The organism is Candidatus Saccharibacteria bacterium, assembly GCA_016789455.1.
GTDB lineage: Bacteria > Patescibacteriota > Saccharimonadia > Saccharimonadales > Saccharimonadaceae > CAIJKY01.
In genome coordinates this window covers 1,005,132-1,119,797 of sequence record JAEUQU010000002.1, presented here as the reverse complement: position 1 = coordinate 1,119,797, position 114,666 = coordinate 1,005,132, and the positions used below count along the sequence as shown (strand labels likewise).

The following is a 114,666-nucleotide window of genomic DNA, read 5'->3' as shown; positions in this document are numbered from 1 at the left end:
AAACTTGAAGTTGTTGTCGCCGAGCATCTCTTTGTTCACGCCGCCTAGACCCTTGGAGTCAACGACATGCTTCATCACGCCGTCAGCACCACCCTTTTGGGCACCGACTTGGAACTCTACCTGACCATTGACTGTCTGTACGCTGTCATATGCGAGATGGAGGTCGCCATTTTTACGAGCATCACCGTTGAATGCATTATTCACGACACTGGCAGTGGCACCATTGCCAGAGCGTAGGACGATGTTCTTTTTCATATCGCTCGTCATGGCGCCTTGCTGTATCAATATGTTGCCAATTGCCAGCGACCCGGCGATATTGTTCTTCTGGCCAAGTCCCTGTTGTGTAGCGTAGTTAAGCGCAGAGAGGTCACCGTTATCAAGTGAGTTTAGCTTCACGCCGTTTATCGACTCGGTGCGTTTGCTCGGGTCACTCATGTCGTATTCGATATTGCCTTGCCTAAGAACTTTCTTATTGGCGTCATACGACACATCATCCGCAGCCAACACCGCCGCCGAGTTGCGAGTAAGGTTGTCCATATGCGACTTAGCCTGTTTGTTATACATTTCATTACGCGCATCCTCAAGCTGCTGATAGACCGCCTTGCTTGAGTTGGCAAACGTACCGACGGGTCCGATTTGAGCTGACTGAGGGATCTTACGTCCCAGATAAGCTGCTGCAGCATTGCGCCTTCCCAAGGCACCGCCACCACTTCCCACCTTCTCCAAGAACCGCTGCTGCTTAGCCTGCTCTTTCGCCTGCTTGACGATAGCCCGGTTTCGGCCGTACGACGTCTTGTCCAACCGCGAGTTCGCCTTTTGCAGTCCACCCCGCATCAACTGGCTGACGCGTCCAGCCGAGTACTTACCGACAGAAATCAGACCAGGCGCCAGCGCCAGTGCCGCTCCGGCCACGCCCAGGGCCAGGCCGAGCCGCAATACATCCGGTGGATTCTGGGTGCTGGCATCAGCCGCCATGATGATGGCCGCCGTCTGTGTGCCGCCGAAAAGAAGCATGGCGGCAGGCCCGATCATCAGGGCGGATAATACGAAGTCCCAAGCCTGACTGCCAAGCTTTTCGGTTTGACGGGTGGCAAACAGTACGGGCAGGGCCGCTGAAGTTGCCACAAAGATCTCGGCCACCGCCAGCCGGCCGGCTAGCACCAGGTACATCGCGATCACTGCCAGACTGACTGCACCCAAGTTTGCAGCCAGGAAGATGACGACAGCGCCGGCGATTGCCACTCCCAGCATAATGCCGGCGATGGCGTTGAGCGCGCCACCGGATGACAGCGGAGCTGCCAGTTTATTATCGGGTGATGCGGCCAAGGCGGCATCGAAGATACCACCGATGCCTTGCGTAAGGATGTTTATGGCGTCCACCAGGCCTGGCGCCCAGATCGAACTCGTATTCGACAGTATGGCCAGCGCCACGATCTTCGGCGCGAACCGTTTAATGCCGTAAGCACTGATGCCGATAGAAGTAGCCTGTGAGAAAATCATGACGAACAGCACGATGACGAACATCACATTGGCTATGGAACGTATGTTGCCCCAGACAGTCCAGGTGACGGCATGCGAGCTGTCATCTGACGTGAACGGAGGAATGAAGAGCAGCTTACCAATTTCTTTGGTAATTGTGTCGATGAGGCGCAGTGACACATCAAGAATCATACACAGCAGCCAGCTCGCTGCCGTTCCAGCCGAACACTGCACCTGCTCACCCGCCCCGTTCTTTGCCGGTCCGGTACAGATACCGCCGGTGGTGCCGGTCAGCGGTGCTGGACAGCTGTTGCCAGGAAAGGCGTTCTGAGGATAGGTACAATTATTATCAGCCTGGTTGTAGGTGCCCTGTACGTTCTGGACGGGATCGCAGGTCGGGCCGGCGGCTGCACCGCCAGCTGGTGGCGCAGGAGCGGCTGCGATGGTGATGTTACCACTGCTGACACCTCGTGGCAGTCCGGTACATGGCGAACCTCTGGACTGAGCGGCCCGGTAGGTCACCTCACCGGTGCCAGGCGTGCCGTCGGTCACGTCGACGGTTACTTCAAGACGGCAGCCAAACTTGATGCTGTCGTTGGCGGTGCCCTCTATCGACCCCTCGTAGTTATTAGTGCCCGGCTGCACCTGCAGCGTGATAGGCGGCAGGTTGGTATTACCCCCGGATACCGTTATGGTGTCCGAAGTCAGGCCCGGCGTTGAACTCGGCGGACCATACGTGAATACCTCCCCCGTCGCATGGGCAACTGGTGTTGGCCCGAACGCAGCCAGCAACATCGCACACAAGACACCAAGGAAGCCACCCACCCAAAGAACTCTACTCTGCAAAGAATGCATGATAATTCTTAGTGTAATGCATCGCACGGTATTCTACAATTGCCTAAAATGCTTGCTGGCCATGCTATAGTGAAGGCTGAAGAGATACAGATAAACTAATATCGTAAAGTTATAAGGGCTTATGAAATTAGCAACCAGACTCCGTGCTCATAAAACGATAAGCGCCGGTGTAGGTATGGTGGGCGCTGCCGTGTTGGCAGTCAAACCGTTGGCAGTCTATGCGGCGGCTACTTGCGGTAACGTACCCGTCGCGATCGACCCCGGCTGCCGAGGCAGTGACAATCCGATCATCGGCTATATTGCCGGCATTACCACCGTCCTCTCCGTCATGGTCGGCGTCCTGGTAATATCTGCCATCATTGCCGGTGGCATCATGTACTCGACCGCTCGCGGTAGCCAATCACAGGTCCAAAAAGCTATCGAGATCATCCGTAACGCCGTCATCGGTCTTATCCTCTATATCTTCATGGGTGCCATCCTGCAGTTCTTTATACCCGGAATCTTTGGATAAGGAGAAATTATGAGCACGATTCAATATTTTGTCACCAAAGTCAGCCTTGTTGCCATCTTAGGCTTCTTTGGTGCTGCCTTCGTCTCCCCTGTCCCGACGGCGCACGCCGCCGGTGAATGTAGTGGCGGCGTCCCGTTCTTCATGCTGCAGCCCTGGACGACATATCTGCCGTGCAAAGAAGGAGTCGGGCCGTCCGTCACCAGCTTCAAGGAAATTACCGGCCTGGTCTTCTGGGTGGCTGACTCCTTGTTGAAAGTTGCCGCTTATATTGCACTAGCCATGGTAATATGGGGTGGTATAAAATATATTAAAGCCGATGGAGAGACCGGGGCGATTGCCGAGGCCAAGAACACGATTCTTGAAGCTTTGATCGGTCTTGGCATCACCATCTCCTCGGTGGCAATCGTCAACTTTGTGTCAGGAGTATTCTGATATGGAAAAGCATCTGCAAAACGTAGCCTTGTCAATGAGTGACTTTGGCATCCCGACCGTCCAGGCCACCACCGGCACTTTCCAAAGCGTCCTGAGTGCCACTTTCGTGGTAGTGGGCGCGCTGGCCACCCTCTTCCTGATGGTCGGCGGCCTGCGCTACATCACCAGCGGCGGCGACCAGTCGCAGATTGCCCAGGCCAAGCGCACCATCCTCTACGCGGTCATCGGCATAGCCGTCGCCATGAGCGCCACGGCCATCATCGCGTTTTTCGGCAACACTGTACAAGGAACCTCGTAATCATGAACACGCTTATTAAGAAGATCGCAGTAAGTGCCGCCGCATTGGCGGTAGTGTCACTGGTGGCCGCAGTCGCGGTCCAGGCGCCAGTACAGGCCTTGAATGTCTTTGAGCCTGCCTGTGGCGAAGCGCCGGTCGACTCCGCTATATGTGGCGGTAGCGGCGACCGTCTGTTCGGCCAGGGCAGCATCTGGAGCAACGTCCTCAAGGCCATCACCTTCCTGATCGGTGCCGCCGCGGTCATCATGCTGCTGTATGGCGGCTTCCGCTACGTGGCGAGCGGTGGCGACCAGAGTGCCATCACGGCTGCGAAGAATACGATTTTCTACGCCATCGTCGGCATCATCGTAGCGATAATGGCCGCCGGTATCGTCACCTTCGTGGTAGATGCCCTATGATGCAAGAAAGTAAGAGGAATGACGCAATGAACAAGATCAAACTAGTGGTTGCCGGTCTGGCCGTAATGGCTCTTAGCCTGCTGGCGACGCCCTTGGCCGGCGCCAGCATGAAGGATGATATCAAGACGGGTACCTCCACCACGGTCACCACCACCGTACCCAATGCCATCGCCGTAATCTCAAATATCATCATCTTCTTCGTCGGTGTCGTAGCGGTCATCATGCTTATCGTCGGCGGCTTCAAATACACCACCAGCGGTGGCGACCAAAGCTCCGTAACGGCAGCCAAGAACACCATTCTCTATGCCATCGTCGGGATTATCGTCGCGTTGATGTCATATGCCATCGTCAACTTCGTGATTACGCAGTTCAAATAACGGCCAGCATCTTCACAAACAACACGTTAAAAGTTACAATACCTTCAGTAATAAGCACCATAAGGAGAATAATAACAATGAACAAGCTGTTCAAAAAAATTGCTGCAGCCTCGACGGCTATTGCCACTCTGGCTTTCGTCGCCACCGTGTCGTTCGCTACGCCAGTGCTCGCTGCCTGTACCGCTGACGTCAACGGCAACCCGCTGGCCAACGGTGTCGGTTGTGGCCGTGCTGACGGTACGCCGGAAGAGCTGATCGGTGACGGTGGTATCTTCACCACGGTTGCCAACATCCTTATCTTCCTGGTCGGTCTTATCGCCGTGATCATGCTGATCATCGGTGGTATCCGCTACGCCGTCTCTGGTGGTGACCAGTCTGCCGTTACGGCCGCCAAGAACACGATTCTCTACGCCATCATCGGTCTTGTCGTTGCCTTCATGGCCTTCGCCGTCGTCAACTTCGTGACGACACAGCTGACGAACGCTGCTGGCTAAACGGTACTATCGCAAATAGTAAAAACACCCGCTACAAATGCGGGTGTTTTTTGTGCCGAGGCCTGGAGTGCTCTCTCTGGTAAATAAAAATACCCGGACTATTCCAGGTATTTTTATAACTACGATCAACCTACAGAATTTCGATCTTGCGAGCTTGTTCCTGCTTGATCTTCGTAAAGCCGATGGTCAGTACGCCATCTTTAAGCATTGCTTCGACTTCCTCTTCCTTGACAGGAATCGGCAGTGCGATGGTCCGCGAAAAGTCACCCCAGTAACATTCCTGGATGTGCCACTGCTCTACTTCGCCTTCGTCGCCGGCTGAAAGCGTACCACTGATAGTCAGTACGCCGTCAGAAATACTGACGTCCAGGTCCTGCTTGTTGACGCCGGCAGTACGTGCTTTGACGTACAACTTGTCGACGGTCTCATAAACGTCAACTGCCAGTTGGCCTGGCATGTCGTTCGCACCGTCTTCATCCCATCCTTGATCGTCAATAGGAGCGGGCGCAGGGGCATCCCCCACACTTCCGTCGTCATCATTTAAAAATGCGGCGGCCAGGTCGCTATCCATCAGCAATTCGTCGTTTGACGCTTTTTGTCCTCTTGCCATGTGTTCCTCCACATTTGATGTTTGGCTCGCCAGGAGCCTACTGGCACAATTATAGCTATATTTGCTAAACTATTGCAAGGTTATAGTTTTATAACGTAAATATGACAACAACACTCGAGAAAATCATAAACATCATTGCTCCACACCGCTGTGTCATGTGTAGTAATGAAAACAATTTGCTCTGCGAAACATGTGCAATAAGCCTGAATCAGGCGTACGGATCGCAGTGTTTTGTGTGCGGACGCGACAGCCAGAAGTACCTGCCCTGCAAAGACTGCGCGGCGGACAGTGCGCTGACCGGATTATATGCGCTCGGCAGCTACCAGGCGCCGCTCACCAAACTGGTCAAAGGGCTGAAATATCACGGCACCCGTCAGTTCGCGGAAGACGCTGCCGCCGCCCTGCGCCGTCAGGTGGCAGTGGCGACAGAATCGCTTCCTCCGCTCGTCACCCACGTCCCCACCACCAATAGACGTGAGCGCCAGCGCAGCTATGATCAGGCAGGTCTCTTTGCTAAGGCCTTTGCCAGCCAGACAGGGCTGGCTCACCATTCGTTCCTGCGCAGGAATGGCAATATCCGTCAGGTTGGTGCCGACCGCAATGGCCGGTTTGCCCAGGCTGAGACCATGTTCTCTGCTCGGCGTGGTGTGCAGCTGGCTGGCCGTGACGTCCTCTTGTTTGATGACGTCTTCACCACCGGCGCCAGTATGTTCCGCTGCGCCAGGCTATTGCGCGACGCCGGTGCCGGCAGTGTGACGGGCGTGGTCATCGCCCGCAAAGACTCGGTGCCTGCCGCGTAGCGCTCACTCGCCTCCCTGTCCGGCATATGGTATAATCTGCAAAGTTACACAGGTATACGGAGAGATGACCGAGTGGTTGAAGGTAACGGTCTTGAAAACCGTCGTGCCAGCAATGGTACCGTGGGTTCGAATCCCACTCTCTCCGCCAGGATGAAACAGCCGCCGGGCTGTTTTTTGCTATCTATGCATAAGCATATTGTACTGAACGGGCACCGCGCCATATAATAGAAAGCAATAAGTATGAGGTGGGACTCCATTGAAAACTTTTCCACGGTACCGTAAGGCCAGGGGTTTCACTATCGTCGAGCTGCTGATCGTCATTGTCGTCATTGGCATTTTGGCGGTCATCGCCATATCTTCTTTCGCACGTGCTCAAGACCAGGCCCGTCGAAACGCGCTTATCAGTGATCTGAAAAGTGCCGCCAAGCAGCTCGCCTCCGATCTGGCTACCGGAGAAACATATCCTGCGACACTAGCTGCTTCGAACGGAGGTCGCGGCGTAACCGTCACGCAGGGCGCGACCGTCAACTACGTGCCCAACAATACCGTCAGTCCGCCCTCCTATTGCCTCGACTACACACTCGGATCGTTGCAATATTATATTAAGCATAATGCAGGGGCCGCCGAAGGTGTTTGTCAGGGTGCTGGGCTGGTTGCTCAGTACTACACCAATATGACCCTTTCTGGCACGCCGACTGTTTCGCGTATCGAACCCAGTATCAGTTATGACTGGGGCAATGCCTACGTCGCTGCGCCAGGTATTCCGCTTGATGGCTATTCAGTCCGCTGGACCGGGCTGGTGACGGCACCGTCGACCGGCAGCTACACTTTCCATGCTTTCACTGATGATGGAGTGCGGGTCTGGGTCAACGGCACGCTCATCATCAACCAATGGATTGATCAGCATGCTACCCGTACAGGCACCATCAGCCTGAATGCCGGCCAGCAATACCCTATCGTCTACGAGATGTATGAAAATGCGGGCAGCGCGGCGGCCGCGCTCGACTGGACACCGCCCGCTGGAACGCAGGTTAATATTCCTGCGTCGGCATTTACCTATTCGCGGTAACGGACGGGTCTTTGGCGGTGCTGTACTTTCGCGGCAATAACACTAGTCTCCGCCTCTGTCATATGCTACAATTGCCGGAGCGTACGGAGGAGTACCCAAGTGGCTGAAGGGGACGGTTTGCTAAATCGTTAGGCTGGGGCGACCTGGCGCGGGAGTTCGAATCTCCCCTCCTCCGCCAAGAAAATAGAGTAGGTATTCAAACCTACTCTATTTTCTTGCCTCGGATTAAAGATCTGAACTCCCGCGCCAATGCGGCGCCAGCCGCACGCGCGGGATTTCGGGCGTTGCCCCGCCAACAAGAGTTGGCGGGGTTAGCATACGCTTCGCACCGCGAAGCGTAACATCTCCCCTCCTCCTGCTAGTGTAATGTCCTAAAATCTCTCCCCATCCCAAAACGTTTAAGCCAAACCAATGCTATAATAAAATCCAGTATGAACCCGCAAGCACCCACCCCCCTGCCACCGCAGCCCGACCAACCCGCCCCGGCACCGGCAGGCCCGCAGGCTTTGCCTTCGGTGCAGCAGGTACCACAACCGGCCGCCGCACCGCAACCGCAGCAGACTGATGCTCTACAGCCGGTCCCCGAGCCAGAGGAGCCTCAGGTCATAACCGGTCAGGCAGGTGGCACTATCGCAGAAGACGGCGCATTCGTCTGGGATGCCGAGGAATATGCCTATCACTCCAAAGGACCGGCTTGGTTCATGGTGCTTGGCGCCGTCACGCTGGTGCTGACAATCGGTGCCGTCGTCCTGCAACAGTACCTCTTTGCCGTCCTGTTGGTCATTATGGGCGTTACCTTGGGTTTCTTTGCGGCCCACCCGCCCCGCCGGATCAGTTACCGCCTGACGCCCACGACCGTGCAGGTGGGCGATAAGCTCTTCGACCTGCACCGCTACCGCTCATTCGGCATTCTGCCGGACGAAGATATGTACTTGGCCATCTTTCGCCCTGTCAAGAAGGTCGCCCCCGGTATATCCATCCGTTTTTCAGATGCAGAAGGCGAACAGATTGTCGATATTCTCGGTTCAGTACTGCCCATGGAAGAGTTCCACGAAGACCTCATCGACCGAATAATGCGCCGTTTGCGATTTTAGCTATACATATTGCAATTGGGTGTGTTATAATTACCCCTGTTCTGCTCTAAGCGGGAAGCACCTTCTGTTATTAGCGACGTGGCTGAGTCGAAGATTGCTTCTTGAAGGAGTCGGAGACAAAGCCACTATGCACCCGTAGCTCAGCTGGATAGAGCGTTGGCTTGCGGAGCCAAAGGTCGTAAGTTCGAATCTTGCCGGGTGTACCAAGAAAAATATCCCTTCGAAAGAAGGGATATTTTTCTTGGTCTGACTCGTCAAGATCCGAACTTTCAAAGAAAGTTCGGGCGTTGCCCTGCCAACGAGTGTTGGCAGGTTAGCATGAGCGAGCCCGCGAGCGATTTATCTTGCCGGGTGGTACTGCACCGGCGCAGCATTAGTCTATAATAAGCAACAATGGCTCACTATAAACAAAAACACTCTTTCAACCGCGCCGTCGGCCTATCAGTCATGACCGCCATCACCCTCACCGGCCTCTGCCTCATCTCCGCCACTCTCGCTGCCGGCCCCGCCGCCAGTACCGAAGCCGAAAGCGCCATTCCGGGCCCCGGCCTTGCCGTCCTTAGTGACAACACCGCCAGCCAAAGCGGCTACATTCAGTTCAGCCAGACTGTTCCAGCTCCAGGCACCCCGCTGACCTGTGCGGTCAGTAGCGCTACGGGCGCGACGGGTGGCGACGCCATTTCGGTGGCTGCCAACGCAGCCGACGCCCACGCCGCCATCCAGCAAGCCATCAACCAGGCCTCCGCTGCTGGCGGTGGCACCGTTGCCCTCCCTGCCGGCACCCACACTATTGATGCCCCGCTCATCCTTAAGTCGGACGTCCGCCTGCAGGGTGCTGGCGCGGACACCATCATCAAAGCCGGCGCCAACTTTTTGGCTACTCCCGGCCCACATGGCGGCAGTCCGCTCATCACTACCGATGGTGCCAACAACGTCTCCCTCGTCAATTTCACTGCCGACCAGAGCGGCGATGTACTAGATGGTAATTCAATCAATCGGTTGAATGAGTACTTGATAGATATCCGCTTCTCCACCAATGTCATCGTCGACCGAGTCCATACCCGCAACCCCTTCACCTACTCCATCGTCGCCGCCGACTCCACCAAATTCTGCATACGCGGCAGCAGCACGCAGATTTCCACTTCCGGCAAGTACGACCAGCTTGATGGTATCCACATCCTCAACTCATCCTTCGGTGATGTCATCGGCAACACCGTCGACCAACAGTCCGGCGGCCAGGATGGCGACGACGGCCTGGTTGCCCACCCCTTCAACGGCGAAGTGCATGACATCGCCTACATCGGCAACACCGTCCGCGGCGGTGTGCATGGCGCCGGCATGCAACTGGCGTATACGGCTGCCGGCGACCGCATCTACAACCTCACCATCCAGAATAACGAGTTCAAACAATCACCGGAAGGTATCCACACCGGTACCTACGGCGAGGCTGGCAGCTCGGATAACATCGTCATTGGCGGCGCACCCGGCAAAGGCAACATCTTCCATAACAATAACGGAGACGCCGTTACCTTTGAAGGCGCGCTCTCCAATATCACGGTCACGCATAACACCGCTTGCAAAAGCGGCCAATTCATCGTCGTCGGCGGCACCAATACCGTCAACCGCGACAACACCATCGATGATTCGCAGTGCTAGAGACTAGACCGGAAATTTATCGCGGTATGTTTCCCAAACCGTGATCAGGCTGGCCGCCAGATTCTCAAGCCGGTCCTCTTCCTGCATCAGCGCATCCAGCTGTGAAGGAGTCATCAACAGCAGGCTTTCGATATCGATGACACTGTACGACCCGGGCGGGTCGGCTATGCCATAAAACGCACTGATGAAATTCTTTGAGCCGTCTGGCAGCGTGTGCATCTGCGAGCCCAGCTCGACGAGCGGCATGTCATCGATGAACAGCTCGCGCGAGACGCCGCGCAATGCTGCTTCCCGGCCGGTCTCGGTGGAGCGCTTGATGGTTGCCATCGTCGTGCCGATCTTATTGGCGTACAGGTTCGGCAGGTCTTCGCGCACCGGGATGGTGCTCAGTACAAGCTCGCCCCGCGGTGATATCAATATGACGTGGGCGGTATGATAAATGTCTTTCGGCTTGATGATATCGATACGCGGCTTCTGCCCGACTTTCTTTCCAGTTTCGTCCAGCAGGTCAACAGGATAATCGGCGTGTTTCATAACAGTTCCTATAGCGGTAATTTAGATGAGTATTTTTTCCAGAGCAGGCGCAAGGTCGGCGATACCCGTTCCGGCCGCACCGATAGCAACCCGTCAAGCTTGGCCCGGCTCATCGATTCCAGCTGTCCGATATCGATCACACTGTACGAATCCGGCACCGGCCCTTCCATGTAGAATACGCTGGCCAGGACGCGCCTGCCGTCGTCGGTCTGTTCCATGCCCTGACTGACCAGTACTGGCTCCGCATCATCGATGAACAATTCGCGGGAAATGCCCCTGACCGCAGCATCGTGAGCCGTTTCCCCGCTGCGCCGGATGGTCGCCATCGTGGCGCCGTATTGGCGTACGTACAGATTGGGCAGATCTTCCCGCGGTGGAATGACGCTTAGTAGCAGCTCCCGCTCGGGCGTGATGATAAAGACGTAGATGGCATGGTAGATGTCCGCCTCTTTATTGATATCGCGCCGTGCCTTGGAACCAATAACAGAGCCTTTTCCATCGAGTACATCCACTTGGTAGGTTCCATGCTCCATATCCTAATGATATACCCACTTGTCAGTTCGGCAAATAGGACGGCTGATAAGCGGGCGTTATAACCCATATATAATGAATTCTTCATGATTATTAGACTGACGGCCACTGATATCCTATACTAATGACGTACTGAAATGGAGAGGTGTCCGAGTGGTTGAAGGTGCCGCTCTCGAAAAGCGGTGTGGCGGTATTCCCGTTACCGAGGGTTCGAATCCCTCCCTCTCCGCCATGTTTAGCTACTTTAATATCCTGGGGTGAGCGATCCCAGGGCCTCTAAAAGGAGTGTATGAAGCAGGAGACGCATGCCGCAGACAACCGTCTGGTTAAGTTGGTGCTACCCGTAACCGTTTTCCTGACCGGTGCCTGTGTGCTTGTCATCGAGGTCGCAGCCATGCGCATCCTTTCTCCGTACTTCGGCAATACGCTCTATGCGACATCCAGCGTATTGGGCGTCATCCTGGGGGCCTTGAGCCTTGGGTACTATCTGGGTGGCCGTCTGGCCGATAAGCGCCCAAGCAGGAACCTGTTTTATGCCATCATCTTATCGGGCGGCCTGCTGACCTTCGCCCTTCAGTTCTTCTCCCTGGTATTTCTGCCGTTTATCGGCTACGATCTGCCCATCACCACCGGTCCGCTCATCAGCTCACTGTTCATGTTCCTGTTGCCGGGCGTTGCGCTCGGTATGTTATCCCCTTTTGCCATCAAGTTGCAGTCGCTGCGTTTTCCGGAAAGCGGCACTGGCACTATCGCCGGCGAAGTTTTCTTCTGGTCAACGCTTGGCAGTATCGCAGGCAGTCTGCTGACAGGGTTTGTCCTGGTGCCACTGTTCGGCCTCAATGCCACCATCCTCGGTACTGCTATCTTCTTGTCGTTGTTGGGCGGCGTGCCACTCGTCAGCAGGCGTCTGCTCCGGCACAATAAACTGTTGTTATTGCTATTCGCCGCTGTCGCCATGGCCACTTCCAACTCACTGCTTATCGCTTCTGCCCGGGAGAATGCGATCTATACCAAAGACGGCATCTATGAGCGGATAAAAATATTCGACGATACCGATGAGCCCTACTCCCTCGGTCAGCCAGCCCGTTTCATGCTGCAGGACCGCAGTAACTCCAGTGCCATGTACCTCGATTCCGATGAACTGGCATTTCCATACACCCGCTACTACGCACTCTACAAAGGCATCAAGCCCGATGCCTCCCGCTCCCTGGTGTTGGGCGGCGCGGCTTACTCAATTCCCAAAGCTCTGCTCGCCGATTCGCCCGCCATGAAGGTCGATATCGCCGAAATAGAACCTTCGCTGTACGAACTGGCCCAGCAATACTTCCGCCTCCAGCCCAGCCCCCGTCTCAACAACCAGATAATCGACGGCCGCCGTCTGCTGGCCACCACCGACAAACGCTATGACGTCATCTTCAGCGACGTCTACTACTCGCTCTACTCCATCCCCGCCCACTTCACCACCCGTGAGTTCATGCAGCTCACCCGTGACCGCCTGCAGCCCGGCGGCGTCTTCATCGCTAATCTCATCGGCTCAGTCGAGCAGACGACGCCGTCATTCATCTTGTCCGAGATTAAGACCATCCAATCGGTGTACCCCCAGGTTCACGTCTTTGCCGTCGGTTCCCCAGAGCAAAAGAGCGCCCAGAATATCATCCTGGTCGGCGTAAACAGTAAGACGCCTGTCGATTTCGGCTCCCCCGTCTTCAAAGATAGCCCCTTAGCCGAGATGCAGACCCTCCAGCAACACCAGCTGGATCTATCCGGCATCGACTTGTCATCGCACACCATCCTGACTGACAACTACGCCCCCGTCGAGTACTATATGTCCAAGGTGCTCGCCGAGTAGCCGCATGACGCTGGCGCGGTTGCATAATACTTTTACTACTCAGCTATTCGCTCAAGGAGGATTCTATGGAACCGACCATCTTCACCCGCATCATCAACGGTGACATTCCCAGCCACAAGGTATACGAGGATGACAAGACCTATGCCTTCCTGGATATCCACCCTGTCCAGCCCGGCATGGTGCTGGTCGTCAGCCGCACGCCGGCCGAAACCCTGCTCGATCTTGACGAGTCCGATTACGATGCCCTGTGGCGCACCGTCCGCAAAGTGGCTGCGAGGCTCCGGGCGGAGTTCCCTGATCGCCGCCGCATCGCCGTCCAGGTCGAAGGCCTCGACGTGCCGCATGTCCACGTCAAGCTGTTCCCCATCGACACCGCCGAAGACTTCCGCGCCCTGCCGGCCGCCGGTGAGCCCGACCATCAGGCGCTGGCCCGCATGGCCGAACGCCTGCGCTTGGAATAGTACTCCGACATCTGATATATAGTTGACACAATGTAAATATTGTGCTAATGTTAATTCAAATACTTAAAAACAAAAAGTACATGAAGTCAAAACTAATTATCACTACCCTGCAAAGTACGTTCCTGCTCGTGGCGGTACTGCTCAATGCTTTCCATGCCAAGGATATCGTCAAGCCGCAACTGTTTCCCGCCAAGGATCTGGTAAAGATTCATGCCGACGACGTCATGGCCAAGTCTCTGGCCGACCTGCACAATCACATCGATAAGCAGACCGTCAAGAACATGATGCACCAGGGTGACGGCCAGCAGACCGACGGCCGTTCGCTGCGCCTGCTGCGCGAAGCCAGTTCTGCCCCACGCCAGCTGCGCCTGGAGTTCGAAGTCGCTTTCGGCCTGTGGTTACGCCTGGTAGCCGCCAAACTGATGCTATAACGTTTCATGTGAAACTAAAAAGCGCGGCCCTTTGCGGAAGCCGTGCCTTTTTAGTGTCACGTATTTTCACGGGAAAACTGCGCCGGCGCGCCCTACCCGATAACCTCAAGTTCCTTCTGCAAACGCTCCACCAACGATTGCTGCTCCGCCAGCTGGTGCCGTGTTTCCTCGACGATACGCGGCGGCGCCTGGCTGACATACGTCTTGTTGTCGAGCCGGCGCTGCAGGTTGGCTGCCCGCTCGCGGGCCTCGACCAATCGTACCTCCAACTTCGATTGATGTTCATACAGCGTGTCGGCGTCCATATCCAGCCACGCCTGCCTGCCGGGTACGGCCAAGCGCAGACCGGATGGTTCGGATATCTCCCGTACCTGCTCCAGCCGGCCAAGCCAGCTGATAAGCGTGCTATTCTCGGCAATCAGCACGTCATCCATGAACAGCAGGTTCTGCTTGTGCTTCCCTAGCTCGCTGGTGACGACGCGGATCTCACTGACCAGGCTCTGGACCTGCTCGAATGACTTGGCGGCAGCCTCATCAAAAGGCTCCGGTGTCGGCCAGGGTTCGTTGATTAGCAGACTCTTGTGCCAGCCCAGCTTCTGCCAGACCGTCTCCGTGGCAAACGGCAGGAACGGGTGCGCCAGTTTCAAAGAGGTTTCCAGCACCCAGGCCAGCATGTCCACGTTGTCCTGCTGTTTGCTGGCCTCGATGTACCAATCGGCTACGTCATTCCAAATGAGATGGTAGATAAACTCCCCTGCCTCGGCGTATTGGTGGCGGTCAAGCAGCTTGCCCAGGGTCTTGCCGGCGTGGTTGAGCTGGCGGATAATCCAGTGATCGGCACTCGAACCTGGCACCGGCGCGCCGTTGGCCAGCGGCTGGTACGGCTCCCCTGTCTTGCTCTCGACATAGCGGGCAATATTCCAAAGCTTGTTGCAGAAGTTGCGGGCCGCGGTCACTTTGCTGATACCGAATGCCTGGTGCTGTCCCGCGCTCCGGGCGCTGAGCAGGCCAAAGCGCAGCGCGTCCGAGCCATACTCCCGGATGATGTCCTGCGGGTTGATGACGTTGCCCTTACTCTTGCTCATCTTCTTGCCTTGCTCGTCCAGGACCATGCCGTGCATGTAGACTTCACGGAATGGTACTTCGTCCGTGGCGTAAAGGCTCAGCATGATCATGCGGCCGACCCACTGGCGCAGCAGGTCCACCCCCGTCTCCATCAGGCTGGTCGGGAAAAAGTCGTGCAGCTCGCCGTTGTGAGCGTCACGCGTGACAATGTATGGCCATTGCCCCGAACTGAACCAGGTGTCAAAGGTGTCTTCATCCCGGCGGTAGCTGATGCCATTAACCGTGATGACCGGCTGGTCCACCCGCTCGTCAAACACCCAGTCGCTGTCGTCAGTCTCGTTTTGGAAAGCCGGGATCGGAATGCCCCACGGAATCTGGCGGCTCAGGTTCCAGTCGCGCAGCTGGCCAAGGTAGTGGATGAGCTCCTCGGCCTTGCTCTGCGGATAAAACTTTATTTTTTTGGCCTTCAGCGCTTTGATGGCCCGTTCGGCCAGCGGTTGCATGCGGATGAACCACTGCTCGCGCAGCAGCGGCTCGATGACCGTGCCGCACTTATAGCAGACGCCCACGCTGTGTATATAGGCGTCCTCTTTCACGATTTCACGTGAAGCTTCCAAGGTTTCCACTACTTTGGCACGGGCTGCCAGTACCGTCATGCCGCGGTACGGCATCGGGGCGTGCTCGTTGAGCAGGCCGTTGGCATCGATGATTTCGATGGTGTCGAGCTGGTGCCGCCCCCCTATTTCAAAGTCAGTCGGGTCATGGGCAGGGGTCACTTTGACGGCGCCGGTGCCCATCTCGATATCGATGGCGTCGTCGCCGACAATCGGAATCTCGCGGTGGACGATCGGCACGATGGCCGTCTTCCCTACCAGGTGCTTGAAACGGGGGTCATCCGGATGGACGGCGATGGCGGTGTCGCCCAGCAGTGTTTCGGGCCGGGTAGTAGCGACGACCACTTCGTCGCCGTCAGTCAGGGCGTAACGGATGTGCCACAGGCTTCCCTTCTCTTCGCGGTGTTCCACCTCGATGTCGGCAAAGCTGGTCTTGTGCTTGGTGCAGTAGTTGACGATACGCTTGCCACGGTAGATCAGATCATCCTCCCAGAGCTTGCGGAAGGTGGCGTAGGCGGTCTTGATGACCGGAGAATCGAGCGTGAAAACCAGGTGGTCCCAGTCGCAGCTGGCACCGAGTTCGCGCAGCTGAACTTCCATGTTACCCCTGTTTTTCTCGACGAAATCCCAAACCTGCGAGTAAATTTCTTCCCGTGAAAAGTCGAAGCGGCTCTTCCCTTCTTTCTCCAGCTGCTTCTCAAAGACCACCCAGGTCTCAAAGCCGGCATGGTCGGCGCCAGGGATGTAGACGGTCGAGTCCCCTTTCATGCGGTGGTAACGGATAGCAACGTCCTGCAGGCCGGTGGTCAAGGCGTGGCCGATGTGCAGGTTGCCGTTGGCGTTGGGCGGCGGCATGACGATGCTGTAGTGCTCCCCTGTCCGCGACGGTTGCGGCCGGAATGCGCCCGAGGTCTCCCATAAGGCGTAAATGGTTTCTTCGTACTGCTGTGGCTCGTAGGCGCTTGGTAATTTCATGACTGGTCTTCCCTGGCTTAGGTTTGCTTAGGGGAGCGGCGACTTTTCACGTGAAAAGTATGACAGGGGACTGACGGCAGAACAGAGGCCGGACGCACGCCGGACACCAGAGAGATGGGTAACCGTCAGACACCTCGCTCCACACAGCCGGCTAATGCCGGCGTTGCGATACATCCAGTATACCGTAGGCGACAGGGGAGGGCTAGGGTAAAGCGCTCCTGCCGGACTCGCCGCGAAAACGGCGCGATGCAAAGCTGTGAAAACAATACAGGGCAGGGCACTTTTCACATGAAGATAAAGTGTGAAAACTTGCATGTTTCACATGAAGACCGGACACAAGAACAATCTGTTTTCACATGAAGCACGCGGGTGGGACCGCGCCATCAGCGAACTACATTGAGAGGCTTGGCGCCACCTCCAGCACCAACGGATCTACCGGCTGTTGCCGCTGCGCCCGGTAATATCCCAGCGTAGCAATCATGGCGGCATTATCGGTGCAGAGCCGGATATCGGGATACTCGATAGGGATGGGTAGGCGTTCGGCCAACTGCCGCCGCAACTCCTGGTTGGCGGCTACGCCACCGGCAATCACCACTGAGGCGGGCGAGTAGTCCTGGTAAGCTTTGAACGCCTTATCAACCAGCGTCTCCACGGCAATCCGTTGGAAGCTGGCGGCCATATTGTGGCGTGTGGCCTCATCTAAGCGCTCTGCGAGCTGGAAGGAGGGAAAATCGTACCCGACGCCCACATGCGCCTGAATCGCCCTGAGAACGGCTGTCTTGAGGCCTGAGAAGCTAAAATCGTATGCGCCTTGCAGCTTGGCCTTGGGAAGCTTGAAAGCGTACGGGTCGCCAAGCGTTGCCGCTTTGGCAATGGAAGGGCCGCCGGGGTAGGGGAGCCCGATGATCTTGGCAACTTTGTCAAAGGCTTCGCCGACGGCGTCGTCCTGGGTCTGACCCAGCAGGGTGTAGTCGCCGTGGTCGCGGAAGAGGGCCAGCTGGGAGTGGCCGCCGCTGACGATGAGCGCCAGCATGGGGAAGCGGGGCTGTTCTGCGGGCAGCTTGTAATCCGCCACTGATTCGCCACTGGTCTCCACCAGGTAATTGGCATAGACATGCGCCTCCACATGATGGATGGGGAAGAGCGGCTTTTGCTTGGTGATGGCCAGCAGGCGCGCGGTCAGGGTGCCTACCAACAGGCTGCCGATCAGGCCGGGCGCATAGGTGATGGCGATGGCATCGATGTCGTCCCAGCTGCAGTTTGCACGTGAAAAGGCCTCTTCGACCACCGGGATCATCACTTCCAAATGCGAGCGGGCAGCAATCTCTGGCACAACGCCGCCATACACCTTATGAATATCAATCTGCGTATTGACGACATTGCACAGCAGCCGGCGGCCATCCTCGACGATGGCGGCGGATGTTTCGTCGCAGCTGGTTTCGATTCCTAGTATTTTCACGTGAATAATCTCCTGGGACGCGCGGACATCGGCGCGATAAAGCGCGGTCTGCACTGCCACCTCAACTCTTTCAGCTGATTGTATCACCCCTGAAAAGCATGGTACATAGGAAAACCCCGGCGACTGGCCGTCGCCGGGGTGTAGTGCTGTGGATACGGAGATCCGCTTGGTGCTGCGGGCGCGGGGCCCGCTCGGTGCGGTGGCGCGCGTCCCGGGCGGCATGGCGGGCGCACGGCCCGCGGCTCAGCCGCTGCTGGTGGTGCCGCCGATCCGGTTGGCCCGGCCGTCGGCGTGGCCGTAGACGGTCGCGCCGTCCGTGTGCAGCATCACGGTGTACCAGTTGCCGCCCCGGGCGACGTCCGCCGCGGCGATCACCAGCTCCTTCTCGGTCGCCCACGTGCTGTTGGGCGAGTAGGCGTGAATGCGCAGGTGGATGGCCCACTTGGGCGCCCCGCCGTCCAGTCGGAGACGGGCCCAGGAGGCGTCGCAGCCGGGCGAGTGGCGCAGCTCGACGGTGCCGACGACGACGGCCGGCCCGCCGGGCTGGGGGTTCACCGTCCGCACCGGCCCGGAGGCCTGCGTGACGGCATCACTGGCGCAGCCGGTCTTCTCGGGATCGAGCCCGGTGCAGTCGTGACCGCTGCAGCCGGCGTCGTTGACCGAGACCGAGCTGGCCACCACCTGGTGGTTCTGGGCCAGCGGGAAGCTGGCCTTCTCGGTCTGCGGCACGTTGCCGTCGGTGCTGGCGGAGGCTGGCATGCCTCCCAGCAGGCTCATACCCAGCGCGAGGACCAGGGTGAGCAGCGGTCCGCGGCAGGCGCGCACCAGGGCGGTGATCGTGGCGATCATATCATCCTCATCACATTGAGGGGTGGGGTTGACTAAACGTTTATATCATTTTGTTATCGAAAAGTCAATACCCCCTGTCGTCTAGATACCTACCACTTCAGTAACGCCCTCAACCACATCATCCACGCCATCGGCATGCGCATTGACCACGCTGCCGGGACTGTGAAGCATGGCGGTGTAGCGCCAGCCACCGGTGCCATGCCCGACCTGATGGCCGGTCAGACGCAATACCTGTTCTCGACGGGGCTGGGCGCCGCTAGGGTAGGCGATCAGGCGCACGTCGACGCCCTTGCAGGGTGCGACGCCATTGATCCTGAAGCGGGCCCAGTACGTCCCGCACGCAGCCGAGCTGCGCAGCTCAACGGCCCCGACGACGGTACCCATGGACAGGCCGGTGCCACCTGCCCGGAATATCCTGGCGTGTCCGGCCCGCAGGGTGACGGCGTCACGGCCGCAGCCGGTCGCCTCGGGGCTCAGCCCGTCGCACCCGGCACCATGGCAGGCGGGAGCATTGGCGCGGACCATGAAGGCGGCGCCGGCGATCCCATTATGCGTAGTACCGAGTTCGGCGGCCGAGGCGCCGGCGGCCAGTGCCAGCACCATGCCCAGTACCGAAACGAGCACCCCGGCCGTCCGGAGCGCCAGGCTGCCCGTATACTGCATGTTCATCACACACATCCTTCTTGTCGGAGGGACTAGCCGGATTTTTATATCATATGTCACATGAATAGTCAATTAAACATCAGCGCTATGGCGCCGCCAGCCGTGTAGTAGAATAGCTATATGGAAAAAGCTAAACGCGTTGCCAAGAAAGTCCTGCCGGGCAGCGCTAAGCAGCGGGTGGGCAATCTGTATCATCTGGGAGTGGCGGTCGCGGCTAATGTTCGCTATGGTCAGCCCTCCAAGGGCATGAAGGTGGTCATGATCACCGGCACCAACGGCAAGACGACCACGGCCGCCATGCTGGCCAGCATTCTGCGCGCGGCCGGGCTGAAGGTCGGCGTCATCAGCACCGCCTTCTTTGAAATCAACGGCAAGCAGTTTATCAACGACCAGAACGCCACAGCCATCCACCCGATGCTGTTGCAGCAGAAACTGGCCGAGATGAAGAAGCACGGCATCGACGTACTGATTCTGGAAGTTACCAGCCACGCCCTGATGCAATACCGCGTCTGGGGCATCCCCTGTGAGGTGGCCATCATGACGAACCTGACGCAGGATCACCTGGATTATCACGGCTCAATGGAGAAGTACGCCGCCGCCAAAGCCAAGCTCTTTAAGCGCAAGCCCCGCTTCATTGTCCTGAACCACGACGATGAATGGTTTGATTATTACGACCAGTTCCCGCCGGGCGAACAGACGATCACCTATGGCACGCACCCCGATGCCGACGCCCGCCTGGTCGGTGCCCGCATGCACCGGCAGGGGAGTCGCGCCAGTGTCGAGATTGACCACACGAACAAATTGGATCTGGTGTTGCATATGCCGGGCAAGTTTAATGTCTATAATGCCCTTGCTGCCGCCAGCGCCGCCTATGTCCTTCACGTGAAAACCAAAGACATCGAAGCGGGCATTGAGGCCATCGAAGGCGTACCGGGCCGCCAGCAGAAGGTGGAGGCCGGCCAGCCGTTCGAGGTCATCATCGATTATGCGCACACCCCGGATGCTTTCACCCAGCTCCTCGGTTCTCTCCGCCAGCTGAATAAGAAAAAGATCCATCTGGTCTTCGGCGCCACTGGCGACCGAGACAAGACGAAGCGCGCCATCATGGGTGGCATCGCCGCCGAATACGCCGACAGGTTGTACCTGACGGACGAAGAAAACTACACGGAAGATGCCGCCACTATCCGCACTATGGTCATGGAGGGCATCAGCAAGGCCGGGGCAGAGGAGCGCACGCAGGAAATTCCAGACCGGCGCGAAGCTATCGCTGCCGCCCTGGCTACTGCCCGCCGTGGCGACATGGTGGTTATTACCGGCATGGGGCACGAACAGTTCCGTATCATCAACGGCGAGAAGGTGCCGTGGAACGATGCGGATGTCGTACGGGAGCTACTCGAAAAGTAAGACGAAAAACCGGGCAAAAGAAGCCCGGTTTTCATGTGAAACAAATGCGCGCCGGTTACGAACGGCGCAGTTTTCTGCGTAGCGCCTGCTTGGCGGCGACTGCCTTGCCAGCCAGCCGGTATGCCCGGTGCCAGTACGGCTTGACGGGTATCTCCCAGGCGCCAAGATAATCGACGCCGGCGCCTCCGAAGGTCCGCTTGAAACGCGAAAAACCCTGCCAGGGATGGTCGGCCGGAGCGTCGGGCGGGGCGACGCCGTACAGGTCGAAGGTGGTCTTGCCCTCGCGCTTGGCTTCCAGCATGGCAAAGATGATACCGACGGTTGCCACGTTCTGCACATGGAACTCATAGTGGGCGGCGGCATGTGCGTAATAACGGGTGGTGGGGGTGTCGTAGGCCAGGATGGCGGCGGCCGGCCGGCCATCGACGCTGGTGATGAACAGGCGGGCGGCGCCAAGGGGCAGCAGGGTACGCGCCTGCAGGCGGAAGTAATCATCGTCATGCGGGCGCATGCCGGTACGATCGGCGACTTCGCGGATGCAGTCCAGGAATATCTCGATATCGGCCGGGTCGTCGCTGCTGCGGAAACTGATGTCGTACTTTTCTTTGCCGCGCTGCCAGAAACGGCGGGTGTTGCCGTTCATGTTCTTCAGCAGGTCTTCTTCGTTGATGGTCAGGTCGACGCACCAGGTGTGCTGCGGCTGGATGGAGTGCCGGGCACGGACGGCGCCAAAACGCCGCAATGCAGCCGGGCTGAGCGGTGCCATCGGCTCGATGCGGATAAAATGGACGCCTTGTTTCTTGGCAAGCACCTTGAGGGAGGCAAGGGCAGCCTTGAAGCTGGCGGCGCTGTCGGCGGTAGGGCCGTACGGGCAGTAGAGCCGGCTGAAACGGCCCGGCTCAAGCACGGCCATATAATGCCAGCCATCACCGCTGGCCTCGAAGGTGGTGCGGCCGAGTGCCTCCTGAAAGTGTTTCCAGGCGCTGGTCTGGAGGAAGTGGGGATTCATCATTTCTTAATATAGCACGGTGGATGTGGCCCGGCCGATGCTAGCCGGGGGCTTGTCTTGACATGTATAATGCAACAGAATAGGCCTCCTATACGTTTACCTACTTAACCCATAAGGAGTAGTACAGTTATGAATGAAGCAATCTTTAAAGCCTATGATGTCCGCGGCAAGGTGGGATCAGAGCTGAACGCCGACAGCTGTGAGCGCATCGGCAAAGCCTTTGCCGACTGGCTGCCGACGGAAGGTGTCGTGGCGGTCGGCTACGACATGCGCCCGGATTCCCGCCAGCTGGCCGAAGCGGTCAGCGAAGGCCTGCGTCTGCAAGGCCGCGAAGTCTGGTCTATCGGCCAGGTCGCCAGCGACATGCTCTATTTCACGGTCGGTCACTTTAACCTGGCCGGCGGCGCCATGATTACGGCCAGCCACAACCCGGGCGAGTATAACGGTATTAAGTTCTGCCGCGAGCAGGCCCGCGGGGTCGGCATCGAGACCGGCCTGGCAGAGATCCGTGACCTGGCCATCGCCAATGATTTCGCCCCGTCGCTCGATAAGGCCAGCCTGACTGAGAAGGACGTCATGGAAGACTGGGTCAAACACGCTCTGGGCTTCGTGAACGTTGCCGACTGGCCTGCCTACAAGATCGCCGTCGATGCCGGCAACGGCATGGCCGGTGCGGTCATGCCGCATCTGGTGAAGCACCTGCCGGAGCACCTGTCGGTCGAGGCGATGTACTGGGAACTGGACGGCACTTTCCCGAACCACCTGGCCAACCCGCTGGACGAGCGGACGCTGGTAGACCTGCAGGCCAAGATCCGCGCGGATGGCCTGGACTTCGGTATCGCCTTCGATGGCGATGGTGACCGGGCTGTCCTGATTGACGAGACCGGCGCGCCTATCAGCGGCACGGTCATGACGGCTATCCTGGCCAAGTATTTCCTGGTCAAGAACCCCGGCGCCAGTATTCTCTACAACGCTATCTGCGGCCGCATCGTCGGCGAGACGATTGCGCAGGGTGGCGGCCAGGGCCACCGCACCAAGGTCGGCCACAGCTACATCAAGGCTGAAATGCGCAAGCACGACGCCGTCTTTGCCGGCGAGCACTCAGGGCACTACTACTTCCGCGATAATTTTTCAGCCGACTCCGGCCTGATTGCCGCCCTGGTGGCCGTGCAGGTACTGACGGAAAGCGGCAAGAAGTTGAGCGAGCTGGTATCTGAGTTCCAGACCTACGTCTCTATCAACGAGACGAACTTTGAAGTAACGGACAAAGAGGGGACGATTGCCCGCCTAAAGGGTCAGTTCAACGACGGCGAGCAGGATGACCTTGACGGCCTGACGGTCAACTACGCCGACAGCTGGTTTAATGTCCGCGCCAGCAACACTGAGCCGCTGCTGCGCCTCAACGCCGAAGCGAAGGATGAAGCCACGCTGCAGGAGCTGGTGGAGCGGGTGAAGGCGATAATTACCGCGTAGACAAGCGTTTGCAATTGAAACGGCGGCCTCCGTACACCACGGGGCCGCCTTTTTGTATGACATGGATACTGATGGGTGGGTATCCGGTGTATGTCGGGCGCGGTTGGTTTATCCGCCGTCGAGAGCACGGTCCGGGAGCGCGTCGTCTCCTTCGTGGGCGAGGCGGGTGGTGACCGTACCCAGTAGCCGCTGCAGCTGTTCTCCCAGGGAGCTGTGCTGCAACGGCGCTGGGCGGACGGGTGCCAGGGCGGGGCGCCCGGTCACCTCGTCGATCCGCACGTCGCCCTTATGGAGCGGGTTGCGCCGGTCGAAGCGGGGCTCGCGCCCGTGTCCGTCCTGGCGGCGGCGCTGTTGGCGTCTGCTGGCCATGTCATTTGTCGCTTTCGTCTGGCCGGCGTGTGCCGGCGAGGATATGACCGTTTATTATCATCATAAACGTTACAAGATGTCAATATATGCATTGCCATTCTCGCAACGTTTTTATGCTTGCAAAACCATCAAAAAGAGGTAGTATTATTCTGGATAAATCCACTACGCACCACTGGTGCAGGGAGAAGGTTATCATGACCATGGTTGGTGCCACCGAGGGATATACCTCGGTACACGCCACCTGGCCCAGCGAGGCGACGGCCCAGGCAACCCAGCTGCAGGCGTCGCACCCGACCATCGCGGCCGAGCTGGCCGGGGCGACCATGAAGGAGGACGCCCGGCGCATCCTGAGGCTGCTCACGAGCCTGCCCGTCTCGGGCCTCAGTGCGCTCGATGTCGCGCTCTGGAAGATGAGCATGAGGCACCTCCTGGGTATCGGTGACTGCTGAGACCCAACAACCATCCACCCGTCCGCCGTAAAGAGAGTGTCGAACCGCCCGCCCGGGCAGCTCGATTACCGCTCCGGCGGACTCTCTTTATTTTTGGGGTATGCAGACGGCGCTTTTCATGTGAAAAATAAAAAGTACAGCGTAAGCACTTGGCACTCATGCAGGTAGAGTGCTAATATGGGAACGACACCTCGTGGCTTTGCCAAAAATGCCGCGCAGGGGACAACTAATGACCATACTTAAGGAGGTTCTTTCATATGAGCGTACCACTCAAACCGCTTGCCGACAGGGTTGTCGCAGTCAAGGAAGAAGTAAAAAGCAAGACTGCCGCCGGTCTGCTGCTGCCTGATAGCGCCAAAGAAAAGTCGACATTGGCGGTTGTTCAGGCTGTCGGTCCTGATGTCAAGGAGATCAAGGTCGGCGACAAGATAGTTTTTAAAGAATACAGCGTCACGGAGCTGAAGGTCAACGGAACCGAATACCTGATTGTCAAGGAAGAAGACGTCCTGGCGACCGCCTAGCCGCTTTTGACAAAGTAAGTGTAGCTAAACGATTATAAGACGCACGTAACAGAGGAGAACGTATACTTATGGCAAAGAAAGTATTTTATGACGATGAGGCCCGCCGCCGCGTACTCGGCGGAGCCAAGGCACTGTATGACGCCGTCAAGGTGACGATGGGCCCGCGCGGCCGCAACGTCGTCATCAGCAAGAGCTACGGCAACCCGACGGTCACCCATGACGGCGTGACGGTCGCCAAAGGTGTCGACCTGCCCGAGGACGATGACGAGACCCTGGGCTACAAAGTGGGCGCCGAGCTGATCAAGCAGGCCGCCAATAAGATGAACGACGTCGCCGGCGACGGCACGACCACTGTCACGGTTCTGACCTATAATATTTTAAATGAAGCCAACCGCCTGATTGCCGCCGGCCACAACCCGATGGAGCTGCGCAAGGGCGTCGAGGCTGCCGGTGCCGAGGTGCTGAGCGCCTTGGAGAAGCTGGCTGAAGACATCGGCAGCAAGAAGGGACGTGTTGCGGAAGTTGCAACGATTTCGGCCGGTGACGCTGAAATCGGTGAGTTAATCGCCGACGTCATCGCCAAAGTCGGTAAAGAAGGTGTGGTAACGGTTGAGGAAGGCCAGAGCCTGAAGATGGAAGCCGAGGTGGTGGAAGGCTTTACCATGGACCGCGGTTTCATCAGCGCCTATATGGTGACCGACTCCAACCGCATGGAAGCCGTCTACGACAAGCCGGCCATCGTCATTACTGACAAGAAGGTAGCCAGCATCCAGGACTTCCTGCCGATTCTCGAGAAGCTGGCCCAGGCCGGCAAGAAGGACCTGGTCCTGATCGCCGAGGACGTCGAGGGTGAAGCACTTGGTACGCTGGTACTGAACCGCCTCAAGGGTGTCTTCAATACGGTGGCCATCAAGGCGCCTGCCTTCGGTGACCGCCGCAAGGAAGTGCTGCAGGACCTGGCTGTGCTGACCGGTGCGACGGTCATCACCGATGACCAGGGCATCACTTTTGAAAACGCCGACCTTGGTGTGGTCGGTACGGCCCGCAAGGTGATTGTCCGCAAAGACGAGACTACTATCATCGAAGGCGCTGGCAAGAGCAAGGATCTTGACGCCCGCGTCACCCAGATCAAGGCGCAGGCCGCCAACGCCACTAGTGAATACGACAAGGAACAATTGGAGAAGCGCGCCGCTGCCCTGGGTGGCAAGGTTGCCGTCATCAAGGTCGGTGGTGCTACTGAGACCGAGATTGAAGAGAAGAAGTTCCGCGTTGATGACGCCGTCGCCGCCACGAAGGCCGCGCTGGCCGAAGGTATCGTCGCCGGTGGTGGCGTCACCCTGGTCAACCTGGCCGGTAAGCTCAAGACTGACAACACCTCTTCGTACGAGGCTGGCCGCGGCTTGGTCAAGAGCGCACTGCAGGCCCCGTTCATCCAGCTGATGGACAATGCCGGCAAGAACTCGGCAGCACTGCTGGCCAAGCTGCTGGAATCCAAAGACGGCATGGGCTTCAATGTCAATGACGCCGAGGATAAGCTGGTCGACATGAAAGCCAAGGGTGTCGTCGATCCGGTCCGTGTTACCAAGGAGGCTGTACAGAACGCTGTTTCTATCGCCGCTACGGCTATGACCATGGGTGCCTTGGTCGTAGAAATCCCAGAGAAGGAAGCGCCAGCTGCCGGCGGTATGCCGGGCGGCATGGGTATGATGTAATCCCTGCGGCAGCGTAGGGCAGGGCAGGAGCCGGCTCCACTTGAGGGCCGGCTTTTTTGTCATGCCGGGGCTACAGCTGTGCCGTCGCCTCAGTTCATTAAAACTTAATGAAGACGCCAAAAACTAACAAAAAACGCCACACTATTTACTTATTTTCATTTTCGTGCTATAATATATAAGCCAGGAAGACACCACCTACCCTCAAGCACGAGAAAGAGTGATGACACGTGGCAGGCATCTCGCGACACACTAGCGCCCTCGCCCAATTCCTGCTGTCGCAGGAAGACGGTGAGTTCACCTTCGACGGCAGCGACACGCAGCTGTACAAGCGGCTCGTCCGCGCCGTCCGGGGGCTCCGCAGTCCGAGTGACGCTCAGGCGGCCATCGGCCAGCTGACGTTCCTCCGACTCGCCATGCTGAGTCAGAACACCCGGAGCGAGCGGCGAGGCCGCCGCGTACTCCGGCTGACCCCGGCGGGCATCGCCCACTTCCGACGTACCACCCGCATCCGGCTGCGAACGTCTGAACAGGCGACGGGCCTCAAGGCTGCGGGGTAAGGAGCCGCAGATCAGTCCAACACATGGCCGCGCCACCACCAATGGCGGCCGCACCGTCTTTCCGGCACCTCGGTGCCACCCGTCAGCCTCAGGGCTGGCCGAGGCACACGCCCCGCATCCATGACAAATGGACGCGGGGCATTCTCGTTTCAAGGGTAAATGGGCACTGGATAACAGTGATGCACATGAAAAACCCCGGACTGGCCGGGGCGTTCCATTGTTTTTCTTTTACTGCTGCGAAGAGAAGTAGTCGATTTCCTTGATGATATCGAGCAGGGCCTGGGCGCGCTCTTCCTCGTCGGTGATGGCGCGGGCGGCTTCGTGGGCCGGGTCGAGCAGGCTCTTGTCATCGGTCGAGCGGATGATCAGGAGCATGGTGTCGAACTTTTCCTTGGGTGGCAGGTTCAGCTTGCCAACCAGTGGGCGCAGTTCTTCCAGGGCCTCGCGCTTGATGGTGTCGAGCTCACCGCCACGCTCTGGGGCGGGCTCAGCTGCGGCAGGTGCGGCGACTGGAGCTGGTGTTTCCGTGACAGCCGGTGCGGCGACTGGCTCGGCAGCCGGTTCGGCTGGAGCAGCGGCTGGTGCCGGATCGACGGCCGGAGCTGCCGGTGTTTCAACGGCAGCAGGTTCGGCTGCGGCCGGCTCGGCAGCTGGTGCCGGCAGCGGTGGCAGGGAGGGAATGGAGATGGCCGGGCCGGCTGGCGTGGCAGCGGTCGGCAGCGGTGTCTCTTCAAACGATGATGCCTGGTCGCTGACGCCAGGAGTAGTGGAAAGCGCGTGGTTCTGCTGTTGCATGCCCTTCAATACGCTCGCGAGTTCCTGGTCATCGCTTATAGCTTGGTTCTGTGGTCCCGTGTTGTTCATTGCCGCCCCTTTTTACACATATCTCGTACTTTGGTCTCATTATATCGCATATCATGCTTAAGGCAAACATGAAAGTGCGACGTTTGTGACCCCTGTTACTGCGCTACTGCAGCTGCCGCAGGGCGACGATGGGATCCTTGCGGGCGGCCCGTACGGCCGGGAAAATACCGAATAGCACCCCCACCAGCAGCGATACGCCGATGGCCGAACCGAAGATGGCCCAGGTGATGATCGGGGTAAATGACAGGCCGAAGGAGAGAAGCAGGCATATCAGTGCTGCCAGGCCCACTCCCAGGATGCCGCCGGTCAGGCTCATGATGATGGCTTCGATCAGGAATTGACGCAAGACCTGGCCGTTGGTGGCACCGACGGCTTTGCGGATACCGATTTCGCGGGTGCGCTCGGTGACGGCGACCAGCATGATGTTCATGACGCCGATGCCGCCCACAAGCAACGAGATAGCTGCCACGCCGGCAGTGTACTTGGTGATGGTGGTGAAGATATCCTCGGTGATGCTGAAGGCTTCTTTGGAGCTGATGACGGCAATATCGTCAGAGTGGTGCGCTTCGGCCAGCCGCCGGTAGACTTCGGCCTTGACCTTCTCCATGTCGCCACCCTTGGGCACCCGGAAGTTGATGGTCTGGATCTGGGCGATGCCCTGGTTCATGGCCTTGCCGGCATCAAGGCTGACGTAGGCGGCCATGTTGCTGTCAAAGAGGCCGTTGAGTGCCAGTGGTGTCTGGGTGTGGCCGAGGATGCCGATGACGGTGTATTCTTCGCCACGGATGCTGACGCGCTGCCCAAGGGTCTGGTCGCTGTCAAGGAGGCGATTGGCCAGGGTGTTGCCCAGTACGACCGTATTGCGGTTGATCTCGGGGCTGACGAATTCGCCGGTCTTGACCCGCTGGGCCAATATCTCGGGGAACTGCTGATTGGTGGCCACCACCTGGGTCTCATCGATGCTGCGCGGACCGGCCACCACCGAGCTGCGCAGTCCCATCACTGGCGAGGCGCCGGCCACGCCGGGCGTGCTGGCTACCAGCTCCACGTCGTATTCCGTCAGGGTGCTGGCATTGAAGTTGGCCAGCAGGTCGTAGCCGATGATGTTGCCACTGGCATCGCGTGACAATTTGCCGGGGCGGACGGTAGCTACGTCACCGCCGAAGAGCGAGACCTGGTTCTGGATGGCCGACTTGGCCCCTTCGCCCAGTGCCAGCACCAGCGTGACGGCCGCGACGCCGATGATGATGCCGAAGACGGTCAAAAAGGTTCTGACGCGCGTGGCCCGCAGGCTGGCGACGGCGATGCGGATGTCTGCCAGCCACATCATGAGGCACGGCCTTTCGGAGCGGTGCTGGCGACCGGTCGGTTGCTGGCACGGCGGGCGGCCTTGCGCTCGCTGCTGTCGCTGGCGATGCGGCCGTCGACCATCTGGATGACGCGGTCGGCGTAGACGGTCAGGGCGGGGTTGTGGGTGACCATGACGATGGTATTGCCACGCTTATGGATCTCGCGGAACTCGTGCATGATGATTTCGCTGGCGCGGGAGTCGAGGTTGCCGGTGGGTTCATCGGCCAGGATGATGGACGGCCGGTTGACCAGCGCCCGGGCGATGGCGACGCGCTGCAGCTGGCCGCCGGAGAGCTGGTGCGGCATATAATATTCGCGCTCCTGTAACCCGAACGTCTTGAGCAGGCGGCTGGCGGCATGGATGCGGCTGAGTTTTGACTTGCCGCTGTACATCAAGGGTAGGGAGACGTTATCGAGCACGTTCATGCGGCCCAGCAGGTTGAAACTCTGGAAGACGAAGCCGATCTTGGTGCGCCGGATCTTGGCGCGCTTGCGGCTGCTGAGCCGGCCGACGATCTGGCCGCTCAAGGCGTAGTCGCCGTGGGTCGGGGTGTCGAGCAGGCCAAGGATGTTCATAAGCGTCGTCTTGCCCGAGCCGCTGGGCCCCATGATGGCCACGAATTCACCCTTTTTAATGCTGAGGGAAATACTGTCCAGAGCGACGGTGGTGGCGTCGCCGTAGCCGAACATCTTGCTAAGGTTGGTGAGTTCAATGACTGGGTGGCTTCTCATATAAAAAATGTCTGTCTTGGGCTTTGCTTTAATGCTGACAGTCATTTAATTATAGAGAGTAAGCACGTCACTAAACAACAGGGAAAAGGAAGTATTTAGTACAACTGCTTTTGCCAAATGTCAAACTGCTTGTGGTAATAGCTGGCCGCACCCCGTAGTTGCCGATGATGGAATCGCGGTCGATCGTGAAGTACTGCTGGGTGCCGGTGCAGTTGGCGGCCTGCACGTCGCCATCGTTGTCGTAGTGTAGTGGGCCGCCCCGGATCTGAGAGTCTTCGCGCTTCATGTATTGCCCGATAGGGGGCTGCGGGCGGTTTGTGACCATATCCCTCTCCTGGCCATCGCGGTAGGTCGCATAGGCGATTACCGCCAGGATACCGATGACGACCGTCACGATCAGCAGTTCGACGATAGCAAAGCCATAAGCGCGACGCATAGGGCATCAGTATATAGCACGCGGCTGGCGCATGTCATTAACACAGCGGCGGTCATTTTGTCCCTGGTGCCGTTATGCTGTACACTGTAGGCGATACGGAGAGGTGGCCGAGTGGTTGAAGGCGCACGCTTGGAAAGCGTGTATGGCAGCAATGCTATCGCAGGTTCGAATCCTGTTCTCTCCGCCAGGTTGATTTACGATGAAGACGACGGCCCGCGCCGTCGTTTTTCGTTGTCAAAGTAAGGCTTTCAGCTTCCGCGAAGTCTCTGGTATAATTACGAAACATGAATACATCCCCCACCCGTTATCTGTTTGTGACAGGGGGCGTGCTCTCCGGTGTCGGCAAGGGCATCACGGCGTCATCTATCGGCGCCGTTTTAAAAGCCCGTGGCCTTAAGGTGACGATGCAGAAGTGCGACCCATATCTTAATGTCGATGCTGGCACGCTCAACCCGGCCGAACATGGCGAATGTTTCGTCACGCGCGACGGCGCCGAAACGGACCTCGACCTCGGACACTACGAGCGTTTTTTGAATGAGGACATGACGCGCCGCAGCATTACTTTGTCCGGTTTTGTGCTGCGCAACCTTATCCAGGACGAGCGTAACGGTAAGTTTTTGGGCAAGACGGTCCAGCTGGTGCCGCACTTCACTAATGCGTTGCAGGAGGCCATCGTGGCAGCGGGTGAGGGATCCGACGTGCACATCGTTGAGATCGGTGGCACGGCCGGCGATATCGAGGGTGCGCCGTTCCTGGAGGCTATCCGCGAACTGGCCGCCAAGGTCGGCCGCGACCACTGCCAGTTCGTCAATGTCGTCTACGTGCCATACCTCTCTGCTAGCAAGGAATTCAAGACCAAGCCTGCCCAGAACGCCATGCGCGACCTGCGGCAATACGGCATCATCCCCGATGTCATCGTGGCCCGTACCGAGCGGCCGGTCACCGATGGTATAGTCCGTAAGCTCAGTATGTTCGGGGGTGTCCGTGAGAATGCCGTCATCGTGCTCAGCAACGCCGACACCGTCTATCGCGTGCCGTTGACCATCCGCGAGAAGGGCGTTGATGATCTGCTGCTGTCAAACTTCCACATCGAAGCCCCGGAAGCGGATATGTCTGCTTGGGAAGACGCCGTCAAGAAGGCGACGACCCAGTACGACGATAAGGTCAGGATCGGCGTCGTGGCCAAATATCTCGATAACGAAGATACTTACATCTCAGTCCTGGAGGCCCTCAAGGCTGCCGCCTGGAACGAATCCACCTCACTTGAGTATGAATGGGTCAGCGCCGAAGCCTTCGAGACACATGGCCAGGAACTGATTGATAAATATGACGGTCTGTTGGTGCCGGGCGGCTTCGGCTCACGTGGCACCGAGGGTAAGATCGCTGCGGCCAGCTACGCGCTGGAGGCCGGCGTGCCGTACCTTGGCATCTGCCTGGGCATGCAGGTGGCGGTCATCGCCGCCGTCCGCCGCGGCGGTGAAACGCGGGCAACCAGCGAAGAATTCACGCCTGGCACTGAACACAATGCCATCTACATCATGGAAGACCAGAAGGGCAAGGAGGCCACCGGCGGCACTATGCGCTTAGGTGACTATCCCTGTGAAATCGCCGAAGGCTCCCTGGCCGAACGGGTCTATGGCAGCCGCCATATCGTCGAGCGCCACCGTCACCGCTATGAGGTCAACCGCGCCTTTGAGCAGCTGATGAACGAGGGTGGCCTGCGGGTCAGCGGCGCCTCCGCCGACGGCCGGCTGGTCGAGATGGTCGAGGCTGTCGACCATCCGTACTTCATCGCCACCCAGGCGCATCCGGAGTTCAAGTCGCGGCCGACGGTGCCGCATCCGTTGTTCACCGGTCTGATCCGGGCGGCCAAGGCGGCAGCTAAGACATAGCACCTGTTCCTCATTGACATTTAATAAATAAGTGCCTCCCAGTAGGCACTAAAAACTGTTTTGCGTTTTTTAAAATATGCATAAATTTATTGTTGACAGTATGTCACTAAGTTTATAGACTAAAATTCCGCTCTATCATGCGGACGCCTCACCCAAGGAAAGGTGCCATGAGACGACTGCGCTCTGCGCTGGTTGTCGTGCTTGTTGCCATCGGGTTCGCCCTTGGCACGTCGGGAGTCGCAGCTGCGGCCGAAGGCCACGACGCGTTCGGGAATCACTACGAGGACTGGAAGGGGGTGCGCTACACGCACTTCACCAATGACAACACGGCATCCATTGCGTGGGCAGGGGGTGCGCTGACGGTCGGTGCTGGGCTTGTCGGGCTTGTCGGACAAGCGGCGGCTGGCGTGATCGGTGTCGGCATCGGGTTCGCCGGGCACCGCGACGACATGTGTCTGACCGTGGCTACGCCGCTCAACCAGCCGACACGGGTGGTGCAGGGCCCTGGTGGCCGAACCATGCTGGCTCCCAAGTCGTGGTGGTGGTACCTAGAGGGTTGCTACAAGGGGTAAGGCGTGGGCAACGGAGGGAAATTCCTTCCGTTGCCCAACTACTGCTATTATTAGTCTGTAATGAACGAAGTAAGTATTTTTCTCACTGGCTTTGCAATCTTTGTAGTGCTGCTGACGATAGGTCACTTTATATTCAAGAGTAAACGCTTGGAGTGGTTGCTTGTCAGCCTTGGGTACTTGTTATTTGCGGCGTACATTTTTTTCTTTGACGAGCGGCACCCCGCATGGATTATGTGGGCAGTATTCAGTATCATCTCTTTTGCACTGGCATCTCGTCAGCCGTGGCGTTCTTCTGTTGCAAAGAAGAGACACTCTTAGCTAACGTGCACTTGAGTTTTGGATATAGAGTAGCCATTAGCATATCTGTACAATTATTAATAATGCCCACACCTCTGTTATAATGCACACGATGAAACAAGAGGCAACCACCATCCTGACCAACGCCGTCAAACAGCTGTTTGACAGTGCTGTCGTCCCCGAACTCAGCCGGCCCGATCCGCAGTTCGGTGATTTCGCAAGCAACGTAGCCATGCAGCTGACGCGCGAGCTGGGCCGTCCGCCGCGTCAGATTGCCGAGCAGCTCGCCGGCCACCTGCGCGAGCAGCCCTTCTTCACCGAAGTCTCGGTAGCTGGCCCCGGCTTTCTCAACCTGCGTGTCAACGACCAGGCGCTGGCCGGCCAGCTGGCCCGTCTGTCAGAGGTACCTCAACACTATGCCGGCAAGACGGTCGTTGCAGAATACTCAGACCCCAATCCGTTCAAGGTGCTGCACGCCGGTCATCTCTACACCACTCTGGTGGGAGACGTTATTGCCCGGCTGCATGAAGTGGCCGGTGCCACGGTGCAGCGGGTCAACTTCGGCGGTGACGTCGGTCTGCATGTCGGCAGGGCCATGTGGGGCATCATCCAGACGCTCGGTGGGGAACACCCCGAGAAACTACAGGATATCCCAGAGGCCGAACGCGCCGTCTGGGTGACCCGCCGCTACGTCGAAGGCACCGCCGCCTATGAAGAAAATGAGGCGGCCAAGGCCGAAATAATTGCCATTAATAAAAAAGTGTATGCACTATTTGAAAGTGGCGATCGCGATACTCCATTCGCACACATTTATTGGACCTGCCGCCAGTGGAGCTACGAAGGCTTTGAAAAGCTCTATGAACAACTACAGGTCTCGCCGTTCGCGCGCTACCTGCCAGAAAGCGAATGCGCCCCGGTCGGCGTCGACCTTGTGCATCGCGGCCTGGCCGAAGGTGTGCTGAGTGAATCCGACGGCGCTATCGTCTACAAAGGGGAAGAGCAGGGCTTACACACCCGCGTCTTCATGACCTCGGCTGGCATCCCTACCTATGAGGCCAAGGATCTTGGCCTGGCCGCCATCAAATGGCGCGATTACCAGTTCGATAAAGGTATCATCATCACCGCCAACGACATAGTTGAATACATGAAGGTGGTACTCAAAGTGCTTGGGCACTTCCATCCCGAAGTCGCCGAACGCAGCCTGCACATCACCCACGGCCTGATCAAGCTGCCAGGCGGCGTCAAGATGAGCAGCCGAAAGGGCAACGGCCTGCTGGCCCAGGATGTCTTGGACGCCGCCACTGAGGCCGGTTCCCAGATGAATGATGGCCGCGGCACGGACTACGACGTCATCCTTGGCGCCATCAAATATTCACTTTTGAAACAGCGCATCGGTGGCGACATAATTTATGATCCACAGGAATCGGTCAGCCTGGAAGGGAACTCCGGACCGTACCTGCAGTATGCTCACGCCCGGGCCTGCAGCATTCTTTCCAAACATGACGGCGAGCTCCCGGCTGTCTCTGCGCTGACGCTGGACGAAGAGGAGCGCATCCTAGCCCTCAAACTGACCGAATATGCCGAAGTCCTCGACCGCGCCATCGTCGAGCTGTTGCCGCACCTGATCTGCACCTATCTCTACGAGCTGACCCAGGCCTTCAACCGCTTCTACGAGAAGAGCCGGGTCATCGGAGATCCGCGCCAAGCCGAGCGGTTGGCGCTGGTCACGGTCTATGCAGATACTTTGCGCCGCGGCTTGCAGCTGCTCGGCATCACCGCGCCCGAGCGCCTGTAGCGGCACTATTTCACGTGAAATTTTTCACCGTCACGCCACTGGCAACGGTGTATAGTAAGTCTGAACAGAGGAGACTGTCATGTTAAAGATGACCGATGCCAAAAAAACCGAAGATAACGAAGAAGTGGAGACCAGCAAGGCGACCGGACCGCAGGTTAAGGCCGCTCTGGCGGGCAAGGCGATCGCCGGCGCCACCACTAATCAGCTGGCTGGCTTTGTCCAATTCGTCCGCGAAAAAGGCGTGGTCGGACTGGCCATCGGTCTGGCTATCGGTACGGCGGCCACAGGACTGGTAAATCAGATTGTCAGTTCGGTCATCACCCCGACTGTTGTCCTGATCCTGGGTGCGGACGGCCTCAAAGACCTGGTGATACCGGTTGCGTTCTGGGGCCGCAGCGCCGAGTACGACCTGGGCGCGCTGATCGATGCCCTTATAAAGTTCATCGCCCTTTCGGCGGTCATCTACTTCATCGTCCTTGGCCTTAAACTCGATAAGCTCGACAAAAAGAAAGAAGAGTAAGGCCATGCCCGCCATCCACAAGTCCGAGGATGAGTGGCGCCGCCAGCTGACACCCGAACAATTCGCTAGCCTGCGCCAGCGGGCTACCGAAGCACCGTTCACCGGCGAATATCTATATGAAAGCCGGCCGGGCATCTACGCCTGTGCGGCCTGTGGCAATATCTTGTTCGATGCCGGAACCAAGTTCCAAAGCCACTGTGGTTGGCCCACTTTTTATGATGCCCGCGACGGAGCGGTTGATTACCAGCATGACTTCAGCCACGGCATGCACCGCATCGATATCAGCGCGCCCGGTGCGCTGGCCATCTGGGTCATGTCTTCGAAGGGGAGGGGTACGACACGCCGACCGACCAGCGTTATTGCGTCAATTCGGCCAGCCTGGCATTCACCCCTGATGAAAATGCGCCGGCTGCCGATGAATCAGGTATACTATAAGCCATGACCAAACACGCCACCCTCCTATGGGTCGATCTGGAAATGACCGGCCTCGATCCTGCCAAAGACCGTATCCTTGAAGTCGCTGCCATCGCGACTGATTGGAATTTCACCGAATACGCCAGTTACGAAGCCATCATCCACCAGCCCGATACCGTGCTGGACAACATGGAAGAGTTCAGCCATAAGCAGCACGGCGCCTCCGGCCTGACTGAAGCCTGCCGGGCCAGCGGCACTACTGAGGAGCAGGCTGAAGCGGCACTGGTCGCTTTCGTCGACGCCCACTTCAAATCGGGCGAGCGCGTCATCCTGGCCGGCAACTCTATCCACCAGGACCGCCGCTTCATCCGTCAGTATTGGCCAACCCTGGATGCCAAGCTGCACTACCGCATGCTCGATGTCAGCGCCTGGAAGGTCGTCTTTGAGGGCAAGTTCCGGGCCGCCAAGTACGTCAAGCCGGAGAAGCACCGGGCGCTGGAAGACATCCGCGGCTCGATTGAGGAGCTGCAGCACTATATTGCCAAGGTAAAGCAGGGCTAAGCAGGGAGTATGCCGTACAGCTCCCGGGCCGTGTCGTCCCGTGAAAGAATGCGATCTTCAAAGCTGATAGCGGCAACGGCACTTTGACTGAAGTGTATGTCTAGCATGCGCCTGAGCACTGGACCGTCCTGCTCGGCGCGACCGGTTTCTTTGGCAATTTTATACATGGCTACTATCTGGTATAGGTCATTGACCGGAACCCAGAAGTCCTTAGGCGCCTCGCCGTCCGAACGGTAAACCCATGCATCAATCAGCCGTTGCCCATGCATAAAAGCCAGCAAGGCGCGACGGTTTCCGTCCATCACCTGCAGTCTGCCGTCCTGTTCGCGTACGATGATGGGGTAGGTATTCTGTTCGGCATCGGTGCTGTGAGATTCTACTATGCGACGATGCTCCGCTATAAGATCGGGTTTGTCTGACAGCGCCTTGCCTATATCTGCAAATGTCGTGCCCGGCCGGGCTTTTAGCCCAGGGAGTTGTTGTAACTGATCGAATGGCGATGACATGCCGATGTCCGCCACTACGAGCTGCTCGCGTCGCCAATGGTAGTTGCCGGCCGTGAGAAGTGTTACGAATTTTGGTTTCAGCTTTACGCTTTCCATCATGGCTGCAAAGATGTTCCAGAAGTCGCGCAGCTCCATTTCGTCCAAATGATACTCAGAGGGACGCTGCGCCCAGCCGGTCACGGCAATATCGAGCTGTCCTCGGTTCTCTGGCGACAGCTCGGGAAATAGCTTGCGAAGTTCCTTTTGCAATATTTGCTGCGCCAGTGCTACACGGGACGGTTCATAGAGGTGATCGGGGTAAATGCGTTCTCGATTCATATATGTTATAATAACACTCGTTTACGGGCTCGTCGTCCGTCTCGAGTAATTATGCACAAAGAATTCGAAACTTTCATCTTCAGCCTGCCAGATACCTGGCTCGATTATCCGTTCGGCAAAGACGCCGCCGTCTACAAGTACGGCCGCGACGACGAGGGGAAGGGCAAGCTCTTCGTCATCATCGCCGAAGATTCCGACCCGCTGCGCATCAGCATGAAGTGCGACCCGCAGCTGGCCCTGACCCTGCGTGAGCGCTACGAGACAGTACTGCCGGGTTACCACCTCAACAAGAAGCACTGGAACACTATCATCTGCAGCGGCCAGCTGAGCAATGATGAGATCCGTGACCTTATCAGGCACTCCTACGAGCTGGTCAAAGCATCATAAGCGGTCAGATATGAAAAGAGACGCTCTCGGGCGTCTCTTTTTTGACGGGTGGCGCTATCGTTCGGTGCCTGATTCCTGCGCGGCATCTTCCTCGGCCGGCTCTTCGGCTGGTGTCTCGTCCAGCGCGACGAAGCCTTTGTAGGCGGCTTCGATCTGTTCGGAGATACCGCTGAACAGCTCCTTGCCCTTGGCGCCGGTCTTGGTGGAGAGGACGGTGGCCTCTTCGTACATAGAGGCCAGCTCCATGGTCATCAGTTCGCGGTAGGTCCGCTCGTAGGTGTTGCTGAGGCGGGATTCCTGCAGGCTGGTCTCAATCTCGGCCAACGTCTTGGCCTGGGCGGCCACGCGTGCGCCCTCGGGGTCGGCCTTGCCCCAGCGCGAAGCGATATAGCTGCCGATCTGGGTGGCGGAACCGCCAAGCAATACCTTCATGTTGGTGTTCTCGTTCTCGAGCCGCTCGTCATTGATCCAGCGGTCCTGATCGTCCGCCAGGTCGGCGATGCCCTGCAGCCGCGCCTGGTAGGCGGCGACGCGGCCCGGCGTCCTGTCCTTGAGGCTGTCGAGCGTCAGCGGCAGCCCGATGAACAGCACGAGGAACACCGCGAGCCCGATAAAAATGCCTTTTTTGTTGTTTTTTACGATTTCTGTGAATTTTTCTGGTGACATATCTGTAGTATAGCACCCGCCGGCACCCCTAGTAGTCTATAATCAGGGTATGGATGCCAAAGAAGAAGTTCGCGCACGCCTCAACATTGTGGACGTGATAGGTGAATATGTCACGCTGCAGAGGGCGGGGCGCAGTTATCGCGGCCTCAGTCCTTTTACGCAGGAAAAGACGCCGAGCTTCTTCGTCAGTCCCGACAAACAGATATGGCACTGTTTCAGCACCAACAAGGGCGGTGACATCTTCGCCTTCGTCATGGAGGTGGAAGGTGTCGATTTTAAGGAAGCGCTGTCTATGCTGGCCCGCAAGGCCGGCGTCGAGCTGACCGATTACCAGAAGGGTGATGGTGCTGCTGCCCGCCGCCGTGAACGCCTCTACGGCCTGATCGCCCTGGCCACCCGATATTTCCAGCAGGCCATGATCCAAAGCAAAGTTGCGCAGGATTATATCTTTGAACGGCGGCGTTTGAGCAAGGAAGTTGTCCAGAATTTCGCCCTTGGGTATGCCCCTGACAACCACACCGGCCTGACCCGCCTGCTGATGCAGCGCGGCTACAGCGAGCGCGAACTGGTGGATGCCGGCCTCAGTACCCGCCGCCGCTCCGGCCTGGGCGACCTCTTCCGCGGCCGCATGATGGTGCCGCTGCGCGATCCGCAGGGCAGGACGATCGGCTTCACCGGCCGGTTGATTGATGAATCCATCAAGGCGCCCAAATACCTAAATACTCCGGCCACGCCGCTCTATGACAAAAGCCACCATGTCTTCGGTCTGGAGCTGGCCAAAGAGCCGATCCGGCGCAGTGATTACGCGGTCGTCGTCGAAGGCAACCTCGATGTCGTCAGCAGCCACCAGGCCGGTGTCGGGCAGGTAGTGGCTACTGCCGGCACGGCCATGACCGAGCACCACCTCAAGACCATTGCCCGTTTCAGCCGCAACATCCGCCTCTGTTTTGATGGTGACAAGGCCGGTATCGCTGCTACCGAGCGCGTCATCCCGCTGGGCAAGACGGCCGGTGTCAGTTTGAGTGTCATCGTGCTGCCGGAAGGCGCCAAGGATCCGGACGAGCTGATCCAGGCCCAGGGCGTCGATGCCTGGCTTGCGGCGATAGCACAGACGCGTGACGCAGTGGAGTGGGTGATTGATGAGTATGTCCGCCGCAGCGATCCGGCAACGGCCGCCGGCAAGGCTGCCATCTCCTCGCAGGCCCTGGCGCTGATCCGTCAGGTTGACGATCCGGTGCAGGTCCAGCATTACGTTGATTACCTGGCAGGGAAGCTCTCAATCCCGACGGCACCGCTGCTCGCCAAACTGGCCCGCCTGGCGTCCGATACGTCGCCCGCCGCCCGCGCCGGCGCCCAGCCTGCACGGCCAGCCGAACAGAAGACTATCAAGGCCAAGCCTGCCGGCCGCGACCCCTTTGCCCGGGAAGACACCTTCCTGGCTATCAACGCCATGCTGCCCGCCGCCCGTGAGAGCCTGCTTCACGTGAAAAGTGAGGATCTGCACGAGGGGCGCCGCCAGCAGCTTCACGACGTGCTCAGCACCCTCGGCCAGCAACCGTTCACCCCTGATATGTTGCGTGAGAACGAAACCTATGGCAAAATAATACTGTTACAAGCGGAAGAACGCTATGGTGGCCAGCAGTGGGACGCACAGAGCCTTTATGAAGAAGCACTGCAATTAGCCAGCCTTATCAATGCCGAGACAATCAAAATGAAACTCCAAAACATCCGCGAGCAGATGCAGCAGGCTTATGAAGCAGGTGATGAGGCGTCACGGACGCAGCTTGCCTTGCAGTACCAGCAGTTGCAGCAACGGCTCGTCAGATTGAAGTAGTCTAGAAGAGTAATGAGAAAGAGGTTTTGAAGATGGCGAAAAAAACTAAGGACGCACCCCGGACTGACGCACCAGCCGGCGACAACGCCGCCGACCAGCCGCACGTCCAGCAGTTGCCGGCCGACGACGCCGCCCAGGTGGATGACTTTGTGGCTGACATCAGCGACGACTCGCTCGGCACCATCGAGCCGCTCGAAGGTATCGAGCCGATCGAGGACGACCTGGCCGAAGTCGACGAAGAGGAATGGAGTGAAGAGGACGCCCTGGCCAACACCAGCTACCTCGATGACATCTCCGATGACTCCGTCCGCCTCTACCTGCGCGAAATCGGTAAGATTCCGCTGCTGACCCCGCAGGAAGAACTCGACCTGGCCTACAAGGTCAAGGAAGGTGACAAGGACGCCAAAGACAAGATGGCTGAGGCCAACATGCGCCTGGTCGTCTCTATCGCCAAGCGCTACAGCGGCCGCGGCCTCGATTTCCTCGACCTGATCCAGGAAGGCAACACCGGCCTGTTGCGCGCCGTCGAGAAGTTCGACCCGGACAAGGGCTTTAAGTTTTCCACGTACGCTACCTGGTGGATCCGCCAGGCCATCACCCGTGCCATCGCCGACCAGGCCCGCGTCATCCGTATTCCGGTCCACATGGTGGAGACCATCAACAAGTTGCTGCGCACCCAGCGCCGCCTGACGCAGGAGCTGAACCGCGAACCGACCAACGAAGAAATCGCCGCCGCCATGGAGATCGAAGTCGACAAGGTCGAGTACGTCATGAAGATCAAGCAGGACATCTCCAGCCTTGACGCCACCGTCGGTAACGACGACGAAGACTCGGTGCTGGGTGACTTCATCGAGGACGAAGATGCCGAAAACCCCGAGGAATCAGCCACCAAGCAGCTGCTGCGCGAGCAGGTCCAAGGCATCCTGGGTGCGTTGACCGAGCGCGAGCAGAAGATTCTCAAGATGCGCTTCGGCCTGGAAGACGGCAAGAGCCACACGCTCGAAGAAGTGGGGCAGGAGTTCTCCGTCACCCGTGAGCGCATCCGCCAGATCGAGGCGAAGGCCTTGGCCAAGCTGCGTAAGCACAAGGACGCTCGCAAGCTGTACGAATATCTGAAATAGCCGGCCTGTAAAATATGTGGTACTATACTCTTTCTAGATAGAGTATGGACAAGAGCGACACCGCAGCACACCCCGAAAAGACGGAGGCCGTACTGGCCGGCCGCGAAGCCGACCCCGTAAGCCGGCAGTTCATGGGCGGTATGGCTGCGGCGTTGACTGCCGAGATGGTGAACAGTGAGGAGCATGACGCTGACGAATCCGCTGAGTCTGTGGTGGTACAAGAAAGGCTTTCGCTTCCCGATGTCAGTCATATTGATGAGGCGGAACTGACCGAGCGGTACGGCTATGGAATCAGGGCGCGGGTAGGAGCAGAAAGGCTACACCTGAGCAATGACGAGCAGATTGCACTTATCCTCATAGCACAGCAGGGAAGCCAGTCAGAGTCAGACCGGCGGAGCGATATGGCGCGCGCCATCTTGCTGTCATCCCTTCTGCCATTCGTCGAGGCGACCGCACAGACTATGCTCGGGCCGCAATATGGCTACCGTTCCGAAGTGTGGGCCAATGCCGTCTCTGACGCTATGCATCGACTGGACGGAACCATCAGCACCCTGGATATGGCGGGCAGGTACGCTGATTTTACCTTTCGGGCATGGTCACTGCGCATCATCAGGCGTGCGGTCATTGATGCTATCCGCGACAGGCGCCGTGGCGAAAAGTACGGGTACGGCTACGGTGGCGATATAGCAGAGGGTACGACCGGGCAGGTAACATTTTCTGATCCTGAACGGCAGGTTATTGCCCGTGAAGAGCTGGCGAGGTTGACTGTACTGGTCGCACAGCTGCCGGATGAGCTACGGGAGATTATCAGACTGGTCGGCCATGAGGGCATGACTTACGCGGAAGCTGCCGCTGTCACAGGGGTGAAAGAGGGCACCCTCAGGGGCAGATTCCACCGGGCGGTCCATCGTTTGAGGGCAGCGTTGGAGAGCGGCGAGCCGATTCGCCGGCTGCGTGACGAGCCGGGCGCGGAGGTGCTATCCGCGGATGAGCACCAGAAGTCTCCATTCGCACCATCAGCCGCCGAAGTCGGTGCCGTCCCGCCAGAAGCACCTGTGGCCGCTCCACTCAAGAAGAAAGCCGCCGGCCCGGCCTTCAAGACACCTCCGGAGCGCTTCGTGGGCCCTGAACGCCCCGGCAGGCCGTTCATCCGCTTTATAGACGACGGTACTATTCAGAGCGGTATTCCGGAGAACGGCGAGGCCATCCGTACCATCCGCCTTGATGAGCTCGACGACAAGGGTGATGCCGGTATCGCCGTCCTGGTACTTAACGCCTTGATGCGGCTTGCGCCTGACGAAACCATGAGTGATTCCCAATTAAAGCAGCTTGTCAGTGCCAGGCGGCGGCGGACGATGATGGAGGTTGTCGAGCGGCTACAGAAGGTGTGTCCAGCCCTGCGGCAGACCCCGATAGTCATGAGCCGGCGCCACAAATATACCCATGTCTGGTCGTTGCATCCCGCGACGGTCATCACTGACCTGCGATCGGCTACTCGGTAACCGGCTTGTGAATACCCAACTGGGCTAGTAGCGCTGCAAGCTGGTTCCGCAGATCCGCCTGGTCCAGACTGTTGACGATAGTGAAGTCGGCGTAGGCGATCGGGCCGCCTTTTTCCAGGTGTTCAATCTCGTTGATATCGCGGGCCCGCACCTGTTCGTAGGTGTAGCGGCGGTGTCCGTCCTTCCGTTCGACGACGCGGCGGTGACGCTCGGCGCGGGCGGCGGCCAGCGCGATGGTAATCAGGCGGTCGCCATACTTCTCATCAAGATATTTGAACTCGCTCCAGCTATAAAGGCCGTCAAAGACGACCACGGCGTGGCCTTCAGCAAAATAGTCCTCAGCCTTCCGGGCGCTGCGCATGGCCAGGGTGGCCGGACCTTCCTTGGCGCGCATGTCCTCGCGGACGAACTTTTCGTCCTCCACGTTATCAAGGCCGCGGCGCTGGACTTCCTCATACACCATGGAGCCGAAATGGACGACCGGAAAGTGGTACTCGGCCTCTAAGAAATCGGTGCAGGTACCCTTGCCGGAGCCGGGCATGCCGACGAAGGCGAGGATGATGGGCGGCTCAGGTGATAAAGGTTTCATATGGCAACACTATACCATACTTGTATGCTATACATATTGCAGTTTTGTGTTATAAAAAGTAACAATGCGGCGCTAGACATAATGGACGCCAAGAAAGTTGTGCAAGGAATGGAGAACGGGAAATTGCCTGATGCCGGGCGGCCTTATGAAACAGCGGTATTGGCTCGTGCCCTCCGGCACTACTTGGACGTCTCTGGAGATGAAGCTGACGCGCCACTGGCGGATTCGCCGCAAACTGACGATACGCTTGATTTTTCGGACGAACAATTGGCGGAAGCCTACAGCGGCCTGGACGCTCGCCAGCGCCAAATCCTAGAGTACTGCGCGATCAGGTTCAGGACGGTGCGTGAAGCAGGCGTGGAGCTTGGCGTGAGTGCTGCCACGGTCAGCCGACGTGCAAAGCTTGCCAGGCTGGCGCTGCAGCAGGCTCTTGGCATCCCCGTGCAGGCACCGGTGGCATACTTCGACCGGTTGTCCTTTATCCATGAGCTTGACGAGTGGGACTTTGATCGCCTGTTACAGACGTTTGGCCACGATGAATGGCGTCTGGCGCCCACCGGCGACCAGGCGTTGTTGGCCGAAAATGACTATCCTTTACTCTTGCGCGTCGCATGGCACGGCCGCACAGAGGCTTTGGCGGCGGAAGAGCGCGATGATGACGCCGCAACCGCCCTGCACAGGCGCCGGGCGGAGTATGCCGAGCGTATATTGTTGGCGGCTTGGCGTCCGGCAGTGTCGACTTTCATTGAACCGGAAGACCGGGAGTCGAGTGATATTGAGTTGATTGAAGCAGATGCCTTGGAGTATCTTTCATCTGCCATACGACGCTATGATCCTCACAATGAACGCTACGACAAGGACCACCTCAAGCGTATACGCCAAGGTCTCCGTGAAAGGGTGCGCTACATGGTCCGGTCGCTCCGGCACCCCGAGGTAGTATCGCGGAATCCGGCACTGCTTGCTGATATGGTGCTATCACCTGGTACTGAAGACGCGCTCATCGACCGTATCGACGGCGACAAACGGCTGATTGTGTTGCTGAAAGGACTGACCGCCCAGGAGGTCGCGACACTAGTGTTGACCGGCATGGAGGGCATGACCGCTCCACAGGCCGCCGCATACATGAGGTGGCATGGCATATGGCCTGATGCCACACCTCTGGGACTGCGTAATGCCAAGTGGAGCGCTCGCAAAAAAATCAAACGCCGCGCCCTTCGGGGCGTCGGCACATCGCGCGTTGCAGCCACTGAAAATAAGACTCCTGAACAGGTGGCACCGGAGGCTCTCACTATCTCTGACCGCCAGCAAGTGATGCGCCGGCGGATGGGCTTGGCCGCCTTTGAATTGGCTGCTGGTGCTATCGACGGCCTGCCGACTACCACCGAACTGCGTGATCGTTTCGGGGATGCCGCCGTCAGTCCGGCCACGTCGCCGCCAAGGTTGTCGGAAGATGATGTAATGATGCTGCTGGCAGTGAACCGGCAAAGCCGTGCTTCTTTGGCGACCCTGCTTTCAGAGGACGAGAATGGCAATGGCATCGCCAAACGATACTATGCCCAGCGCTCGGCATATGCCGAAAACCTGCTGTGCGGGCATTACCTGCCGCGTCTCCGGCGGGTGGCACGCAGTGGTGTGTCTGATGAGATTACGGGCAGCGGTGGCGTGCTGGTTGATGGCGAGATGACCGAAGCGCTTATAAGGGCAGTGCGTACGTATGATCCACTCCGCGCCGGTCAAGCAAGTAATTTTACGGCGTACCTGGTAAAAATATTTCGTAATAAGGAAGCCGACGCGTATAGAGCGGTAAAAAGGCGGGGAGTGACAGTGGTTGACATGGCAACCCAATCATTACCTGCAAGCTCGTCCTTTATACCCGAAAAAACCGTAGTGGCAGATCAGCTCAGTCCCTGGCTTGTCCAGGCGCTGCAGAGTCTGCCGGTGATGCAGCGGACGCTCATCGTCCTTACTGAGCTGGACGGCTTAAGTTATGAGGAGGCTGCGATCGAACTGCACCGGCTCGGCCTGTCAAAAAACCTTCCGACGCCCGGAACATTGCGCGTTACCAAGCACCGTGCACTGTCGAAACTACGCGGCCTGGGCGGGGCGCCTGCTACAGATGCCTGATACAATAGGGGATATGCCTACCACTTATTCCAAACGTCTGGTCATCATCGACGGCAAATCAGTCTTTTACCGTGGTTATTACGCCATGCCGAATCTCGCTACTAAGGATGGCACGCCCACCGGCGGCGTCTACGGCTTTGCCGTCATGGCTATGGAGATCGTCCGCAAGCTCAAGCCGGACTATGTCTGCGTCGCTTGGGACAAGCCCAAGACCAACATCCGCGCCCGCAAAGAGCTGTATCCCGAGTACAAGGCTAACCGCAAGCCGGCGCCACCTGATTTTTATGAACAGGTGCCCATCCTGCATGAGTTGCTGGATACGCTTGGCTGGCCGCTTTACGAGCTTGACGACTACGAGGCCGACGACATCATGGGTGCCTTCGCCAAGCAGGCCGGCGCCCGTGGCATTGAGAGCTATCTGGTCACCAGTGACCTTGACGTGCTGCAGCTGGTCAACGAACATACTCATATCTACACCTTGAAAAAGGGCTTTTCTAACATCGAGTTGTTCAACGTCGAGTCATTTGAGGCCAAGTACGGCGTCGGTGCCCATCAGTGGATCGACGTCAAAGCGCTCAAGGGTGACTCAAGTGATAATATTCCGGGTGTCGCCGGCGTCGGGGAGAAGACCGCACTGGAACTCATCAAGAAATACGACACACTCGAAGGTGTCTATGAACACCTTGATGAATTAAAGCCGGCCCTGCAGGCCAAGCTGGAGCGCGACCGCGACATGGCCTTCCTCAGCAAAAAACTGGTGACGTTGATCGTCGACCTACCGCTCGACATGGACTTTGATAAGTGTCTGCAGCCCGACGGCCTGACGCCCGAGCTGGTGCAACTGTTCAAGCGTCTGGAATTCCGGGCCCTGTTGCGCCAGGTGGAGGCGCACGTTCCCGTCGAAGCGGTGGAGGCAGCCGAAGCGCCGGCCGAGCCGATTGAAAAGGCTGCACGCGTACCTTTCCGAATACAGGACTTTGAAAAAGGCGAGACTCGCATAATGCAGTTGGCTAACAATCATCTTTTGGTTAGTGCAAAGCCAGGTGCCTACAGTGCACTAAGTCTCGATGGCTTGGCAAAAGACGACTTCAACAGTAATTTAATGGCTGTACAGAACGGCCCGGTTATTGGTCATGACCTAAAGACATGCTTCCGTGAACTACTGGCGCGCAATATATCAATTCCCGCCGAAGTCGGCCACGACACCCGCATAGCTGCCTTTTTAATCGACGCCCTTCAGCGCTCCCGCGAACTCAGCGACCTGGCCGGCCAAGCCATCGAGCCGACTGACGGCGGGGCAGTCATCGCCGCCATCTGGAAACTCTACCAGGAGCAGACCGCCCAACTGGTAGAAGCACCCAAGCTGCGCAGTCTGGCCCATGACATGGAATTCCCCATGATTCCGCTGCTCTCGCGCATCGAGCACCGCGGCATCCACCTCGACAGCGCCGCCCTGGCCGACATGAGCCAGCAGTTCGCCGTCCGCATCGAAGAGTTTGAACAAAAGATTTATGAACTGGCCGGCCAGACCTTCAACATCGGCTCACCCTCGCAACTGGGCACAATCTTGTTTGAGAAGATGGGTCTGCCCACCCTGGGGATAAAACGTGGAAAAACCGGGTATTCCACCGGTGCCAAGGAGTTGGATAAGCTGCGCGGCCTCCACCCCATCGCCGACCTCATCACCACCTGGCGTGAATACACCAAGCTCAAGGGCACCTACATCGACGCCTTGCCCAAGCTGGTGGATGAGCACGGCAAGCTGCACACCACCTTCGCGCTTGATGTGGCCGCTACCGGCCGCCTCAGCTCACATGATCCCAACCTGCAGAACATTCCCACCCGCACGGAATTGGGGCAGGCCATCCGCCGCGCCTTCGTGCCGGCGCCCGGTCATGTCTTTGTCAGCGCCGACTACAGCCAGTTCGAACTGCGCCTGGCCGCCGTCCTGGCCGATGACAAGCAGATGATCGAAGACTTCAACAACGACATCGACATTCATACCGCCACCGCCGCCCAGGTGTATGGCGTGCCGCTTGAAGAGGTGACCAAGGACATGCGCCGCCACGCCAAGACCGTCAACTTCGGCGTGCTCTACGGCATGAGCCCGCACGGCCTAAGCGTGGCTACCGGCATGACGCGTGACGAAGCCAAGGCCTTCATCGACGCCTACTTCGAGCTGCGCGCCCCGGTACGCCAGTACATCGACCGCACCGTCGCCGAGGCGCTGGAGCGCGGCTATGTAGAGACGATCTTCGGCCGCCGCCGCCCGACGCCGGACCTTAAGTCCAGCAACTTCGTAGTGCGCGAGGCTGCCAAGCGCGCCGCCGCCAACATGCCCATCCAAGGCACCGAAGCTGATTTAATGAAATTAGCAATGCTGGAAGTGGAGCAAAAGCTTGAAGGCCTCGGCGAACAGGTCCTGCAGATACACGACTCGATCCTGGTGGAAGCACCCCGTGCCAACGCCCAGCAGGTCGCCACCGTCCTGCGCGAGACCATGGAGAACATCTACAAGCTGCCGGTCAAGCTCAAGGTTGATGTCTCGACCGGTGACAACTGGGGCGAGCTCTAGCAGGTGGCCGGTACCCGTCCGCCCATTCAGGCCATCATCTTCGATTTCTATGGCGTCATCCGGCCCAACACCGTCTCGCCGGCCGATCTGGCCAAGCGGGACGGCCTCGGCAAAGACCGGGAACTGCTCAGCTTCATCGCCTCGCTGCGCCCGCGCTACCGCACCGGGCTGCTCAGCAACAGTGATACCGGCCTGCTGGCCTATTACTTCCGGCAGGGCGAAGCAGGGGAGTACTTTGACGCCACCGCCATCTCCGGCGAAACCGGCCATGCAAAGCCCGCGCCAGAAGCCTTCACCGCCATCGCCGCCCAGCTTGGCGTGCCGCCTGTGCAGTGCCTGATGGTCGACGACATCGGGGAGTATTGCGAGGCCGCCCGCGCCACCGGCATGCAGGCCATCCGCTACACTTCATTAATTTCATTAAAAACCTCACTCGCTTCATTAAATGTAACAGCATAAAGGACAACACAATGCAGATACCCGTCATCAACCGCTCCAAGCACCCCCTCCCCGAATACAAGACCGCCCACGCCGCCGCCATCGACATCACCGCCAGTCTCGATGAGCCCGTCACTCTCGGGTCGCTGCAGCGCGCCACCATCCCCACCGGCCTCTACATGGCCATCCCTGCCGGCTACGAACTGCAGATCCGTCCCCGCAGCGGCTTGGCCGCCAACCACGGCCTGAGCATCATGAACGCCCCCGGCACCATCGATGCCGACTACCGCGGCGAGCTGATGATCATCCTGGTCAACCTCAGTCCGGATCCATATACCGTCCAGGACGGCGACCGCATTGCCCAAGCCGTCATCGGCCCCTGTGAGCGCATTGAGTGGCAGCTCACCGACCAGCTGGACGATACCGAGCGGGGAAGCGGCCGTTTTGGCAGCACCGGCCGCTAGACGCGACGTCCTATAGCGCTACAATATTCCCATCTCATTGATTTTTAAGCAATTTTGTGCTATAATGTTTATATTAGCTATAATATAAACAAGCATGAAAACTCCCGAGCTCCACAGCCGCCACGCTTCTCCGCACGAAGCCCTTACCATCGGGGCTAATTCACTGCACCTCACCCGACGCCAGGAGCATTTTGCCCAGCGCCACGCAGAGATGGCTGACCTGGCGGAGCACCTTTGGGAGCATGGCGACCGCCGACTGGGTGGCGTCGCCGTCGACCAGGCCCTGCGCGAGGCGGGCGAGCCTGAACCATACGTCGGCCGTCATCGCCTTGAAAATGCCACGCTCAACCAGGTTGAGGGCATGGAGTCGATGTACGACCAGGCCGCTAAAAAGAGTGCAGAACAATTGGAACACGTCATGAAGACCGAGCGCGAAAAGCTGGCGGACCTTGATGATACCCGCCGCAGTCGTCTCGAGGGCAACCTGCACCCGGACCGCGTCAAGCTGCCGCGCAAGCTTCGCCGCGAACAACGCCGCAGCAAGACGAGTATGGCCGAATGGCTCGCCACCGAGGCAAGCCCCGAGGCCTTTTTAACGGTTGTCGCCGCCAGTATCGAAGCTGCCCGCAGCTACACCAAGAGCCGCGAATTCAAGAAGTTTGGCAAGAAGGAGCGTAAACGGTTTGACCGTGGCTTGAAGGAGGCGGTCAAGCGCGGCACACTGCACCCCGACCTCCTGGCCGCCGCCGATGCCACCGCAGATCAGGTCCGCCTCCATTCGGCCAGTGCCCTGGATGAGCTGCACCTCAAGGGCAACAGAGGATATGCCTTGCGCCCAAGCAATACCAACGTGCTGACGAGGGAGGCTGGCAAAGGGACGGTCGCCCATGAGCGACTCCATCTTATCGGCAGCCTCTATGCGCATATGATTGACGAGCCCGTGACCGAAAAGCTGAACGGCCTGATACGCGAAACGGAACCCGATTCATACCCAGTCGAGATTGAAATGCTCGACGATATCTGCACCATGGCCGACATCGACGACTATGAGCTTTCGCAGTTGTACGCACACAAAACCGGAGACACCCCATATGAGAGCGGCGCCGCCAACCTGGAAGCCTTTAAAGCGCGTGTCAAAAAAAGCGTTGGTTGGGATGTGGTCGGCTGGGCGATCAAATACAAGGATCATTACGAAGAACGTCTCGGCGAAACGGGTGCCCGCGCCGCTGCCGCCATGGCCGTCCGCACTGCTAAAATGATGAGGGACGGTGCGACTGAAACCGAGATTGACGATGCCTGTAATAAGCTTGACATAGACAATAAGGTGCCCGAACTGTCCCGGCGCATCATCCAGATGGATATCATCGATTCCATGCGCCAGCCATCAATAACCGACACCGCCGAAAGTGAGGACCATGCCCGAGCTGCCTGAGGTAGAGACCGTCCGCCGGGGATTGTCCCGGCTCGTCATTGGCAAGACTGTTGCCCGTGAGACCCATGACTGGGCCAAGGGCTTTTTGGCGGCTGAGGCCGATGTCGCTAATTTCTTGATCAACGCCATTATTACCGATGTCCGGCGCCGCGCCAAAGTGCTGATGATCGATCTGAGCACTGAGTACACCCTGGTGGTTCATCTGAAGATGACCGGTCAGCTGGTGTTCGTCGGGGCGGATGCGGAACGCTTCGGGGCAGGGCACCCCAATGACAGCCTGATCGGGCAGCTGCCGGACCGCAGCACACGCGTCAGCCTGCACTTTACCGATGGGAGCACCTTGTTTTTCAACGACCAGCGCAAGTTCGGCTGGATGCGCCTGATGCCGACCCTCGAAGTGCCGAACATAGATTTTATGCAGAAGGTGGGGCCGGAGCCGCTTGCTGACGATTTTACGCCCGAGCAGTTTACCCAGCGCCTGCGCCGCCGTGCCAACACCAGCATCAAGGCGGCTTTGCTGGACCAGACGGTGGTGGCGGGCATCGGTAATATCTATGCCGATGAATCGCTGTGGGGAGCGCGTATCCACCCGGTCACTTTGGTTAAAAATACATCGGACAGTTCGTTAACCCTGTTATTTAATGAAATGCGCGCCGTCCTGCTGCTCTCCATTGAGAAAGGCGGCTCCACCGACCGCAACTACGTCAACGCCGAGGGGAAGCGGGGCAGTTATATCGATTTTGCCCGCGTCTTCCGGCGCGAAGGCCAGCCCTGCCCGCGCTGCGGCACCACTATCGAGAAGAGCCGGGTCGCCGGACGCGGCACGCATGTTTGTCCGCATTGCCAAAAACAGCAATAGATTGTAGTCTAACTCCTTAGATAAGGAGGACGAGCGCCAGTGCGACGAAATGCCGAAGCAGCAGAGATGACAGTGACCCGGTGGGAACGAACGAAACGGTGGGGTGGCCGCAGTGCGGCCGTATTGGCCGTGACGGCCCTCGCGGCCTGCAGCAGTAGCACCGGTACCGGCGCGGCACCTGCGCCGCCGCCACAGACGGCGGCCAGCGCCGAGGCCGGCGGCCCCTCTGTGCCTTCCGGGCTGCCCGCCTGCGACTTTGATACCGATGGCAGGGGAGAGTTGCTGACACCCGGCGAGGCGTTCCTGGTACTGCAGGGTACGGCACGGGACCCGGCCACGAATGAGGTTTTTGTGCGCCCTTCACTGACCCGTACCTCCCTGAGTCATGTGTTGGCGATATATAATTCGATCAATGAAGCCGACCCGGCGGGCCGCACCATGCAGGCGACCGTCCTGGACCAGGCTCCACACGCACTGGCCTGGACGCCGGATGCGGCGCTCCAACCCGACGAGTGCGGCGTGACCGGCGTCGTCGCAGAAGGCAGGCGCACTCTGGATGAGGAGATGCCGGTACCGGTGCGGGTAGTCGTCTTCCGCGGCGTCGGCCGCGTGGCGGTGAGGGCTGGTGACGTTGCCGCCGAGGTGCCATACCCGTCATCGTCACCCGATCCGGCCACGGTGCAGCAGGACGAGGTGGCGCGGACGCCTGATGTCAAAGCTGCTTACCTCATTGGCGAAGCGGCCTAAACTGCCTATACTGACAAGGTGATAACTCTTTATTCCGGCACGAACGGCTATGCTATCCGCCAGGCGGTCAAAGACCTGGCCGATGATGCGTTGCAGCGGTATGGCCCGCACGGTGTCGAGCGTTATGACGGCGAAGCGGTCGAGCCGGCCCGGCTGCTTGACATCCTGCAGGGCGCCAGCCTGTTCGCGGCCGAAAAGCTGGTCATCCTGCGCGATGCTGGGCGCAACAAGCCGCTCTGGGAGGCCCTGGGCGACCGTCTGGAGCAACTGCCGGACGGTGTCGATGTCTGCCTGGTGGAGACGGCGCCCGATAAGCGCACCCGTACCTTCAAGTTGTTGCAAAAACTTGGAACAGTTAATGAACTGAATGAAATGACCGAGGCACAGGCGGTCAACTGGGTAACGGCCGAGGCAGACAAGCGGGGAGTGAAACTGGCCGGCGTCGTGGCCCGCGGCCTGGTCCACCTGGCCGGACCGGATCAGTGGCGGTTGAGCAATGAGCTTGATAAGCTGATTGCCTATAGCGCCCGTCATGACCCCGATGGCACCATCGACGAAGCGGCCGTCAAGCGGCTGGTCGAGCCGACGCCGCAGGCCAATGTCTTCGCCCTGCTCGATGCTGCACTTAACCGCCAGCCTGCTGCCTTGGCGCCGCTGCTGCAATCTGCCCGCACCACCGAGGATCCGTACCGCCTGATCGGCCTGCTGTCTTCGCAGGTGCTGCAGCTGGCGGCGCTGGTCTACGGCCGCGGCAAGACGCCGGATGTCATCGCCAAAGATATGAAAGTGCATCCATATCCGCTGAAGAAGATGCAGCCCCTGGCGCGCCGTACCAGCCCGGCTGAGATGGCTGCCATTGCCGCCGATATCGCCGACCTCGATAATGACACCAAATCGACCGGCCTCGAGCCCTGGCTGCTGTTGGAGCGCACACTCATCAAAATAGCCAGTCGCTAGGACTGGCTATTGCTGAGATGTGCGCGGCGGACAGAGGCCCGCATTGCTGCGCCGACGGCTGGCCGGTGACTACTTGGCGTCTTTGGCGGCGGTCTTCTTGGCAGCCGGCTTCTTGGCCGGAGCCTTGGCGGCGGTTTCCTTTTTTGGAGCAGCCGCTTTCTTTGGTGCGGCTTTCTTGGCGGCTGGCTCTGCAGCTGCGGTCTTCTTGGCTGGCTTTTCGGCGGCAGCGCCACCGAGGCTCAGGCCGGCAGCCTTGGCGTTCTTGGCCAGGACGGCCTTGCGGCGGGCAGCGGTGTTCTTTTTGAGCAGGCCCTTCTTGACGGCGGTGTCAATCTCGGACTGGGCGGCCGACAGGTTGGCGGCACTTGGGGCGGATACCAGGTTCTTGACGGCGGCCTTGATGTCACGCTTCAGGCTGACATTACGGGCGCGGCGCTTTGCGGTCTGGCGCATACGCTTGATAGCGGATTTGATGATTGGCATAGAGTCTCTTTGTCCTTCTCACACGTTAAAATTAAAGCTTATATGAACTTCAAGGGAATACTATAACTGATATAGCGCTCTCTGTAAAGTGTGAGGCCGGAGAAGCGGGCTTAGTTGTGTTTCTGCAAAGTATATGTTATAATAATAAATACACCCTCACGGTTCAAGGTGCTGTTCAGCATACCCACTCCGACACAAGGGAGCCAACCATGGCACGCAGTGCGCCCAGGAAGCGCAAGTACGGCAGTAAGGTAAGCGGTGGCAACCACCACTATCACATCCCGGAGCTCGAAAAGCTGCTGAAGGAACTGGAGCGCTGGGAAGAGATAACTGCCATCAGGCTCGGACCCTTCAAGCAGCTGAGCCGCGTGGGGCGGCGCAATAAGCGCCTCAAAGTGGCCGGCGCCCAGGTTTCTACCCCTGATGGTGGCGTCAAAGACGCGCCGTCGCTCTCGGCGGCGGAAGACGTCTACGTCGCCGCTGCCAAGGGCAGCGCCCCGCGCCGTCGTGGCGGTGGCGGCCTCAATTTCCGGGCCACCCGGATGGCCATGAAGGGGGAAATCGAAACCGGCATCCTCTGCCAGCTCCGCGCCGGTACGATCTCCCAGGAGATTACGCTCCACGGGCCCGACCTGGATAAGCTCAAACAACGCCTGAGACAGGCAGGGTACGGCGGCGATTGGTAGCCGTGCCCGTACTGGCATCCATGCCCTCATCCGCGTCGATGGAAACGTCCGCGGAGGGGGCGTTTTCATGTCCATAAGCGATTTGCAATTTCCAAAATTCTTATGATACAATGCAAAAAATACCTTTAAACAAACAGAGTAAAGAGAGAGACTCCATGGACGGCGGCCAGCAAGCGAAACAGCAGATTGTCGATAAGTTGAAAAACACGACCAACATATTGGTGACGGTCAGCACCAATCCCTCGGTCGATGAGTTGACGGCGGCCTTGGCGCTGACCCTGATGCTCAATAAGATGAAGAAGACGGCCACGGCGGTCTTCAGCGGCACGATGCCGCCGGCTATCCAGTTTTTGGAGCCGCAGAAGACCTTCGAAGGGACGGTTGATAGTCTGCGCGATTTCATCGTCGCCCTGGACAAGCAGAAGGCCGGCCGTATCAAGTACAAGGTCGATGGCAACATGGTGCGCATTTTCATCACCCCGTACCGCACCGTCATCACCCAGAAGGACCTGGAGTTCAGCCAGGGTGACTTCAATGTCGAGACCATCGTCGCCCTCGGTGTCGAGCGCCGCGAAGAGATTGATAAGGCCATCTCGGCCCACGGCCGCATCCTGCATGATGCCACGGTCATCACCATCAGTGCCAAGCACGAAGGCAATAATCTGGGTTCTATCGACTGGCAGGAGGGCAATGTCTCCAGCCTGAGCGAGATGCTGATGAGCCTGAGCGAAGCGCTGCAGCCCGGCATTCTTGACCAGCAGATCGCCACGGCGCTGTTGACTGGTATCGTCGCTGCCACCGGCCGCTTCAGCAATCAGAAGACCTCGCCGCGCGTCATGACCATGGCCGCCCAGCTGATGGCCGCCGGTGCCAACCAGCAGTTGATCGCCTCCAAACTGCAGGAGCGCCCCGCGCAGTCTGCCAAGCCGGCCGGCCCGGGCCGCCCCGACCAGAAGTCTGATAAGGAAGATGCTACCGTTGTCCAGCTGCGTGATGAGAAGGGCCAGGATCAGTCCGGGCGTAATAAGAATACTGCTGCACCTGGCAAGAACCAGGCCGGGCAGGGCAAGCCGGCTGCTGCTGACAAGCCTGCCGACGCCGCCGCACCGGCACCCGCACCCGCGGCACCGCCGGAACCACCCAAAAAGAAACCGAACCCGAACGGTGAGCTTGAAATCAGCCACGAGGATGCCGCCGCTATCGCTGCGTTGCCACCGGCCTTCCAGGCTGCCGCCGTGCCGCGCGGTACCGCTGACGAATACGGGCTCGACCCCGATACCCTGGCCGAGAAGCGCCGCCAGGAAGCCATCAACAAGGCGGAGGCCGAGCTGGCCACCTTGCCGCCGGTTGATGACCAGCAGATCCCCAGCGCTGAACAGATTGAGAATGACATTGAAGCCGAGGAAGGCGCCGATGCCGGCCAGCTGACCGATGAGCAGGTAGAGGCTGAGCCGCAGGCGGAAGAGCAGTCCGCGCCACAGCCCGGGCCGGCCGTCGAGATACCGGCCGACGATGCGCCGGTTGATAATCGGGCTGATGCGCCGGTTGATGCGTCGGCCGAGTTCACGGCTGCCGAAGCCGACACCGCCGAGCCATACGCCGAACCGACGACGGAGCAGGCCCAGCCCTACGCCGACACACCCCAGCCGGCACCGGCGGCCGAGGAGCCTGCTGCTGCTGACGACACCACCGCTGTGTCTGATGACAGCCAGGAGACCGCGCCAAATTTTACCCAGGCCGGACCGGAGCCTGAAGCCGGCCCTGAGTCCGGTCAGGCATTCACTCAAGAGTCCGGCGACACGGCAATAGCCGAACCCGCAGACCAGGGCGGTGACCAGGCGGAGTTGCCGCCGGTCGCGCCGATAATGACGCCCGGACCAGAGCAGAAAGAGGGTAAGTCCGGCCGTAAGCGCAGGCGTCGCAACAATAAGGACGGTGAGCAGTATGATGATGCCGTCATTCCGACGCCGCCGACCTTCATTCCCACGCCTGAGATTCCTATCGAGGCGCCACAACCGGCGGCCTTAGCCGAGCCCGTGCAGGTGGACGTGCCAGCACCACAACCGGAGTCGATTATTGAGCCGGTGCCCGAGCCTGCCGCTGAAGCTATCCAGGAGCCGGTAGTGGAAGCACAGCCAGAGCCTGAACCAGAACCTGAGCCTGAACCAGCACCTATAGCAGACCCCGCGCCGCAGCAGCCCGTTCCGGCACCCGCGCCGGCCCCGGCTCCTGCCCTTGATTTCGATAACGTACCGCGTTCCGAACCTAAGATTGAGAAGCCGCACAGCTCCATCCCGGCCGAACAGCCGTCCTGGATGTCACGCGACCTGATGAACGAGCCATCGCTTGGCGGCTCATTAAGCGCCACCGTCCAGCAGGCCGCCGAAGATAAGGCTCGCGAGGCGGAAGAGGCCAGCCGCCGCAACCACACCATCCTGAGCCACAATGATGGCGGCGAAAGCCGGCCGGTCGCGCCGGTATCACTGCCCGAGCCGAATCCTGTCGCACCGGCAGAGGGCAGGGTAGAGCCGGAGCAGCCATCGGTCGCTGACAGCCTGGTCAGTCCGAGCGTCGATGTGACGGCACCGCTGCCGCTGCCGCCACTACCGCCGCCACCACCGGCTTCAGACGTTGCCAGTCCGTTGAGTGATAGCATCAGCGAAGCCAGCCCCAGTCTTGATGCGGCTCGCCAGGCCTTGGAAGAAGCCCTGGAACAACCCGCGCCTGTCATAGCGCCACTGCCGCCGCCGGCACCGTCTGCCGACCCGTTGGCCGCCTTGCCGCCGGTCGACCCGGCAGCCGCTGCGCTGCCGCCGGTACCAGTCGCAGAACTGCCGGCTGATGTCGCACCGCCGTACGAGCCATTGGCTCCACTGGCACCGCTGCCCGCGCCATCCTTCGACACACCGGCCACCAGTGACCTGCCCGCAGATTACGAAGCCACACCGCTGCCGCCACCGCCACCGCCGGCCATGCCGCCCGCACCGGCTATGATGGACATGCCGGCACCTTCGGTCGTGCCGCCGTTGCCAGATCCGGCCGTACAGCCGCCTCTGGCGCCGCTGCCCGACCCGATGGCGCCGCCGCTGCCAGCCGGCCTGCCGCCACTGCCGGGCGCACCGGCCTTCGGTTCGCCGCTGCCAGCCGCCCCGGACCTTGGGGTGCCACCAGCCTTGCCGCAGGATATGCCGCCGCTGACGCCGCCGATGCCGGCACCAGCACCGGCCGCGCCACCAAGCCCTGGTCAATACCGCATCCCTGGACAGTAGCCCCTTAGCAGCAAACCGCCCCGTGTCTGACGGGGCGGTTGTAGTGCCGGGGAGGGATACTATCAGGCGTGGACGACGTGAAAATTATCGACGCCCTGGGCCTCATCGCCCAGCGACCGCAATGTCTGGGCATCGGCCCGCTGCGAGTGATGGTGGCGCAACAACGCATACTTGCGGGGCAACAGCGGCCGCACGCCGACCCGGCGGTTGATGAATTCGGCCGGCCGGCCCATCGGCATATAGTAGTGTGACCATTCGCCCTTGGTCGGCGCCATTTTGGAAGACAGGCAGTAGTAAGCAATTTCTTTGACCACCGTCCGGGCGGGCGGGTCTTTCTTCATGCAGCAGAACATCTTGGTGGCCAGGAAGCTGGCGGCGATGTGGTCCAGATGGCCGGTCAGACCGTTCTGGTCAAAGGTGATGAAACTGAGGTGGACATCATCCCTGGCGGCCGTGCAGACGCCTTTTATGAGTGTTTCAATCTTGTCGCCGATTTCTTCGTACAACGAGTGGCAGATATGGCCGTCCTGATATCCCAAGGGGTAGAGCCCGGTAGCGCCGAGCGCCCGCCCGGCGCTGATCCATTCGTGGCGGCGCACTGCTCCCAAGTTAGGGACATTGTCCGGGTTGACGCCGGCCTGGCCGTCGGTTAGGCAGATAAGGTGCAGTTCTGTGCCGGCATCCACCGCTTTCATCAGCGTTGCCGAAGGACCGAAGGCTTCGTCATCAGGATGCGCAAAAATGCCGAACAATATGTTCTTCATGATTTTATTGTACTATTAACGATAATGAATATCACTGATGTATTACCCGACGGTATCCTGCTGGTGGATAAGCCCGCTGGCATGACCAGTTTTGGCGTGGTGGCGCGCGTCCGGCGGCAGCTTGGCGACCATCTGGCGGCGACAACAGCGGCCGGACAGGGCACGGGGAAGCGGCCGAAGGTAAAAGTCGGCCACACCGGCACGCTTGATCCCTTTGCCACCGGCCTGATGATCCTGGTGGTGGGCAAGGAGTGCCGCAACGCCGGCACGTTCTCGAAGCTCGATAAGGTGTATGAGGCGACTTTCCGCCTGGGCCAGACCAGCTCGACCGGCGATCCGGAGGGCGAAATTACCACTGTCAGCGACGCCGAGCCGACACTCGAGGCCGTCCAACTGGCCCTTGGCAGGTTCAACGGCGAAATCCAACAGACGCCGCCGGCGTATTCGGCGATCAAGATCAACGGGCAGCGCGCCTATAAACTGGCCCGCAAAGGGGAAGTGGTCGAGATGCCGACCCGGACGGTCACCATCCACACGTTGTCATTGTTGGACTATACATACCCGGAAGTAACCGTCCGGGCGCATGTTTCCAGCGGTACGTACATCCGGACGCTGGCCGAGGATGTCGGGCAGGTACTGGGCACTGGTGCCTATTGCAGCCAGCTGCGCCGGACGCGCATCGCCCAGTATGATGTCGCCAGCGCCATAAAAATATAGTTTCCGTGCTTGTCAAGCCTCTCAACATCTGATACCATAGGCTTCGATATGATTACAAGTGAAGCAAAGAACCAGGTTATCACTGATAACCAGACCCACAAGACTGATGTCGGTTCGCCGCAGGTGCAGGTAGCTATTCTGACCGCCCGCATCAAAGAGGTGACTGAGCACCTCAAGGCCAACAAGCACGACTTCATGGCTCGCCGCGGTCTGCTCCAGATGGTCGGCCGCCGCAAGAAGCTGCTGCGCTACCTCGAGAGCAAAGACTTCGAAGCCTACGCTGCCCTTATCAGTAAGCTTGGTCTGCGCAAGTAAGACTATGGTCTAATAGACTGCCGCCTCCGGGTGGCAGTTTTAGTTTAAGAAGTTAGTATATTTGTTTTGGCTAACCGGTTTAATTTAAAAGTAACAAAAAGCCAACCATAAGCGTGTTCATTAAAAAAAGTATTTAACAGATGAGTATTAAACTTATTTTGTCTCTGATGCACTGTAATGTCTTAAGATATGGTAGTTTTGATACATTGCAATGTATCAAACTATTGTAATGATGATGCATTGTAATGTATCATCATTACATGATAGAACAAGCAATATATGGTTATGTTCAGCAACAAATTGCGAATGCAGATGCCTGGATAGAGGGATGGACAAAAGATGTTAATGGCAAAGCACTCCCTTCGCGTTTCATGATGGTAAAAATGCGCCAGTATTCCGCAGACTATATGACGGGCAAGAATACTAGACGCTGGGTTATCATACCTGGATTAAGAGGCGTTGGTAAAAGTACGCTATTGGCTCAGTACTACAAGCATGTTCAAGATACGTATGGGACAGATGTAAATTTATTAAGAATAAGCTTGCATGACGTGGTTAATGTAATGGGAGGAACACTGAAGCAAGCCATAGAGCAGTACGAACTAATTATTGGCGGTAGCTTAGAGCGCTTAGAAAAGCCAACTTTTTTGTTCTTGGATGAAGTGCAAGAGGATGAAAACTGGGGTAAGATACTTTTCTCTTTGCACGAACGTACCCGTAAACTATTCATAGTTTGCAGTGGTTCCTCGGCAATCTATCTGAAGAAAGACGCCAATATGGTGCGTCGTGCACATTTTGAGCCTCTTTATCCATTAAACTACTGCGAGTATCAAATGTTGCGGTTCAACGTTATGCCAGAAGTGGGCCTTAAAAATTCACTTAAAGAAGCGGTCTTCCTCAGTCGTGACGCCAGCCAGGCACATAGAAGGCTGATTCGATTGTTGCCGTCAATCAGAGCGTATCAGGCTAAAATTGATGTCTCGACATTTACACATTTTATGTACACAGGGTCGTTACCCTTTTTAATCAATGAGACAAATCCGGCACAAGTATATAACGATATTATTTCGCTAATCGAAAGAATAATTAATGAAGATCTGGCCAAAGGGTACAACTTTGATAGTACATCGCTTAACGCAGTGAAGCCGCTGCTCTTTATGCTTGCTGACGGCGATGTGATTAGCCGATCAAAGCTGGCAGCTGCGCTCTCGCAGTATGGTATAAAAGATCCCCGTTTAGTCGGTCAGCTGCTAGATGCTCTTGTGAGGACGGAACTATTGATAGAAGTGCCGTCAAGGGGTACGGTGACGATTGCAGTGTCAAAGCCTAAAAAGTATCTATTCATGAGTCCGGCGATACGCGCTACTTTTCATCAAATTGCCGGCCTCGCTGCAACAGATGAGACGCGAAAAGGGCGGTTGCTTGAAGATTTGGTGGGGCTGTACATGTACCGCGAATTCACTACTCGACGCTTGGCTGACTTCACCTATAATGCAGGTGAAGGGCATGCAGATTTCATGCTTCAAACAAAAGCGGGCGCAAGGATCGCAATTGAAGTGGGGTTGGGCCGCAAAACATCCAAACAGGTTGCAAATACGATGAGAGATGTGAAATGTGATTATGGGATAGTCTTGAGCGCTACCTCATTGCGTGTAGATAAGACTTCAAATATTCTATTCTTGCCCCTGTCAATTTTTTATATGGTATAATCTTCTGTATCTAGCCGAAGACTTCTGTTGGGTGGAAGTGGCGAGGAGTGTGTTGTGTGGAGACGTGTCTCATCTAAAGAAATTATCAAACATCCCCGGATCACTTTGGTTGAGGATGAAGTCGAGCTGCCCAGCGGCCAGATCGTCCCATACCTGACCTTCGGCCCCAGTGGAGGCTCTGTCACCATCATTGCGGTGCGGGACGGCAGGGTGCTCCTTCAACGGGAATATTCTTATCCTATGAATGAAGTGCTCTGGCAATTTCCCGGCGGCGGCATCGAAGCAGGGGAGACGCCTTTGCAAGCCGCTGTCCGCGAACTGCGCGAAGAATCCGGCTATGTGGCCGAGGCCTACCAGCCGATCGGCTGGTACTATCCCAACAACCGGCGCAGCGCCGATAAGATGCACGTCCTTGTGGCAGAGGGTGCCACCGAAGCGGGCATTCTCAACGCCGACATTGAAGAAGATATTGCCTCAAGCTGGCTGACGGTGCAACAGGTGGACACGTTGATTGTTCAGGACGAAGTGACGAACTTCTCGCTGCTGGCTGCCTGGGCACTGCTGCAGTCCAAGCGCCCTGATCTGTGGCAATAGGCCGCGGCGTAAAAATTATCACTGCCCAGACCGTAGGGCAGGGGCTGGCCATACGGTATAATAAGAACTGGACAGTCGCCCTGGCGCCAAGACGGTAAGTGGTGGATATAGGAATTCTTTAACAGAAAGTCTGTACCCGTTACTTATCACGAGGCGTACAAAAGAGGGCTGGTCCGACATGAACAAATTTATGAGGAGGACATACCCCGTATGCCAACTATCAACCCAACCGGCAAAGACATCATCTCGGTCTCGACCGAACTGGCCGGCCGTACCCTGACGCTCGAAGTTAACCGTGTCGGCTTCCGCACCACCGCCAGCGTCCTGGTGCGCTACGGCGATACCGTCGTGCTTGGCACTACCATGGTCGGCAACCGGCCGATCAGCGGCATGGACTATTTCCCGTTGAGCATCGACTACGAAGAAAAGTTTTATGCAAGCGGCAAGATCAGCGGCAGCCGTTTCATCAAAAGGGAAGGCCGTCCAAGCGATGAAGCCATCCTGATCGGCCGCCTCATCGACCGCCCGATCCGCCCGCTCTTCCCGAAGGGTTACCGCCAGGAAGTCCAGGTCGTGGCCAGCGTCCTCTCGATGGACCCCGATTTCCGCCCCGACATGGTCGCCATGATCGCTGCCAGCGCCGCCCTCAGCCTGACCGGCACGCCGTTTGACGGTCCGGTCGCCGGCCTGCGCGTCTCCCGCGTGGACGGCCAGTTCAAGGCCTTTGCCACGGCCGAAGAACGTGAGGCCTCCGACCTCGACCTGGTCGTCGCCGGTATTGAAGGTGGTATCACCATGGTCGAAGCCGGTGCCGACGAGGTCAGTGAAGACGTCGTCGCCGACGCCCTGGAATGGGCCTTCGCCGCCTATCAGCCAGCCATCGCCCTGCAAAAGGAACTGGTGGCCAAGCTGAAGCCGGCCGAGCAGACCTACGAACTGATCCTGCCGAACGAAGACATCCAGAAGGTCGTTGACGAATGGGTCGAAGGCAAGCTGGGCAAGACGCTGCACCGCCCGTACCCGGAGCGCAACGAGCTGATCGCCGACCTGCGCGACCAGTTCCATGCCGCCATGATCGAGAAGGTCGGCGAAGAAGAATACCAGGCTCTGCATGGCGAATACGATGAGGCCTTTACGAGCGCCCTGCACAAGGACGTTCGTCGCGGTATCGTCGAAAGTGGTACGCGTCCGGATGGCAGGGGGCTCGATGAAGTCCGCCAGCTTAGCAGCGAGGTCGGCCTCCTGCCGCGCACCCACGGTTCCAGCCTGTTTACCCGCGGCGTCACCCAGGCCTTGAACATCGTCACGCTGGCACCGCTCAGCTACGCCCAGCTGGTCGACACGATGGAGGTTAACGATGGCCAGCGCCGCTACATGCACCACTACAACGCCCCCGGCTACACTGTCGGCGAGGTCAAGCGCCTGGGTAGCCCGGGCCGCCGCGAAATCGGTCACGGCTACCTGGCTGAGCGCGCCGTTATCCCGATGCTGCCTGCCATCGAGGACTTCCCGTACGCCATCCGCAGCGTCACCGAGATCATGAGCCAGAACGGCTCCACCAGCATGGCCGCCACCTGTAGTAGCGTCCTGGCCCTGATGGACGCCGGTGTGCCACTGAAGCGCCCGGTTTCCGGTATCGCCATGGGACTCATGATGGATGGAGATACCCCATACGTCCTGAGCGACATCGCCGACGCCGAAGACTTCGCCGGCGACATGGACTTCAAGGTCACCGGTACCGAGAAAGGCATCACCGCCATCCAGATGGACATGAAGGTCCATGGCCTGCCGGTCACCGTCCTGCGTGAGGCACTGCACAAGTCCAAGCCCGGCCGCGCCCACATCCTGGCCCACATGCTGGAAACACTGGCCGCACCGCGCCCGGAGCTGAGCCCGTACGCCCCGCAGATCGAGAAGATCATGATCAAGCCGGAAAAGATCCGCGAGGTCATCGGTAAGGGCGGGGAAGTCATCAACAAGATTATCGCCGAGACCGGCGCCCAGATCGACATCAACGACGACGGCCTGGTCATGGTGGCCGCGGTCGACGCGAAGAGCATCGCCGCCGCCATCCAGATGATTGAAAACATCGTTGCCGAGCCGGAAGTCGGCCGCATCTACGATGGTATCGTCGTCAAGATCATGGAATTCGGCGCCTTCGTCAACATCATGCCTGGCCGCGACGGCCTGGTGCACATCTCGCGCATGGCCGAAAGCCGCGTGGAGAAGGTGACCGACGTGGTGAGCGAGGGTGATAAGGTGCGGGTCAAGCTGACGGCTATTGATGACCAGGGCCGGTTGAACCTGAGCATGACGGAAGCCGCTAAGGATGATGCCGCCCGTGCCGGGACGAATGATGCCGCCCGTGCCGGTAAGGATGCCAAGCCGGAGGCCATCAAGTAACCATAAGTAAGTGATAGGAGGTCAGATGCCAGTACTGCTACTCAGACTTCTCAAATCAAAACTCTTCCTGATGTTTCTGCGCTGGGCTGCACCAAAGGTGTGGCAGGCAATCAAGAAACGACGGGCCCGCGCCCACTAGGGCGGGGTGACCACAGAGACTGACGGCCGTTCGCGGCCGTTTTGTCTTTTAGTGTTGACAACAGAGGTAAGTTGTGGTATATTGCTAGTGTTCTTGACTCGGAGACGAGTCTGTGCGGGCAATGCCGCAAGAGGACGCGAGTGAAGCGTCGGTACCGGGGCGATCCCTCAGGTACGCGTTCACTCATGCACTAACTCAATCTTTATCATCCGGTGGCCGGCAAGGCTGCACCGGACCGATCGCATCTACCCCGAGGAGGGTACTGTGCCACCGCGCCCAGCTAGCCAGCGCACCACCGTTCCACGGCGCCGCAAGCGGTCGCCCAAGGACTTTCTGTCCGGGCGGCTCTACGCTCTCGTGCTCGTCGTCGGGCTTGCTCTGACGGCATTTGGTGTCGGCATCAAGTACGATCTCATCCAGTTGAGCGACCGCACGCCGGTCATCAACGAGGAAGAGATGGCTCTGGACATCCCGCTCGAGGAGTGGCAGGCCCTGCCCGTCGAAGATGAAGCTCCGCCCGAGCCGTCGGCCGCCAGCCGCACGGGCATCGAGCTGGTAGCCTCTTCGGCGACCAGGAAGGCCGCCATGAAGACGGCCCTCAGCAAGGTGGGTGCTCCGTACCGCTACGGAGCGGCCGGCCCCCGGGCCTTCGACTGCTCGGGGCTGGTCAACTACGCCTACAAGTCCAACGGCAAGAAGGATCTGCCGCGGACATCCCGGGCCCTGTCCCGCACTGGCACGCCGGTGTCGAAGGGCAACCTGCAGCCGGGCGACCTGGTGTTCTTCTACAAGCCGGTCGGGCACGTCGGCATCTATCTTGGCGACAACAAGATGGTGCACGCGCCCAACAGGAAGTCGTCCGTCAAGGTCGTCGACATGACCTGGCACTGGAAGAAATTCAACACCGCCCGCCGTCTCTGACGCCCCTGCGTGAGCCCAGCTCCGCAGCGGCGTCGGAGGGTGCTGCGGCCCGGACAGGCCGGGCAGGTGTGAACCAGGCAAGTGGCAAGGCAAGATCGAGTTAGTGCAAGAGGTGGGGCTCCGAAGCCATCGGGCGCCCCACCTCGCGCACTACTTGGAGGGCCCATCTTGCGCACCACAGGTGTCTGTGCTATAATGACGGTAATCTCAATACCAGTCTCTAACAACGCCTCAAGCGTTATATAGCACTAAATGTTAAACGAAGGGTCCACCGGGCCTTCAGTGAAAGCACCTATACGACCACGTGAGTACCAAGCAGCAACTTCTCGACCAGATCGCATCAGATATTCTCGCCCAGAATGTCTGCCCGGACCTGGCCAAGACCGCGACGCAGCTGGTAATGGGGGATGGGAATCCTGACGCCGATATCGTCTTCATCGGCGAGGCGCCAGGCAAGAACGAGGATGAGAAGGGGCTGCCGTTCGTCGGCGCCGCCGGTAAATTTCTGGACGAGATGCTGGCCAGTGTCAGCTTGGAGCGCCAGGATATTTATATCACCAACATCGTCAAATACCGGCCGCCGGACAATCGTGACCCTTTGCCGGAAGAGAAGAAGGCCTTCTGGCCGTTTCTCATCCGACAATTGGATGTGATTGCGCCCGCCATCGTCGTCACGCTTGGCCGGCACAGCATGGAGTATTTTCTGCCTGGTCAGAAGATCAGCCAGATCCATGGCGAGCCGAAGCGCATCCAATTCGGAGAACGCCGGATAGTCGTCGTACCGCTGTTCCACCCGGCAGCAGCGCTCTACAACGGCAGCCTGCGCGCTACCTTGCTCGATGATTTTGCCCGTTTGCCGCGCATCGTCGAGCTGAGCAAAAGCGACACATAACACCTAAGGTTTAATAACAGCCGCCGTGCCGATACATTTTCCTGGCAGGCGGCAGAAAGAGAGACAAGTAACACTACATGGGACAACGCCGATTAGCCAAACCGCAAGCCGATGACGTCAGTAAACGGCCGAACAACAACGGTAAGAACAATAATCAGCAGCAAAATACCATCCTGGCCCGCACCCAGACCCGCCGCGGCGAGGTCCAGCGCGCCGCCCGGCGCGTCAGCGAGAACGTCAATATGACCGCCAGTCAGCACGTCATCACCGTGCCGGTCAACAAATCACCATACAACGGCTACGGCGGTAAGCAGTTCGTCCTCAATAACGAGGCCAAGCGCCGCATGCAGCAGGCCGACGGTCGCGGACTGCCCAGCCTGAAGGTCATTCCCATCGGCGGCCTTGGCGAGATGGGCATCGGCAAGAACATGATGGCCATCGAGTACGACAACGACATCATCGTCATCGACATGGGCTTTTTGTTCCCGGGCAGCGATTACCCGGGCATCAACTACATCGTGCCGGATATCACCTATCTGGAGGAGCGCAAGCATAAGATCCGCGGCGTCGTCTTTACCCACGGCCACCTGGACCACATCGGCGCCTTCCGCCACCTGATCCACCGCATTCCGGCTCCGGTCTACGCCAGCAAGTTCACCATGGGCATGCTGGAGCGTACCATGGAGGAGGCCACCAGCGGTTTCAAGCCGGAAATGCACATCCTCAACCCCGACGCGCACGAGCGCATCCAGCTGGGTGACTCCTTCGGTATCGAGCTGGTCCGCGTCAACCACTCCATCCCGGACGCGACCGCCGTCGTCATCCGTACGCCGATCGGCACCCTGGTCGACACCGGAGACTGGCGTTTTGAGGAAAACCCGGTCGACGGCAAGCAGTTCGACCTGGAACGCCTGACCGAGATCGCCACCAAAGAGGGCATCCTGCTGCTGATGAACGAAAGCACCAACTGCGAGAGCGAAGGCACGCACCACCACGGCGAGCACGAGATCAAAGAGAGCTTCGAGCAGATAATGGAGCGCCACCCCAATAACCGCCTGATCATCAGTAGCTTCTCCAGCCAGATCCACCGCATCCAGATGATCCTGGAAGCTGCTCAGAAACACGGCCGCAAGGTCGCCTTCGCCGGCTACAGCATGATTCAGAACCTTGAGGTCGCCCTGCGCTCCGGCGTCATCCGCGTCCCCAAGGACACCATCGTCAAGATGGAAGATCTGGTCAAATACCCCGACGGCAAGGTGACCATCGTCTGTACCGGTAGCCAGGGTGAGTTCAATGCCGTGCTGAACCGTATGGCCAGCGGCTCGCACAAGCACATCAAGATCAAGTCGACCGACATCGTCGTACTGAGCTCCAACCCGATCCCCGGCAACGAGAAGTACGTCGTCCGCACCGTCGACGGCCTGATGCGCGAAGGCTCCGACGTCTTCCAGAACGGCAAGAGCCACCTGGACCACACCGGCCCGCTGCACCTTTCCGGCCACGGCTACTACGACGACCACGTCAAGCTCATCAACGCCCTCAACCCCAAGTACTACCTGCCGATCCACGGTGAGTTCCACATGCTGGTCCACAACGCCGAGCTGGCCGAGAAGGAATGTGGCATCCCCAAGGAAAACATCTTCGTCTGTGACGCCGGTGATGTCGTCGAGTTCAAACACGACGGCACCGCCGCCAAGATCGGCCGCATCCCGGTCGGTGGCATTATGTACGACGACTCCGGTGACGAGGTCAGTGAGGTGGTGCTGAAGGACCGCATCCACATGGCCACCGAAGGCATGTTCGTCGTCGTACTGACGCTGCACCGCCAAAGCGGCCGGCTGCTGACCAGCCCGGATATCATCAGCCGCGGCTTCATCTACCTGCGCGACAGCGAGGAACTGATGGGCCTTATCCGCCAGTACCTCAAGCAGAAGGTGGCCCGCAGCTTCGGCCCCGGCCGCAAGAGTGACCTCGACCTGGTCAAGAAAGAGCTGAAGGACGACATCAGCCACATCCTCTATGACCAGACCCGCCGCACCCCGATTGTCATCCCGGTCATCAACGAGGTCAGCGCCGCCACCAGCACCCCGGCTGCCGGCGAGCGCGTCAACGCCCGCGCCACCGGCCGTGCCGCCGCCCAGACCGCACCGGCTGCCGCTGCCGCCGGCCGTGGCCGTCAGCCTGGTCAAGGCCGCCGCAATCCGCGCCAGCCGATCATTCCGCCGCCAGCGGTCAAGCCGGCGGAGCGGGAAGTGGGCGCATAGCCCGGTCTGCCTCTGGAGACAGCACTCTGACTGAGCCCACGCGGGCAGGGAAGGGTGCTGTTTTATTTTGACAAAATATGTATAGTGTGATATAATAATAGGTGGATTGTCCATCTCTCTGCCGTTTTGCGGCGTGGAAGGAAGCACAATGCACCACATCAAGCGAGCCACCGCCTGGCTCAAGGGCTACTGCAGCCACGTCAACCCGGCGGTGGGCTACGGCCGGAAGACCCTGGTCTTCTGCGTGGGGCTGGTCGGTTTCATGACGGCGCTCGGCGTCGTCGTGTTCCTGCTCAGCGGCGTGATCTACCTCAACGTCCGCGCGCAGGGTCTGCCGACCACCAAAGATGTGCCACTGGAGGTGGCGCTGACGCTCATCGCCGCGCTCTGGACGGGCTACGGTTCGGCCGTGTCGCTGGCCATGCCGGTGCTTCTGGCGACCTTCGTGCCGATGGCCTACGAGCGCCACCAGGACGACCGGTCGCTGTCCTTCAGTGAACGGCTGCGCCGGACGCTGCGGGACGGGGCCGACATCCTGGGCCACCTGACGCTGTCGGTCGTCGTCATCGCGGGCTACCACCTGCTGGCGATGACCCTCATCGGCAACCCCTGGAGCGAGGGCCTCAACCCCGCGTGGTCGGTGCTCGGCCGCCTGGAGATGACCGGCATCGTGCTGGTTGTCGTCCTGGTGGGCCTGGCGGGCTGGGTGGGCTACGAGGGGGTCAAGTACTGGCGCCAGGTGCGCCGGCCCCAGAGCCCGCGGCCGCCTCACGGCCACGGCCGCTCCTGACCGGACTTCCGCTCCGCCGGAGGCACATCCCACCTGGGGTGCGCTTCCGGCGGGCGAGGTCCGGTTTTTCAATTAAAAGACCGCCATCCGTGTGAGCGCACGGATGGCGGCTGTCCGTCAGTGGCTCTGGCGGACGAGGGGGTGCTGTGAGCGCAGCATCCCGGGTAGTGCGGTGCTTCGAGGCGCGTGTTGTAGTGCTATGTGCCGCCGGCAATCAGTCCGGCGGCTTCTTCATCACCCGCCTCCTGGTCTCGACGGAGGATTTCCCGCAGGCGCAGGCCTTGTACTCGATGACCGTGTACTCGTCCTCGCCCGGACCATCGATGGTGCTCGTGCCGTCCTCGATGGTATGTTGATGCACATGCTGAGGTTGATCAGCCATGGCGTTCTCCAGCGGTCCGCAGTGCCTGCCTCAAAGCTGTTAAATTATATAACAATAATATAAAAAAGTCAAATTTACGCTACTTTTTACGTATCGCCCAGGCTTTCTCCACCCCAGTTCATCCTGCTCATGCTATATTGACAAAAACTAAATAATTTGATATAATATAAGGTAGCTCATCGCACCCTCCCATCGCCGTCCACTACTGTCGCCCCAAGAGAGGGGACGCTGTGAACACTTTCATCACCCGTCAGGTCCGTCAGGCCCAGCTCGCCGTGCTCGTCACGCCGGTCGGCCTGGCGGCCGCCTTCTTCATCGCCCGCGCCGGGCAGCTCGGCCGCGAGGTCATCGGGCACGAACCCGCCGGCCTGCACGAGCTGACCGCCAGCCTCTGGGTCGTTCCGGCCTGGATGACCCTGGCGGCTCCCGTCGGCTACGCCCTGATGCTGCTGCGCATGCACCGCGCGTTGCGTAGTGAACAGGGGCAGCAGCCGCGCGCTCGCCGCATCAAGGCCGCCGCCAACCACCTGGCGCTGCTGGCGGAGGCCGTCGTCTCGGTGGCGCTGGTGCATCTCGCGCTGGTGCTGCTGGACGGCAGCCTGCACTACAGCCTCGCCGGTTCGCTGGCGCTGCTGCAGCAGGTGTGGATCGGCATTGCCATCGTCAGTCTCCTCACCCTCGGCTACGCGGCTTTCCGCCGCGTCTGCCCGCAGGGCGAAGCCCGGCTACGGCACATCGGCACCAAGCTGATGACCGCCGGGATCTGACGGGAGCGAGAGCACCCACCGGGCGCCCGCCAGGTGCGGCAGTGCAGGCTTCTATAGCTGCGCTGCCGCCCTGGTTGGGTGTCCGGTTTCCCGTTGCGCCACCTGCCGCTCCGGCAAGGAAGTACGGCAACTTACTATTTTCAAAGTTTGATTGTATGATATGTTTGTTCATCCACTGTCCTCCGCTACCTATGTTTGGAGAATGTGCCATGATGATGGTCCGGCGCTTCATCCGAAGCCGGCTGCCGCTGCAGGGTCTGCTGATCGTCGGCGGGCTCTGTGTCATCTTCGTCGTGCTCAGCGTGTTGTGCGGCGCTGCGCTCAATCTGCTTGGCCTGCCGGCACTGCGCTTCAACCTCGCGCTGGCGCAGGTCTGGCGGATGGCGCTGGCAGTAGTGGTGAGTGTTGCTCCTGCCGCCGGGGCGCTGTACATCAGCTACACGGTGCACGTCATCAAGTGGGAAACGCCCCATGAACGGCTGCATCAGCGCTGGTCGCCAGGGACGCGCTCCTTGCTCGAGGTCGCAAAAGCCCTCATCTGTGCCGTCGCAGCAATGGCGTTGGCCGTGCCGACCGAAGTGTACCTGCGCTGGGCGGGCGGAGCACTGCCGCAAGGGCTGCTCGCTCGGACCGTGGATACGGCCCTGGCCAATCTCGCCGCAGCGGTGGTGCTGTCGGTCGTCGCTTTCGCCGCTTGGCTGGCGCATCTGCGCTCGGCCAGGTTCCGGCGGCTGGTCAAGCGGATCTTCCGGCTCTGACAGGGGCGTACCGGGTGACTTCCCGGACAGGCTGTGCCGCGATGGCCGCCTGTCCGGGAAGCATCCGGTTGTTTAATTTTTTGTGCAATGCTTACACCATGCGGTACAATTGCAAGGTACGATGCCACATCACCGTCCGCCTGCCTATTGTGGGCGGGCGGTTTTGAAGAAAGGACAGACGTGCGAAGTGCGCTGAGAAAGGTGCGGCTGCCAGCTGCATTGCTGCTGCTGGTGGCAGTGCTGACAACAGGCTGCGGCTCCGCTGGTAGTACCGGCAGCGCCGCCAGCCCTGCGGCGAGCAGCGTGGCCGGGCAGACTCCGATACCGGGGCTGGCGACCGCTTCTGACGGCCAGGCCCCGGCCCGGACGACCGGTGCTGCCGGTGCTTCCGGCGAGCTGGGCGGCCTGGCCACCATGCGCCTGCCGCAGGCGCAGTCCAACGAGGCCTTCCAGAGCGAGGTCCTCAGTACCGGCACGCCGTCGGCAGCCGAAGCGACCGCCTACATCACGGCGGTGGTGGAGGATGCCGACCAGACCTGGTCGCAGATCTTCGCCGATTCCGGCCTGGCCGAGCCCACGGTCAGCTACGCCATCATCCAGCCGGGCAGTACCGGCATCAGCAGTGAGTGCACCGGCGGCCAGCCCATCCCGTCGGATTTCAACAACGCCTTCTACTGCTGGGGCGATGCCGACCCGGGCACCGGCTACGTCGGCGCCCTGTACTTCCCGGTCGAGACGTTCATGCAGATGTGGAACGGCCAGATCTTCGGGCGGGACTCGCTCCAGGCCGGCGACTTCGGCGCTGCCGTCGTCATCGGTCACGAGTTCGGCCATCACATCCAGGCCGAACTGCAGGAGCAGCTGCAACTGGTGCCGATTGCCGCGGCCAACGGTGCCAAGCTGAAGGAAGGCGAGCTGATCGCCGACTGCTTCGCCGGCGTCTGGGCCTACTCGGCCTACAGCCGCAGCAGGCTCGACGAAACGGACGTCCAGGAGGGCATCGAGGCCATCGCGGCCATCGGTGACCTCGAGGAAGGCGGCGACGACCCGCACGGCACTGCCGCCGAGCGGGTGGATGCCTTCTACGCGGGCTACCGCGAGGGCCGTCCAGCCACCTGTGTGCAGCTGTACTGGCCCGGTGTTACGGTCAACTAGACCGGACGCGCCGGGCTGCCGGCCGGCGGGGCGGGGCGCATACCCCCGTCCCGCCGGCTACACCCCCACCATATGACATAGTTATTATATTTTGATGAAACAATTGAAAACCCGCCCGCGGCCGAAGCCGGGGCGGGGTCGGTCACTTGCCGCGGCTGATGGGCCGCAGCCGCCGTTCTTCACGCCGGTGGCGCCGCACCTGCCAGACGACGACGGCCGTCAGCGCCAGGATGCCGTAGATGATGTACCACAGCAGTAGGAGCGCGGCATCGGCCGGCCATTCGCTGAGGTAGAAGCCCAGGAACGGGACCTGCAACGCTACGGCCACCGCTGTCAGCAGCAGCACCAGCACCTTAAGCGATGCCCGCGCCGGGTGGATCCCCAGCGTGCGGATCGCCAGGAACGTCACCACTCCCGGCCCCACCAGACCCAGCAGCACGGTCTGGAACCAGAAGTTCGCCAGAACCGTCATGTCGACTGTCTCCTCTCGTCGCAATCTGAGTGCGTTCAAACCATACAACGTTCAAAGCAAGAGGTCAATATGGTATGGTAGGCCTGCGCGTTTTCAGCGCGCTACCCGCGACACCCGTCGACGAACAAGGAGATGCAGTGCAACCTTCCGTGCCGCGGCTCAGCCGGACGGCAGCCAGGCTGCTGCTCGTGCTGGCCATCCTGCTGACAGGGCACGCAGCCCTGCCGGCGACCGCCATGGCCCAGCCGCCCGTACTCGTGCCCGTACCCGCACCGCTCGACCGGCTCGGCACCACCACGCCGGAGGTGGCCGGGCCCGCCGAGGCCTTCCAGAGCGGCGTGCTGCCCGGCCAGGTGCCGCCGCTGCCAGAGGCGCAGCAGTACATGCTGGCCGTCATGACCGACCTTGACCGGGTCTGGACCGAGTATTTCCTGCGGATCGGTCTTCAGGAGCCCGGGGTCACCTACCACGTGATCACACCGGGCGACACCACCGCGGTCAGCGTCTGCGTGCCGGGCGGGTACATCCCGGCCGACTACAACAACGCCTTCTATTGCGACCAGGACTACGACGCCGCCACTGGCTACCAGGGTAAGCTGTTCCTGCCGCTGCAGACCTTCGTGAACATGTGGGGCGGCTCGATCTTCGGGCGGCCCTCGCTGCAGGCGGGGGACTTCGCGGCGGCAACTGTCGAGGCACACGAGTTCGGTCATCACATCCAGGCCGAACTGCAGGCGCAGCTGAACCTGCCGCCCATCCAGGGTCCCGGCGGTGTCCGCATCAAGGAGAAGGAACTGATCGCCGACTGCTTCGCCGGCGTCTGGGCCTACACGGCGTACTACAGTCAGTACCTGGAGGGCACTGACGTCGAGGAGGCGGTCTGGGGCCTCAATACCATTGGTGACGCTGTGGCCGGCGGCACCGATCCGCACGGCAGCCCGCAGGAGCGTTCAGCCGCCTTCCTGCTCGGCTACAACACCGGCAAGCCGGGCGACTGCATCAACAACTACTGGCCGGGCGTCCGCGCCTGACCAAGGCCGGTGGGGCGGGCACACTCCCGCTCCACCGGTCCGTACCACCTTTCTGCTGTCATTATCACCACTCATTTCCTATTTACATAAGCATCTTGCCATTTATTGTAATTATTGCTATAATAAGCCTGTAGCACTGGCTATCTAACCTGATATAATCGCGGTAGTGCGGTCGCAGGCGACCAGACCGAAAACCCATACACCACAGTAATGTAAGAAACTATAGAAATAAGCATCATGGCTAAAAGAAAGACCCGCAAGAAAGCTCCCGTCAAAAGCGCTCCCAAGCACGTCGTACCCAATGGATTCTGGGTGCAGACCACTGCCATCCTGTTGCTGACGTTCTCCGTCCTGCTGCTGGTGGCGATGGTCGGCGTCGGCGGCCCGGCGCCCGAATTCATCCTTGACGCCAGCCGCGCCACCTTCGGCGTCATGGCGTATGTGCTGCCGTTGTTGCTCGGCTATTTCGCCATCCAGCTCTTCCGCGAGGAAGAGAAGCGGCCGTCACCGGTTCCGGTGGTCGTCTCATTCTTCTGCCTGAGTTTCATCGCTGGCTTCGCCCACCTGTTCGTCGCCGACCCGACCCGGATGGCCCTGGCTTCGGCAGGGCAGGGCGGCGGCCTGGTCGGTTACGGCATTGACAGCCTGGCCTTCAATTTCTTTGACGAGCTGGGCACTGGCATCACGCTGCTGGTTCTGGCCCTGATCTCCTTCGTCTTCGTCCTCAAGACCTTGCCGGCCGACCCCTTCATGCGCCTCTGGAACTGGTTTAAGAACGATTATGGCGTAGCCGAGAACGAAGCTACCGCCAGCCGCCTGCGTAACCCGCTCAGCGGCCTGTCTGCCCGCCGCGCCGCCGCTGCCGAAGCTGGTGGCATTCCGCCCGAACCCATCAAGAGCGCGCCCATCGGCGAACTCAAGCTGAACCGCGGCGTCCCGACCCTCGACCAGGCCGCCGGCGATGACGCGCCAAAGGAACAGAAGGGCCTCTCATCACTGCGTAACAGCGTCAAACCCGACAAGGCCGCCGAAGAACAGGCCGCCCTGACCACCAAGAACGATCCCACCTGGGTCGCCCCCAGCGTCGACCTGCTCGAGAAGAAACAATCGCCCGCCAACGCCGGCGACGTCAAGGCCAACGCCCAAATCATCCAGGACACCCTGGCCGAGTTCAATATCAATGTCGAGATGGAAGGTGCCAACATCGGCCCCAAGGTCACACAGTATACGCTGAAACCACCGGCCGGCGTCAAGCTGACCCGCATCACTCAGCTCGAGACCAACATCGCCCTCAACCTGGCCGCCCAGGCCATCCGTATCGAAGCGCCGATTCCCGGTCAGCGCGCCGTCGGTATCGAGGTGCCGAACATCAAGGCCGCCGACGTCCGCCTCTCTGGCATCCTCAATTCCAAAGCCTGGACCGGGGGTACGCAGCCGTTGGCCTTCGCTGTCGGTAAGGATATCGCCGGTGAAGCCGTGGTGGGTGAGCTCAACAAGATGCCGCACCTCCTCATCGCCGGTCAGACCGGCTCCGGTAAGTCCGTCATGATTAACACGTTGCTGACCAGCCTGTTGTACCGCAACAGCCCGGCCGAGATGAAGCTCATCCTGGTCGACCCCAAGCAGGTGGAAATGGCTCCGTACGAAGATATCCCGCACCTGCTGACCCCGGTCATCACCCAGCCGGAGAAATGTATCAGCGCCCTCAAATGGGCCGTCAACGAGATGGAACGCCGCTACAGCCTGCTGGCCGAAGAGAAGGTCCGCGACATCAAGAGCTACAACGAGCGCCAGCGCGCCGACGGCGAGACCATGCCGTACATCGTCATCGTCATTGATGAGCTGGCCGATCTGATGATGCTGGCCGCCCGCGACGTTGAAGCCCTGATTGTGCGCCTGGCCCAGAAAGCCCGCGCCGTCGGCATCCACTTGGTCCTGGCCACCCAGCGCCCAAGCGTCGACGTCATTACCGGTCTGATCAAGGCCAACGTTCCGGCCCGTATCGCCTTTACCGTCGCCAGCCAGATTGATAGCCGCACCATCCTCGACCAGATGGGCGCCGAGAAACTGCTGGGGCAGGGTGACATGCTGATGCTGACGCCAAGCATGAGCAAGCCGCGCCGTATCCAGGGTGCCTGGGTGACCGACGACGAGGTTATGAAAGTCACCGACCATATCCGCCTGCAGCGCGCCCCTGAATATGATGACGAGGTCGTGGCCCAGGCTGTCCAGCTGGGCAAAGGTGGCAATGGCAGTAACGTCGTCGACTTCGACGGCGGTGGCGGCAGCGACGACGACATGTACAACGACGCCGTCCGCGTGGTGGTCGAGGCCGGCAAGGCCAGCACCAGCCTGCTGCAGCGCCGCCTGCGCATCGGCTATTCCCGCGCCGCCCGCATCATTGAAGAATTGGAAGAACAGGGCGTTATCGGCCCGGCTGATGGTTCCCGCCCGCGTGAGGTGCTGATGCGCCCCGGCCAGGAGACGGCCTCGCTGATCGATGACGTCCGCGTCGACGCCTAATTGCCCACTCAGGAGTCGAGCGGTCCGCACCGCACCACATCACTCTCTGCTATAATCGTCAATAACACATCATGCAACACAAACAATCCAGCCGTGGCTTTGCCTCGCTCAACTCGCGCATCGCGTTGGGTGTCAGCGTCGTGGTCGTACTGATGGGAGCGGTGCTGCTGGTACGTATCTTTGCGGCGGCGGCAGTCGGCATGGTCGAGCCAGAGTCCGCCACTCGGACTGCCGGTGCTGAACCGCGCAATGACAACCAGGCTTCGCAGGGCAGCTACCTGCTGTTTGGTGCGGCGGGCGTGCCGCCGTCAGACGGTACCGGCGTGCTCGATATCCGCAGTCTGGGCGTCGCCTGTGACGGCGTCCTGGATGATACCGGGCCGCTACAGGCCGCACTGAGCACCCTCAAGCCCGGCCAGACGGTCAAAATCCCCGAAGGCGTGACCTGCCGCCACAACGACCTTCTGCACATCACCCAACCTGGCGTGCGTATCGAAGGTCCTGGTACCCTGATGGCCACCAACGAGGAGCGCTCCGGCATGTGGCTGATGGCGAAGGGCATTACGCTGGAGAATCTCAAGCTGACCATCGGTGCCACCACCAAGCGCTGGGAGGCGTACGAACAGCAGCGCCTGCGTCTGGCAGCTGATGACATCACTATCCGCAAGGTGAAGATCGAAGGCAGCGCAGCCGCCGGCATGTACATCGGCGGTAAGTCCGGCAACTTCCTGGTAGAAGACGTCGAGGTGCTGAACACCAGGGCCGACGGCATCCACACCACCCAGGGCGCTCACGACGGCATCATCCGCCGCCCGCTCGTCAGCGGCGTCGGTGATGATGGCGTGGCCATGGTGTCGTATGTGCAGGATGTCGATGTAGTGCGGGCCGTCACCATCGAGTCGCCAAAAATTTTAAATAACACCAACGGCCGCGGTATATCGGTGGTGGGCGGCGAGGATATCACCTATAAAGACATCCATATCGAAGGCTCCAATGCTGCCGCCGTCTATATCGCCGCCGAAGGGCAGTGGAACACCCATGGCGTCAAGCGGGTGAAGGTGCTGGGCGGCTCTATCAGCGGCGCCAACACCAATGCGGCCGTCGATCATGGCGCGGTCTTCCTCTATAGCTCGCAGGACCAATATGCCGTGGAGGACACGGTACTGCAGGACATCACTATCACCGACACGAATCCGGCCATTTCGCGGCAGGTAGGCATCGTGACGGATGGGGCGGCGCGGGTCTTGCGCTCCGACCTTACTAACTTCACCATCAATGGCGGCGGCCAATCGGTATTCACCTCTGATGAAGTGGTGACAGAATATAATACGCTGAATTGGAAGCGGGATGGGGTGGCCTTGCCGGATCACAAGGGATTCTAAGCTGACTTCGGGGCGGCGATACCCACGTAGTTGATTTTATTTCAAATTTGTGCTATAATAATATGATGTGGGAACCGTTCCCGCTGTATGAGACCCTCTGAAGGAGGCTCAGATGTTGGTACGACTGTTGTCGGCCATCGCAACATCGCTGCTCGCCGGTGTCCTGCTCGTCGGCCTGTCCGGCACCGCCCAGGCGGCGGACTGGTATGGCACGAGCGGCTTCGGTGAGCTGCGCTGCAAGGACGGCACCGAGTACGCCATGAAGCCCGGCGACACCCGCCAGACCACCTACGGTGGGCTGCTGGTGCTGTCCCAAGTCCGTGAGGGCGAGGGCTACCGCTACCGCCTCGGCACCACCATGTCGCCGCGTGAAGCCCAGACCGGGATCATCCTGGTTCCGACGGGCAGCGTCGGCCGCAACGGGCCGTCGCCCCAGCGGGCCGTCAGCCTGCCGGTCCAGCCGGGCAAGTCGGTCGACTTCATCACCCGGCCCAAGGCGCCGCTCAAGGTGGTGCGGGTCTGCCTGAGGACCGTGCCGGTCGGACAGGACTGACGCTCTGCCAGCCGACCCCTCCTGCACCCATGCGGGAGGGGTCGGCGCTACACCCAAGTGCTTGTCTGAAGCGTTTCGGTGTGGTATGCAAAAACACTGTATAGTTGTATGGTACGTACGACGACATCGAAGAGGGGACTGGAATAGGCATGCGTCTGCTTCGCACGGTGACGGCATTGCTACTGGCATTGTGCTTTGGCATGGCGGGAGCGATACCGGCAGGCGCCGAGTCGCCCCTGACGTACTGTCTGCGCGGTGAGCAGCTGTCGATGGTGCCGTTCGGGCAGTCACTGGTGCACGCAAGTGGCTTCACGATTGAGACGTTCCGGTCTGAACGGCCCATGCGGCCGCATCCGGGCCACGAGCCGGTGTACACCCATCAAGCGGCGGTTAGCGTGACGGCACAGTCTGCCCGCGTCACGGCCATGACGTTCGCAACAGGGGAGGTGTGGCCGCAGGCCGACCGCATGATCGATAAGGTGGATGCCCGCCCTGGCGCAAGTCTCCGGCATACGGTGCTCAGCCCTCGTCAGTACGTGGCGGTCGCTGTCTGCTACTTGGAGTAGGGATAAGCGCCGCCGCCGGCCTCTTTTCGCGAGTTGCGGGAAGGGGCCGCGCTTTTTTCGCCGACAGATTAAATACTCATTAACTATCCTTGAATTTATTTCAAATGATGGTGTATAATAATAAGCGTCAATAACCTGCGCTCTGGTGGCATCCGTGGCAGTGGGCGAGGCGTATGTCAGGGGCAATCCCAGGTATGTGCTTTTGCCAGTGTCCGGAGGTTCGTGAGCGCTGCGCCACGCAGGCGTATCCATAGGAGGAACTTCATGCGAGAATACGAACTGACCGTTCTGATTCACCCGGATCTGGAAATCGATCTGGAAAAGCCGCTCACCAAGGTGCGCGACATCATCAAGGCAAACGGCGGTGAAATCACCAAAGAAGAGAACCAGGGCAAGAAGAAGCTGGCCTACCGCATCCGCGGCGAAGACTTCGCGGTCTACACCTACTTCGAGCTGAACCTGCCGGGCAGTAGTGTCCAGAAGGTCGACAGCACCCTGAACATCACCGACGAATCCCTACGCCACCTGCTGGTAAGCCGTGACCTGAAGCGCCCGGTCGAGGGTGAAGGCGACGAAGCCGAAGAAGGCAAAGAAACTAAAGACGCCAAAAACGACAAAGAATAAGCAAAAGAGAAGACGGAAGTAAAAGGAGGATCACATGGCTCGCAGCATCAACCAAGTTATCATCATGGGCAATCTGACCCGTGACCCAGAGATGCGTACCACGCCTGGCGGCCAGAACGTCACCAGCTTCAGCCTGGCGCTGAACCGCAGCTACAAGGACGCCAACGGCGAGTGGCAGGAATCGGCCGACTACATCGATGTCGTCGCCTGGGCCCAGCTCGGCGAACGCGTCAACCAGTATCTGAGCAAGGGTCGGCGGGCAATCGTCCAGGGCCGTCTGAGCCAGCGCAGCTGGGAGCAGGATGGTCAGAAGCGCAGCAAGGTCGAGGTCGTCGCCAACGACGTCACCTTCCTTGACGGCGCCGGTGGCGGTGACGGCGACGGCGGCGGAAGCGGCGGCGGTTACTCCGGTGGCAACAGCGGCGGTGGCAGCGGTGCGCGCTCCAAGAAGAAGGATGATGTTGTCATCGAAGACATCGACGACAAGCCAATTGATCTTTCAGAAATTCCGTTCTAATACTTCGTACTAACGTTATATAAGGACTACAACTACAATGAAACCACGTTCCAAATTCAAGAAAGACACTCCAGCGTACTTTGATTACCGCGACGTAAAGACGCTGCAGCGCTTCGTCAACATGTACGGCCAGATCGAGCCGGCTGCCAAGTCCGGCCTGAGCACCAAGCAGCAGCGCCAGCTGGCTATCGCTATCAAGCGTGCCCGGCACCTGGCTCTGATGCCATTCGTCGCCAGTAACTAATAGCAACCAGAACTACGAGCAGGGGCAAAGAGCAACATGTATGGTCCAACCGACCTCAAGAAGGGCGTGCTGATTCAGCTTGACGGCAAGCCGTTCCGGGTTATCGAATACTCACAGAAAGTCATGGGACGCGGCGGCAGTATCGTCAACGTCCGTTTGAAGAACGTTATCGATGGCAGCGTCATTCCTAAGACGTTCAAGGGCGCCGAGAAGATTGAGCCCGCCAGCGTCGAGCACCGCAGTGTACAATACCTGTACAGCGATGGCGACGATTTCCACTTCATGGATCCGCAGAGCTTTGAGCAGTTCCAGCTGCCGGCCGATGTCATCGACGAAGCCAAGAATTTCCTGAAGGAAGGCAACGATGTCGACCTGCAGTTCTTTGAGGGCAAGGTCATCAATATCGAGCTGCCAAAGAACCTGGTGCTCGAGGTGACCTACGCCGAGAACGTCGTCAAGGGCGATACCACCAGCAGCCTGCAGAAGGACGCCACGCTGGAGACGGGCTTTGTCATCAAGGTGCCGGCGTTCATCAAGACTGGCGACCGCCTCAAGGTCGATACCCGCACCGGCGAGTATCTTGAACGCGCGAAAGACTAGGCTTTGAAACAGCGACTCGACGCAGTACTGGCAGCCCGCGGGCTCGTCGCCTCGCGCAGTCAGGCCGAGAGTTGGATTAAACTGGGCAAGGTGACCGTCGATGGAAAGACGGTCACTAAGCCTGGTTTTTTCGTGTCGGTAGAGGCGGATATCCGTTTGAAGGCGCAGGAGCAGTTCGTCAGCCGGGCCGGTCTGAAGCTGGCTAGCGTGGCCAAGGTGCTAGGATTGCAGTTTAAAGATAAAGTTGTATTGGATATTGGCTCCAGCACGGGTGGGTTCACCGATTTTTCATTAAAACGCGGGGCAAGACGGGTGATTGCCGTCGATGTCGGCACCGACCAGCTGCACCCGTCGCTGCGGGGCAATTCCGCAGTGGAGCTGTACGAAAAGACCGACATCCGCGACTTTATGCTGCCAGAAGGGGAGCGACCGGATATCACGGTGATGGACCTTAGTTTTATCAGCCTGCGGGAGATTCTTCCACACGTTTTCACCAACTTATCCACAAGAAATACACACGTTGTCGCCATGCTGAAGCCGCAGTTCGAGGCGGGCAAGCACCAGGTCAACAAGGGGGTCATCAAGAACGATACGGTCCGGCGGCAGATTCTTAAAGACTTTGAATTGTGGGTGCGCCAGTATGCAGTGGTCGCCGACAAGGCGGATAGTGAGGTGGCTGGCAGTAAGGGCAACCGCGAACGCTTCTACCTGCTGAAGCCATTACGATAATTTCACAATACTGTTGCGTTTTACGCCAATTGGCGTAGTATAGGGGTTGGACGCGCGAGTAGCGCGTCTTCGTCATCTGTTTTCCTGTTCCCGGAAAGGGGAGCGAGTTGATCGAGTTCTTGACCAGCCGGAGTTGGCTGCGCCGGCTTCCGGCCGCACTGGTGGCGGCATTGGTGATGGTGAGCGGCATGACCGTTCTCACCGGCACCGCTGCCGCTGCCGACGGACGTGAACAGTCGGTCACCGGCGAGATCACGGCCTACGCCGTGCACAGCTGGGACCGGCAGCCCGACGCCGGTGAGCTGCAGGCCAACGCGCAGTACGCCGAGGAGGACGGCTGCCACCAGGGCCTGACCCAGGCCGGCTTCCGCATCGTCGCGTCGGAGCTGACCCAGGCCACGTGGCCCGACCCCCGCGACCTGGTGGGGGCGATCTACGCGGCGCTGCTCGACCGCGAGCCCGACGCCGGCGGCATGGACACGTCGCTGACCAACATCAACAACCGCGGCGTCGACTTCGCCGTCATGGAGGTGCTGGCCTCGGCCGAGTACCACAACCGTCTCGCGGGCATCTGCGGGACGGACACCACCACTGGTGGTGCGCTGATGTGGAACGACGCGCTCGACCTCGTCGAGAACGAGGTCATCCCGCTCGCCATGAAGCACGGGGCCAACTGCGCCTTCATGAAGGGCTTCAAGACCCAGACCGGGCTGAAGAAGAACGTCAAGGGCGCCCGGGTGCTCATCGGCGTCGTCGGCGAGATCACCAACAAGGTCCACGGCAAGCTCGACAAGACCTGCGGCACGGCCCTCGAGCTGCTCAAGGTCGGGGCCAAGATCATCGACCTGACCGGCGGCGAGACCCACAACGGCGGCTACAACGCCGTGTACGTCAACTACCGGCTGGGCGACAAGCCCTGGACGGCCGGCATCATCTCCGAGTGGAGGATGCAGGTCGGCAACAACCCGGTGGACGTCACCGAGTTCGACGGGACGTACCCGTCGATGATCGGCCAGTGATCCTCACGCGAGGATCAGGAAAGTAGATGGCCCCGCCCGGAGTGCACACGTGCGCTCCGGGCGGGAACCATCCATGAATATGTTGTAAAGCTCCCACCTTGGGAGTATTTTTATTGCCCGATACGCGGCCCCTAAGGTATAGTGGCAATAACAGGCGGTGCCGACAGGGTGGGTGGAACCGCCAGAAGCAGCCCCATGAGCGAGAAACGATCAGCCAACACTCATGACTTCCTGGCCGTACGCGGCTTTAGTAGAGAGGAGCAAGAGGAGGCGGTCGAGCGAGTCGAGGCGGCGCGTGGCGACATGGAATATCAGTACCGCGAACTTCGGGAGTTGTTGGACTACGTCATCCTGGCGAGCCGGTGGGAGGCGCGTACCGCACTCCGACCCAAGGCGCCGGTAATAGAAGCGTTTATGATTGATACGCCGATGAGGGTAAGCGCTGATCGCGAGGGCAATGCTGCCATGTTCGGTGAAAAAGTGGTATACGTCCGTGAGACGGTCGAAGGCGACACGGATGCTACGGAAATGGAAACCATACAATTCATAGAGTCGGTGACCGGAGAAGATGGGGCATTAGAACACCACTTGGCGTTGCAGGTAATGCTGCTGGACGGCCGTGTTCATATCGATGACTACCGTATAGAGGGTAGCCCGGTAGAGGATATCTGTGACGATGCTGACGCGACGGCCGAGGTGAATGTATGGCTACAAGAACAGTTCAGTCACCGCACTGGCATGCGTTGGCAGCCATGTCCCCAAACGGACTAGACGTTAAACCGGAATTCAACTACATCATTTGGCTGCATGACGTAGGTCTTGCCCTCGGTGCGGATCTTGCCGGCGGCGCGGGCGGCGCTTTCGGAGCCGGCCTCGATCAGGTCGTGGAAATCGACGATGCTGGCGGCAATGAAGCCCTTTTCAAAATCGGTGTGGATGGCGCCGGCGGCCTGCGGTGCGGTCGCACCCTTTTTAATAGTCCAGGCGCGGACTTCCTTGGGGCCGGCGGTGAGGTAGCTCTGCAGGCCGAGTGTCTCGTAGGCGGCGCGGATCAGCTGGTGCAGGCCGGGTTCGGTCTGGCCGTAGCCTTCCAATAATTCGCGGGCGTCGGCTTCGTCGAGTTCGCGCAGCTGGTCTTCCAGGCTGGCGGAGATGAACAGGCTCTGTGCCGGCGCGACCATCGAACTCAATTCTTGTTTGTAGGCGTCATTGCTCAGGCCGTCCTCATCAACATTGAACACATAGATGACGGGTTTGGCGGTCAGTAGCGGCAATTGCTTCTGTAATTCCTGCCACTCGTCGCTGTCTAGGACGTCTGGTGCCTGGTGCAGGGGAGTACCTTCATCTAAAATCGCTTTGATTTTACCGATGTAGTCCACCAGGCCGCGGGCCTTGGGGTCAGATTTTGCCTGCTTGGCCAGGGTGTTCTGGCGGTTCTCCAGCGTCTGAATGTCGGCCAGGATCAGCTCGGTGTTGATGACGGCGATGTCTTCGCTGGGGTTGATCTTGTTGCTGACGTGCTGGATATCGTCGTTTTCAAAAGCACGCACCACGTGGCAGATGGCGTTACACTCGCGGATGTTGGCCAGAAATTTATTACCCAGGCCTTCGCCTTTGCTGGCACCGGACACCAGGCCGGCGATATCGACGAAAGTGACGGTAGCGGGAATAATCTTTTGGCTGTTGTACAGCTCGGCCAGCTTATCCAACCGGTGGTCCGGCACGGGAACAATTCCCGTGTTAGGCTCGATGGTAGCGAACGGGTAATTGGCAGCCAGGATATTATTGTTGGTCAGGGCGTTGAACAGGGTGGATTTGCCGACGTTGGGGAGGCCGACGATGCCTATTTGAAGGGACACAACATGACTCTATTTTTCATACAGTAAAGCATACCATATCGAAGCAAATTAGTGGTTGTTTAAGCCTCTAAGGCAGGCAATCACTCCGCAGAAATGCGGCACCAGTGTCTTTTAAAACCTAAGTTATGACCGTTTTTCCGCGTGGTGCTTGAGGCTTGCCAGACGGAGTTAGGAGACGCAATAAATGGCCGAATACCTATGGCAGCGTCACTCCTAAGTAGCAAACCTTCTCGGCTCATCGCGGCAGCGACGGGGAAAGGAGGAAAGCCATGTTTGATTTAATTCGTCGCCCAAATGATACACTCGGTCTCTCTACTTTTGAAGAAATCGACAAGCTATTTGACAATTTTTGGCGAACGGTTGGTCTGCCCGGTAGCAACTTCAGCCTTCCTTCGGTAGACATTTACAGCACCGACGACAGCCATGTGGTTGTTGAAATGCAAGCCCCTGGTTTTGACACCGATGATATTGAGCTCAATGTACGCAACGGTATCTTGGAAATTAAGGGCGAGACGTCTGAAAAACAAGAGGAAAAAGAGGGCAAGAAAAGCTATCTAGTCCGTGAACGAAACGCAAGCTTCGCTCGTCGGGTAGTTCTGCCAGAAGGTGCTGACGCTGATAATATTTCAGCCGAACTGGACAAAGGCTTGCTTAAGGTTACAGTTCCCGTTAACCGACCAGAAGCCAAGCGTATCCAAATCAAAGCTGGTAACAGCAAAGGTAAGGCGAAATTAGCTTCGCTAACCAATACTAAATCGGAAACCAAGTAAGTTTCTGACAACTCGGCATTAGTCACAGTGCTGGTGCCGAGGATCGGGAACTCACTAACTATATCGAAAAGCTTTTACCGGGATATAATAAAAGTAAGGAGGAGTACGTATGGCTAAAGGATTATGTGATATTTGTAAACAACGCCCAGCCACTCATACTGTGGCAATTACTCGTAATGGGCATCGGGAGGTGGCTGAGCTGTGTAATCAGGATTATGCCCGCCTGCGCAGACGTGATGCTGCTTCTCCTTTTGACTCGTTATTTGGCGGCAGTCTATTCAATATGTTTGATGATCTCCCTAGTGACTTTGGGAACTTTAGCTCGGATATGGGCTACCCGTTGCCTCGGGACAGGGAGGCAACTAATCTTGAAGACTTGTTGAGCGAACACACTAAAGAGATCATACAACAAGCTGCCGAGACTACCGTTAAATTCGGTCGACGCGAAGTAGACACCGAGCACCTGCTATATGCCCTTGCTGATAGCGATGTAACCGCCGAGATTCTCAAACAGTTCAAGCTCACAAAAGAAGACTTAAAGGGTTATATTGAAGTCAACGCCCCGAAGGGTAACGAAAGGGAGCCTGACGAGGGGCAAGTTGATGTTACGGTATCGCCACGCATTAAGTCTGTACTAGAAAGCGCATTCCAAACTGCCCGAGAGTTAGGTCACGGATATATCGGGCCTGAACATTTATTGGTTGCCTTGGCTGAAGAAGATGAAGGTATGGCTGGTGACGTTTTGCGCAAATACGGCCTCACTTCTCAAGCGTTGCGCCAAAAAACGGTTAAGGTTGTTGGCAAGGGCGCTAAAGAAGGCCGTGTTGAGAGCAAATCCACCACGCCGCAGCTTGATAAATACTCCCGAGATTTGAGCGAACTAGCTAGGAGCGGCAAGCTGGACCCTGTCATTGGCCGAGCCAAAGAAATTGAAACCACTATTGAAATACTAGCGCGCCGTACCAAGAACAACCCTGTGCTGATTGGTGAGCCTGGCGTCGGTAAGACGGCTATTGTTGAAGGTTTGGCTCAGCGTATCCATAACGGCAAAGTGCCTGAGGTGCTGAAGGACAAACGGGTTGTTGAGGTAAACCTCAATGCTATGGTGGCAGGCAGTAAGTACCGCGGTGAGTTTGAGGAGCGTATAAAAGCCGTGGTTGATGAGATTGTGGAGCATAAAGACGAGCTGATTGTCTTTGTAGACGAGCTGCATACCATTGTTGGAGCTGGCCAGGGTGGGGGCGAAGGCGGCTTAGATGTTTCCAATGTTTTAAAGCCTGCACTGGCGCGGGGTGAGCTGCATCTTATCGGTGCTACCACGCTTAACGAGTACCAGAAGTATATCGAGAAAGACGCAGCGCTGGAGCGGCGCTTCCAACCTGTCTTTGTGCCTGAGCCAACAGTAGAACAAACCATTGAGATATTACGCGGTCTACGTGACAAATATGAGGCTCACCACAAAATCAAAATCAGTGACGAAGCGATTGTGGCAGCTAGCGAACTGTCCGACCGTTATGTAAGCAACAGGTTCTTGCCCGATAAAGCGATTGACCTAATTGACCAGGCTGCTTCGCGCGTCCGTATAGGGGCAGATACTTACTCGCAGGATATAAAGGAAAAAGAGGCCGAAATTGCCAAATTGAAGCGCGAGCAAGAATATGCAACTACTCACAAGCAATTTGAGGAAGCCAAGACACTAGAGCAACAAATCAAAGACAAGTCGTCTGAAAAAGACAAGCTGACCCGGGATTGGCGGAAGAAGAAAGGCGTTGCCTCGCGTGAGGTGTTGGCTGAACACGTTGCTCAGATCGTGGCAAATATAACTGGTATCCCTGTGAGTGAATTAACTCAGGAAGAAAAAGAAAAGTTGCTGAAGATGGAAGAGCGGCTGCACGAGCGTGTTATCGGTCAGGAGGAAGCTATCACCGCCGTCTCTAATGCAGTACGGCTTAACCGTGCTGGTTTATCTGAAGGCAGCAAGCCGATTGCTACGTTCCTGTTCCTGGGTCCAACTGGCGTCGGTAAGACCGAATTGGCCAAAGCTCTCGCATGGGTAGTCTTTGGTGACGAAGACGCAGTAACGCGTATTGATATGAGCGAGTATATGGAACGTCATAGCGTTGCCCGCCTGATTGGTTCGCCGCCTGGCTATGTTGGATATGACGAAGGCGGACAACTAACAGAACGGGTCCGTCGCCGTCCGTATAGCGTACTGCTATTGGACGAAATTGAAAAAGCGCACCCTGATGTATACAACGTGCTGTTACAAGTATTTGATGACGGTCGCTTAACTGACGGAAAAGGCCGTGTCGTAGACTTCACTAATACGCTCATTATTGTCACATCTAACTTGGGCTCTGACTTGATACAGAGCAACTTGAAAGACGGCAAAAACATTAAATCATACGACAAGTTAAGAGAAGACCTAATGGGTGTACTGCGTGGTCATTTCAAGCCAGAGTTCTTAAACCGCATTGACGAAGTGATTGTCTTCCACTCACTGACCAAGGAACAAATTAAGCTGATAGTTGAATTGCAGCTTGAACGGGTTAAAAGAACTGCCCGCGGACAAGGCATTGAACTGACCTTTGATGCGTCGTTGGTTGATTATCTGGCAGACGTCGGCTACCAGCCTGAATACGGCGCTCGTGAGCTGAAACGGCGCATAAAGACCGATGTGGAGAACAAGCTGGCTACTGAAATACTAAGCGGCAAGGTTGCCGAAGGTTCTTCCGTTACCTTTGCACACGACAGCAAAGAAGGTGTGACATTACGTCCTGCTAAATCTTCAAAACTAAACAAAGCATCAAAAGGTAAATAAGTATGGGAGGTTGTTATAGCGAGCAGAACAACTCAAACTGGCCGCAATATGCCGTACCCTGCACAGATACAGACCGGCAGGGTTGAGTCTCGCAGTTTGCCTTCAACCAAGAACCATAACCGTGAGCTGTTTAGAGCAAAAGCCCACTGGATGGTAGATATTTTTCCTGACGAGCTGGTTATCCAGGAAAAGACCATTTCATTGGAAAAAATACCGCTCACGAACTAAATATAAAAGGTCTAAACAAGAAAGCAGCGGTTGAGGCGAAAGAGGTTATTGAGGGGCTACTGCTTGAGGATGCGGGAGTTGTAGACATACCTCACTGGATACAGACGGAAAAGCGGCGCGATATGTTAGCTGATGCAGGCCGCGACCCTGATAATCTGGACGATTTAACTAACAGAGCTACCTAACTAATTATTCTCGGATTTTGGAAATATAGTGAGTTAGGGGGGGCGGGGTATGCGCTACCACTTGCCACCCTCTACTTTTTGCAGTTCTTTTATGTATTGAGGAGTATATCCTCGGGTTCTTTTATCTAATGGGGGCATGGGAAAAGTGATTTTGAATGGCATGGTTGCGTCTTGTTCATGCCGATGGATAGACTCATAATGCACCTACATTAACAGAGGTGGCGTGAGTTTGCCATTCTCGGACAAAAAACAGTTATTGGAGGTCTATAAAAGTTTCCTTTTCATAATGAAACTTCTATGATAAAGTATCCTTATGAAAAGGAAAGAATTGCTAAAGACCATCATAGCCGACAACCAAAGCAGGCCTCTGCCTGCATTATGGCCCCGTACGCAAACGATACCCATCGGTACTGGCAAAATAATCACGCTTACCGGTGTTCGTCGTAGTGGCAAAACATATCATCTTTACGAAATCATGCGGTCGCTGCAGGCAACGGGTATTCCGGCAGACACTATGCTCTATATCAATTTTGAAGACGAGCGCCTTCACCTTGAGGGCGAAGACATGGACCTGATTCTGCAAGCCTTTAGAGAGCTGCACCCAGAGGCTGACCTGAGTAATTGCTACTTCTTCTTTGATGAAATACAAGAGGTGGCTGGCTGGGAACTGTTCGTTGATCGGCTATATGAAACGATAAGCCGGCACATCTTTATTACCGGTTCCAATTCCAGGTTGCTATCAAAGGAAATAGCGACAGCCTTACGTGGCAGGACGCTTAATTTTGAGGTATATCCTTTATCGTTCTCAGAATTTTTATCCATCAAACAGCCCGGCCTGAATATGTACCAAAGCGCCGATCGGGCACGTATAGTCTCGCATTTCGACCAGTTTCTTGCCCAGGGCGGTTTTCCGGCCGTAACTGAGCAGGAAGACGAAGACTTGCGTCAGAAGGAGCTTCAGGGCTACTTTGACGTGATGCTGCTGCGGGACCTTGTCGAACGCTATAGCGTATCGTCGGTTGCGGTGCTCAGATACTTCTGTAAGCGTGTGATTGGTGCCAGTGCGGGTGAGTTTAGCGTCAATCGCGTTTACAATGAACTCAAAGGCAATGGCTACAAAGTGGGCCGCGACACCCTCTATGCGTACCAAGAGCACTGCGAGGCTATCTACATGGCCTGCTTTGTTCCACGGTATGACAACTCTGTTGTTAAATCGGAAAATTCACTGAGAAAGCCGTATGTCATAGACCATGGGCTTGGTGCTGCCTTGAACTTTAAGTTTGGCAATGACGCTGGCCGTATCTTGGAAACGGTAGTTGCGCTTGAACTCATAAAACAAGGCAAGCAGATATATTATTTTCAGGATACCAACAATGAATGTGATTTTGTCGTGGTCTGTCGCGCCGGCGTAGAGAAGGTTATACAAGTCTCGTTCGACATCAGTGATCCGGCTACGCTTCGCAGGGAAGTGCGGGGCTTGGTGGCGTGCTGTCGCCGCCTTGGTGTTACGGAAGGTTATATACTGACGCACGATACGGAAAGCGTCTCGGAAGTAGATGGCATTGCCGTAAAAATCCTGCCTGTCTGGAAGCATTGCTTGGTTGAAGCACAGCACAAGCAGTAGTATGCCGTGCAGGGTGAGGGGGTATTGCCGTCGATTGTCGCTGACTTGATTTTCGCTTATACTTAAGCGTACTATGCAGCGCACCCTCCGCCCGCACGCCGGCTTCACCATCGTCGAGCTCCTCATCGTCATCGTCGTGGTCGGCATCCTGGCCGTCATCGCCGTCTCCGCCGTCACCGGCGCCCAGGACCGCGCCCGGACGGCTTCGGCAACGACGGCTGCTGCCAGTGCTGCCAAGAAGCTCTCGGTGTACCAGGCGGAAAATACCGGCTATCCCAACAGCCTGTTCGATACCGGCATCGACACCAAGACGGTGATGTACCAGTACACCCGCGACAACGCAGTGACGCCGCAGACCTTCTGCACCACGGCGACGGTCGAGGGCAAGTCGGTCTATGTGAACAGCGCGGCGCCCAGCAAGGCAACCGTCGGTGCCTGCCCTGGACACGCCGGCGCGGGCACGGCCACTAACATCAGTGAGAACTGGACCGGCACCGATGGTTCGGCCTGGCCGTCCAACTGGGTGACCGACAAAACGAATGTCGGCTCCACCTACACCGACCTCTCAGGCGGGCAGGGGCGTCTCCAGGCCGTAATGTCCGGCAACTATGCCAAGGCGATGCGCACCGATATGGCTGCCAGCGCCAACCAGGGCATGCTGGTGACGCTGAGCATGACGCCGCAGGCCATGTACGCCAACGGTGGCATCAACCTGCGGTTGGCTTCAGATTTTGGGGATAGCAATGGCATCCAGAACGGCGTCAATGCGTCGTTGAATGTCACCGATGGCCGCATCGTCAACTTCAACATCTATCGTTTCATCGGCGGCCAGCAATACAACATGACCTATATTGACCAGATGGGGACCATCCCGACGCTCAACAGCGTCCGCGCCCGCTTTGAGCTGCAAGGCAACCAGTACCGTCTTAAGTTGTGGGATCCTGCCGGCGCCGAACCTGCCGGCTGGAACGCCACTATTACCGATAACCGCACGTTCCAGCCTGGCTGGCCCGGTGTCAGTATGTATTCGTGGTCGAGCATGGGCTTCACGGCTCTGTTCGATAATATGAACGTCTATCCGCTGTAAGGGCGTTGATACACATCACACTTCCTGGTTATGCAGCTTCGCAGACAATATCGCTTACGATTGGCACAATAGGGTCAGGACAAAGCGAAAGGAGTTGCGATGAACCTGCTACACCGACATCATGCCAAAAACAAGACTGCTCATGAGGACGTGGCGCCAGAGGAGCGCATCCGTACTTTCTTACAAGAACACAAGACTGCCGTCCTAGCGACGGTCAACGCAAGAGGCGTCCCGCACGCAACTGCGCTGTACTATGCGCTGGATGATGAGTATACCATCCGTTTTCTGACGAAGCGCGGCACCAGAAAGAGCAGCAATCTGGTACAGAACCCACAGGTGAGCCTGGTGGTATTTGATGAGGGCAGGCAGATATCCGTTAGTATTGCCGGCCAGGCAGTGCGGGTACGCGGCGAGGTAGAGACACACGAGGCGTTCCTTCGGACGCTCCGGGCATCCCTGCATACCGCCGACAGCGCCATTCCGCCTGTCAGTCGGCTGGATGCCGGCGACTACGTGGCCTATGAGCTGCGGCCTGCGGAGATACGGATGCAAACCTACCGGGACGCGCCGCTGGTCATGCGTCGCGAAGGGTCTGGTGTGGAAGGCCGGCTAGTGCTGGCCGCCAGACCGGCCCTCTAACTGTTGTTGAAGCCAGTCGATATCGGCGATGGCAATGCCTTGCCGGCCGACAGTGATCATACCCTCTTGACTGGCCTTGTGTATCTCACGGCTGATGGTCTCCCGCGTCAGGCCAGACCTGGCAGCCAGGTCGCTTTCATGGATGGCTATGAAATAGCTGCCATCGGTGCGCTGCTCGCCAAAGCGGCGGCACTCGATAAGCAGCTCATAGAGCAGCCGGCTCCTGGCGCTACCCGCCATCAGCTGCAGCATCCGGCCAAGGACGCCGTCGAGGCCGATATAGACGCGCTTCAGCAGGTCGTACAAAAGGGCGGGGTCGGAGCGGATGAAAGCCAGTGTCTCATCCAGCGGCGCCTGGCGAACCTCGATGTCGGTGTCAGCCTCATAGAAATACCGGTTCGCCAAACCGGAGACTGCCGGCAGCATCGGCAGGCAGGCGCCGGGCTTGAATGTGTTGATAATCAGCTTGTCTCCCTTGTATGACTCGTCGTACTGGCTGACGGTGCCGACCAACAGCAAATAGGCCTGGCTGGGTGGATCGCCGGCGTACAGGAGTATCTGACCCTTCGGGTACCTGCGAAGGGTATGGTCTGAAAAGAATTGCTCTAGATTGTGCGGCGTATCGTGTGTCATCTGGCACCAGTGTATCAGTAATATGTCAGCTCAAGGTTCGACATGCCGATGCTGCCCCGGATATCGATCCTGTTCGCGGCCGACGCATAATTATCCGAAGTGAAGTAATCGTCGCCAGTCTGGCGCAGGCCGGGCAGCTCGCGGTTGCTAAGGCCGGCATCCAGGCGCAGGCTGACACCGGCCTGCTTTGGCAGAGCGAGCGTCACCGAGCTCATGCCGGCCTCGATGTTCACCTCGGTCTTGGGTACATTGGCGCCAAGCCGCACGTCGATGCCGCTGGCGCCCGAATCGATATCCAGCCGCTCGAGTTTGACCGCCGAAAGATCACCTTGCATCTGGGCGGCACCGGTATCCAGCAGCAGCGTCAGTGGCAATGATTCGGTCAGTGTCACCGACAGGTCATTTTTGATGTCGCCCCGCCACCACCGGCCGGCCGATTCCAGGCTGATGGCGACGCTCTGCCGGTCGCCGCGCGTCTCCGATCGTTGTCTGAGACTGGCCGCAGTGCTTTCCAGCTTGGCGCTTACCAACGAGACGCCGCCTGAACCGATGGTGATGCGCCCGGCTCCGCCGTCCACCGCCACGGTTGCGCGCTGGACCTGCTGGCCGGACTGGCGGACCTCGACGGTTCGGGCGGGCGTGTTGCTGGAAGTGTGCGGCCGCCACCATCCCAGAGCCGCCGCCGTCACGCTGCCCAGCACTGCCACGCCCACGGCGATGGCCAGGGCGGTGCCCAGCCAGCCGCGCAGCGACAGCATGGAGACGCCGGCTGCCACCAGCAGCAGCGGCCATAGCCGGAGCAGGTTGCCAAAATCAACACTGACCACACTGAAGTTATGCAGCAGGGCCAAACCGCCGAGGAGTATCAGCAGCAGTCCCCAGAATATGGCGCCGAAGTTCAACCGCCGGTCCATTACTGCCGCCTCCCGCTTTGCGCCACCACCAGCAGCCCGATGATAATAAGCGCAACCGGCCAGATCAGATGCCATTCAAAACTGAGCAGCAGCGGGAAGAACTGCGCCAGCAACAGCCAGGCACCAAACAGGATGAGTGCTATGCCGAGGAAGTTGCGCAGCCGGTCGATGCCGCCGCTGTCGCGGATGTCGGCCGCGATGGCGTTGAGATTCTTGCCGACATCGCTGCCGGTACGGACACCGCTTGCCGGCGCGTCGCTGGTGGGCATGACGATTGCCATGATGAGATAGACCAGGACGCCAAAGCCGCCACTGGCCAGCGTCAGTATGACGAACAGTACGCGCACCAGTGTCACGTCCATCTCCAGGTAATCGGCCAGACCGGCGCAGACGCCGGCTACTTTGCCGTCGCGCGGCAGACGGTAGAGCCGGCGGATGGGCGGCGGGCTGTCGGTGGCGCCAGGGGCCGGCTGGCCGGGAGCGGGCTCGGGAGCGGTGTGCTTTGAGGTGGTATGGGTGGTGCGGCTGTCCTTGTGTTTCATGGCTACGGCCTCCTTCGCTTCTCAGTCAAGCATAGTTGACGGTTTATTTCATTGACCGGCGTCACACAGAGGGCGCCTGATTTGCGCTAGTGCGTAAAATATGGTAAAAAACTATAGTACCGTCTCCGCACCCCGCAAGGAAAGGTAGTAATGGCTTCAGTTTTTGAGAATCCCGAGCCGCACGACCTGGCCCTGGTGGGCTACCTGAACGAACGGCACACCTACGACGGCACCCGTGACAAGAACTGGCACATCGCCGTCTGGCAGGACATCGTCACGGGCCAGTTGTACTATGCCGTCGAGACCAACGGCGGCCGCCAGTTCGAGAACCGGCCCTTCGCTGATTGTCTCGGCCGGGACGATCTGTTCCCCCTGGGCGATGCCGACGAGTTCGCCACCTTCAAGGGCTTCCTGCACTTCTACTGGAAGCGCAGGCACGGCCAGTGGTCGCCCGATGAGCGGCACCTGCGCAACCGGCGCAGCCGCCTGCAACGCAAGGTTGGCCGGCGGCTGTGGCACGAGCCGGTAAGCCGCGAGCGGGTTGGCCGGCAGCAATTGCAGGAGTGCTAGGGACGGCGACAGCCCACTGCCGGGGTCCGGGGGTGGGCTTTGCCTTTTTGTTATGAGTGAACAATCTTTTTCTGCTGATTCACTTCGCACCGGCGAGGTGTCAAGCGGCCGCGCACTGTCTGCGGCCGAGCTTGGGCATGCCGCCGTATCCCTGGAGCGTCCCGTCCGTCTGGAGCGGGCACACCTGGTTCCTGGCCGTCTGGACCCAGGCGGTACCGAGTTGGTCCTGCAGCGCCACGGCGAGTACCGGCGCGACCGGGAGGCACCGGATGCCGGCAGCCTGACTCCCGAAGCCATCCGCCTGGAAACAGAGGCGGCAGCTGCTTATGTTGCTCAATTGCTGGCTGGTATTTCGCCGTCTGAACGGCAACGGTTACATTTCTTGTTCGTCGCCAGCGATACGGCGTATGCCGGCGGCGGCCAGCGCAGCCTGGAGACTGTCACCATCGCCCAGCGGGTCACCGAGGTGCTGCTGGCGGAACATGACGTGCAGTCCGGCAACATCCTCAATCTTTCCCATGACCTGATGAACCGGGGCGCACCCCGTCCCATGCGCCAGCTGCGTGAGCCCCGCATGTTCGCTGATTCGCCAGATTTCGTGGCCTATCTGCGGGAACAGTACGGTGATATGGGCAAGGATTTCTGGATTGTTTTTGAAGAAGATGCCGAGAGGGAAGCCCGCCTGGACTTCGGTGCCGAAGGGCCGGATGAGATCGCCGACCGTATGCACCAGGCTGTCCGGGTGTTCTCCCGCTACGCCCGGCTGTTCCATCAGGCCAGGCCGGAGAGCCGCCTGGTCATATGGGCCAGCACCCATTACGACACGATCAGCCCCTTCGTAAAGCGGGACATTCTGCATCTGGAAAAACGGGCCGCGGTACTGGTGGGGCACGGCGGCGGCCTGACTATCGATATCGCTCCTGATGGGGTCACGACTGCGGCGGTGGCCGGCCAACAATATTCTATTGAGCTATAGCAGTGTTCTTTCTGGCCAGGTGAGCGGCCGCAGCCTCCACGGAGGTGAACAACGGCACGCCCTTCCCGGCGAAACTGGCGATGTACCGCCGGGAACGCTGCACGCCTTCCAGCTGGGCGCTGGTGGCGCCGCCATCATAATTCCCGTTTTCACGGGCCAGGATGTAGCGCTGATGTGTCTCCCAATCCGGCACGACCACCGCGTCGGGCAGAATGGAATAACAATCGGTGCCAATGATCCAGAAGCCCAGCCGCTTGGCCTGCAGGGTGATGACATCGCTGCGCCGTTCTATTTCCTGAATCTCTGGCAGCGGTTTCAGCCACCACTCGCCGGCCGGATGGGCACCGGTTGTCATCCATAATGTATCGCCATCGATCCAATCGCGGGTAGCCTGCGCATTGACGAAGTGGGTCTTGCCGGCGCCGGACGGGGCCAGGATGAAATAACCGGTTGTGTGGCGCCGATACGTCGTGGCCAGCTCGTCATATACGGCTGTGCCATCAGTGAAGATAAGTGGGGTCGTTTCAGGGAGGGGTGGGTTCGCTCGCATATCACTATTGTACCGTCGATTTGACTTTTAAGTATAAATTTGCTATAATATATAGATACACCTATGCCTGGTGTACCCCCGATGCAAAGGATGTGCAGCTATGCGCAGCAGTGTCACTCCCGCCAACATTCAGGCTGCCCACCAGCAACTCACCGGTCTGGTGGAGGGCCGGGACGTCCCGCCCGTCCCCTGTGGTGAATGCGGCACGCCGCACTTCAAGGGCGGCGTCGTCACCTTCCTGGAGGCGCCCACCACCGACGCCACCAACATCCACCTCTGGCGGATCGTGGTGTCGCCGTCCGACGGCAGCCCCGCGTGGAAGCGCAGCGTGATCCATCTCCTCGGTGAAGAAGAGGTGCGCCGCATCATCCGCCACCACCTCGGCAGCGCCAACCCGGCCGCTGCCCGCTGATCCACGCCCCGCACGGGCAGTAGAGCGCTCCGCGCCGCTGTCCGTGCGGGGCGCTCTATTTTTACGCTTATGGTATGATAACCGTAACGGAAGTAAGGCAAGACGCAGGAGATACGTATGAACTTAGGCTCAAAAGGCCGCGATTCGCGCTCATCAAGGGGCATGGGACTGGATGATTCAGAGGGACGTAACTGGCTGAAACTTGGCGGCATCATTGGCGGTGCCGTGCTGGTGCTTATCTTATTGTTCGTCGGCTGGAGCGCCCTGTCGTCGTTGAACCGCGGCTCGGCCATCGACACCAGTAAGTACCAGGCAGTCTTCTTTACCAACGGCCAGGTCTACTTCGGCAAGTTGACCGATATGAACGACGAATACTTCAAGCTGAATGATATCTTCTACCTGCAGACCAAGGCGACCGCCGCCGAGAAGGACTCGCAGAACCCGCAGGAGACCGCCGCAGAGCAATCGGCTGATGTCGAGCTGATTAAGCTGGGCGACGAGGTGCACGGGCCGGAGGACGAGATGATCATCAGCAAGGATCAGGTCCTGTTCTTTGAAAACCTCAAGAATGAGGGCAAGGTGGCCGGCTCCATCAACGAGTACAAGAGCCAGGGCAAGAAGTAGTGGCGGTGCCGAAATCGGTAATTCAGGCGACGGTCAGCATCGTGGTGCTGCTGCTGGTGTTGGTTGGCGGCGCGATCGGCTATATCTGGTACACCGGACAGCAGGAAGTGGAGATCGCCGAGCCGGCGGTGCCACAGACGACCAAGCGCGCGCCGGCCGGCAGCGGGCCGATCGCGCCGGACCCTAACAACCCGGTCGGGGTGTCGTTGCAGATGCTGACATCGCCGGTCGACCCGGGCTCCAACGTTTCGTTGACGGCCAAGACGACGCCGACGGCCGACTGCGAGATAAAGGTTGAATACGACAAAGTGCCGAGCACGGATTCCGGCCTCGTGCCCAAGAAGGCCGATGAGTACGGCATTGTCTCGTGGACCTGGACGGTAGAAGAATCGGTCCCGCGCGGCGAATGGCCGGTGCGGGTCAGCTGCAAGTTCGGTGAAAAATGGGGCGTCGGGGGCGGTGACCTGGTGGTCGGCGTGCCCGAGGCCGCAGATGGTGAAGAAGGCGGCGCGACGCAGTAAGGCGCCGGTAGTTGAAACGAATCCGCGCCGGCCGCAGTGCTGGCGCGTTTTTATTTGAGTGAGTCGACGTAGGTGGTCCAGCTGGCATTATCCAGCTTGGTGGCCGATTTCATCAGTATCAGGAGGTTATCCTTGGCCAGGATGGCGGACTGTGGCCCTTTGGCTGAGGTGCCGAGGTAGATGGTGGTGTCGCCGGCGGTCAGTTTCTCGGTGGCGTTGTAGCCTTTGGCCAGGATGGCGATCTGTTCGGCGGTGTCGCCGCGGAAATCGGCCGGCAGCGGCTGCTGGCTGACGTTGACGGGCACGCCGTCGATGGTGTCGACGTAGGCGAAGACGGGGTTGCGGTCACTGGGGCTGACGCGCGTCCAGCCGCCGAACTGCTCGATGGTTTTGCCGGCGGGGAGCTTGGTGGGGAAATCCGGCGTGCCTTTGGTGAGGGTCTCGGCGCGGGGCTTGGATGGTGTGGCGGCGCTGGCGGGCGTGCCATCAGGCTTCTGGGGCAATAGCTTGGGCAAAAAGACGATGCCGGCCACCACGGCCAGGCCGACGATGCCCGCGATACCGCCGCCCACGACCAACTTCTTGCTTGGCCTGGGGCGGTGCAGCTTGGCACGCAGCTTCCTGCCGGCTGGCACGGTCCGCTGATAGGCGCCTTTGAGGTGGCGGGCGGAGGTGGCTGACATGGCGCTGAGTTTGTCGCGGTCGAACTTGGGAAGGCTGCCGAACGAGGGCATACTGAACTTAGCATCAAGCTCCTTGAGTTCGGCATCGTCAAATAATGTGCCGGCTTCTGCGGGCGCTGGCGGTGGTGCCGGCTTAGCGGGCGGGGCGGCGCTGTCGACCTGTCGTGGTCGCGGTTGCCGCTGCTGCCGGCGCCGTGGATTGACCCTCCGAATATCGTCCATATCTGTTATAAGTATAGCAAATGCCGCGAGCGGCTACTGCTGGTAGTACGGCGTATCAATCGGCTGCTGCAAGCCGCCGGTGAAAGTGCGGCCGTGCATCAGGCGCTTACTGGGGTCGGCGGTGAACTGCAGGGTCAGGTCGGTGATGGTCGGGCCGCGGCTGGTGTCATCCGGATAACCAAAGGCCTGCGAGCTGTCGACGGTGACATTGAAATAGTAGAAGCGGGCACAGTTAGTGTTGACGCCACTGGCGTTCTTGGGGATATAGACGCCGGGCAGGCCGAGAGTGACATCGCCGAAGACGGTGTCCTGGCCCCAGGTGGTCATGGCGGGCGAGGTACAGGATGTAGTGGTATTGGTCATGGAGCGGTAGGTCAGGCGCCAACGGGCACCGATGGAGTTGTCGACACCGTTAAGCAGCCACCGGCTGGGGAAGGTATCGGAGTCGGTATCGATCATGATTGAATATTTGGCGACCTGCGGCTGTGCCAACAGTGGCGTCTGCTGAATGACCGGGCTGGCATAGGTAAGGGTTGTGCCACAGCCGCCGCCGATGACGTAACCCTTGCCATTGGCATAGGCTGATGCCGCGCCGTAGCGGGCGCCGGTGTATCGCTGGTTGGTCTCGAACCATTCGCCGATGCCGGTGGGGTTGTTGCCCGTGCTGATGGTGGTGTTTGCGCTGACAGGCGCGACCAGCGTAATCGGGTCGCACGTCGTGTCGCTGCCGCGGCCGCCCTGAAGGTAAATGTAGCCGTTCGCCGTGAAGACATCGGCTTGGGAGAGGGCGGTCGGCAGGCTGGTGGTGTAGTTCCAGCTGCCAGGCAGTCCGGTGCCAGGGTCGATCTTTGAGAACTGGCTGTCACTCATATAAATTGTGCCATTATGGCCGCCGAACAGATAGAGGTTATTGGCATAAGCGGTGACCGCACCGCCGGACCGGGGCACATTGATGGCCGTGCCGCTCGACCAGGCGCTGTTGATATTGCCGCCGCTGCTTTGCTGCGGACTGACGTAGACGGTACTGGTGACGGCGGCGTTGCTATCCAGGCCAGCCACGACGTAGAGGCGGTTATTCCAGCTGACCGCTCCGAACTTGGTGCGGGCGCCCGGCAGGCCGTTGGCGGCTGCTGACCATGAAGAAACGTTGCCATTGCCGGCAGGGGTGCCGTAATAGACGGTTGCTGATTCATTCGTCGCTGTATCGTCCTGCCCTCCGACGTAATACAATGTTCCCCCGGCGACAAGCAGGCTGCCCCATGTACGGTCGGCGGGCAGATTGGTGGCATTGGACCAGGCACCGACGGCGCCGTTGGCACTGCTGATCGGAGCATAGGTGACGCTGTTGGTGGCGTTGGTGCAATCCGTGGCCGAAGTGCAGCCGCCTGCGACATACAGGTAGCCGTTATGGACGGCGGCCGAGGCGCCGATGCGGTTCGGAGAAGTCGTGTAGGTGTTGGCACTGGTAGTATAGCCAGCCGGCGCGCCGGAGTTGTTGTTATATATCTGGAATGTCTGCACTACATCCGTCCTGGTCGTACAGCCACCTGGGCTTGCACCGACAGTACATCCCCCGATGACGTAGGCGAAACTGTTGCTGACCGGCACGCTCAAGCCCCAGCGCTGATTAATGGTCACGGCCGACTCCTGGAAGCCTTCGGCGTTGAGGCTGCCGTCGGAGACATTTATCTTGACGAACTCGATATCAGCCAGGACGCCACTGGTCGCCTCGTAGCCACCGACCACATAGATATAGCCGTTGTAGCCGAAGGCGGCCGAGCGGCGGCGGCCGTTCTGCATGACCTTGTCACTCTGAATCCAGGTGGTGCCGCTGACGGCTACGACGTTATTATTATTGTCGATTTTGGCGTAGCGGACGCTGGCGAGGTCGGTCAGGTTGGCGCCGACGCCACCGATGAGGTAGACGTAGTTGGCGTAGACGGTACCGCTCATCAGTCCCAGGCCGACATCATTGGCGCCTGGCAGGGTACCGATTTGCAACTGGTTATTGGTGCTGCAGTTTTCGACTGCGCCGGTGGTGGTGTTGAAGTCGCACTTGTGAACGTCGGGACTGTAATCGGTACAGCCCGCGTCATTACTGGCTGCACACCCTCCGAAGATGAATAAGTTGCCCTGATTGTTTGAGCCGGCGGCGTGGCTGGCCCGGGCATAGGCGTAGAGATAGGACTGAGCTTCCAGTTGGTTGCCGGTACCGGTATCGGCGCCGGTCATGGTCTGGCTGGTCCAAGTGCTGAGTGAGCCATTGGTGTTGACGGTGGCGCGTAGGATCGTGTTGGTGTTCGCAGTACCGTTAAGGCCGCCAACCAGGTAGATCCGACCGCCAAAGACGACCGGGCTGGCGGCGGCGATACCACCCGTGATCGCGCCGGCGGTGACCACGCACCATATATTGCCGGTGATAGTGCCAGGGCAGGATGCCGGCTGACTGATGACACCAGTCGAGCTGATGGCGACATAGGCGGTATTGCCACTGGTACTGCTGCATATATTGTTAGTGCAGCCACCAATCACATACAAATAGCCGTTAACGATGACCGCAGCCGAAAGCATATTGCCAACAGAGGCTGTACCTGGCAAGTTGCAGTTGGTGGGGGTGCCGCCGGTACAGGTGCCTGAACCGGCGGCGGTAGACTGGCCGACGGTCGAGGCGTCTCCATCGCGGTTAATGGTGCCATAGATGATGGTGTCGGTCATGCCCGAATTGCAGTCGCCAGTCGTGGTATTTTGATTTGTGCAGCCACCTATGGCATAAATCCTATCCCGCCAGGCAAAGAGACTGGCTCCTGTACGGGCATCATTGACACCTCCGACCGTATTCCAGGCATCAAGGCTGCCGTCGGCATTGATGCTGGCCACGTGCGTATCGCCGCTGATGGTAGTGCAGTAGCCGCTGCCGTTGGTGGCGGTACAGCCAGCCGAGACGTAGATGTAGGCGCCCCAGACCGTCGAAATCTTGCCGCCAGCCGACATACGGCCGGATAGCATGGGCGTGGTGGACTGCCAGCTGTTAAGGCTGCCGTCAGCATTGATTTTTACATAGTAGCTGTTGGCAAGCGGTGCGCCGCCGACCGTACTGGCGCCGCCCAGGACATAGAGATAATCGTTGTACACCTCACTGCTGTGGCCGTATAGGTTGACGGGCAGGGAGGTCGAAGCCGTCCATGAGCTCAAAGTGCCGGTCGGGTTGATATTGGCCACTTCGACCGTGCTGACAGGGCCGCTCAGGTTCACGCCGCCCATCAAATAGAGCCGGTTATTGTAGGCGACCGCCGAGGTATTGGCCCGCACAGAGCTGAGATTGCCACCCTGGTACCAGTACGTCCAGTTCGTCTTGTTGGTGTCGGTCGGGTGCCAGAGCTGGGGTTCGCCATTGGCACCGAGCTTGGCGATATAGACGGTGTTAGTGCGGGTGCCTGCGCTGTCCGTGCCGCCGATGGCGTACAAAAAGCCACTATAGGCTACTAACGAGAAGTTGGAGCGGGCGGAAGGCAGATTGTAAGCGGCGGTCGTACACCAGCCGCTGCACGTGCCACTGCCAGGGTTGGCACTGTCAATGGCGCCGGTCGTGGTGTTGAATTTGGCCCAGCTGGTGGCGGCAGACACCGTGGTGCCGCCGCCGCTGCCGAAAGTTATGTAGACCAGGCCGTCCGATCCGGCGGTGGGTGTGCCGCTCGTCGGTCCGGCATTGCCGCCGGTGCCGGCACCATTGCGGCTGGCATCGCCTGCATTGCCAGGGTTGGCTCCGCTGCCAGCGGTATTTTGGGTGCTTGTTGCGGTGCCGGTGATGAAGCTGGAGCCACCACCGCCACCACCACCGCCAGTGGTGTTACTTGAGCCTGAACCGCCACCGCCACCAAAGTATCCCGAACCGCCACCACCACCGGCTGCCCGGCCGGTGTTGTTGATGCCGCCACCGTCACCACCGCTGGCCAGGCCGCCGTTGGAAAGGCTGCCGTCTGCGCCAGCGCCGGTCCGGCCGTCCGCACCGGCACCACCCGCGAGTGAGGAGCCGGCCGTACCGGGGTTGTTGCCACCCGAACCGGCCGCACCGCCTGCGCTGGGAGTACCGCCGCCACCACCATTGACACCAGTACCGCCGCCTGCAGCCGATCCGCCTACACCGGATGTGCCACCACCGGCGCCGCCAGCGCCACCCGTATCGCCGCTACTATTACGGCCACCACCGCCACCACCACCGCCAGCGGCAATCGCCAGCGGCGTGCCACCGTTATAAATGCTGGAATGGCCACCACCACCACCACCGCCGCCGGATGTGTTGCGCGTGCCGGCGCCGCCACCACCGCCAACGTACACACTGAGGTTCTGTCCTGGAGTAACTGCTAATGTGCCGGCGACATACCCGCCGCCACCGCCCGTACCGCCGGCGGCGGTGGTACTGCCGGCGCCGCCGCCACCGCCACCACCCCAAATCTTGAAGCCGATGCTGGTGACGCCGGCCGGCACCGTAAAGCTGTCGCTACCCTGGGTGTTGTACACCTGGCCGCTGAACGATGTGCCGCCGACTGAATAAATGTAGCCGCCCGCTGCCGCGGTACTGTTGCCCCAGGTGGCGGCAGGCAACGGAGTGGTGGTGTTCCATGTATCGAAACGTGCACCGGTCGTCCGGCCCTTTTCAATCAGCTTGTCGTCAACATTGAAATTGATATTAGTCTCGTTGTTGCCGCTCATGAACTGCTGGGCGGTGACGACGTAGATGCTGGGGTCGATAGAGAGCGGATAACTCGCTTTTTTTAAACCGGCGGCCCGGACGGTCAACGTATTGCCATTCAGATCATACGCAACCTTGACGTCGGACTGCTTTTTGCCAGCCTCAACGACAAACGGTTTGGGCACGGTGAAAAGCAGAGTATCCTTGGCGGCGTTTTTACGGGCCTTGTTGAGAATTTCTGCATCTTTTTCTGTGCTGGTGGTGATATTGCCGCTGAACAGCGTATTGCCGTAGATGCCGACACTGCCATCTGTTTCCAGTTTGGCCTGGAGGCCTTTGCCCAGGTCTAGTTCGTACTCAAAGCTCATGGTGTCGTCGGATGCCCATTCCAGGATAATGTCCTCTTTGACGCCTGACCCCTGCATGGCATACACAGCCCAGCCCGCGCCGTTACGCAGGGGGTAGATGATTCGGTTATCCTCCTGCATACCTTCGCGCAGTCCGAATTTCGGTGTCATTCTGAAATCAACCTTGTTAACGGTATCGGTGACTATCAGCCCCTTGACAGGGTCTTTGGCTGCGACGGCTTCGACATGCTGCGGGCCGCTGAGTACGCCCTCGCCGGCTGGCATTCCTTTACCGCTATTGAAGGTGAATGCCTGGCGGGCGGCATCAAATTTTACTTTGCTGGCCATGGTCGGACTGGCAGGAGGAAGCAGCGATGCGGCCTGTCCCAGCGCGTAGGTGCGCTTGACGATGTACGGTTCCATGATGATGACCAGCTCGGCCACCACCAGGATCACCGCGATGCCAATTAAGCCGTACTTGACGCGGGGATGAGGTGCTCCCGGTAGCAATCGCTGAAGCCGGTGGGGCAGCCGCGAGCGCAGGCGAGGCAGGCCGAGCTGCTCACTGGCGCGTTGCAAGGGGGATGTAGGACGTTGCCGTAAGGGCGGAAGCTTGAGCTGTGACAAGAAGGCAGGGTGCCAGAAAGACGGCCGACGCCGTCGGCGCAGCGACAATCCCCCCGTTTTGTGCTTTTTTCTATTACCCAAGCTCCACATTGAAGAGCAAACCTCACACTTTCGTACTCCCATTTTACCATAAGCGACAAGATGTTACCGAAGGGGTGCTACCGGTTGCTGAAGGTGAAGTTGAGATTGCCCACATAGGCATTGGCGTTCTGGCTGGCGGTAACATTAATCTTGAAGACGATACTGTTGCCCGGTGCGAAACCGCAGGTCGAGGGGTCGGCGGCACCGCTGGCGACACCAGTCTGCCACGACGAGACTGAGCCTGACGAAACGGTGACTGTGCTGCCGCAGGGGGTCAGGCCGGTAGCTGGGTCGTTGCGGTATACCTGGTACTGAACGCTGGCGTTGCCGCTATCGGTGCGCCCCATGATAGAGGTCTGGCCGGAGGCGAAGCTCTTGAAGGTGCTGGGTAGCTGATACGTAACGTATATGCCGTAGTTCTGGGCGCTGGCCTGCGGCGAGGTCCATTTGTAGAAGTTGTATGTCTCGTTCGCACCGCAGATGGTGGCCTGGCCGGAAGTGCCATCATTGAGGTTTAACGTAGAGGAGCAGATGTCAGACGTCATCGTGCCGACGCCGGTACCGTGCATGACGGCGTTGGTGTACTCCGGCGAAATGGTGACCACGTTGTCCGGGCTCGAACCACAGGCACCCCAGCCGTCCGCCTCGTAGCACTGCAGCTTGCCGAGCGTGGTGTCGTAGTACATCGAGCCGAGCAGGGCATCGTTGTCGCTGGCGATCGGCGCCGATGCACCTCGGTCGAGGGTCAGCAGGGTAACCGGACCGCCGTGGATGCCACCGCCAATCTGAACGTTTGGTGTCGTGCTGTCAGAAAGTGTCATGTTGAGCGAGTCGACGTAGAAGACGCGGGCCGTCGCATCCGTCTGCGTGAAGTAGACGTACGGTGCGGTGGCGGCAGTACTGTCGGTCGTGATGTAGCAGGTAATCTTGGTGAACGATGTCAGTGATGAAGACACGGTCTGGGTATTGTAGTCCGCACAGTTCACAAAGTTAGTGCCGTTATTGCGGGAGTACCGGACGGTGAAGTTGTTGAAGCCCGCCGTCGAGCTGGCGGCGTATACCGTGACGCGGTAGAGCGTATCGGGCAGAGGGTTGATGGACAGCCTGTTTCGTACGCCCTGGCCGGTGCCAGTGGTGGTAGCCTGGGCACTGTCACTGGCATCATTGCCCACGGTCGTGCTGCGTGCGACGCCGGCGCTGGCCACTGACGACCAGTTGGTGGCGAAGTTGGTGCCGTCGTTCACGCTACCGTCGGTCGCATAGTTGTAGTCCGCAGCGATGGTGATGCTCAAGTTATCGACGTAGAACGTCCGTGCCGTGCCGCCTGTCTGGCGGATGAGCAGGGCATTGTTGGCTGTGATGCCGGCAGCGGGTGCCGCAAAGGTGCAGTTCACCTTGGTCCAGACACTGGTATTGACGGCCTGAGCGGTAGTACAGGGTACTGAGGCGGCGGAGCCATCAATCGAATAGTAGACATTCATGTCGGTGAACGTGCCGCTGGCAAGGCGGCTGGTGAAGGAAACGTTATAGGTGGTGCCGGCGGTCAGCGTGGTGGAGAGACGGTTCTTGACACCCACGTTCGCAGTGGCTGGCGTTACCACCGAAACTGACCCCTGGCCAGTAGCGACAAAGTTGCCGGTGGTGGTGTAACGGCTGACGGTCGTGGCGCCTACGGCGCTCCAGGTATTGGCCGGGAAGGTAGCCATGCCGCCGCTGCCAGCAGTCTCAGCGCCGCTCTCAGTGGCATAATCAGTGACGTTGCTGTTGACGGAAAGCAGACCGGCTGCCGATTTTGTCTGTACGGTCAACAGTGTGCCGTTGACCGGGTTCACTGAGCTGTCACGGATGGTCAGACCATCGGTAGTGGACGTCTTGGAGACGACCAGCTCGGCGCCGCCGGCACTCTGCAGCGTGTTGTCGTAGGCTGCCTGCAGGGTGGTAGAGCTGGAGGCGCCAGCCGCCGTCCAGGCGCTACCGTTCCAGATCATGGTGGCGGTCGTGTTCTGGCGCATGGCAATTTCGTTGCCAGCGCCGCCACCGTTGACCTGTAGGGTGAAATCCGAGGTGCCGTTGGCTGCCGTGACGTAGATGACGCGTCCGGCGGTGGCGATGGTCGGGCTGGGCAGGGTGGCGATGCGGCCGCCCTGGTTGAAGCCGACCAGGATGGCGGCCGAGTTGTTGACTGATGATGTGGCAATGGTGCAGTTGTTGGCCACCGGGGCGCCGCCAGTGTAGCAGTTGGGGTCGTTGGTTGTGGTAGAGAACGTGGGCGTGGTGATGACGACCAGGCCGTTCGCCCCGGTGCCCGTGCCGGTGCCGCCGCTCAACAGCAGGTTGCCGCCATTGCCGTTGCCGACGGTGGCGTTACCGCCCTGTACGGTCAGGCTGCCGCCGGCGACGCCGCTGGTGGTACTGCCGGTACCGCTGACCGTGAAGTTGCTGGGGGCGGCCGCCGTGACGCCGTTGCCAAGATAGAGGCTGCCGGCATTGTTGAAGGTGGCACGGGTGACGCCGTTGGTAGCCAGGCCGACGCTGTCCTTGCCCTGCAGGATGGTGACGCCGCCGCCCGCGCTGCCGCTACTGCCGATGGTGACGTTGGTGGTCCCGGCGCCGTTACTGTTGCCGATATTGACCGTCTGGGTGCCGCCGGCCAGGCTGGAGCTGCCGATCTGGATGGTGCTGGCGTAGCTGGTGCCGATGTTGATGCTGCCGTGCGTGCCGCTACCGTTGGCAGCCCCGGCGTCCAGCAGCAGGTCGCCGCCATTGCCGTTCGTGCCACCGCCGGCACCGCCTTGTAGTACCAGGTTGCCGCCCGTCAGGGCGCTGGCGCCGGTACCCGCCGCACCGCCCGTTAACGACAAAGAGCGCCCGGCGGCGCCACTGCCTGCAGTCGCGATGGATATCGTATGGTTCGCATTCGAGCCGAAGGCTATGTCTCCGGCATTCGTCAATTGGAACGCATCAATACCTCCGGATTGTAAGGATAAGAAATTACCGGAACCGGTCTTGTTGATATGGATGCTGCTGGTGTTGGTGGAGGCATCGGTCTGGACTCCCTGGGCTATCTGCAGGAACTGGGCCGAGGTCAGCCCGCCGAGCATGCCGGCGTTGATGGCGTAAGGCGTAGAGGACATCGCCTTCATCGGCAACATCTCGCCGTCGGGCGAACAGGACGAAATCGGCGTACAGCTGCCGTTGGTATTGCCGACGTTCATGCTCAGCCACAGCACGCTCTGGTTCCAGTCGACCTGGCTCCCGAAGGCATTGATAGAGCCCAGCTGTACGGAAAGGAAACCGTTCTTAATCTGCACGCCCTTACCGGCCGAGTTCAGGTGGCTCTCCGTCCACTTGAGCGTGCCGCCAGGGTTGCCGGCGGCCGTACCGGTGCCGTCCTGGTAAATCTTGAACTCAATGTTATAGAAGCCGTCAGGGACGGTGGCGCCCTGGGCGTTGAGCAGGCGGCCCTGGAAATTGATCTGCTGGTTGATGCCGACGGCGGCATGAACGGGCGTCGCCACTATGTTCACAGCGGCGATGATGACGGTCACTCCCAGAAATAGGACGTACGCAAATAATTTGCGAACTCTTTTTGTCACACCCATACGTTTTTGTCTTCTTTTGTTATACGCTTGTTGACGCTAACGATACAAAGCAGTCTCTCATGAAAGCTTTTTACCTGATTACATCATAAACCTTATGTTTGGAAATGACAAGGGGTAAAAACGCAAAAAATAGGGGGTGGGCAACAGCCGGCCGGTCGGCCGGCCAAGAAACCGTCTAAATATCGTTGTAGATGAGCAGTCCGCGCTTGCGCAGCACCTGCTTCTCCCGCATCTCGCCCAGCCAGAAGGCGATGGCCACGGCTACGGTCGCCACATAGAGCGGCCAGAGCAGCAGGAGCTGGTTGGTGGTCTCTTTGACGCCTGCCACCTGTTCCACCGGCGGCTGCCCGTTGATGATGGCTGCCACCGTCAGGAACGCCACCCGTCCGGCCGCATCGGTGCCCTGCAGGGTGATCTGGTAGGTGCCGGCCTTCTTGTAGACATGCGATTCCTGGAACGGCGTGTTGTCATTACGCGGCACCAGCTTGTTGGTGGTGTCGCCCCATTGGATGTTGACGGCGTATGGCGGCGACCCGCCGAGGATTTCCAGCGGCATCGTCATTTCCTGGCCGGGGAAGGAGCCGCGGAAGACGGCGTCGGTATTAAGCAGCAGCTGCGCTCCGCCGAAGTCGAGCGGTACCAGTGCGCCACCCTGGCCGGGCAGGGCATCGTAGAAGACGCTGACAGCATTGGAATCGGGTCCGGGTTGGTTAAGGGCGTCGTATACCCGCGCCACCAGGACATTGTTGCCAAACAACAGGTCAATCTCAATCGAGAAGGTGCCGTCGCTGTCGCACGGCGTCGAGCCGGCAAAGATGTCATTCTTAAAGACCTCCACCAGCGTACCGGCTGGGCAGGTGCCACTGACCGTGATGGGCGACGTACTGAAACGGGCGCCGCTACCGGGCACCAGAATGACCGCCCCCGAGGCCGGCGGCTTGCCAGGTACGGCACCGGTCAGACCGATGTAGCCCTTCTCCGGCCCTGGCGAGGTGGTCGCTGCCGTGGCGGTGTATGTCCCCAGGGCCAAGCCGACCACGACCAGCAGAAGCAGCAGGGGAATATACGAGGTGAACTCATGCGGCCGTATCTGGCCGCTATGGCTGTGGTGGCTGAGTTTGAGGTGGGTGGTGAGCCAGTGACGCATCGCGCTACCGCCTTTGCCTAGCGGCGCGGCCGGCGCGACCTGGATGAGCGTTGCTGCGTGGCCTGGCGGATGATGCGTTCGTTGTGGCGGCGCAACAGGAAGCGGAAGAGGAAGAACCCGCCGATGAGTACTGCTATGACAATCGCGATGAGCTTGTAGGGCAGTACCCAGAACGTAATCGTCTTCTCGACGGACTGGTTGTTGGTGCCGTATGACAGCTTCATAGTGGCCGTATACTTACCAAACAGCTGCCGGCTGCCAAGTTGGCCGCCGTCCAACACCTGCGTGAACTTGCGCGTGCTTTGCGGCAGGACGTTGCGCGGTGGCAGGTTGACATTGACGGCAGCTATCTTCTTATCAAACATATCCTTGATGATAATCTGGCCACCGGGCTGTTCATGAATGTTGCCGGTGTTCTTGAGCTGCTGCACAAAGTGTACCGGCGCACTCTCAAACAGGCCGGTGGGCGTGTATTTGTCCGGGTCGCCGGGCCGGGTTGCCTTGCGGTAGGTGTTGGTGGAGAACTCAGCGATCTCCAGGCCTTCCTTGGCGTCGCCGTTGACTTTCAGGAAGATCAACGATCCAAGGCTGGCAGACAACGACACGCCCGTGCCTTCCAGCTCCGGCGGCGTGCCGGTAAAGCGGATGACAGAGTAATAGCCACCCGGCGCCGCATCCTTCGGAATCGTAATAGTGACTGGCAGCTGTTTCAGCTGTTTTGATTCAAGCGTCATCTGTGGCAGCGGCGTCACCCAGCTCTTCATAGAGAAGGGACTGACCTCGCCCTCTTCCAGCAGCAGGTTCGGCGTACCGTCGTCACCGCCGGCCGTAAAGTCGTTGACCTGGCCCTTGACCGTCAGCTTGCCATTGGAAACGCTGCGGACCATGATTTCCGTCTTCAGTGTCTGGCCCGGGTCGCCCTTCAGATTTATGACGGGCGGGCCGATTTCCAGTGCCTGGCCGCTCTCATTGTTACCCGCGGGCGCAGGAGCCGGCTGTTGTCTGCCGGGCAGCAGTTGGGCGGCGCCGGCGGGCACTGCCGGCATGACCACGCCGACGGCTAGTGCCGCAAGGCATAGTCGGGTCAGTGTCAGGAGGGCAGTCTTTTTCATAAGTATTAGTACGTGGCGGTGCAGATATAGGTTAATGTTGTGGCGTATATACCGGCTGGCTGGCTACCGGCGACGTTGACGATATAAGCAGCGGTGTAGCGTTGGGCATTGGACGGTCCTGGCGTGTTGAAGTCACTGCGGGCCACTACTTCGCCAGGGACGAATTTGAAGCTGTCCACAGTGCCATAGCCTGCCGCCGGCTGAGCCCGCAGCTGGGCGCCGTCAGATATCGGTGTAATGTCCGAGCCGACGGGGACGGTCGAGACATCGGTAGTGTTCGTCATCAGGTTCATGCCGAACTGGCTGAAACCGGGCGTCGGCGTGGCGGCCACGGCCATGCCAGGAATGGTGTTGAGGCCGGAAGTCAGGGTAGTGCCGTTGACGGTGATGCTGTACCCGTTGTCGGCATTAGTGGAGGCTGCCATCTGGGAAGTGGCGGTGGCCGTGTCGATAGGGGAGAACAACTGGTTGAAGACGACGTCGCCAGGGGTGGTGTCCGAGCAGTCAGGCAGCCCGGCGTCCAGAGCTACGGTCGCGCCGGTGCAAAAGATGAGCGACTCGGGCATCGTTCCTTCCAGCTCGATCTCACGGGCGGTAGAGGCGGCAACGGTACCTTCGTCCAAGGCCGTGCCGGTACCGGTGGTGTTGGCGTGGGTGGTGATGCGGACAAAGAAGGTCTGGTTGATTGCGCTCGGGTTGGTGATGCTGTTCAGCTGATAAGCGACCGCCAGGTTGGTGGAGTTGGTGTCGGACGGCGTGCGGGTCAGGTAGGGAGAGCCATTGACGTCTTCGGTGTCGATAGCAAAGCCGGTAGCGCCGTTTTCGCTGCCAAGCGTGGCGTTGGTGGTGACCAGGCCGAGCGGCATGGTGCAGGTGCCGCTGGCGGTGGTGCAGTAGAGGAACCGGATAGAACCGACATTATCGTCGACATGGATATTGAAGTTGAACAGGTGGTTGACGACACCGCCAGGCAGTGAACCGCCATCAGTAGCACCTGCCATCAACGTCAGCTTACGGTTAGTAATCTGCACACCGGCAGCATGGGCAACCGGCGCCTGCAGCACCTGACCGACCGTAGCGATAGCCATTACAGCACACAATAATAACGGCTTGACGCGTTTCCCACCTAGTCTTCTCATGTAAGAATTTTAACATAGGCGTTTCAACAGCGTCTATAGCCGTGTGGAAAAGGCCGTGGAGAAGTGGGGAAATCTGTGGAGAAACGGTAGTGGTTACTCTGTTACAGATTTCCCCAGCCTGGAGCTGCTTTAGAAGGTAGCCGTGCAGATGTAGGTAAGCGTGGTGGTATAGATACCGGCTGGCTGACTACCAGGCACGTTCACGATGTAGGAGGCGGTATAGATCTGGGCGTCAGACCCGCTCAGCGATGGGTTGCCGCTGTTGGCCACGGCCTCGCCGCTGGCATATTTGAAGACGTCGACGGTGTTGTAGCCGGCCAGCGCCTGGCCGCGGAGATTGGGCGTCAGGGACTCCTCATCGATGTCGGCACCGACGATCGGGTTGGAGGTCAGCAGCGTGTTGGCCATCAGGTTCATGCCGAACTGGCTCTTACCAAGGATGGCGCCTTCGGCCGCCGCAATCGGCGTGATGGTATTAAGACCTGAGGTCAATGTCGGACCGTTGACGGTGATGGTGTAGCCTTGGCCGGCGTTGGTGGAGGCGGCCATCTGTGAAGTGGCGGTGGCGGTGGTGATCGGCGAGAACAGGCCGCTGAATTCGATGTCGCCAGGCGTGGCCGTCGAGCAGTCGGGCAGGTTGTCGGTCTTGAGGACCTCGGCACCGGTACAGAAGACCAGTGATTCGGGCATGGTGCCTTCCAGGTCGATGGGCTCGGCGGTGGAGGCAGTGACGGTACCTTCATCAAGCGCGGCGCTGGTGGCGGCTGCATCGGAGTGGGTGGTGATGCGGACAAAGAAGGTCTCATTCTCATTGGTCGGGTTGGTGATGCCGTCAAGGCGGAATGCGACAGCAGTGGTGGTGGAGTTGGTGTCGGCCGGGGTGCGGGTCAGATAGGGCTTGCCGGGAACATCGTCGGTGTCCATGGCGAAGCCGGTCAGGCCGCTCTCGCTGCCGAGTGTGGCGTTGGTGGTGACCAGGCCGGTCGGCGTGACGCAGGCCAGGGCAGCCAGCGTGCAGTACTCAAACTTAATGGAACCGACGTTGTCATCGACATGCAACGTAAAGTTGAACATGTGGTTGACGACACCGCCAGGCTTGGAACCACCATCAGTGGCGCCGGCCATAAGCGTCAGCTTACGGTCGGTTATCTGTACGCCTGCAGCGTGAACTTTGCGCTGCGGTAGGGCCTGGAAGACGAGTGCGGCTACCAGTAGCGAGGCACCAGAGAGGTATAAGATTGATTTGAGTCGTTTTTTCATTTTTGTTTTAATTTGGTTTGTTATATGCAGATTAGCATGAGCGCAATATTATGTCAACACTTTCCGGACAGATAGGTGAATTTTTACCACAAGCTGGTGTGCGGTAGCGGACCGTCAGTACGTGCCGGTGATGATAAGCGTCTGGTTGGCGGTGTAGCGGCCGCCCGGCGTCAGGCCGGCGACATTGACGAGGTAGGTGATGGTGTAGGTGGTCTCGCCGGAGCTTTTGGGCGCGGAAGCGATCGGTTCGCCGCTGACAAAACGGTATTTGTTGGAAACGTTATAGTTACCGTCGGCCACACCGAAGCCGAACTGGCCCTGGTCCGGGTTGGCGCCGACTGATTCCGGCAAGGTGTTGGCAACCAGGTTGATGCCGAACTGCTCCTCGCCGATCCGGGAGTCGTCGGTCTCGTCCATGGCGTCGATGACGTGCGGGCCGTTCTTGGGCGGGGTGCCCTCAATCTGCACCACGTAGCCGTAGCTGGTGTAGTTGGAGACCGAGAAGGTGGTAGTGGCCGTAGTGGCGGTCTGGGGCGAGAAGGCGCCGAAGGCGGTGGCCGGGTTGTCCAGCTTGAAGGAGAGGGTGGGGTCGCGGGTGGTCTTGTTGCCGGCGCTGACCTGGAAGTTCTCACTGGCGGCGTCACCGACCACCGGTACGCCGGCGGCGCCATCAGCCTGGAAGTTGGGAGAGGCGGATTGTACCAGGCCGCCGGAGCCGAGCGAACTTTCCTCGAAGGTGTAGCTGGGGGATTGCAATGACTCGGCCTGTAAGGACTGCGGGCCACTCAACAGTACCGCCGCCAGCGCCACGAATACAGCCACCCATCCCGCTTCCCGTATTGACATACCTTAGATTGTTGATGAAAGCGGGTAATTTTGCAAGCCGCTTACGGTTTGCCACCACCTCTTGGCCGCGCTATAATGAGGGCCAGTAAAGCGAAAGCGTAAAAGGGTGTAAAACATGGCCAAGAAGCCATCTGCCGACGAGCCGGCGGCAGAGGAGAAGAAGACCGACAAATCGGGTGCGCCTGCGCCCGAGGTGCTGAAGCCGCAATCCGACGGCGATGCTTCGTCTGCGCAATCGGCAACCGCTGCGGCGGCCGCGTTGCGCGCCAGGAAGGCCATGAAGCGCGGCACGTACCGGCCGAGCCACAAGGCGACCTTCGTGGGTATCGCGGTGGTGCTGATCATCCTGGCCATTAACGCCGGGGTCATCGTCTTTGTGCTGCGCAACACGCAGAATGGCACCGCGGGTGGTGGCGCCCAGGGCGAGGTGACGCTCTCGCCAGGCGCCCTTGATAAGCTGGGTGTTACCCGTAGCTCAGTAGGGCAGCTGGGCACGGAACTGGTGGTGGGGCCGAACTCGCGCTTCAACGGCAAGGTGACCATCGGCAGCGATGTCAGTATCGGCGGCCAGCTCAACCTCAACAGCAAGTTCTCGGCGAACGATGCCAGCCTGGCCAACCTGCAGGCCGGCAACACGGCGGTCAGTGAGCTCAATGTCAATGGTGCAGCGACGGCCAGTACCCTCAACCTGCGCCAGAACCTCAACGTGGCCGGCGCCACGCAGCTGCAAGGGCCGGTGACCATGGGGCAGCTGCTGACGGTGAACAACAACCTGAACGTTTCCGGCAACCTGTCGGTCGGCGGGACGCTGGCGGCACGGAACTTTGCGGCCAACGGCCTGACGGCCAACACCTCGCTGACGGTGGGCGGGCGCATCATTACGCGCGGCAACGTGCCGAACATCGGGCGCGGACCGGCCGTGGGCACCAGCGGTACCGTCTCTATGAGCGGCAACGATATGGCCGGCACCATCGCTGCCAACCTGGGGCCGGGCAACGGCAACGGCATCATCGCGCGGGTGGCTTTTACCAGCCAGTACGCCATTACGCCTAAAGTCGTGGTGACGCCGGTGGGGCAGGGTATCAATGGTAGTGTCTTTATCAATCGTACGATTGGTGGGTTTGAGGTGGGTATTTCCGGGACGGCGGCGCCGGGGTCGTATATGTTTGATTACATTGTGATGCAGTAGTATTACTTTCATCATGAAATTTTAATGATGCATAGGGGCGCAAATGTGTTTTTAACCTCATTTGCTTCTTGGTGCGACGCTGGTTGAATGCGCCCTAGTATAATGGGGAGACCTATTAAACGAGGTCAATATATGGAAAAAAGAGTGAGGCGCCGCTCGGAACCGCTGTTCGACTCGATCAAGCATGTGGACGACCAGGGCAACGAGTACTGGCTTGGAAGGGAATTGGGGGCGGTACTAGAGTATTCTTCATACGAAGCCTTTCTGGAGGTTATCAATAGAGCAAAGTTATCGGTTGCTAATACGGGTATAGCTGTGGAAAACCATTTCCGGGATATCCCGAAAATGGTTTCAATAGGTTACGGCAATGAGCGCAATATCGGAGATGTAAGGATTACGAGGTACGGCTGCTACATAATTGCCCAGAATGGCAGTGCCGCCCGCAAGCCAAAGATTGCTGCTGCACAGGCCTATTTTGCATTGCAAACTCGCAAGCAGGAGTTGGCGGAGCGTCACGACAGTGATATCAAGCGTCTTATTGCTCGACA

At 59.0% G+C, this 114,666-nt stretch carries 109 protein-coding genes, 5 tRNA genes and 1 pseudogene (2 of these 115 running past the window's edge); 81 read left to right on the top strand and 34 right to left on the bottom strand.

The features are described from left to right. Window positions 1-2,334, bottom strand: partial view of a hypothetical protein gene (locus JNJ66_07010; GenBank protein ID MBL8160173.1) — the 5' portion only. Its footprint begins 273 nt before the window's first position; only the first 2,334 of its 2,607 coding nucleotides appear in the window; its start codon is at window positions 2,332-2,334; its stop codon lies beyond the left edge, outside the window. 175 nt (window positions 2,335-2,509) lie between these two features. Here JNJ66_07010 and JNJ66_07005 point away from each other — a divergent pair, with 175 nt between their 5' ends. The 6 genes from JNJ66_07005 (at window position 2,510) to JNJ66_06980 (ending at window position 4,844) form a co-directional block, all read left to right on the top strand. After that, window positions 2,510-2,845, top strand: a complete 336-nt coding sequence (locus tag JNJ66_07005) for a hypothetical protein (GenBank protein ID MBL8160172.1) — start codon at window positions 2,510-2,512, stop codon at window positions 2,843-2,845. A gap of 9 nt (window positions 2,846-2,854) precedes the next feature. Then, on the top strand, window positions 2,855-3,277 hold the full coding sequence (locus tag JNJ66_07000; protein ID MBL8160171.1) for a hypothetical protein: 423 nt from the start codon (window positions 2,855-2,857) through the stop codon (window positions 3,275-3,277). 1 nt (window position 3,278) lies between these two features. Continuing rightward, complete coding sequence (locus JNJ66_06995) at window positions 3,279-3,575, top strand: hypothetical protein (protein MBL8160170.1); 297 nt, start codon at window positions 3,279-3,281, stop codon at window positions 3,573-3,575. 2 nt (window positions 3,576-3,577) lie between these two features. Then, window positions 3,578-3,973 (top strand): hypothetical protein, encoded by a 396-nt coding sequence (locus JNJ66_06990; GenBank protein MBL8160169.1) that lies wholly within the window; start codon window positions 3,578-3,580, stop codon window positions 3,971-3,973. 26 nt (window positions 3,974-3,999) lie between these two features. After that, window positions 4,000-4,350 (top strand): hypothetical protein, encoded by a 351-nt coding sequence (locus JNJ66_06985; GenBank protein MBL8160168.1) that lies wholly within the window; start codon window positions 4,000-4,002, stop codon window positions 4,348-4,350. 77 nt (window positions 4,351-4,427) lie between these two features. Then, window positions 4,428-4,844 carry a hypothetical protein gene (locus tag JNJ66_06980; protein ID MBL8160167.1) on the top strand — a complete coding sequence of 139 codons (417 nt, stop codon included), beginning with the start codon at window positions 4,428-4,430 and terminating at the stop codon, window positions 4,842-4,844. Between the two features lie 130 nt (window positions 4,845-4,974). Here JNJ66_06980 and JNJ66_06975 read toward each other — a convergent pair whose 3' ends face one another. Then, window positions 4,975-5,454 (bottom strand): Hsp20/alpha crystallin family protein, encoded by a 480-nt coding sequence (locus tag JNJ66_06975; protein ID MBL8160166.1) that lies wholly within the window; start codon window positions 5,452-5,454, stop codon window positions 4,975-4,977. Window positions 5,455-5,687: 233 nt separating this feature from the next. Here JNJ66_06975 and JNJ66_06970 point away from each other — a divergent pair, with 233 nt between their 5' ends. The 7 genes from JNJ66_06970 to JNJ66_06940 all read left to right on the top strand — a co-directional run bounded on the left by JNJ66_06970 (window position 5,688) and on the right by JNJ66_06940 (window position 10,073). Beyond that, the gene (locus tag JNJ66_06970) at window positions 5,688-6,254 is read left to right on the top strand and encodes a ComF family protein (protein ID MBL8160165.1); all 567 of its coding nucleotides are present in this window, start codon (window positions 5,688-5,690) and stop codon (window positions 6,252-6,254) included. Window positions 6,255-6,312: 58 nt separating this feature from the next. Continuing rightward, window positions 6,313-6,402: transfer RNA gene (locus JNJ66_06965), tRNA-Ser, on the top strand. A gap of 108 nt (window positions 6,403-6,510) precedes the next feature. Beyond that, a complete protein-coding gene (locus JNJ66_06960) occupies window positions 6,511-7,323 on the top strand; it encodes a prepilin-type N-terminal cleavage/methylation domain-containing protein (protein MBL8160164.1) in 813 nt (270 codons plus the stop codon). 85 nt (window positions 7,324-7,408) lie between these two features. Beyond that, window positions 7,409-7,501: transfer RNA gene (locus JNJ66_06955), tRNA-Ser, on the top strand. Window positions 7,502-7,754: 253 nt separating this feature from the next. After that, complete coding sequence (locus JNJ66_06950; protein MBL8160163.1) at window positions 7,755-8,417, top strand: hypothetical protein; 663 nt, start codon at window positions 7,755-7,757, stop codon at window positions 8,415-8,417. Between the two features lie 129 nt (window positions 8,418-8,546). After that, a tRNA-Arg gene (locus JNJ66_06945) sits at window positions 8,547-8,623 on the top strand. Between the two features lie 241 nt (window positions 8,624-8,864). Then, the gene (locus JNJ66_06940) at window positions 8,865-10,073 is read left to right on the top strand and encodes a hypothetical protein (protein MBL8160162.1); all 1,209 of its coding nucleotides are present in this window, start codon (window positions 8,865-8,867) and stop codon (window positions 10,071-10,073) included. Between the two features lie 3 nt (window positions 10,074-10,076). On the opposite strand, the gene JNJ66_06935 is transcribed toward JNJ66_06940, so the two are convergent. Together JNJ66_06935 and JNJ66_06930 are read right to left on the bottom strand one after the other, a co-directional pair. After that, the gene (locus JNJ66_06935) at window positions 10,077-10,607 is read right to left on the bottom strand and encodes a hypothetical protein (protein MBL8160161.1); all 531 of its coding nucleotides are present in this window, start codon (window positions 10,605-10,607) and stop codon (window positions 10,077-10,079) included. Between the two features lie 8 nt (window positions 10,608-10,615). Then, the gene (locus tag JNJ66_06930; GenBank protein MBL8160160.1) at window positions 10,616-11,140 is read right to left on the bottom strand and encodes a hypothetical protein; all 525 of its coding nucleotides are present in this window, start codon (window positions 11,138-11,140) and stop codon (window positions 10,616-10,618) included. Between the two features lie 137 nt (window positions 11,141-11,277). Here JNJ66_06930 and JNJ66_06925 point away from each other — a divergent pair. The 4 genes from JNJ66_06925 (at window position 11,278) to JNJ66_06910 (ending at window position 13,879) form a co-directional block, all read left to right on the top strand. Then, window positions 11,278-11,370, top strand: a tRNA-Ser gene (locus JNJ66_06925). Between the two features lie 57 nt (window positions 11,371-11,427). After that, window positions 11,428-12,987, top strand: coding sequence for a fused MFS/spermidine synthase (locus JNJ66_06920; protein ID MBL8160159.1), 1,560 nt, complete (start codon window positions 11,428-11,430; stop codon window positions 12,985-12,987). A 65-nt stretch (window positions 12,988-13,052) separates the two neighbouring features. Further along, on the top strand, window positions 13,053-13,448 hold the full coding sequence (locus JNJ66_06915) for an HIT family protein (protein ID MBL8160158.1): 396 nt from the start codon (window positions 13,053-13,055) through the stop codon (window positions 13,446-13,448). An 80-nt stretch (window positions 13,449-13,528) separates the two neighbouring features. Continuing rightward, window positions 13,529-13,879, top strand: coding sequence for a hypothetical protein (locus tag JNJ66_06910; protein ID MBL8160157.1), 351 nt, complete (start codon window positions 13,529-13,531; stop codon window positions 13,877-13,879). A 92-nt stretch (window positions 13,880-13,971) separates the two neighbouring features. Here the strand turns inward: JNJ66_06910 and JNJ66_06905 are convergent, their stop codons facing one another. The 4 genes from JNJ66_06905 to JNJ66_06890 form a co-directional block, all read right to left on the bottom strand. Next, complete coding sequence (locus JNJ66_06905) at window positions 13,972-16,533, bottom strand: valine--tRNA ligase (GenBank protein ID MBL8160156.1); 2,562 nt, start codon at window positions 16,531-16,533, stop codon at window positions 13,972-13,974. A gap of 391 nt (window positions 16,534-16,924) precedes the next feature. Beyond that, window positions 16,925-17,992, bottom strand: a complete 1,068-nt coding sequence (gene tsaD, locus JNJ66_06900) for a tRNA (adenosine(37)-N6)-threonylcarbamoyltransferase complex transferase subunit TsaD (protein ID MBL8160155.1) — start codon at window positions 17,990-17,992, stop codon at window positions 16,925-16,927. A 243-nt stretch (window positions 17,993-18,235) separates the two neighbouring features. Next, window positions 18,236-18,841: a DUF2690 domain-containing protein gene (locus JNJ66_06895; protein MBL8160154.1), complete on the bottom strand. Its 606-nt coding sequence runs from the start codon at window positions 18,839-18,841 to the stop codon at window positions 18,236-18,238. An 81-nt stretch (window positions 18,842-18,922) separates the two neighbouring features. Beyond that, a complete protein-coding gene (locus JNJ66_06890) occupies window positions 18,923-19,510 on the bottom strand; it encodes a DUF2690 domain-containing protein (protein ID MBL8160153.1) in 588 nt (195 codons plus the stop codon). A gap of 114 nt (window positions 19,511-19,624) precedes the next feature. Between JNJ66_06890 and JNJ66_06885 the strand changes: the two genes are divergently transcribed. Then, complete coding sequence (locus JNJ66_06885) at window positions 19,625-20,908, top strand: UDP-N-acetylmuramoyl-L-alanyl-D-glutamate--2,6-diaminopimelate ligase (GenBank protein ID MBL8160152.1); 1,284 nt, start codon at window positions 19,625-19,627, stop codon at window positions 20,906-20,908. 55 nt (window positions 20,909-20,963) lie between these two features. Here JNJ66_06885 and JNJ66_06880 read toward each other — a convergent pair whose 3' ends face one another. Further along, on the bottom strand, window positions 20,964-21,917 hold the full coding sequence (locus tag JNJ66_06880; protein ID MBL8160151.1) for a peptidoglycan bridge formation glycyltransferase FemA/FemB family protein: 954 nt from the start codon (window positions 21,915-21,917) through the stop codon (window positions 20,964-20,966). Window positions 21,918-22,046: 129 nt separating this feature from the next. On the opposite strand from JNJ66_06880, the gene manB reads away from it, so the two are divergent. After that, window positions 22,047-23,390 carry a phosphomannomutase/phosphoglucomutase gene (manB, locus tag JNJ66_06875; GenBank protein MBL8160150.1) on the top strand — a complete coding sequence of 448 codons (1,344 nt, stop codon included), beginning with the start codon at window positions 22,047-22,049 and terminating at the stop codon, window positions 23,388-23,390. A 108-nt stretch (window positions 23,391-23,498) separates the two neighbouring features. On the opposite strand, the gene JNJ66_06870 is transcribed toward manB, so the two are convergent. Then, window positions 23,499-23,759, bottom strand: coding sequence for a hypothetical protein (locus JNJ66_06870; protein ID MBL8160149.1), 261 nt, complete (start codon window positions 23,757-23,759; stop codon window positions 23,499-23,501). Window positions 23,760-23,953: 194 nt separating this feature from the next. Between JNJ66_06870 and JNJ66_06865 the strand changes: the two genes are divergently transcribed. The 4 genes from JNJ66_06865 (at window position 23,954) to JNJ66_06850 (ending at window position 26,998) form a co-directional block, all read left to right on the top strand. After that, window positions 23,954-24,208 (top strand): hypothetical protein, encoded by a 255-nt coding sequence (locus tag JNJ66_06865; protein MBL8160148.1) that lies wholly within the window; start codon window positions 23,954-23,956, stop codon window positions 24,206-24,208. Window positions 24,209-24,465: 257 nt separating this feature from the next. Continuing rightward, window positions 24,466-24,729, top strand: a complete 264-nt coding sequence (locus JNJ66_06860; protein ID MBL8160147.1) for a co-chaperone GroES — start codon at window positions 24,466-24,468, stop codon at window positions 24,727-24,729. Between the two features lie 68 nt (window positions 24,730-24,797). Continuing rightward, entirely contained in the window at window positions 24,798-26,441 is a 1,644-nt protein-coding gene (gene groL / locus JNJ66_06855) for a chaperonin GroEL (GenBank protein MBL8160146.1), read from the top strand. A gap of 227 nt (window positions 26,442-26,668) precedes the next feature. Continuing rightward, the gene (locus JNJ66_06850) at window positions 26,669-26,998 is read left to right on the top strand and encodes a hypothetical protein (protein ID MBL8160145.1); all 330 of its coding nucleotides are present in this window, start codon (window positions 26,669-26,671) and stop codon (window positions 26,996-26,998) included. Window positions 26,999-27,226: 228 nt separating this feature from the next. Here JNJ66_06850 and JNJ66_06845 read toward each other — a convergent pair whose 3' ends face one another. From JNJ66_06845 to JNJ66_06830, 4 genes are all read right to left on the bottom strand, one after another. After that, the gene (locus tag JNJ66_06845) at window positions 27,227-27,862 is read right to left on the bottom strand and encodes a hypothetical protein (GenBank protein MBL8160144.1); all 636 of its coding nucleotides are present in this window, start codon (window positions 27,860-27,862) and stop codon (window positions 27,227-27,229) included. A 103-nt stretch (window positions 27,863-27,965) separates the two neighbouring features. Next, on the bottom strand, window positions 27,966-29,192 hold the full coding sequence (locus JNJ66_06840) for an ABC transporter permease (GenBank protein MBL8160143.1): 1,227 nt from the start codon (window positions 29,190-29,192) through the stop codon (window positions 27,966-27,968). Further along, window positions 29,189-29,944: an ABC transporter ATP-binding protein gene (locus tag JNJ66_06835; protein MBL8160142.1), complete on the bottom strand. Its 756-nt coding sequence runs from the start codon at window positions 29,942-29,944 to the stop codon at window positions 29,189-29,191. The genes JNJ66_06840 and JNJ66_06835 overlap by 4 nt, the downstream gene beginning before the upstream one ends. Before the next feature lie 70 nt (window positions 29,945-30,014). Next, entirely contained in the window at window positions 30,015-30,380 is a 366-nt protein-coding gene (locus tag JNJ66_06830) for a prepilin-type N-terminal cleavage/methylation domain-containing protein (GenBank protein ID MBL8160141.1), read from the bottom strand. Window positions 30,381-30,477: 97 nt separating this feature from the next. Between JNJ66_06830 and JNJ66_06825 the strand changes: the two genes are divergently transcribed. The 8 genes and pseudogenes from JNJ66_06825 to orn all read left to right on the top strand — a co-directional run bounded on the left by JNJ66_06825 (window position 30,478) and on the right by orn (window position 36,431). Beyond that, window positions 30,478-30,567 (top strand) — tRNA-Ser (locus tag JNJ66_06825). Between the two features lie 97 nt (window positions 30,568-30,664). Then, entirely contained in the window at window positions 30,665-32,272 is a 1,608-nt protein-coding gene (locus JNJ66_06820) for a CTP synthase (GenBank protein MBL8160140.1), read from the top strand. 167 nt (window positions 32,273-32,439) lie between these two features. Then, window positions 32,440-32,844 carry a hypothetical protein gene (locus tag JNJ66_06815; protein MBL8160139.1) on the top strand — a complete coding sequence of 135 codons (405 nt, stop codon included), beginning with the start codon at window positions 32,440-32,442 and terminating at the stop codon, window positions 32,842-32,844. Window positions 32,845-32,904: 60 nt separating this feature from the next. Next, entirely contained in the window at window positions 32,905-33,162 is a 258-nt protein-coding gene (locus JNJ66_06810) for a hypothetical protein (GenBank protein MBL8160138.1), read from the top strand. Window positions 33,163-33,253: 91 nt separating this feature from the next. Beyond that, window positions 33,254-34,936: an arginine--tRNA ligase gene (gene argS / locus JNJ66_06805; GenBank protein MBL8160137.1), complete on the top strand. Its 1,683-nt coding sequence runs from the start codon at window positions 33,254-33,256 to the stop codon at window positions 34,934-34,936. 79 nt (window positions 34,937-35,015) lie between these two features. Next, window positions 35,016-35,456 carry an MscL family protein gene (locus JNJ66_06800; GenBank protein ID MBL8160136.1) on the top strand — a complete coding sequence of 147 codons (441 nt, stop codon included), beginning with the start codon at window positions 35,016-35,018 and terminating at the stop codon, window positions 35,454-35,456. A gap of 4 nt (window positions 35,457-35,460) precedes the next feature. Then, window positions 35,461-35,891 (top strand): annotated as a pseudogene (gene msrB, locus JNJ66_06795) (peptide-methionine (R)-S-oxide reductase MsrB). A 3-nt stretch (window positions 35,892-35,894) separates the two neighbouring features. Then, the gene (orn, locus tag JNJ66_06790) at window positions 35,895-36,431 is read left to right on the top strand and encodes an oligoribonuclease (protein MBL8160135.1); all 537 of its coding nucleotides are present in this window, start codon (window positions 35,895-35,897) and stop codon (window positions 36,429-36,431) included. Here orn and JNJ66_06785 read toward each other — a convergent pair. Beyond that, on the bottom strand, window positions 36,428-37,255 hold the full coding sequence (locus JNJ66_06785) for a hypothetical protein (protein MBL8160134.1): 828 nt from the start codon (window positions 37,253-37,255) through the stop codon (window positions 36,428-36,430). The genes orn and JNJ66_06785 overlap by 4 nt on opposite strands. A 51-nt stretch (window positions 37,256-37,306) precedes the next feature. On the opposite strand from JNJ66_06785, the gene JNJ66_06780 reads away from it, so the two are divergent. Continuing rightward, entirely contained in the window at window positions 37,307-37,642 is a 336-nt protein-coding gene (locus JNJ66_06780; GenBank protein MBL8160133.1) for an MmcQ/YjbR family DNA-binding protein, read from the top strand. Between the two features lie 54 nt (window positions 37,643-37,696). Here the strand turns inward: JNJ66_06780 and JNJ66_06775 are convergent, their stop codons facing one another. Beyond that, complete coding sequence (locus JNJ66_06775; protein MBL8160132.1) at window positions 37,697-38,308, bottom strand: hypothetical protein; 612 nt, start codon at window positions 38,306-38,308, stop codon at window positions 37,697-37,699. Window positions 38,309-38,357: 49 nt separating this feature from the next. On the opposite strand from JNJ66_06775, the gene dnaG reads away from it, so the two are divergent. Genes dnaG through JNJ66_06760 form a run of 3 tightly spaced genes read left to right on the top strand, consistent with a single transcriptional unit; the run spans window position 38,358 to window position 42,765 of the window. After that, complete coding sequence (dnaG, locus tag JNJ66_06770) at window positions 38,358-40,142, top strand: DNA primase (GenBank protein MBL8160131.1); 1,785 nt, start codon at window positions 38,358-38,360, stop codon at window positions 40,140-40,142. A 32-nt stretch (window positions 40,143-40,174) separates the two neighbouring features. Continuing rightward, on the top strand, window positions 40,175-41,263 hold the full coding sequence (rpoD, locus tag JNJ66_06765) for an RNA polymerase sigma factor RpoD (protein ID MBL8160130.1): 1,089 nt from the start codon (window positions 40,175-40,177) through the stop codon (window positions 41,261-41,263). Between the two features lie 44 nt (window positions 41,264-41,307). Then, entirely contained in the window at window positions 41,308-42,765 is a 1,458-nt protein-coding gene (locus tag JNJ66_06760; GenBank protein MBL8160129.1) for a sigma-70 family RNA polymerase sigma factor, read from the top strand. Here the strand turns inward: JNJ66_06760 and JNJ66_06755 are convergent. Continuing rightward, a complete protein-coding gene (locus tag JNJ66_06755) occupies window positions 42,755-43,354 on the bottom strand; it encodes an AAA family ATPase (GenBank protein ID MBL8160128.1) in 600 nt (199 codons plus the stop codon). The genes JNJ66_06760 and JNJ66_06755 overlap by 11 nt on opposite strands. A gap of 159 nt (window positions 43,355-43,513) precedes the next feature. Between JNJ66_06755 and JNJ66_06750 the strand changes: the two genes are divergently transcribed. The 8 genes from JNJ66_06750 (at window position 43,514) to holA (ending at window position 52,950) form a co-directional block, all read left to right on the top strand. Beyond that, a complete protein-coding gene (locus JNJ66_06750; GenBank protein MBL8160127.1) occupies window positions 43,514-45,478 on the top strand; it encodes a sigma-70 family RNA polymerase sigma factor in 1,965 nt (654 codons plus the stop codon). A gap of 13 nt (window positions 45,479-45,491) precedes the next feature. Beyond that, entirely contained in the window at window positions 45,492-48,053 is a 2,562-nt protein-coding gene (gene polA, locus JNJ66_06745) for a DNA polymerase I (protein MBL8160126.1), read from the top strand. Between the two features lie 3 nt (window positions 48,054-48,056). After that, a complete protein-coding gene (locus JNJ66_06740) occupies window positions 48,057-48,512 on the top strand; it encodes an HAD-IA family hydrolase (protein ID MBL8160125.1) in 456 nt (151 codons plus the stop codon). 11 nt (window positions 48,513-48,523) lie between these two features. Next, entirely contained in the window at window positions 48,524-48,955 is a 432-nt protein-coding gene (dut, locus tag JNJ66_06735; protein MBL8160124.1) for a dUTP diphosphatase, read from the top strand. 94 nt (window positions 48,956-49,049) lie between these two features. Further along, window positions 49,050-50,387, top strand: coding sequence for a hypothetical protein (locus JNJ66_06730; GenBank protein ID MBL8160123.1), 1,338 nt, complete (start codon window positions 49,050-49,052; stop codon window positions 50,385-50,387). Continuing rightward, complete coding sequence (mutM, locus tag JNJ66_06725; GenBank protein ID MBL8160122.1) at window positions 50,371-51,246, top strand: bifunctional DNA-formamidopyrimidine glycosylase/DNA-(apurinic or apyrimidinic site) lyase; 876 nt, start codon at window positions 50,371-50,373, stop codon at window positions 51,244-51,246. Before JNJ66_06730 ends, mutM begins: the two co-directional genes overlap by 17 nt. A gap of 39 nt (window positions 51,247-51,285) precedes the next feature. Next, window positions 51,286-51,993, top strand: a complete 708-nt coding sequence (locus tag JNJ66_06720) for a hypothetical protein (GenBank protein ID MBL8160121.1) — start codon at window positions 51,286-51,288, stop codon at window positions 51,991-51,993. Between the two features lie 18 nt (window positions 51,994-52,011). Further along, a complete protein-coding gene (holA, locus tag JNJ66_06715) occupies window positions 52,012-52,950 on the top strand; it encodes a DNA polymerase III subunit delta (GenBank protein ID MBL8160120.1) in 939 nt (312 codons plus the stop codon). Window positions 52,951-53,019: 69 nt separating this feature from the next. Here holA and rpsT read toward each other — a convergent pair whose 3' ends face one another. Next, window positions 53,020-53,433 carry a 30S ribosomal protein S20 gene (gene rpsT / locus JNJ66_06710; GenBank protein MBL8160119.1) on the bottom strand — a complete coding sequence of 138 codons (414 nt, stop codon included), beginning with the start codon at window positions 53,431-53,433 and terminating at the stop codon, window positions 53,020-53,022. A gap of 209 nt (window positions 53,434-53,642) precedes the next feature. Between rpsT and JNJ66_06705 the strand changes: the two genes are divergently transcribed. Next, on the top strand, window positions 53,643-54,119 hold the full coding sequence (locus tag JNJ66_06705; GenBank protein MBL8160118.1) for a hypothetical protein: 477 nt from the start codon (window positions 53,643-53,645) through the stop codon (window positions 54,117-54,119). Between the two features lie 155 nt (window positions 54,120-54,274). After that, window positions 54,275-57,388, top strand: coding sequence for a hypothetical protein (locus JNJ66_06700; protein MBL8160117.1), 3,114 nt, complete (start codon window positions 54,275-54,277; stop codon window positions 57,386-57,388). A 62-nt stretch (window positions 57,389-57,450) separates the two neighbouring features. Here JNJ66_06700 and JNJ66_06695 read toward each other — a convergent pair whose 3' ends face one another. Then, window positions 57,451-58,152 carry a PIG-L family deacetylase gene (locus JNJ66_06695; protein MBL8160116.1) on the bottom strand — a complete coding sequence of 234 codons (702 nt, stop codon included), beginning with the start codon at window positions 58,150-58,152 and terminating at the stop codon, window positions 57,451-57,453. A gap of 24 nt (window positions 58,153-58,176) precedes the next feature. Between JNJ66_06695 and truB the strand changes: the two genes are divergently transcribed. The 9 genes from truB to JNJ66_06650 all read left to right on the top strand — a co-directional run bounded on the left by truB (window position 58,177) and on the right by JNJ66_06650 (window position 68,896). Continuing rightward, window positions 58,177-58,869: a tRNA pseudouridine(55) synthase TruB gene (gene truB, locus JNJ66_06690; protein ID MBL8160115.1), complete on the top strand. Its 693-nt coding sequence runs from the start codon at window positions 58,177-58,179 to the stop codon at window positions 58,867-58,869. Between the two features lie 48 nt (window positions 58,870-58,917). Next, window positions 58,918-59,184, top strand: a complete 267-nt coding sequence (gene rpsO / locus JNJ66_06685) for a 30S ribosomal protein S15 (protein ID MBL8160114.1) — start codon at window positions 58,918-58,920, stop codon at window positions 59,182-59,184. Window positions 59,185-59,444: 260 nt separating this feature from the next. Continuing rightward, window positions 59,445-60,893 (top strand): ATP-binding protein, encoded by a 1,449-nt coding sequence (locus JNJ66_06680; GenBank protein MBL8160113.1) that lies wholly within the window; start codon window positions 59,445-59,447, stop codon window positions 60,891-60,893. Between the two features lie 54 nt (window positions 60,894-60,947). Next, a complete protein-coding gene (locus tag JNJ66_06675) occupies window positions 60,948-61,487 on the top strand; it encodes an NUDIX hydrolase (GenBank protein MBL8160112.1) in 540 nt (179 codons plus the stop codon). A 240-nt stretch (window positions 61,488-61,727) separates the two neighbouring features. Then, window positions 61,728-63,890, top strand: a complete 2,163-nt coding sequence (gene pnp / locus JNJ66_06670; GenBank protein MBL8160111.1) for a polyribonucleotide nucleotidyltransferase — start codon at window positions 61,728-61,730, stop codon at window positions 63,888-63,890. 595 nt (window positions 63,891-64,485) lie between these two features. Then, window positions 64,486-64,950 (top strand): C40 family peptidase, encoded by a 465-nt coding sequence (locus JNJ66_06665; GenBank protein MBL8160110.1) that lies wholly within the window; start codon window positions 64,486-64,488, stop codon window positions 64,948-64,950. A 304-nt stretch (window positions 64,951-65,254) separates the two neighbouring features. Continuing rightward, entirely contained in the window at window positions 65,255-65,842 is a 588-nt protein-coding gene (locus JNJ66_06660) for a uracil-DNA glycosylase (GenBank protein ID MBL8160109.1), read from the top strand. A 77-nt stretch (window positions 65,843-65,919) separates the two neighbouring features. Next, window positions 65,920-68,106: a ribonuclease J gene (locus JNJ66_06655; GenBank protein ID MBL8160108.1), complete on the top strand. Its 2,187-nt coding sequence runs from the start codon at window positions 65,920-65,922 to the stop codon at window positions 68,104-68,106. A gap of 148 nt (window positions 68,107-68,254) precedes the next feature. Next, on the top strand, window positions 68,255-68,896 hold the full coding sequence (locus JNJ66_06650) for a hypothetical protein (protein MBL8160107.1): 642 nt from the start codon (window positions 68,255-68,257) through the stop codon (window positions 68,894-68,896). 214 nt (window positions 68,897-69,110) lie between these two features. On the opposite strand, the gene JNJ66_06645 is transcribed toward JNJ66_06650, so the two are convergent. Then, a complete protein-coding gene (locus JNJ66_06645; GenBank protein ID MBL8160106.1) occupies window positions 69,111-69,278 on the bottom strand; it encodes a hypothetical protein in 168 nt (55 codons plus the stop codon). Between the two features lie 230 nt (window positions 69,279-69,508). On the opposite strand from JNJ66_06645, the gene JNJ66_06640 reads away from it, so the two are divergent. The 3 genes from JNJ66_06640 (at window position 69,509) to JNJ66_06630 (ending at window position 71,958) form a co-directional block, all read left to right on the top strand. Further along, a complete protein-coding gene (locus JNJ66_06640) occupies window positions 69,509-70,045 on the top strand; it encodes a hypothetical protein (protein MBL8160105.1) in 537 nt (178 codons plus the stop codon). Between the two features lie 209 nt (window positions 70,046-70,254). Continuing rightward, entirely contained in the window at window positions 70,255-70,803 is a 549-nt protein-coding gene (locus JNJ66_06635; protein MBL8160104.1) for a hypothetical protein, read from the top strand. A 180-nt stretch (window positions 70,804-70,983) separates the two neighbouring features. After that, entirely contained in the window at window positions 70,984-71,958 is a 975-nt protein-coding gene (locus tag JNJ66_06630; GenBank protein ID MBL8160103.1) for a neutral zinc metallopeptidase, read from the top strand. A 142-nt stretch (window positions 71,959-72,100) separates the two neighbouring features. Here JNJ66_06630 and JNJ66_06625 read toward each other — a convergent pair whose 3' ends face one another. Next, complete coding sequence (locus tag JNJ66_06625) at window positions 72,101-72,430, bottom strand: hypothetical protein (protein MBL8160102.1); 330 nt, start codon at window positions 72,428-72,430, stop codon at window positions 72,101-72,103. A gap of 137 nt (window positions 72,431-72,567) precedes the next feature. On the opposite strand from JNJ66_06625, the gene JNJ66_06620 reads away from it, so the two are divergent. The 12 genes from JNJ66_06620 (at window position 72,568) to JNJ66_06565 (ending at window position 82,989) form a co-directional block, all read left to right on the top strand. After that, a complete protein-coding gene (locus JNJ66_06620) occupies window positions 72,568-73,461 on the top strand; it encodes a neutral zinc metallopeptidase (protein ID MBL8160101.1) in 894 nt (297 codons plus the stop codon). 237 nt (window positions 73,462-73,698) lie between these two features. Continuing rightward, window positions 73,699-75,984 carry a DNA translocase FtsK gene (locus JNJ66_06615; protein MBL8160100.1) on the top strand — a complete coding sequence of 762 codons (2,286 nt, stop codon included), beginning with the start codon at window positions 73,699-73,701 and terminating at the stop codon, window positions 75,982-75,984. Window positions 75,985-76,055: 71 nt separating this feature from the next. Beyond that, window positions 76,056-77,366: a right-handed parallel beta-helix repeat-containing protein gene (locus JNJ66_06610; protein ID MBL8160099.1), complete on the top strand. Its 1,311-nt coding sequence runs from the start codon at window positions 76,056-76,058 to the stop codon at window positions 77,364-77,366. Window positions 77,367-77,478: 112 nt separating this feature from the next. Next, entirely contained in the window at window positions 77,479-77,919 is a 441-nt protein-coding gene (locus JNJ66_06605; protein ID MBL8160098.1) for a hypothetical protein, read from the top strand. A gap of 149 nt (window positions 77,920-78,068) precedes the next feature. After that, the gene (locus tag JNJ66_06600; GenBank protein ID MBL8160097.1) at window positions 78,069-78,485 is read left to right on the top strand and encodes a hypothetical protein; all 417 of its coding nucleotides are present in this window, start codon (window positions 78,069-78,071) and stop codon (window positions 78,483-78,485) included. Between the two features lie 264 nt (window positions 78,486-78,749). Further along, window positions 78,750-79,109 carry a 30S ribosomal protein S6 gene (rpsF, locus tag JNJ66_06595; GenBank protein ID MBL8160096.1) on the top strand — a complete coding sequence of 120 codons (360 nt, stop codon included), beginning with the start codon at window positions 78,750-78,752 and terminating at the stop codon, window positions 79,107-79,109. A gap of 34 nt (window positions 79,110-79,143) precedes the next feature. Then, on the top strand, window positions 79,144-79,626 hold the full coding sequence (gene ssb, locus JNJ66_06590) for a single-stranded DNA-binding protein (GenBank protein ID MBL8160095.1): 483 nt from the start codon (window positions 79,144-79,146) through the stop codon (window positions 79,624-79,626). Window positions 79,627-79,663: 37 nt separating this feature from the next. Then, window positions 79,664-79,870, top strand: coding sequence for a 30S ribosomal protein S18 (locus tag JNJ66_06585; protein ID MBL8160094.1), 207 nt, complete (start codon window positions 79,664-79,666; stop codon window positions 79,868-79,870). 36 nt (window positions 79,871-79,906) lie between these two features. Beyond that, window positions 79,907-80,470 (top strand): elongation factor P, encoded by a 564-nt coding sequence (efp, locus tag JNJ66_06580; GenBank protein MBL8160093.1) that lies wholly within the window; start codon window positions 79,907-79,909, stop codon window positions 80,468-80,470. A 3-nt stretch (window positions 80,471-80,473) separates the two neighbouring features. Continuing rightward, window positions 80,474-81,199 carry a TlyA family RNA methyltransferase gene (locus tag JNJ66_06575; GenBank protein MBL8160092.1) on the top strand — a complete coding sequence of 242 codons (726 nt, stop codon included), beginning with the start codon at window positions 80,474-80,476 and terminating at the stop codon, window positions 81,197-81,199. 107 nt (window positions 81,200-81,306) lie between these two features. Further along, window positions 81,307-82,218 (top strand): hypothetical protein, encoded by a 912-nt coding sequence (locus JNJ66_06570; protein ID MBL8160091.1) that lies wholly within the window; start codon window positions 81,307-81,309, stop codon window positions 82,216-82,218. 195 nt (window positions 82,219-82,413) lie between these two features. Then, window positions 82,414-82,989: a hypothetical protein gene (locus JNJ66_06565; GenBank protein ID MBL8160090.1), complete on the top strand. Its 576-nt coding sequence runs from the start codon at window positions 82,414-82,416 to the stop codon at window positions 82,987-82,989. Here JNJ66_06565 and ychF read toward each other — a convergent pair. Beyond that, window positions 82,986-84,077 carry a redox-regulated ATPase YchF gene (gene ychF / locus JNJ66_06560; GenBank protein MBL8160089.1) on the bottom strand — a complete coding sequence of 364 codons (1,092 nt, stop codon included), beginning with the start codon at window positions 84,075-84,077 and terminating at the stop codon, window positions 82,986-82,988. The genes JNJ66_06565 and ychF overlap by 4 nt on opposite strands. Before the next feature lie 269 nt (window positions 84,078-84,346). Here ychF and JNJ66_06555 point away from each other — a divergent pair, with 269 nt between their 5' ends. The 5 genes from JNJ66_06555 to JNJ66_06535 all read left to right on the top strand — a co-directional run bounded on the left by JNJ66_06555 (window position 84,347) and on the right by JNJ66_06535 (window position 91,431). Further along, entirely contained in the window at window positions 84,347-84,847 is a 501-nt protein-coding gene (locus JNJ66_06555) for an Hsp20/alpha crystallin family protein (GenBank protein MBL8160088.1), read from the top strand. Between the two features lie 109 nt (window positions 84,848-84,956). Further along, window positions 84,957-87,668 (top strand): ATP-dependent Clp protease ATP-binding subunit, encoded by a 2,712-nt coding sequence (locus JNJ66_06550; protein MBL8160087.1) that lies wholly within the window; start codon window positions 84,957-84,959, stop codon window positions 87,666-87,668. Between the two features lie 726 nt (window positions 87,669-88,394). Further along, window positions 88,395-89,705 (top strand): ATP-binding protein, encoded by a 1,311-nt coding sequence (locus tag JNJ66_06545; GenBank protein MBL8160086.1) that lies wholly within the window; start codon window positions 88,395-88,397, stop codon window positions 89,703-89,705. 73 nt (window positions 89,706-89,778) lie between these two features. Continuing rightward, on the top strand, window positions 89,779-90,792 hold the full coding sequence (locus tag JNJ66_06540; GenBank protein ID MBL8160085.1) for a prepilin-type N-terminal cleavage/methylation domain-containing protein: 1,014 nt from the start codon (window positions 89,779-89,781) through the stop codon (window positions 90,790-90,792). A 99-nt stretch (window positions 90,793-90,891) separates the two neighbouring features. Beyond that, the gene (locus JNJ66_06535) at window positions 90,892-91,431 is read left to right on the top strand and encodes a pyridoxamine 5'-phosphate oxidase family protein (protein ID MBL8160084.1); all 540 of its coding nucleotides are present in this window, start codon (window positions 90,892-90,894) and stop codon (window positions 91,429-91,431) included. On the opposite strand, the gene JNJ66_06530 is transcribed toward JNJ66_06535, so the two are convergent. Genes JNJ66_06530 through JNJ66_06520 form a run of 3 tightly spaced genes read right to left on the bottom strand, consistent with a single transcriptional unit; the run spans window position 91,402 to window position 93,520 of the window. Beyond that, window positions 91,402-92,064 carry a Crp/Fnr family transcriptional regulator gene (locus tag JNJ66_06530; protein ID MBL8160083.1) on the bottom strand — a complete coding sequence of 221 codons (663 nt, stop codon included), beginning with the start codon at window positions 92,062-92,064 and terminating at the stop codon, window positions 91,402-91,404. The genes JNJ66_06535 and JNJ66_06530 overlap by 30 nt on opposite strands. A gap of 14 nt (window positions 92,065-92,078) precedes the next feature. Further along, the gene (locus JNJ66_06525) at window positions 92,079-92,978 is read right to left on the bottom strand and encodes a hypothetical protein (GenBank protein MBL8160082.1); all 900 of its coding nucleotides are present in this window, start codon (window positions 92,976-92,978) and stop codon (window positions 92,079-92,081) included. Next, window positions 92,978-93,520: a PspC domain-containing protein gene (locus tag JNJ66_06520; GenBank protein ID MBL8160081.1), complete on the bottom strand. Its 543-nt coding sequence runs from the start codon at window positions 93,518-93,520 to the stop codon at window positions 92,978-92,980. Before JNJ66_06520 ends, JNJ66_06525 begins: the two co-directional genes overlap by 1 nt. Before the next feature lie 150 nt (window positions 93,521-93,670). Here JNJ66_06520 and JNJ66_06515 point away from each other — a divergent pair, with 150 nt between their 5' ends. Next, window positions 93,671-94,090 (top strand): hypothetical protein, encoded by a 420-nt coding sequence (locus tag JNJ66_06515; protein ID MBL8160080.1) that lies wholly within the window; start codon window positions 93,671-93,673, stop codon window positions 94,088-94,090. Window positions 94,091-94,142: 52 nt separating this feature from the next. Beyond that, window positions 94,143-95,066, top strand: coding sequence for a hypothetical protein (locus tag JNJ66_06510; GenBank protein MBL8160079.1), 924 nt, complete (start codon window positions 94,143-94,145; stop codon window positions 95,064-95,066). Here the strand turns inward: JNJ66_06510 and JNJ66_06505 are convergent. Further along, window positions 95,053-95,616, bottom strand: a complete 564-nt coding sequence (locus tag JNJ66_06505) for a hypothetical protein (protein ID MBL8160078.1) — start codon at window positions 95,614-95,616, stop codon at window positions 95,053-95,055. The two genes, JNJ66_06510 and JNJ66_06505, sit on opposite strands and share 14 nt — an antisense overlap. Window positions 95,617-95,686: 70 nt before the next feature. Between JNJ66_06505 and JNJ66_06500 the strand changes: the two genes are divergently transcribed. The 3 genes from JNJ66_06500 to JNJ66_06490 all read left to right on the top strand — a co-directional run bounded on the left by JNJ66_06500 (window position 95,687) and on the right by JNJ66_06490 (window position 97,173). After that, on the top strand, window positions 95,687-96,028 hold the full coding sequence (locus JNJ66_06500) for a hypothetical protein (GenBank protein ID MBL8160077.1): 342 nt from the start codon (window positions 95,687-95,689) through the stop codon (window positions 96,026-96,028). Window positions 96,029-96,145: 117 nt separating this feature from the next. Beyond that, window positions 96,146-96,652: a hypothetical protein gene (locus JNJ66_06495; protein MBL8160076.1), complete on the top strand. Its 507-nt coding sequence runs from the start codon at window positions 96,146-96,148 to the stop codon at window positions 96,650-96,652. A gap of 5 nt (window positions 96,653-96,657) precedes the next feature. Beyond that, entirely contained in the window at window positions 96,658-97,173 is a 516-nt protein-coding gene (locus tag JNJ66_06490; protein MBL8160075.1) for a hypothetical protein, read from the top strand. Between the two features lie 50 nt (window positions 97,174-97,223). On the opposite strand, the gene JNJ66_06485 is transcribed toward JNJ66_06490, so the two are convergent. The 8 genes from JNJ66_06485 to JNJ66_06450 form a co-directional block, all read right to left on the bottom strand. Further along, complete coding sequence (locus JNJ66_06485) at window positions 97,224-98,078, bottom strand: hypothetical protein (protein ID MBL8160074.1); 855 nt, start codon at window positions 98,076-98,078, stop codon at window positions 97,224-97,226. 33 nt (window positions 98,079-98,111) lie between these two features. Then, entirely contained in the window at window positions 98,112-103,694 is a 5,583-nt protein-coding gene (locus JNJ66_06480; GenBank protein ID MBL8160073.1) for a hypothetical protein, read from the bottom strand. A 206-nt stretch (window positions 103,695-103,900) separates the two neighbouring features. Continuing rightward, the gene (locus JNJ66_06475) at window positions 103,901-107,419 is read right to left on the bottom strand and encodes a hypothetical protein (protein MBL8160072.1); all 3,519 of its coding nucleotides are present in this window, start codon (window positions 107,417-107,419) and stop codon (window positions 103,901-103,903) included. 181 nt (window positions 107,420-107,600) lie between these two features. Then, complete coding sequence (locus JNJ66_06470; protein MBL8160071.1) at window positions 107,601-108,572, bottom strand: PKD domain-containing protein; 972 nt, start codon at window positions 108,570-108,572, stop codon at window positions 107,601-107,603. A 17-nt stretch (window positions 108,573-108,589) separates the two neighbouring features. Next, window positions 108,590-109,684 carry a hypothetical protein gene (locus JNJ66_06465; GenBank protein MBL8160070.1) on the bottom strand — a complete coding sequence of 365 codons (1,095 nt, stop codon included), beginning with the start codon at window positions 109,682-109,684 and terminating at the stop codon, window positions 108,590-108,592. Window positions 109,685-109,689: 5 nt separating this feature from the next. Beyond that, a complete protein-coding gene (locus JNJ66_06460; protein MBL8160069.1) occupies window positions 109,690-110,772 on the bottom strand; it encodes a hypothetical protein in 1,083 nt (360 codons plus the stop codon). A gap of 180 nt (window positions 110,773-110,952) precedes the next feature. After that, window positions 110,953-112,083, bottom strand: coding sequence for a hypothetical protein (locus JNJ66_06455; protein ID MBL8160068.1), 1,131 nt, complete (start codon window positions 112,081-112,083; stop codon window positions 110,953-110,955). Between the two features lie 114 nt (window positions 112,084-112,197). Further along, entirely contained in the window at window positions 112,198-112,929 is a 732-nt protein-coding gene (locus JNJ66_06450) for a hypothetical protein (GenBank protein MBL8160067.1), read from the bottom strand. A gap of 115 nt (window positions 112,930-113,044) precedes the next feature. Between JNJ66_06450 and JNJ66_06445 the strand changes: the two genes are divergently transcribed. Both JNJ66_06445 and dinD read left to right on the top strand, forming a co-directional pair. After that, a complete protein-coding gene (locus JNJ66_06445) occupies window positions 113,045-114,118 on the top strand; it encodes a hypothetical protein (protein MBL8160066.1) in 1,074 nt (357 codons plus the stop codon). A 132-nt stretch (window positions 114,119-114,250) separates the two neighbouring features. After that, window positions 114,251-114,666: the 5' portion of a DNA damage-inducible protein D gene (dinD, locus tag JNJ66_06440; protein MBL8160065.1), read on the top strand. Its footprint extends 421 nt past the window's final position; 416 of the gene's 837 nt are visible here — the first part of the coding sequence; its start codon is at window positions 114,251-114,253; its stop codon lies off the right edge, out of view.

What these genes read in the sequence shown, in the direction of transcription:
- JNJ66_06815 (MBL8160139.1), top strand. Translation starts at nt 32,440, where the DNA reads ATGAGACGACTGCGCTCTGCGCTGGTTGTCGTGCTTGTTGCCATCGGG.
- JNJ66_06445 (MBL8160066.1), top strand. Translation starts at nt 113,045, where the DNA reads ATGGCCAAGAAGCCATCTGCCGACGAGCCGGCGGCAGAGGAGAAGAAG.
- JNJ66_06950 (MBL8160163.1), top strand. Translation starts at nt 7,755, where the DNA reads ATGAACCCGCAAGCACCCACCCCCCTGCCACCGCAGCCCGACCAACCC.
- JNJ66_06830 (MBL8160141.1), bottom strand. Translation starts at nt 30,380, where the DNA reads ATGCGTCGCGCTTATGGCTTTGCTATCGTCGAACTGCTGATCGTGACG.
- manB (MBL8160150.1), top strand. Translation starts at nt 22,047, where the DNA reads ATGAATGAAGCAATCTTTAAAGCCTATGATGTCCGCGGCAAGGTGGGA.
- JNJ66_06605 (MBL8160098.1), top strand. Translation starts at nt 77,479, where the DNA reads ATGTTGGTACGACTGTTGTCGGCCATCGCAACATCGCTGCTCGCCGGT.
- JNJ66_06985 (MBL8160168.1), top strand. Translation starts at nt 4,000, where the DNA reads ATGAACAAGATCAAACTAGTGGTTGCCGGTCTGGCCGTAATGGCTCTT.
- JNJ66_06730 (MBL8160123.1), top strand. Translation starts at nt 49,050, where the DNA reads ATGAAAACTCCCGAGCTCCACAGCCGCCACGCTTCTCCGCACGAAGCC.
- JNJ66_06915 (MBL8160158.1), top strand. Translation starts at nt 13,053, where the DNA reads ATGGAACCGACCATCTTCACCCGCATCATCAACGGTGACATTCCCAGC.
- rpsO (MBL8160114.1), top strand. Translation starts at nt 58,918, where the DNA reads ATGATTACAAGTGAAGCAAAGAACCAGGTTATCACTGATAACCAGACC.
- JNJ66_06895 (MBL8160154.1), bottom strand. Translation starts at nt 18,841, where the DNA reads ATGATCGCCACGATCACCGCCCTGGTGCGCGCCTGCCGCGGACCGCTG.
- JNJ66_06615 (MBL8160100.1), top strand. Translation starts at nt 73,699, where the DNA reads ATGGCTAAAAGAAAGACCCGCAAGAAAGCTCCCGTCAAAAGCGCTCCC.
- JNJ66_06545 (MBL8160086.1), top strand. Translation starts at nt 88,395, where the DNA reads ATGAAAAGGAAAGAATTGCTAAAGACCATCATAGCCGACAACCAAAGC.
- JNJ66_06835 (MBL8160142.1), bottom strand. Translation starts at nt 29,944, where the DNA reads ATGAGAAGCCACCCAGTCATTGAACTCACCAACCTTAGCAAGATGTTC.
- JNJ66_06610 (MBL8160099.1), top strand. Translation starts at nt 76,056, where the DNA reads ATGCAACACAAACAATCCAGCCGTGGCTTTGCCTCGCTCAACTCGCGC.
- JNJ66_06870 (MBL8160149.1), bottom strand. Translation starts at nt 23,759, where the DNA reads ATGGCCAGCAGACGCCAACAGCGCCGCCGCCAGGACGGACACGGGCGC.
- JNJ66_06810 (MBL8160138.1), top strand. Translation starts at nt 32,905, where the DNA reads ATGAACGAAGTAAGTATTTTTCTCACTGGCTTTGCAATCTTTGTAGTG.
- JNJ66_06975 (MBL8160166.1), bottom strand. Translation starts at nt 5,454, where the DNA reads ATGGCAAGAGGACAAAAAGCGTCAAACGACGAATTGCTGATGGATAGC.
- JNJ66_06905 (MBL8160156.1), bottom strand. Translation starts at nt 16,533, where the DNA reads ATGAAATTACCAAGCGCCTACGAGCCACAGCAGTACGAAGAAACCATT.
- orn (MBL8160135.1), top strand. Translation starts at nt 35,895, where the DNA reads ATGACCAAACACGCCACCCTCCTATGGGTCGATCTGGAAATGACCGGC.
- JNJ66_06530 (MBL8160083.1), bottom strand. Translation starts at nt 92,064, where the DNA reads ATGACACACGATACGCCGCACAATCTAGAGCAATTCTTTTCAGACCAT.
- JNJ66_06695 (MBL8160116.1), bottom strand. Translation starts at nt 58,152, where the DNA reads ATGAAGAACATATTGTTCGGCATTTTTGCGCATCCTGATGACGAAGCC.
- JNJ66_06465 (MBL8160070.1), bottom strand. Translation starts at nt 109,684, where the DNA reads ATGAAAAAGACTGCCCTCCTGACACTGACCCGACTATGCCTTGCGGCA.
- JNJ66_06840 (MBL8160143.1), bottom strand. Translation starts at nt 29,192, where the DNA reads ATGATGTGGCTGGCAGACATCCGCATCGCCGTCGCCAGCCTGCGGGCC.
- efp (MBL8160093.1), top strand. Translation starts at nt 79,907, where the DNA reads ATGTATGGTCCAACCGACCTCAAGAAGGGCGTGCTGATTCAGCTTGAC.
- JNJ66_06515 (MBL8160080.1), top strand. Translation starts at nt 93,671, where the DNA reads ATGGCTTCAGTTTTTGAGAATCCCGAGCCGCACGACCTGGCCCTGGTG.
- JNJ66_06940 (MBL8160162.1), top strand. Translation starts at nt 8,865, where the DNA reads ATGACCGCCATCACCCTCACCGGCCTCTGCCTCATCTCCGCCACTCTC.
- JNJ66_07000 (MBL8160171.1), top strand. Translation starts at nt 2,855, where the DNA reads ATGAGCACGATTCAATATTTTGTCACCAAAGTCAGCCTTGTTGCCATC.
- JNJ66_06635 (MBL8160104.1), top strand. Translation starts at nt 70,255, where the DNA reads ATGATGATGGTCCGGCGCTTCATCCGAAGCCGGCTGCCGCTGCAGGGT.
- JNJ66_06625 (MBL8160102.1), bottom strand. Translation starts at nt 72,430, where the DNA reads ATGACGGTTCTGGCGAACTTCTGGTTCCAGACCGTGCTGCTGGGTCTG.
- JNJ66_06780 (MBL8160133.1), top strand. Translation starts at nt 37,307, where the DNA reads ATGCACAAAGAATTCGAAACTTTCATCTTCAGCCTGCCAGATACCTGG.
- ssb (MBL8160095.1), top strand. Translation starts at nt 79,144, where the DNA reads ATGGCTCGCAGCATCAACCAAGTTATCATCATGGGCAATCTGACCCGT.
- rpsT (MBL8160119.1), bottom strand. Translation starts at nt 53,433, where the DNA reads ATGCCAATCATCAAATCCGCTATCAAGCGTATGCGCCAGACCGCAAAG.
- truB (MBL8160115.1), top strand. Translation starts at nt 58,177, where the DNA reads ATGAATATCACTGATGTATTACCCGACGGTATCCTGCTGGTGGATAAG.
- JNJ66_06495 (MBL8160076.1), top strand. Translation starts at nt 96,146, where the DNA reads ATGAACTTAGGCTCAAAAGGCCGCGATTCGCGCTCATCAAGGGGCATG.
- JNJ66_06455 (MBL8160068.1), bottom strand. Translation starts at nt 112,083, where the DNA reads ATGAAAAAACGACTCAAATCAATCTTATACCTCTCTGGTGCCTCGCTA.
- JNJ66_06535 (MBL8160084.1), top strand. Translation starts at nt 90,892, where the DNA reads ATGAACCTGCTACACCGACATCATGCCAAAAACAAGACTGCTCATGAG.
- JNJ66_06525 (MBL8160082.1), bottom strand. Translation starts at nt 92,978, where the DNA reads ATGGACCGGCGGTTGAACTTCGGCGCCATATTCTGGGGACTGCTGCTG.
- JNJ66_06860 (MBL8160147.1), top strand. Translation starts at nt 24,466, where the DNA reads ATGAGCGTACCACTCAAACCGCTTGCCGACAGGGTTGTCGCAGTCAAG.
- JNJ66_06880 (MBL8160151.1), bottom strand. Translation starts at nt 21,917, where the DNA reads ATGAATCCCCACTTCCTCCAGACCAGCGCCTGGAAACACTTTCAGGAG.
- JNJ66_06845 (MBL8160144.1), bottom strand. Translation starts at nt 27,862, where the DNA reads ATGAACAACACGGGACCACAGAACCAAGCTATAAGCGATGACCAGGAA.
- JNJ66_06460 (MBL8160069.1), bottom strand. Translation starts at nt 110,772, where the DNA reads ATGGCTATCGCTACGGTCGGTCAGGTGCTGCAGGCGCCGGTTGCCCAT.
- JNJ66_06760 (MBL8160129.1), top strand. Translation starts at nt 41,308, where the DNA reads ATGGACAAGAGCGACACCGCAGCACACCCCGAAAAGACGGAGGCCGTA.
- JNJ66_06820 (MBL8160140.1), top strand. Translation starts at nt 30,665, where the DNA reads ATGAATACATCCCCCACCCGTTATCTGTTTGTGACAGGGGGCGTGCTC.
- rpsF (MBL8160096.1), top strand. Translation starts at nt 78,750, where the DNA reads ATGCGAGAATACGAACTGACCGTTCTGATTCACCCGGATCTGGAAATC.
- rpoD (MBL8160130.1), top strand. Translation starts at nt 40,175, where the DNA reads ATGGCGAAAAAAACTAAGGACGCACCCCGGACTGACGCACCAGCCGGC.
- JNJ66_06980 (MBL8160167.1), top strand. Translation starts at nt 4,428, where the DNA reads ATGAACAAGCTGTTCAAAAAAATTGCTGCAGCCTCGACGGCTATTGCC.
- JNJ66_06470 (MBL8160071.1), bottom strand. Translation starts at nt 108,572, where the DNA reads ATGCGTCACTGGCTCACCACCCACCTCAAACTCAGCCACCACAGCCAT.
- JNJ66_06655 (MBL8160108.1), top strand. Translation starts at nt 65,920, where the DNA reads ATGGGACAACGCCGATTAGCCAAACCGCAAGCCGATGACGTCAGTAAA.
- JNJ66_06540 (MBL8160085.1), top strand. Translation starts at nt 89,779, where the DNA reads ATGCAGCGCACCCTCCGCCCGCACGCCGGCTTCACCATCGTCGAGCTC.
- JNJ66_06450 (MBL8160067.1), bottom strand. Translation starts at nt 112,929, where the DNA reads ATGTCAATACGGGAAGCGGGATGGGTGGCTGTATTCGTGGCGCTGGCG.
- JNJ66_06510 (MBL8160079.1), top strand. Translation starts at nt 94,143, where the DNA reads ATGAGTGAACAATCTTTTTCTGCTGATTCACTTCGCACCGGCGAGGTG.
- JNJ66_06485 (MBL8160074.1), bottom strand. Translation starts at nt 98,078, where the DNA reads ATGGACGATATTCGGAGGGTCAATCCACGGCGCCGGCAGCAGCGGCAA.
- mutM (MBL8160122.1), top strand. Translation starts at nt 50,371, where the DNA reads ATGCCCGAGCTGCCTGAGGTAGAGACCGTCCGCCGGGGATTGTCCCGG.
- JNJ66_07005 (MBL8160172.1), top strand. Translation starts at nt 2,510, where the DNA reads ATGGTGGGCGCTGCCGTGTTGGCAGTCAAACCGTTGGCAGTCTATGCG.
- JNJ66_06785 (MBL8160134.1), bottom strand. Translation starts at nt 37,255, where the DNA reads ATGAATCGAGAACGCATTTACCCCGATCACCTCTATGAACCGTCCCGT.
- polA (MBL8160126.1), top strand. Translation starts at nt 45,492, where the DNA reads ATGCCTACCACTTATTCCAAACGTCTGGTCATCATCGACGGCAAATCA.
- dnaG (MBL8160131.1), top strand. Translation starts at nt 38,358, where the DNA reads ATGGATGCCAAAGAAGAAGTTCGCGCACGCCTCAACATTGTGGACGTG.
- JNJ66_06645 (MBL8160106.1), bottom strand. Translation starts at nt 69,278, where the DNA reads ATGGCTGATCAACCTCAGCATGTGCATCAACATACCATCGAGGACGGC.
- JNJ66_06565 (MBL8160090.1), top strand. Translation starts at nt 82,414, where the DNA reads ATGAGCGAGAAACGATCAGCCAACACTCATGACTTCCTGGCCGTACGC.
- JNJ66_06995 (MBL8160170.1), top strand. Translation starts at nt 3,279, where the DNA reads ATGGAAAAGCATCTGCAAAACGTAGCCTTGTCAATGAGTGACTTTGGC.
- JNJ66_06650 (MBL8160107.1), top strand. Translation starts at nt 68,255, where the DNA reads ATGCACCACATCAAGCGAGCCACCGCCTGGCTCAAGGGCTACTGCAGC.
- JNJ66_06505 (MBL8160078.1), bottom strand. Translation starts at nt 95,616, where the DNA reads ATGCGAGCGAACCCACCCCTCCCTGAAACGACCCCACTTATCTTCACT.
- JNJ66_06700 (MBL8160117.1), top strand. Translation starts at nt 54,275, where the DNA reads ATGGACGGCGGCCAGCAAGCGAAACAGCAGATTGTCGATAAGTTGAAA.
- JNJ66_06680 (MBL8160113.1), top strand. Translation starts at nt 59,445, where the DNA reads ATGATAGAACAAGCAATATATGGTTATGTTCAGCAACAAATTGCGAAT.
- JNJ66_06920 (MBL8160159.1), top strand. Translation starts at nt 11,428, where the DNA reads ATGAAGCAGGAGACGCATGCCGCAGACAACCGTCTGGTTAAGTTGGTG.
- JNJ66_06935 (MBL8160161.1), bottom strand. Translation starts at nt 10,607, where the DNA reads ATGAAACACGCCGATTATCCTGTTGACCTGCTGGACGAAACTGGAAAG.
- argS (MBL8160137.1), top strand. Translation starts at nt 33,254, where the DNA reads ATGAAACAAGAGGCAACCACCATCCTGACCAACGCCGTCAAACAGCTG.
- JNJ66_06885 (MBL8160152.1), top strand. Translation starts at nt 19,625, where the DNA reads ATGGAAAAAGCTAAACGCGTTGCCAAGAAAGTCCTGCCGGGCAGCGCT.
- groL (MBL8160146.1), top strand. Translation starts at nt 24,798, where the DNA reads ATGGCAAAGAAAGTATTTTATGACGATGAGGCCCGCCGCCGCGTACTC.
- JNJ66_06705 (MBL8160118.1), top strand. Translation starts at nt 53,643, where the DNA reads ATGGCACGCAGTGCGCCCAGGAAGCGCAAGTACGGCAGTAAGGTAAGC.
- JNJ66_06550 (MBL8160087.1), top strand. Translation starts at nt 84,957, where the DNA reads ATGGCTAAAGGATTATGTGATATTTGTAAACAACGCCCAGCCACTCAT.
- dut (MBL8160124.1), top strand. Translation starts at nt 48,524, where the DNA reads ATGCAGATACCCGTCATCAACCGCTCCAAGCACCCCCTCCCCGAATAC.
- JNJ66_06520 (MBL8160081.1), bottom strand. Translation starts at nt 93,520, where the DNA reads ATGAAACACAAGGACAGCCGCACCACCCATACCACCTCAAAGCACACC.
- JNJ66_06775 (MBL8160132.1), bottom strand. Translation starts at nt 38,308, where the DNA reads ATGTCACCAGAAAAATTCACAGAAATCGTAAAAAACAACAAAAAAGGC.
- JNJ66_06865 (MBL8160148.1), top strand. Translation starts at nt 23,954, where the DNA reads ATGACCATGGTTGGTGCCACCGAGGGATATACCTCGGTACACGCCACC.
- JNJ66_06585 (MBL8160094.1), top strand. Translation starts at nt 79,664, where the DNA reads ATGAAACCACGTTCCAAATTCAAGAAAGACACTCCAGCGTACTTTGAT.
- JNJ66_06990 (MBL8160169.1), top strand. Translation starts at nt 3,578, where the DNA reads ATGAACACGCTTATTAAGAAGATCGCAGTAAGTGCCGCCGCATTGGCG.
- JNJ66_06930 (MBL8160160.1), bottom strand. Translation starts at nt 11,140, where the DNA reads ATGGAGCATGGAACCTACCAAGTGGATGTACTCGATGGAAAAGGCTCT.
- JNJ66_06755 (MBL8160128.1), bottom strand. Translation starts at nt 43,354, where the DNA reads ATGAAACCTTTATCACCTGAGCCGCCCATCATCCTCGCCTTCGTCGGC.
- JNJ66_06910 (MBL8160157.1), top strand. Translation starts at nt 13,529, where the DNA reads ATGAAGTCAAAACTAATTATCACTACCCTGCAAAGTACGTTCCTGCTC.
- JNJ66_06665 (MBL8160110.1), top strand. Translation starts at nt 64,486, where the DNA reads ATGGCTCTGGACATCCCGCTCGAGGAGTGGCAGGCCCTGCCCGTCGAA.
- JNJ66_06890 (MBL8160153.1), bottom strand. Translation starts at nt 19,510, where the DNA reads ATGAACATGCAGTATACGGGCAGCCTGGCGCTCCGGACGGCCGGGGTG.
- JNJ66_06555 (MBL8160088.1), top strand. Translation starts at nt 84,347, where the DNA reads ATGTTTGATTTAATTCGTCGCCCAAATGATACACTCGGTCTCTCTACT.
- JNJ66_06600 (MBL8160097.1), top strand. Translation starts at nt 78,069, where the DNA reads ATGCGTCTGCTTCGCACGGTGACGGCATTGCTACTGGCATTGTGCTTT.
- JNJ66_06800 (MBL8160136.1), top strand. Translation starts at nt 35,016, where the DNA reads ATGTTAAAGATGACCGATGCCAAAAAAACCGAAGATAACGAAGAAGTG.